At 32.9% G+C, this 115343-nt stretch carries 128 protein-coding genes and 2 pseudogenes; 72 read left to right on the top strand and 58 right to left on the bottom strand.

All coding sequences use genetic code 11. The features are described from left to right. Positions 1–709: 709 nt before the first annotated feature. Both PQ963_01985 and PQ963_01990 read right to left on the bottom strand, forming a co-directional pair. Positions 710–1735, bottom strand: coding sequence for a M42 family metallopeptidase (locus PQ963_01985; GenBank protein ID MEN4028437.1), 1026 nt, complete (start codon positions 1733–1735; stop codon positions 710–712). Between the two features lie 17 nt (positions 1736–1752). Beyond that, complete coding sequence (locus PQ963_01990) at positions 1753–1989, bottom strand: hypothetical protein (protein MEN4028438.1); 237 nt, start codon at positions 1987–1989, stop codon at positions 1753–1755. 142 nt (positions 1990–2131) lie between these two features. Between PQ963_01990 and PQ963_01995 the strand changes: the two genes are divergently transcribed. Genes PQ963_01995 through PQ963_02005 form a run of 3 tightly spaced genes read left to right on the top strand, consistent with a single transcriptional unit; the run spans position 2132 to position 3891 of the window. Continuing rightward, positions 2132–2887 (top strand): 4-phosphopantoate--beta-alanine ligase, encoded by a 756-nt coding sequence (locus PQ963_01995; GenBank protein MEN4028439.1) that lies wholly within the window; start codon positions 2132–2134, stop codon positions 2885–2887. Positions 2888–2891: 4 nt separating this feature from the next. Next, positions 2892–3470, top strand: coding sequence for a nucleoside monophosphate kinase (locus tag PQ963_02000; protein MEN4028440.1), 579 nt, complete (start codon positions 2892–2894; stop codon positions 3468–3470). A gap of 40 nt (positions 3471–3510) precedes the next feature. Next, a complete protein-coding gene (locus PQ963_02005) occupies positions 3511–3891 on the top strand; it encodes an RNA-binding domain-containing protein (GenBank protein ID MEN4028441.1) in 381 nt (126 codons plus the stop codon). 13 nt (positions 3892–3904) lie between these two features. Here the strand turns inward: PQ963_02005 and PQ963_02010 are convergent, their stop codons facing one another. From PQ963_02010 to PQ963_02040, 7 genes are all read right to left on the bottom strand, one after another. After that, on the bottom strand, positions 3905–4585 hold the full coding sequence (locus PQ963_02010) for a TIGR00289 family protein (GenBank protein ID MEN4028442.1): 681 nt from the start codon (positions 4583–4585) through the stop codon (positions 3905–3907). A gap of 15 nt (positions 4586–4600) precedes the next feature. Next, on the bottom strand, positions 4601–5398 hold the full coding sequence (locus PQ963_02015; GenBank protein ID MEN4028443.1) for a hypothetical protein: 798 nt from the start codon (positions 5396–5398) through the stop codon (positions 4601–4603). A 21-nt stretch (positions 5399–5419) separates the two neighbouring features. Next, positions 5420–5869 (bottom strand): peptidase, encoded by a 450-nt coding sequence (locus PQ963_02020; protein ID MEN4028444.1) that lies wholly within the window; start codon positions 5867–5869, stop codon positions 5420–5422. Positions 5870–5936: 67 nt separating this feature from the next. Beyond that, positions 5937–6350 (bottom strand): hypothetical protein, encoded by a 414-nt coding sequence (locus PQ963_02025; protein MEN4028445.1) that lies wholly within the window; start codon positions 6348–6350, stop codon positions 5937–5939. After that, positions 6351–7427, bottom strand: a complete 1077-nt coding sequence (locus PQ963_02030) for a hypothetical protein (GenBank protein MEN4028446.1) — start codon at positions 7425–7427, stop codon at positions 6351–6353. A 33-nt stretch (positions 7428–7460) separates the two neighbouring features. Then, positions 7461–9608: a hypothetical protein gene (locus PQ963_02035; GenBank protein ID MEN4028447.1), complete on the bottom strand. Its 2148-nt coding sequence runs from the start codon at positions 9606–9608 to the stop codon at positions 7461–7463. Between the two features lie 5 nt (positions 9609–9613). Beyond that, positions 9614–10522: a hypothetical protein gene (locus tag PQ963_02040; protein ID MEN4028448.1), complete on the bottom strand. Its 909-nt coding sequence runs from the start codon at positions 10520–10522 to the stop codon at positions 9614–9616. A 256-nt stretch (positions 10523–10778) separates the two neighbouring features. Between PQ963_02040 and PQ963_02045 the strand changes: the two genes are divergently transcribed. Then, positions 10779–11186: a hypothetical protein gene (locus PQ963_02045; GenBank protein ID MEN4028449.1), complete on the top strand. Its 408-nt coding sequence runs from the start codon at positions 10779–10781 to the stop codon at positions 11184–11186. A 111-nt stretch (positions 11187–11297) separates the two neighbouring features. Here the strand turns inward: PQ963_02045 and PQ963_02050 are convergent, their stop codons facing one another. The 9 genes from PQ963_02050 to PQ963_02090 form a co-directional block, all read right to left on the bottom strand. Then, the gene (locus PQ963_02050; GenBank protein ID MEN4028450.1) at positions 11298–12182 is read right to left on the bottom strand and encodes a DUF2101 family protein; all 885 of its coding nucleotides are present in this window, start codon (positions 12180–12182) and stop codon (positions 11298–11300) included. 11 nt (positions 12183–12193) lie between these two features. Further along, complete coding sequence (locus tag PQ963_02055) at positions 12194–12622, bottom strand: class III signal peptide-containing protein (GenBank protein MEN4028451.1); 429 nt, start codon at positions 12620–12622, stop codon at positions 12194–12196. 113 nt (positions 12623–12735) lie between these two features. Then, positions 12736–13893 carry an A24 family peptidase C-terminal domain-containing protein gene (locus PQ963_02060; protein ID MEN4028452.1) on the bottom strand — a complete coding sequence of 386 codons (1158 nt, stop codon included), beginning with the start codon at positions 13891–13893 and terminating at the stop codon, positions 12736–12738. Continuing rightward, positions 13894–15495 (bottom strand): CTP synthase (glutamine hydrolyzing), encoded by a 1602-nt coding sequence (pyrG, locus tag PQ963_02065; GenBank protein ID MEN4028453.1) that lies wholly within the window; start codon positions 15493–15495, stop codon positions 13894–13896. Positions 15496–15567: 72 nt separating this feature from the next. Continuing rightward, complete coding sequence (locus tag PQ963_02070) at positions 15568–16785, bottom strand: cofactor-independent phosphoglycerate mutase (GenBank protein MEN4028454.1); 1218 nt, start codon at positions 16783–16785, stop codon at positions 15568–15570. Positions 16786–16813: 28 nt separating this feature from the next. After that, the gene (locus PQ963_02075) at positions 16814–17824 is read right to left on the bottom strand and encodes a homoserine dehydrogenase (GenBank protein ID MEN4028455.1); all 1011 of its coding nucleotides are present in this window, start codon (positions 17822–17824) and stop codon (positions 16814–16816) included. A 3-nt stretch (positions 17825–17827) separates the two neighbouring features. After that, the gene (locus tag PQ963_02080) at positions 17828–18316 is read right to left on the bottom strand and encodes an amino acid-binding protein (protein ID MEN4028456.1); all 489 of its coding nucleotides are present in this window, start codon (positions 18314–18316) and stop codon (positions 17828–17830) included. Continuing rightward, the gene (gatC, locus tag PQ963_02085) at positions 18313–18543 is read right to left on the bottom strand and encodes an Asp-tRNA(Asn) amidotransferase subunit GatC (GenBank protein MEN4028457.1); all 231 of its coding nucleotides are present in this window, start codon (positions 18541–18543) and stop codon (positions 18313–18315) included. The genes PQ963_02080 and gatC overlap by 4 nt, the downstream gene beginning before the upstream one ends. Positions 18544–18555: 12 nt before the next feature. Next, positions 18556–20106 carry an asparagine synthetase B gene (locus tag PQ963_02090; protein MEN4028458.1) on the bottom strand — a complete coding sequence of 517 codons (1551 nt, stop codon included), beginning with the start codon at positions 20104–20106 and terminating at the stop codon, positions 18556–18558. Positions 20107–20875: 769 nt separating this feature from the next. Between PQ963_02090 and PQ963_02095 the strand changes: the two genes are divergently transcribed. Then, positions 20876–21583, top strand: coding sequence for a hypothetical protein (locus PQ963_02095; protein MEN4028459.1), 708 nt, complete (start codon positions 20876–20878; stop codon positions 21581–21583). A 373-nt stretch (positions 21584–21956) separates the two neighbouring features. On the opposite strand, the gene deoC is transcribed toward PQ963_02095, so the two are convergent. The 3 genes from deoC to PQ963_02110 form a co-directional block, all read right to left on the bottom strand. Beyond that, complete coding sequence (gene deoC, locus PQ963_02100) at positions 21957–22643, bottom strand: deoxyribose-phosphate aldolase (GenBank protein MEN4028460.1); 687 nt, start codon at positions 22641–22643, stop codon at positions 21957–21959. 53 nt (positions 22644–22696) lie between these two features. Then, positions 22697–24397, bottom strand: coding sequence for a tRNA uridine(34) 5-carboxymethylaminomethyl modification radical SAM/GNAT enzyme Elp3 (locus PQ963_02105; GenBank protein MEN4028461.1), 1701 nt, complete (start codon positions 24395–24397; stop codon positions 22697–22699). Positions 24398–24520: 123 nt separating this feature from the next. Continuing rightward, positions 24521–25609: a CBS domain-containing protein gene (locus PQ963_02110; protein MEN4028462.1), complete on the bottom strand. Its 1089-nt coding sequence runs from the start codon at positions 25607–25609 to the stop codon at positions 24521–24523. Positions 25610–25816: 207 nt separating this feature from the next. Here PQ963_02110 and PQ963_02115 point away from each other — a divergent pair, with 207 nt between their 5' ends. Together PQ963_02115 and PQ963_02120 are read left to right on the top strand one after the other, a co-directional pair. Beyond that, a complete protein-coding gene (locus tag PQ963_02115) occupies positions 25817–26113 on the top strand; it encodes a PRC-barrel domain-containing protein (protein ID MEN4028463.1) in 297 nt (98 codons plus the stop codon). Positions 26114–26164: 51 nt separating this feature from the next. Beyond that, on the top strand, positions 26165–26461 hold the full coding sequence (locus PQ963_02120) for a DUF2098 domain-containing protein (GenBank protein MEN4028464.1): 297 nt from the start codon (positions 26165–26167) through the stop codon (positions 26459–26461). 375 nt (positions 26462–26836) lie between these two features. Here PQ963_02120 and PQ963_02125 read toward each other — a convergent pair whose 3' ends face one another. Next, entirely contained in the window at positions 26837–27601 is a 765-nt protein-coding gene (locus PQ963_02125; GenBank protein ID MEN4028465.1) for an ABC transporter permease, read from the bottom strand. Then, positions 27602–28543, bottom strand: a complete 942-nt coding sequence (locus tag PQ963_02130) for an ATP-binding cassette domain-containing protein (GenBank protein MEN4028466.1) — start codon at positions 28541–28543, stop codon at positions 27602–27604. It lies immediately after the preceding gene. A 400-nt stretch (positions 28544–28943) separates the two neighbouring features. On the opposite strand from PQ963_02130, the gene PQ963_02135 reads away from it, so the two are divergent. From PQ963_02135 to PQ963_02160, 6 genes and pseudogenes are all read left to right on the top strand, one after another. Further along, positions 28944–30314: an MBL fold metallo-hydrolase gene (locus PQ963_02135; protein ID MEN4028467.1), complete on the top strand. Its 1371-nt coding sequence runs from the start codon at positions 28944–28946 to the stop codon at positions 30312–30314. 32 nt (positions 30315–30346) lie between these two features. Next, positions 30347–30475, top strand: a complete 129-nt coding sequence (locus PQ963_02140) for a hypothetical protein (GenBank protein MEN4028468.1) — start codon at positions 30347–30349, stop codon at positions 30473–30475. Positions 30476–30734: 259 nt separating this feature from the next. Continuing rightward, positions 30735–33920 carry a helicase-related protein gene (locus PQ963_02145; protein MEN4028469.1) on the top strand — a complete coding sequence of 1062 codons (3186 nt, stop codon included), beginning with the start codon at positions 30735–30737 and terminating at the stop codon, positions 33918–33920. Position 33921: 1 nt separating this feature from the next. Next, the gene (locus PQ963_02150; GenBank protein MEN4028470.1) at positions 33922–37176 is read left to right on the top strand and encodes a TaqI-like C-terminal specificity domain-containing protein; all 3255 of its coding nucleotides are present in this window, start codon (positions 33922–33924) and stop codon (positions 37174–37176) included. A gap of 14 nt (positions 37177–37190) precedes the next feature. Next, positions 37191–37298 (top strand): annotated as a pseudogene (locus PQ963_02155) (DUF1802 family protein). Between the two features lie 524 nt (positions 37299–37822). Beyond that, positions 37823–38164 (top strand): nucleotidyltransferase family protein, encoded by a 342-nt coding sequence (locus PQ963_02160; protein MEN4028471.1) that lies wholly within the window; start codon positions 37823–37825, stop codon positions 38162–38164. A gap of 184 nt (positions 38165–38348) precedes the next feature. Here the strand turns inward: PQ963_02160 and PQ963_02165 are convergent, their stop codons facing one another. The 4 genes from PQ963_02165 to PQ963_02180 form a co-directional block, all read right to left on the bottom strand. Next, entirely contained in the window at positions 38349–38954 is a 606-nt protein-coding gene (locus PQ963_02165) for a nucleotidyltransferase domain-containing protein (GenBank protein MEN4028472.1), read from the bottom strand. Next, entirely contained in the window at positions 38920–39297 is a 378-nt protein-coding gene (locus PQ963_02170; protein MEN4028473.1) for a HEPN domain-containing protein, read from the bottom strand. The genes PQ963_02165 and PQ963_02170 overlap by 35 nt, the downstream gene beginning before the upstream one ends. 408 nt (positions 39298–39705) lie before the next feature. Then, positions 39706–39975, bottom strand: a complete 270-nt coding sequence (locus PQ963_02175) for a hypothetical protein (GenBank protein ID MEN4028474.1) — start codon at positions 39973–39975, stop codon at positions 39706–39708. After that, complete coding sequence (locus tag PQ963_02180) at positions 39968–40501, bottom strand: ArsR family transcriptional regulator (GenBank protein ID MEN4028475.1); 534 nt, start codon at positions 40499–40501, stop codon at positions 39968–39970. The genes PQ963_02175 and PQ963_02180 overlap by 8 nt, the downstream gene beginning before the upstream one ends. A gap of 352 nt (positions 40502–40853) precedes the next feature. Here PQ963_02180 and PQ963_02185 point away from each other — a divergent pair, with 352 nt between their 5' ends. The 3 genes from PQ963_02185 to PQ963_02195 are packed head-to-tail and all read left to right on the top strand — an operon-like array spanning position 40854 to position 41642. After that, positions 40854–41159: a nucleotidyltransferase family protein gene (locus PQ963_02185; protein ID MEN4028476.1), complete on the top strand. Its 306-nt coding sequence runs from the start codon at positions 40854–40856 to the stop codon at positions 41157–41159. Between the two features lie 34 nt (positions 41160–41193). Beyond that, positions 41194–41418, top strand: coding sequence for a type II toxin-antitoxin system HicB family antitoxin (locus tag PQ963_02190; GenBank protein ID MEN4028477.1), 225 nt, complete (start codon positions 41194–41196; stop codon positions 41416–41418). Then, positions 41415–41642 carry a type II toxin-antitoxin system HicA family toxin gene (locus tag PQ963_02195; GenBank protein ID MEN4028478.1) on the top strand — a complete coding sequence of 76 codons (228 nt, stop codon included), beginning with the start codon at positions 41415–41417 and terminating at the stop codon, positions 41640–41642. Before PQ963_02190 ends, PQ963_02195 begins: the two co-directional genes overlap by 4 nt. Before the next feature lie 29 nt (positions 41643–41671). Here the strand turns inward: PQ963_02195 and PQ963_02200 are convergent, their stop codons facing one another. Then, a complete protein-coding gene (locus tag PQ963_02200; GenBank protein MEN4028479.1) occupies positions 41672–41899 on the bottom strand; it encodes a nucleotidyltransferase family protein in 228 nt (75 codons plus the stop codon). Between the two features lie 343 nt (positions 41900–42242). Here PQ963_02200 and PQ963_02205 point away from each other — a divergent pair, with 343 nt between their 5' ends. Continuing rightward, positions 42243–43379, top strand: a complete 1137-nt coding sequence (locus PQ963_02205) for a hypothetical protein (GenBank protein ID MEN4028480.1) — start codon at positions 42243–42245, stop codon at positions 43377–43379. A 45-nt stretch (positions 43380–43424) separates the two neighbouring features. After that, positions 43425–43736: a DUF5654 family protein gene (locus PQ963_02210; GenBank protein ID MEN4028481.1), complete on the top strand. Its 312-nt coding sequence runs from the start codon at positions 43425–43427 to the stop codon at positions 43734–43736. 6 nt (positions 43737–43742) lie between these two features. Here the strand turns inward: PQ963_02210 and PQ963_02215 are convergent, their stop codons facing one another. From PQ963_02215 to PQ963_02225, 3 genes are read right to left on the bottom strand one after another with little or no spacing between them, the layout of a single operon-like run. Then, complete coding sequence (locus PQ963_02215) at positions 43743–44423, bottom strand: DNA alkylation repair protein (protein MEN4028482.1); 681 nt, start codon at positions 44421–44423, stop codon at positions 43743–43745. Positions 44424–44427: 4 nt separating this feature from the next. Continuing rightward, positions 44428–45432 (bottom strand): nitrogen fixation protein NifH, encoded by a 1005-nt coding sequence (locus PQ963_02220; protein MEN4028483.1) that lies wholly within the window; start codon positions 45430–45432, stop codon positions 44428–44430. 39 nt (positions 45433–45471) lie between these two features. Continuing rightward, the gene (locus PQ963_02225; GenBank protein ID MEN4028484.1) at positions 45472–45858 is read right to left on the bottom strand and encodes a hypothetical protein; all 387 of its coding nucleotides are present in this window, start codon (positions 45856–45858) and stop codon (positions 45472–45474) included. 616 nt (positions 45859–46474) lie between these two features. Here PQ963_02225 and PQ963_02230 point away from each other — a divergent pair. The 4 genes from PQ963_02230 (at position 46475) to afpA (ending at position 50526) form a co-directional block, all read left to right on the top strand. Beyond that, complete coding sequence (locus PQ963_02230; GenBank protein ID MEN4028485.1) at positions 46475–47518, top strand: hypothetical protein; 1044 nt, start codon at positions 46475–46477, stop codon at positions 47516–47518. Further along, positions 47508–49421, top strand: coding sequence for a hypothetical protein (locus tag PQ963_02235; protein ID MEN4028486.1), 1914 nt, complete (start codon positions 47508–47510; stop codon positions 49419–49421). Before PQ963_02230 ends, PQ963_02235 begins: the two co-directional genes overlap by 11 nt. A 58-nt stretch (positions 49422–49479) precedes the next feature. Further along, positions 49480–49830, top strand: coding sequence for a phosphomannose isomerase type II C-terminal cupin domain (locus tag PQ963_02240; GenBank protein ID MEN4028487.1), 351 nt, complete (start codon positions 49480–49482; stop codon positions 49828–49830). A gap of 129 nt (positions 49831–49959) precedes the next feature. After that, complete coding sequence (gene afpA / locus PQ963_02245) at positions 49960–50526, top strand: archaeoflavoprotein AfpA (GenBank protein ID MEN4028488.1); 567 nt, start codon at positions 49960–49962, stop codon at positions 50524–50526. Between the two features lie 20 nt (positions 50527–50546). On the opposite strand, the gene dps is transcribed toward afpA, so the two are convergent. From dps to PQ963_02270, 5 genes and pseudogenes are all read right to left on the bottom strand, one after another. Beyond that, the gene (gene dps, locus PQ963_02250; GenBank protein ID MEN4028489.1) at positions 50547–51098 is read right to left on the bottom strand and encodes a DNA protection during starvation protein; all 552 of its coding nucleotides are present in this window, start codon (positions 51096–51098) and stop codon (positions 50547–50549) included. A gap of 58 nt (positions 51099–51156) precedes the next feature. Then, positions 51157–51966, bottom strand: a complete 810-nt coding sequence (locus PQ963_02255; protein MEN4028490.1) for a ZIP family metal transporter — start codon at positions 51964–51966, stop codon at positions 51157–51159. Between the two features lie 952 nt (positions 51967–52918). Further along, a pseudogene (locus PQ963_02260) lies at positions 52919–53053 on the bottom strand (Hsp20 family protein). A 102-nt stretch (positions 53054–53155) separates the two neighbouring features. Then, complete coding sequence (locus tag PQ963_02265; protein MEN4028491.1) at positions 53156–54094, bottom strand: NAD(P)-dependent oxidoreductase; 939 nt, start codon at positions 54092–54094, stop codon at positions 53156–53158. A gap of 432 nt (positions 54095–54526) precedes the next feature. Then, the gene (locus PQ963_02270; protein ID MEN4028492.1) at positions 54527–54874 is read right to left on the bottom strand and encodes a transposase; all 348 of its coding nucleotides are present in this window, start codon (positions 54872–54874) and stop codon (positions 54527–54529) included. A gap of 181 nt (positions 54875–55055) precedes the next feature. Between PQ963_02270 and PQ963_02275 the strand changes: the two genes are divergently transcribed. The 9 genes from PQ963_02275 (at position 55056) to PQ963_02315 (ending at position 64351) form a co-directional block, all read left to right on the top strand. Beyond that, complete coding sequence (locus tag PQ963_02275) at positions 55056–56126, top strand: NAD-dependent epimerase/dehydratase family protein (protein MEN4028493.1); 1071 nt, start codon at positions 55056–55058, stop codon at positions 56124–56126. A gap of 32 nt (positions 56127–56158) precedes the next feature. Next, on the top strand, positions 56159–57367 hold the full coding sequence (locus tag PQ963_02280; protein MEN4028494.1) for a DUF1972 domain-containing protein: 1209 nt from the start codon (positions 56159–56161) through the stop codon (positions 57365–57367). Positions 57368–57448: 81 nt separating this feature from the next. Further along, positions 57449–58636, top strand: coding sequence for a glycosyltransferase family 4 protein (locus PQ963_02285; protein ID MEN4028495.1), 1188 nt, complete (start codon positions 57449–57451; stop codon positions 58634–58636). 34 nt (positions 58637–58670) lie between these two features. Then, complete coding sequence (locus tag PQ963_02290) at positions 58671–60800, top strand: DUF2206 domain-containing protein (GenBank protein ID MEN4028496.1); 2130 nt, start codon at positions 58671–58673, stop codon at positions 60798–60800. Positions 60801–60818: 18 nt separating this feature from the next. Further along, positions 60819–61946, top strand: coding sequence for a glycosyltransferase family 4 protein (locus PQ963_02295; protein ID MEN4028497.1), 1128 nt, complete (start codon positions 60819–60821; stop codon positions 61944–61946). A gap of 321 nt (positions 61947–62267) precedes the next feature. Next, positions 62268–63113, top strand: coding sequence for a DUF1616 domain-containing protein (locus tag PQ963_02300; GenBank protein MEN4028498.1), 846 nt, complete (start codon positions 62268–62270; stop codon positions 63111–63113). 41 nt (positions 63114–63154) lie between these two features. Then, positions 63155–63382, top strand: a complete 228-nt coding sequence (locus PQ963_02305) for a hypothetical protein (GenBank protein ID MEN4028499.1) — start codon at positions 63155–63157, stop codon at positions 63380–63382. Between the two features lie 54 nt (positions 63383–63436). Further along, positions 63437–63874, top strand: coding sequence for a hypothetical protein (locus tag PQ963_02310; GenBank protein ID MEN4028500.1), 438 nt, complete (start codon positions 63437–63439; stop codon positions 63872–63874). After that, positions 63875–64351, top strand: coding sequence for a metal-dependent hydrolase (locus tag PQ963_02315; GenBank protein MEN4028501.1), 477 nt, complete (start codon positions 63875–63877; stop codon positions 64349–64351). It begins immediately after the preceding gene. A 57-nt stretch (positions 64352–64408) separates the two neighbouring features. Here PQ963_02315 and PQ963_02320 read toward each other — a convergent pair whose 3' ends face one another. Beyond that, positions 64409–65428, bottom strand: coding sequence for a polysaccharide deacetylase family protein (locus PQ963_02320; protein MEN4028502.1), 1020 nt, complete (start codon positions 65426–65428; stop codon positions 64409–64411). 195 nt (positions 65429–65623) lie between these two features. Here PQ963_02320 and PQ963_02325 point away from each other — a divergent pair, with 195 nt between their 5' ends. Next, the gene (locus tag PQ963_02325; protein ID MEN4028503.1) at positions 65624–66679 is read left to right on the top strand and encodes a GNAT family N-acetyltransferase; all 1056 of its coding nucleotides are present in this window, start codon (positions 65624–65626) and stop codon (positions 66677–66679) included. Continuing rightward, positions 66639–67274, top strand: a complete 636-nt coding sequence (locus PQ963_02330) for a GNAT family N-acetyltransferase (protein MEN4028504.1) — start codon at positions 66639–66641, stop codon at positions 67272–67274. Before PQ963_02325 ends, PQ963_02330 begins: the two co-directional genes overlap by 41 nt. 24 nt (positions 67275–67298) lie before the next feature. Here PQ963_02330 and PQ963_02335 read toward each other — a convergent pair whose 3' ends face one another. From PQ963_02335 to PQ963_02370, 8 genes are all read right to left on the bottom strand, one after another. Beyond that, the gene (locus PQ963_02335; protein MEN4028505.1) at positions 67299–68729 is read right to left on the bottom strand and encodes a flippase; all 1431 of its coding nucleotides are present in this window, start codon (positions 68727–68729) and stop codon (positions 67299–67301) included. Positions 68730–69046: 317 nt separating this feature from the next. Then, a complete protein-coding gene (locus tag PQ963_02340; GenBank protein ID MEN4028506.1) occupies positions 69047–69637 on the bottom strand; it encodes a molybdenum cofactor guanylyltransferase in 591 nt (196 codons plus the stop codon). A 76-nt stretch (positions 69638–69713) separates the two neighbouring features. Then, on the bottom strand, positions 69714–71201 hold the full coding sequence (gene guaB / locus PQ963_02345; GenBank protein ID MEN4028507.1) for an IMP dehydrogenase: 1488 nt from the start codon (positions 71199–71201) through the stop codon (positions 69714–69716). A gap of 42 nt (positions 71202–71243) precedes the next feature. Next, positions 71244–71957 carry a (5-formylfuran-3-yl)methyl phosphate synthase gene (locus PQ963_02350; GenBank protein ID MEN4028508.1) on the bottom strand — a complete coding sequence of 238 codons (714 nt, stop codon included), beginning with the start codon at positions 71955–71957 and terminating at the stop codon, positions 71244–71246. Between the two features lie 134 nt (positions 71958–72091). Then, complete coding sequence (locus tag PQ963_02355; GenBank protein MEN4028509.1) at positions 72092–73303, bottom strand: LUD domain-containing protein; 1212 nt, start codon at positions 73301–73303, stop codon at positions 72092–72094. After that, complete coding sequence (locus PQ963_02360; protein ID MEN4028510.1) at positions 73304–73999, bottom strand: (Fe-S)-binding protein; 696 nt, start codon at positions 73997–73999, stop codon at positions 73304–73306. 33 nt (positions 74000–74032) lie between these two features. After that, on the bottom strand, positions 74033–75061 hold the full coding sequence (locus PQ963_02365; protein MEN4028511.1) for a glycosyltransferase: 1029 nt from the start codon (positions 75059–75061) through the stop codon (positions 74033–74035). Between the two features lie 368 nt (positions 75062–75429). Continuing rightward, positions 75430–75987 carry a hypothetical protein gene (locus PQ963_02370; protein ID MEN4028512.1) on the bottom strand — a complete coding sequence of 186 codons (558 nt, stop codon included), beginning with the start codon at positions 75985–75987 and terminating at the stop codon, positions 75430–75432. Between the two features lie 410 nt (positions 75988–76397). On the opposite strand from PQ963_02370, the gene PQ963_02375 reads away from it, so the two are divergent. Further along, a complete protein-coding gene (locus tag PQ963_02375) occupies positions 76398–77444 on the top strand; it encodes a glycosyltransferase family 2 protein (protein ID MEN4028513.1) in 1047 nt (348 codons plus the stop codon). Between the two features lie 120 nt (positions 77445–77564). On the opposite strand, the gene PQ963_02380 is transcribed toward PQ963_02375, so the two are convergent. Then, the gene (locus tag PQ963_02380) at positions 77565–78620 is read right to left on the bottom strand and encodes a hypothetical protein (protein ID MEN4028514.1); all 1056 of its coding nucleotides are present in this window, start codon (positions 78618–78620) and stop codon (positions 77565–77567) included. Positions 78621–78798: 178 nt separating this feature from the next. On the opposite strand from PQ963_02380, the gene PQ963_02385 reads away from it, so the two are divergent. The 4 genes from PQ963_02385 to PQ963_02400 all read left to right on the top strand — a co-directional run bounded on the left by PQ963_02385 (position 78799) and on the right by PQ963_02400 (position 82478). Next, complete coding sequence (locus tag PQ963_02385) at positions 78799–78975, top strand: hypothetical protein (protein ID MEN4028515.1); 177 nt, start codon at positions 78799–78801, stop codon at positions 78973–78975. A 504-nt stretch (positions 78976–79479) separates the two neighbouring features. Continuing rightward, positions 79480–80943 (top strand): flippase, encoded by a 1464-nt coding sequence (locus PQ963_02390; GenBank protein MEN4028516.1) that lies wholly within the window; start codon positions 79480–79482, stop codon positions 80941–80943. A 55-nt stretch (positions 80944–80998) separates the two neighbouring features. Next, positions 80999–81562, top strand: coding sequence for an acyltransferase (locus tag PQ963_02395; GenBank protein ID MEN4028517.1), 564 nt, complete (start codon positions 80999–81001; stop codon positions 81560–81562). Positions 81563–81569: 7 nt separating this feature from the next. Next, complete coding sequence (locus PQ963_02400; GenBank protein ID MEN4028518.1) at positions 81570–82478, top strand: glycosyltransferase; 909 nt, start codon at positions 81570–81572, stop codon at positions 82476–82478. A 10-nt stretch (positions 82479–82488) separates the two neighbouring features. Here the strand turns inward: PQ963_02400 and PQ963_02405 are convergent, their stop codons facing one another. The 7 genes from PQ963_02405 to PQ963_02435 form a co-directional block, all read right to left on the bottom strand. Further along, positions 82489–82707, bottom strand: coding sequence for a DUF2304 domain-containing protein (locus PQ963_02405; GenBank protein ID MEN4028519.1), 219 nt, complete (start codon positions 82705–82707; stop codon positions 82489–82491). A 493-nt stretch (positions 82708–83200) separates the two neighbouring features. Then, positions 83201–83443 (bottom strand): DUF6516 family protein, encoded by a 243-nt coding sequence (locus PQ963_02410; protein MEN4028520.1) that lies wholly within the window; start codon positions 83441–83443, stop codon positions 83201–83203. Between the two features lie 110 nt (positions 83444–83553). Next, entirely contained in the window at positions 83554–83880 is a 327-nt protein-coding gene (locus PQ963_02415) for a hypothetical protein (protein MEN4028521.1), read from the bottom strand. 161 nt (positions 83881–84041) lie between these two features. Next, positions 84042–84329, bottom strand: coding sequence for a hypothetical protein (locus tag PQ963_02420; GenBank protein MEN4028522.1), 288 nt, complete (start codon positions 84327–84329; stop codon positions 84042–84044). A 254-nt stretch (positions 84330–84583) separates the two neighbouring features. Further along, positions 84584–84955: a DUF2304 domain-containing protein gene (locus PQ963_02425; GenBank protein ID MEN4028523.1), complete on the bottom strand. Its 372-nt coding sequence runs from the start codon at positions 84953–84955 to the stop codon at positions 84584–84586. After that, a complete protein-coding gene (locus tag PQ963_02430; protein MEN4028524.1) occupies positions 84952–85680 on the bottom strand; it encodes a glycosyltransferase family 2 protein in 729 nt (242 codons plus the stop codon). Before PQ963_02430 ends, PQ963_02425 begins: the two co-directional genes overlap by 4 nt. A gap of 88 nt (positions 85681–85768) precedes the next feature. Then, positions 85769–86353 carry a flavodoxin family protein gene (locus PQ963_02435; GenBank protein ID MEN4028525.1) on the bottom strand — a complete coding sequence of 195 codons (585 nt, stop codon included), beginning with the start codon at positions 86351–86353 and terminating at the stop codon, positions 85769–85771. A 298-nt stretch (positions 86354–86651) separates the two neighbouring features. On the opposite strand from PQ963_02435, the gene PQ963_02440 reads away from it, so the two are divergent. Together PQ963_02440 and PQ963_02445 are read left to right on the top strand one after the other, a co-directional pair. Further along, a complete protein-coding gene (locus PQ963_02440) occupies positions 86652–86960 on the top strand; it encodes a hypothetical protein (GenBank protein MEN4028526.1) in 309 nt (102 codons plus the stop codon). Beyond that, positions 86961–87086, top strand: a complete 126-nt coding sequence (locus tag PQ963_02445; protein ID MEN4028527.1) for a hypothetical protein — start codon at positions 86961–86963, stop codon at positions 87084–87086. A gap of 232 nt (positions 87087–87318) precedes the next feature. Here PQ963_02445 and PQ963_02450 read toward each other — a convergent pair whose 3' ends face one another. Then, complete coding sequence (locus PQ963_02450) at positions 87319–87663, bottom strand: DUF488 family protein (GenBank protein ID MEN4028528.1); 345 nt, start codon at positions 87661–87663, stop codon at positions 87319–87321. A 239-nt stretch (positions 87664–87902) separates the two neighbouring features. On the opposite strand from PQ963_02450, the gene PQ963_02455 reads away from it, so the two are divergent. The 31 genes from PQ963_02455 (at position 87903) to PQ963_02605 (ending at position 111414) form a co-directional block, all read left to right on the top strand. Further along, a complete protein-coding gene (locus PQ963_02455) occupies positions 87903–89114 on the top strand; it encodes an MnmC family methyltransferase (protein MEN4028529.1) in 1212 nt (403 codons plus the stop codon). Between the two features lie 26 nt (positions 89115–89140). Next, entirely contained in the window at positions 89141–91147 is a 2007-nt protein-coding gene (gene tgtA, locus PQ963_02460; GenBank protein ID MEN4028530.1) for a tRNA guanosine(15) transglycosylase TgtA, read from the top strand. After that, positions 91147–91494 (top strand): nascent polypeptide-associated complex protein, encoded by a 348-nt coding sequence (locus PQ963_02465; protein MEN4028531.1) that lies wholly within the window; start codon positions 91147–91149, stop codon positions 91492–91494. The genes tgtA and PQ963_02465 overlap by 1 nt, the downstream gene beginning before the upstream one ends. Continuing rightward, on the top strand, positions 91495–92250 hold the full coding sequence (locus PQ963_02470) for a metallophosphoesterase (GenBank protein MEN4028532.1): 756 nt from the start codon (positions 91495–91497) through the stop codon (positions 92248–92250). Further along, positions 92247–93269: a Zc3h12a-like ribonuclease gene (locus PQ963_02475; protein ID MEN4028533.1), complete on the top strand. Its 1023-nt coding sequence runs from the start codon at positions 92247–92249 to the stop codon at positions 93267–93269. The genes PQ963_02470 and PQ963_02475 overlap by 4 nt, the downstream gene beginning before the upstream one ends. Before the next feature lie 38 nt (positions 93270–93307). Further along, the gene (locus tag PQ963_02480; protein MEN4028534.1) at positions 93308–94513 is read left to right on the top strand and encodes a hypothetical protein; all 1206 of its coding nucleotides are present in this window, start codon (positions 93308–93310) and stop codon (positions 94511–94513) included. Positions 94514–94597: 84 nt separating this feature from the next. Beyond that, positions 94598–94915, top strand: coding sequence for a hypothetical protein (locus PQ963_02485; protein ID MEN4028535.1), 318 nt, complete (start codon positions 94598–94600; stop codon positions 94913–94915). Between the two features lie 24 nt (positions 94916–94939). Beyond that, positions 94940–96133, top strand: a complete 1194-nt coding sequence (gene argJ, locus PQ963_02490) for a bifunctional ornithine acetyltransferase/N-acetylglutamate synthase (GenBank protein MEN4028536.1) — start codon at positions 94940–94942, stop codon at positions 96131–96133. 119 nt (positions 96134–96252) lie between these two features. Then, positions 96253–97134, top strand: coding sequence for an acetylglutamate kinase (gene argB, locus PQ963_02495; protein MEN4028537.1), 882 nt, complete (start codon positions 96253–96255; stop codon positions 97132–97134). Between the two features lie 295 nt (positions 97135–97429). After that, a complete protein-coding gene (locus PQ963_02500) occupies positions 97430–97735 on the top strand; it encodes an energy-converting hydrogenase A subunit A EhaA (GenBank protein ID MEN4028538.1) in 306 nt (101 codons plus the stop codon). Then, positions 97735–98238, top strand: a complete 504-nt coding sequence (locus tag PQ963_02505; GenBank protein ID MEN4028539.1) for a hypothetical protein — start codon at positions 97735–97737, stop codon at positions 98236–98238. Before PQ963_02500 ends, PQ963_02505 begins: the two co-directional genes overlap by 1 nt. A 67-nt stretch (positions 98239–98305) precedes the next feature. Beyond that, positions 98306–98554: a DUF2109 family protein gene (locus PQ963_02510; protein ID MEN4028540.1), complete on the top strand. Its 249-nt coding sequence runs from the start codon at positions 98306–98308 to the stop codon at positions 98552–98554. A 14-nt stretch (positions 98555–98568) separates the two neighbouring features. Further along, positions 98569–98853: a DUF2108 domain-containing protein gene (locus PQ963_02515; protein MEN4028541.1), complete on the top strand. Its 285-nt coding sequence runs from the start codon at positions 98569–98571 to the stop codon at positions 98851–98853. Then, entirely contained in the window at positions 98846–99106 is a 261-nt protein-coding gene (locus PQ963_02520) for an EhaE family protein (GenBank protein ID MEN4028542.1), read from the top strand. The genes PQ963_02515 and PQ963_02520 overlap by 8 nt, the downstream gene beginning before the upstream one ends. Then, on the top strand, positions 99103–99618 hold the full coding sequence (locus tag PQ963_02525) for an EhaF family protein (protein MEN4028543.1): 516 nt from the start codon (positions 99103–99105) through the stop codon (positions 99616–99618). The genes PQ963_02520 and PQ963_02525 overlap by 4 nt, the downstream gene beginning before the upstream one ends. Next, positions 99615–100301, top strand: coding sequence for an EhaG family protein (locus tag PQ963_02530; GenBank protein MEN4028544.1), 687 nt, complete (start codon positions 99615–99617; stop codon positions 100299–100301). The genes PQ963_02525 and PQ963_02530 overlap by 4 nt, the downstream gene beginning before the upstream one ends. 22 nt (positions 100302–100323) lie before the next feature. Next, positions 100324–101001, top strand: a complete 678-nt coding sequence (locus tag PQ963_02535) for a proton-conducting transporter membrane subunit (protein ID MEN4028545.1) — start codon at positions 100324–100326, stop codon at positions 100999–101001. Positions 101002–101021: 20 nt separating this feature from the next. Next, the gene (locus tag PQ963_02540) at positions 101022–101237 is read left to right on the top strand and encodes a DUF788 domain-containing protein (GenBank protein ID MEN4028546.1); all 216 of its coding nucleotides are present in this window, start codon (positions 101022–101024) and stop codon (positions 101235–101237) included. An 18-nt stretch (positions 101238–101255) separates the two neighbouring features. Then, on the top strand, positions 101256–102119 hold the full coding sequence (locus tag PQ963_02545; protein ID MEN4028547.1) for an NADH-quinone oxidoreductase subunit H: 864 nt from the start codon (positions 101256–101258) through the stop codon (positions 102117–102119). Between the two features lie 29 nt (positions 102120–102148). Continuing rightward, positions 102149–102406 (top strand): hydrogenase, encoded by a 258-nt coding sequence (locus PQ963_02550; GenBank protein ID MEN4028548.1) that lies wholly within the window; start codon positions 102149–102151, stop codon positions 102404–102406. A gap of 11 nt (positions 102407–102417) precedes the next feature. Beyond that, positions 102418–102741, top strand: a complete 324-nt coding sequence (locus tag PQ963_02555) for a DUF2104 domain-containing protein (GenBank protein ID MEN4028549.1) — start codon at positions 102418–102420, stop codon at positions 102739–102741. After that, positions 102738–103124 carry a DUF1959 family protein gene (locus tag PQ963_02560; protein ID MEN4028550.1) on the top strand — a complete coding sequence of 129 codons (387 nt, stop codon included), beginning with the start codon at positions 102738–102740 and terminating at the stop codon, positions 103122–103124. The genes PQ963_02555 and PQ963_02560 overlap by 4 nt, the downstream gene beginning before the upstream one ends. A gap of 4 nt (positions 103125–103128) precedes the next feature. Then, positions 103129–103578: an NADH-quinone oxidoreductase subunit B family protein gene (locus PQ963_02565; GenBank protein MEN4028551.1), complete on the top strand. Its 450-nt coding sequence runs from the start codon at positions 103129–103131 to the stop codon at positions 103576–103578. Continuing rightward, positions 103575–104708 (top strand): nickel-dependent hydrogenase large subunit, encoded by a 1134-nt coding sequence (locus PQ963_02570; GenBank protein MEN4028552.1) that lies wholly within the window; start codon positions 103575–103577, stop codon positions 104706–104708. The genes PQ963_02565 and PQ963_02570 overlap by 4 nt, the downstream gene beginning before the upstream one ends. Before the next feature lie 12 nt (positions 104709–104720). Further along, positions 104721–105752: a 4Fe-4S binding protein gene (locus tag PQ963_02575; GenBank protein ID MEN4028553.1), complete on the top strand. Its 1032-nt coding sequence runs from the start codon at positions 104721–104723 to the stop codon at positions 105750–105752. 4 nt (positions 105753–105756) lie between these two features. Next, complete coding sequence (locus tag PQ963_02580) at positions 105757–107112, top strand: 4Fe-4S binding protein (GenBank protein ID MEN4028554.1); 1356 nt, start codon at positions 105757–105759, stop codon at positions 107110–107112. 18 nt (positions 107113–107130) lie between these two features. Beyond that, a complete protein-coding gene (locus tag PQ963_02585; protein ID MEN4028555.1) occupies positions 107131–108156 on the top strand; it encodes a hypothetical protein in 1026 nt (341 codons plus the stop codon). Positions 108157–108163: 7 nt separating this feature from the next. Next, on the top strand, positions 108164–109039 hold the full coding sequence (locus PQ963_02590) for a formylmethanofuran--tetrahydromethanopterin N-formyltransferase (GenBank protein MEN4028556.1): 876 nt from the start codon (positions 108164–108166) through the stop codon (positions 109037–109039). 15 nt (positions 109040–109054) lie between these two features. After that, positions 109055–109963: a carbohydrate kinase family protein gene (locus PQ963_02595; protein MEN4028557.1), complete on the top strand. Its 909-nt coding sequence runs from the start codon at positions 109055–109057 to the stop codon at positions 109961–109963. Between the two features lie 72 nt (positions 109964–110035). Next, positions 110036–110782 carry a 4Fe-4S binding protein gene (locus tag PQ963_02600; protein ID MEN4028558.1) on the top strand — a complete coding sequence of 249 codons (747 nt, stop codon included), beginning with the start codon at positions 110036–110038 and terminating at the stop codon, positions 110780–110782. After that, positions 110779–111414 (top strand): CBS domain-containing protein, encoded by a 636-nt coding sequence (locus PQ963_02605; GenBank protein MEN4028559.1) that lies wholly within the window; start codon positions 110779–110781, stop codon positions 111412–111414. The genes PQ963_02600 and PQ963_02605 overlap by 4 nt, the downstream gene beginning before the upstream one ends. Before the next feature lie 125 nt (positions 111415–111539). Here PQ963_02605 and PQ963_02610 read toward each other — a convergent pair whose 3' ends face one another. From PQ963_02610 to PQ963_02625, 4 genes are all read right to left on the bottom strand, one after another. Continuing rightward, the gene (locus PQ963_02610; protein ID MEN4028560.1) at positions 111540–111872 is read right to left on the bottom strand and encodes a hypothetical protein; all 333 of its coding nucleotides are present in this window, start codon (positions 111870–111872) and stop codon (positions 111540–111542) included. Positions 111873–112186: 314 nt separating this feature from the next. Further along, positions 112187–112534, bottom strand: a complete 348-nt coding sequence (locus PQ963_02615; GenBank protein MEN4028561.1) for a hypothetical protein — start codon at positions 112532–112534, stop codon at positions 112187–112189. 187 nt (positions 112535–112721) lie between these two features. After that, complete coding sequence (locus tag PQ963_02620; GenBank protein ID MEN4028562.1) at positions 112722–113054, bottom strand: hypothetical protein; 333 nt, start codon at positions 113052–113054, stop codon at positions 112722–112724. Positions 113055–113306: 252 nt separating this feature from the next. Then, complete coding sequence (locus tag PQ963_02625; protein MEN4028563.1) at positions 113307–114917, bottom strand: ATP-binding protein; 1611 nt, start codon at positions 114915–114917, stop codon at positions 113307–113309. A 231-nt stretch (positions 114918–115148) separates the two neighbouring features. Between PQ963_02625 and PQ963_02630 the strand changes: the two genes are divergently transcribed. Then, positions 115149–115340 carry a hypothetical protein gene (locus PQ963_02630; protein ID MEN4028564.1) on the top strand — a complete coding sequence of 64 codons (192 nt, stop codon included), beginning with the start codon at positions 115149–115151 and terminating at the stop codon, positions 115338–115340. Positions 115341–115343: the final 3 nt, after the last annotated feature.

Below are 115343 nucleotides of genomic sequence, written 5' to 3' on the forward strand. Positions count from 1 at the left end.
AGAAGAATTAAAAAATGTTTTTGAGGAAATATTTAAAGAAATAATAGGAGAAAAATCCTTTTATGAAAACTGGATTCAAAAATTCATATCAACAGTGAAAAATATTAAGTAATCAACTATACTCCTGATATTATAGGATCTGGATAACTGGTTGTATTGTTTACAGTTGTCGGTGATTGGAACGAATTATTACTAGAACTATTGCCTGCTGTGTTTTCTGCTGAAACTGCGCTGCTTAGAAGAATTATAAGTAGCGCTGTTAGTGCTAAGAAAGTTGCTTGTTTTTTCATTTCATTTTTCACCCCCTTTTAATTTTTTATGTGATCTTATGAGGTCATACAATACGTTCATACAATCATATGCACTGGTTTGTAATAATTTCATATATTAAGCTTTCTAAATGATAAAAATAGAAATATTTATTAATAGATTAAAAAAAATTCCTCTATGTATGAAGGATTTTAAAAAATAAATAATATATTAATATATAGATATAATTAAATAATAATATGGTTGTTGGGTCATAAAATATCCGGTTATAAAGTCATAATACTCATGAATTTCTCTATTACATCTCTAACTAACCAAATATCTACTAAAAATGGAAAACTGGAGAAAAAACACATAAAAAAAAAACCAGCATGTGAAAATCTCTGATTTTTCAACACCCCTAACTTTACAGACCCTAAAATAAAATAGATTTAAATAATTAAATCTTTTCAATTGCTGCTATAAGAAGCTTGATGGTATTTTCTATGTCTTCAAGGCTTGCAACCTCAACCGGAGTGTGGATATACCTTGTTGGAACTGATAAAACACCTGTGGGAATTCCCTCGCGGGTTAAATGAATTGCAGTAGCATCAGTTGTACCACCTTCACTTACTTCAAGCTGATAAGGGATTTCTTCCTCAATTGCAGATTCAATAAGGAGTTTTTTAACCATGGGATGCGTAATTGTTCCTCTTCCACTTGCATCTGTTAAAATAATGGCCGGACCTTTGTTAATTTTAGCAGGGGCATCTTCAAATTTAATTCCAGGGTGATCTCCACAAATAGTAACGTCCAGTGCAATCGCCATATCTGGATTTATTTTAAAAGCAGATGTTTTTGCCCCTTTAAGTCCCACTTCCTCCTGAACAGTGCCTACACCATAAATGGTTGCACTGGTTTTTGCGCGCTTCATGGCCTCAACAAGGACGTAACAACCCACCCTGTTATCAAATGCCTTTCCAGTTACCAGATTTCCCCGGAGATTTGAAAATTCATGTTTGATGGTTACAGGATCTCCAATGCTAATGAGTTCTTCTGCTTCCTCCCTGTTTGAGGCGCCTATATCAATAAACATGTTTTCATATTCAAGTACCTTCTTTTTTTCTGCAGGTTTCATCCTGTGGGGAGGTTTTGCGCCTATAACTCCCAGAATTTTTCCTTTTTTTGAATGTATAATGACTTCCTGGTTTAAAAGCATCTGGTCGTTAATACCTCCTATCTTGGAAAACTTAATGAAACCATTTTTATCAATAAATCTTACCATAAGCCCAATTTCATCCATATGGGCTGCAAGCATTATTTTCTTACCATTTTTGCCTTTCTTTACTGCAATTATATTGCCCATATTGTCAGCTTCAATTTCGTCAACATGGTCTTTTAACTCGTCTGTAATTATTTTACGGATTTCCTCTTCAAAACCAGATACTCCAGGAGCATTGGAAAGTTTTTTTAGTAATTCACTCATAATATACCTCTAAATCGTTATAAAGACTTGATTAAAATTAATATCCCCAGAATTATGATTATTATAGGTCCGGCCTGCTGTATAACTAATTGAATGGGAATAATGCCCAGGTTTATTGCATACCATAGTAAACCAGTGACTATGAAGATGATACTTATATAAACACCGTATTTATTAATTTTTCTTTTAGGCTTCTTTTTTTTGGTTCTTTCAGCTTGTTCTTCATCTGTTTTTATTTCTACTGTGTCTTTCATATCAATCCACTCAAACTATGATTTTAGATATCTAAAAGATTCAACAAATATCTTTATTAAGTGTAATATATTAAAATTTAAACAGATATATTTTTTCTATGGCTGAATTAATTTTCAGATAATAACTAAAAAAGTGAAATTTATGATACCCAAAGACCATCCACGATACCATTCTCTTTTGTCGAGGGAAAAAATCGTAGATGCATATAAATCAGGGATTTTAGCAGATGCAGGAATGATTGCTCATGGAAGGGGAGAAACATTTGACTATTTGATAGGAGAAAAAACAACTGCAGCTGCCAGAAAATCCATTAAAACCGCTGCTGCGGCACTATTACTTGCTAAAAATCCGGTGATATCTGTTAATGGGAATACCGCTGCACTTGTAAGCAGTGAAATAGTGGAACTGGCCGATATTTTAGGTGCAAAAATAGAAATTAACCTGTTTTACAGAACAGAAGAAAGAATTAAAACCATTTTAAAGGTGCTAAATGAAGCAGGTGCAGAAGAAGTTTTAGGAACTGAAAGTAAGGAATTAAAACATATAGAAGGCTTAAATCATCCGCGTGGAGATGTAAGTAGTGGAGGAATCTATAAAGCTGATGTGGTCCTGGTTCCTCTTGAAGACGGCGACAGGACAGAAGCACTGATTAAATCAGGAAAATTGGTTATAGCTGTGGATTTAAATCCTTTATCAAGAACTGCCAGGACAGCTTCCATTACAGTTGTGGACAACATAACAAGATCAATATCATGCCTTATAGAAAATGTTCTTAAACTTAAAGATAGAGATAGAGAAGAACTGAAAAGAATAGTTGACAATTTTAACAACGTTAATAACCTTAAAGATTCTTTGAAGGTCATGTTAAATTCTATTAATGAATTTGAAAAAGAGTGAAATCATGCAGGTAATTGGAGTGACCGGACTACCTGGATCAGGTAAAAGTGTGGTGGCAAGAGTAGCAAATAATCTTGGAATCAATGTAATTCGAATGGGAGACGTAATTAGAGACGAAGCACTTAAAAAAAATGCAGATATTGGAGAAACAGCAGTAAAACTCCGTGAAGATTATGGGAAATATGTGGTAGCTGAAAAATGCGTTGAAATAATAGAAGAAGCGTTAAAAAACACTACAGATGATAAAAATGAACTGAAATTTGTAATTGAAGGTATAAGAAGCCCTGCAGAAGTGGAAATATTTAAAAAACATTTTGGAAAGTTCAAAGTTATTGCTATCTACAGCAGCCCAAAAACACGTTTTATGAGATTAAAACGGCGTAAACGATCTGATGATTCGACAAGTATCCTTGAATTTAAAAATAGGGATGAAAGAGAACTTAAATTTGGGATTGGCAGTGTTATTGCAGCAGCAGACTACATGATAGTAAATGAAGGGCCAATCTGGAAGTATAAAAACTCAGTAAGAAACATATTAAAAAAAGAAATGAAAATACAGGGCAAAAAGAAAGGTAATTATTGAAGAGAATGAATAAGATTTAAAAATAGGGGAACATGTGGTTATGAACTGTGAAATATACGCTAAAGCATCAGTTAATCCAACAGAGGATATGGATAAAGTTATTAAAGCTATTGCAAACGTTATTGAATATGATGAAATTGAAATAGGGGACGATTACGTCTGTGTATCTGGAGGGATAGAAACAGTTAAAAATTTAAAAGACGAATTAAGAGAAAGGAAAATAAGGGGAGCTGTACGGAAAATAATGCTTAAGGGAATAACTGCCGGTAAAATTCACTTTAGATTAAGTAAACAGGCAGCACTTGCCGGGACATTAAATTTAGTGGAGGATAGTCTATGTCCTCTGGGTGAAATAGATGTTGAAATCAAAACTGATGATCCAGATAAATTAATAGACTGGATGGCTCCTGAAATAAAATAATTTCAGGAAGGTTTTATTTATCTATCAAAACTGCATCTTTAATTAAAAAATAACCACTATCTCTTTCCCAAATCACTTCAGATTCAGTAATTTTAATTTTTTTATTAAAAACAGGCCCATCTAAAACAAGAGTTTCTGCCTCGCCCCCTTCAAAGGCAATGTGTATTCCATACTTTTTATTTAAAGCAATGATATCTTCAAGAACAGCAGAATCGATCTTTCTACCTAACCAGGACTCGTCAAGCCCCTCTGCTGAAACGCTTGTAATAATAACCTCAAATCCAAGCTCAATAACTTCCTTCATATATTCTTCTGGGTCCCTGTGCCAGAGTGGAGCGTATGATTTAAGTCCTAATTCTTCACAGATACTGTCAATTCTTGATTTTTGGTAAACAGAATGTAATGCACCAGAATAAATACCTTCAATTCCTTCATTCTTTAAATCTCTTAAAACAGTGGTTAAATCCTCCAATTCTTCTTCTTTAATACCCTTTGTAACTTTCCGGATAAGAGGAACACCCAGTGCTTCAGCAGAAAGTTCTGTAATATGTATATTGGCCACGTGAAACATGTAAGAGGCAGGATTATCTGAAATTAAAGATACCAGATATTTAACTTCATGCCCTTCTTCACGAGCCTTATAATAAGCCATTGTACTATCTTTACCGCCTGAGAAGAGAACTGCCACCTTCATTATGCCACCTGAAATCTAATTTTCCTTCCTCAACCTTTCTTTAAATCTGTCAAAAAGGCTTATCAGTGTATCTATAAATAGGCCTGCAAGGCCCACCAGTATTCCAAGGAGGCCGCATAAAATAATTACACTGCTCTTATCAGGGATAATTGATTTTATATAATTAATCCTGTCCTGTGTGGGGCCCTGAATACCTGTAATAACAACATCTCCTGATAACTGGTTGGAAACATCATAGACCCGGGCAGATTCAACCTGAAGAGATGCATGGGCTGAGCTGTATTTAACGTCTATTGCACCTACAAGCATCAGCCAATCCTCTAATTTTTTAATCACATCCTGAGGATCAGCCTGATTTTGAATCTCAATTTCTATGGTATCATTAGATAGTATCTGGGCAGATCTTATTCCTTTATTGGAAGCAGGTATTCTTTTTGGGAGTACCGCTTTCCATTTATCAGAAAATGGAGTGGTTTTTACAGTTATTCCCCTAACTTCAACACTTTTAACTCCCTCAATTTGTCTGGCACTGTTTACAAACTGGTTAATGTTCAGATTTGTTGAAATATCCACATTTATGGTTTCTATGTCACTGGAAGTTGAAGTGTAAAATGAAGAGGCTATTCCAGGTATATCGTCCATCACCGGACTTATAAAAAAGACTCCACCAATTATTCCAACAATAAAACCAATGGATACCACCATTAAAAGGTTTTTTTTACCTATTATCGGTGTAAGGAGTGCGGTTGAGAAAACAAACACCATTAAAATGATGAATAAAATTACCATTATAATTACTGCGATGGCTTCCATGATATTTTTCCTGTCTGGTTATTAATTCTTTACTTCTTCGCTTCCAACGATAATTCCAGTTGCAGCATCAACATATATTCTTTTAAATATAACAGTGCCTTTCATAAGGGGAACAATCCAGACAGCAGTGTTATTGTTATTAATCATTATATTACCTTTTGCAGGTTCTCCTGCTGTAAAATTAGGTTGTGATGCAATTTTTTTGGCCTGATCAGCTGTAACCTGATAAGTTCCATTATTTCCACCGGTCACATTAACGCTGGTAATGTTACTGGATGTGGAGTTGTTGAACGTAGGAACCTGTGGGGCTGGGACTGGGGCAGGTTCAGTTACTGGAGCTTCTGATGTGTTGTTTACAACTTCAGCTCTGGCATTACCATTAAATGGTCCGTAGGCATACACTACCAGAATTACAGTTACAACGGCAACTATAATCAAAGCTTTTTTTTCCCATCCTGGTTCCAGATCCATAGGATAACTCCAGTTAAATAGTTCTTGTCACTTATAATGAAATAATTTTTATCATTTAAAAATCTTGTTAATATATTGATGTAAATCTTATGGTGCCATTGTCGTTATAAACTTTATACCGATCTCCAGCATTCATGGTAATATTTTCAATATAATCCTTAGCAATTAATTTTATGGGAATATTTTGTCCTTTATACGCCACTGTCACATATCCTGTACTGTTTACTTTTGCCGTATAATTAACATCATCACGAAGATCCAAGTTTATGGAATAACCAGCACCGTTTTTATAAACTGTGTTTATGGTTGTAGCTATTTTTTCACCAACAATCCTTACTTTTCCAAGATCTCCTGTTTCAGTTTTATCCATGCTGCTGTTAACAAGGCTGATAAAACTCCCTGCAATTATAATAAATATTAAAGTGACAAATATCAGCTCAGCACTTGCAATTCCTTTTTCGTCTTTTAAAATTTTAATCACCTAATTATATGAATAAGGACTGCCTGTAAGACCTAAAAATGTCTTATAATTTTCTGAAAGATAGAATATTTCACCATTTGGAGTACCTGCATCATCAGGTTCCCTTATTGTATTATATGTGTTTCCTTTTCTTGTTTGAAGTATAGTACCCGGAATATTTCTGAAATACTCATGATCGACCCTTGAAACATCTTTTCTACCATGTTCTTCCCAGAGAGGATCTCCCAATATAAATGTACTTATACGATTGTTTGGAAGACTTACAGAAGTATTATTTGTTCTATTCTCTAATCTGTCAAAGAAAGATAAACCTCTAAAATCCTGAAAATAATAAGGTCTTGGGAAAATACCGGATGGATTGTCAGTACCATTCATACATTCCCATAAGTAATGTAATTTAGTAGCTTCATTCATACCATCAATTGCAAAATTGTATTCTAAACCAAAAACAGGAGTATATGTTTGGTGAGGATATTTGTATATAATATTACTTTTTCTGTTTTTGGCATTTAACCAGATATATGGGTCTTCTATTCCTTCAATGGAAACATATACCTTTATTTTTGGAGTTTTTCCTTCATATACCTGATCTCTTTGAATAATTTTAATTGGTATTCCTTCTTTAATGTTCACATAAAACCCAAAAGGATCCTCCTGAGTAATGTTTAGGTCACTATCAGTGAAAGTTGTTCGGGTGTAATTGGTGATAGGGATATTATTTATGTATACTTCTCTTCCAGTTTGATATTCAATATTCTTACAGGTTTCAATAACATGTGAATTAAGATTGACCAGTATATGCGTTTTTATGTAGTTCTGGCTGTTGTTTAAAAATCTTTCATCATCAATAACTTTCCTTGTTGCATTATAAGCGCCGTTTCTGCCTGCATCAGCAGCACCCTTTTCAATTGAAGCATAAATATTGATAGCAGCATCGTGTGATACATCCCCTCCCAGTGCAATTGTAGAAATAGTATTTATCTCTTCAACAATTTCTCCATATGAAACTGCAATTATCATTACAGGTATAAAAAGTAAAAATACCAGTGGAGTAAATGTATAACCTTTTTCATCCATTTTAACGCCTTCTAAAGTTTAATTAAAAATTTTTTAGTTCCTCCATAATTCTAATCTAACAGGCAAAGCATTAGGTAAATCACCAGCATACATTGCTTCCTTTCTTATTAAATCAGGTTCTGGATTGATCCCTGCGGAGTTCAATATATTGATTAGTTCTACATAAGCAGCATTTTCAGCGGCGCTGGCATTTTCAGCATATGCTGTTGTCCAGACATTCTCTAAAAATTTAGGGTAAAGTACTGCTATACGTGACCCTGAAAATATTTCAGCATTAGCATCAAAATCCCCTGATTCCCAGTTATTTGCAGGTCCAGTAACTGTAACCATAAGATTATAAGTGCCGGGTTTTAAAGTATAATTTCCAGGAGTTCCATTAGTGAACACACGGGGTCCTGCAGCATCCAAGTTAGAAAGATCTATAGAATATGGGATTGTAGAATTATCATATAAAACTGCTCCACCCGGATATTCAATTTTTATGTTTCTTGAATCAGTTCCAACCCCTGCAAAAAACAATACCTTTTGAGCATCAGCCCCCACTGTAAAAGAACGTGTTTCTGTACGCTGATTATTATTACTTTGATAACTTTGGTAAGGGAAATTTTCCCATCTTATAGGTAATTTTGTAGTTGTAATTTGTGTGTAGCAACTAACAAGACCACTAAGGTCATAGTCATTTCCAGGAACATTGTCCCAAACAGTTATTCTTACTTTATTATTTCCAACCTGTAATGGGGCCGTACTATTAGGGCCAATATAAATTATTCCGGGAATATTTCCATAGCCATCACTCCTGGCACTGTATTGAGTTGAACCCACACTAAAAGAGCAAAAAGCAGTGTTCCAACGAGTACCGTCCCATACTTCAACCAAAGCATTATCTACCCCACCATAGGCATTTACCACAGTAAATGCATCAAATATTCGAGTATTAGAAGGAATATAAATATCCTGAACAATGCTAACTGCAGTTGCTGTACCTATATTGGGGATATTTGTTATAACAAAGGGAACACCATTATCAAAACCATGATTTCTATTTAACAGATTGCTCCAAGTTACTCTTCTTAAATTGGTGAAAGAAGTAACTGATCCCGTATTAATATCATATATTCTACCATATTCAGTGGCCTGTCCGTTTCCATCCAAATCCTGTGGACTTTCAACTGCCAGTCCTGCTGCATTGTTAAACGGAAATCTGGTAGTATTAAGTCCTTTGGGAACTTCTATGTTAGTTGTATAATTTCCTATTAATGAAAACCAGGGCATGTCATGCCCTCTCAAGTTACTATCAATATAGTTATAAACAGGACTTGTAAATTTGACACTATAGTTATTTACGCCGTTAACCATCCTATTATAATCAATTACTCCCTGATAATTGTACATCGGGAAATTTTGTCTATTACTACCTGATGTGGGAGGTGTTTTATACAAAAAATCAAACTGGTTTGCATTAACAGGATAAGTATATCCATTTAAAGTAAAGTTCAGTCCATACGCAGGACCTGTTCCTGTAGTTGAACGATTTTGATTACATGAACCTGCAAGGAAAACTCCACCTCGAATTGTTGCACCATTGGGAATAGAAAATTGTATATTTATTGGTGTGTTTGGAGCACCTGAAGCTGATCCCCAGTGAGGGAATGAAGCTAATCTAGCACGGCCATTACTATCTCTCCACGGAGAAAAATTACGTAACCAGTTGTGGAAATTCCATAAAGTGGTGGTAACATTTTGAGTTTGATTTTCAAATTCAACTTCCTCAACCTTGTACCACGCACGACCTACCCATCCTTCTTGAGGCCCAGATATTACTTTAACTCTTGTAGCTACATTATTAGAGTAAAGTAGACCTCTGTTATTGGTAAGAGACGGATTGGATCCAAGTGTTATTTTATAACCTATGTTTCCCGGTATCATGGAGTTTAATGATGAATTTAAAATCTGTGTAGCGTTATTTGGACGGCCACCAGCATAATAAACTGCTGCAGTATTCAATGTTCCATCCTGTTCCATCACTGCTAAAGCACTGTCAGCAAGTGCTTCGAGATGCTGATGGTCATCACCCATATAGACTGGCATCATCTGGTATGTAATAAAAGACGTGGTAAAAACCATAAAAATAACCAGTGCCAGTGTGGCATCTGTAGTAAATATAAATCCTTTATCGTCCATTTTTATCACTTAACCCATAAATAAAATAAAAATCTGTATCTTTTACGCTCAATATTATCTGGATTAATTTGACCTGGATCTGTATTCTTAGGAACCTGCACAATATAAACATCCAATGAACTCCAGGGATTACTTGTTCCTCTTACAGTAACAGTATTGTTCATGAAATAAGTTTCATTATATAAAAACCTTGAATCAACCTGTTTAGTTATATTAGCATATCTTGTTGCCTGACCGCGGAAATCATTAGGGTCTACAACTCTATTATTGTTAATTTCAACTGTTGCAGAATCATAACCTCTGTTAACCACTAAAGCCCAGTAATCAAAAGTATTTACATAATTTAAATTAGTTGGAAATGGATCAGGCGGACTTGTATAGACTCTTGGAGGGCCGGGATTATATCTAAGCAGATCCTTTGCAGATGAAACAATTTTCAAGTATCCATAAAGTACAAATCGTTCTATCCTTACAATATTTTTTGCACTGCTGTTATAGGTTCCTAACGTCTTAACTGAGTAATTATCTCCTACTCTTGTAACATTAAGGAAAAAACCGTAATCATTTCCAATCATGTCCTGAATATGGGATTGATTAAGTTGTCCTAACTTAATTGCGTCTGTCGTGCCTTCTACAGGTACACTTTTAATGTAATCATATTCAGCAAGCCCTGCTATTCGAGGATTTCCAGACATTTCCCAATCTATTGGACTCCCTGATGTTTCAAGTAATGAACGAACAGTATCTGAAGCAGCGCGTTCTGTTGAGCTTTGAAAAACAGCACTCTGCGTTAAATAAAGCATGCTGTCCATATTAGCTGCAGCCATACCTATTATCAGAGTAATGGGGATAAGTGCAAGTAAAAGGTCCAGAGAAAATATTTGACCCCTTGAATCTTTTCTTAATAGTCCCAATTACATCCCCCATGTTCTTAAATATACATATTAATGATTATCCAGTACTCAAACATTATTAATTGTTAGTTATTGCCATATAATACATATATATATTTGTAAAGTCTTATCTCACCTTGAAAAAGTATTATTAAATTTAAATAATTACTGATCCCATTTGATTTACAAATATATCAAAAAAGATTTTTTATCTAAAGAAATGGAGGAAAGTAGTAAATAATATAACTCTGTACAAAAATAAAATAACATGGTTAAAATGGATCAAAGAGGACAGATTTCAATAGAATTCGTGCTTGTCGTTGCTCTTATGCTGGTAATAGTTCTTTTAGTGGGAGCATATGCTGGAGATCAAAACGAAATAAACACGGTGACTGCAGCAGCAAGAACCGGGGCTATGGATGCTGCAACTGATTTAGCTCTTTTAAATAGGAATATGGAACCTTTAAGAGTTAATGATGTTAGAATAAATGGAAGTGGTCAAAATTTAACACTTTTAATAAATGTATCGGGCCCTATTTCAGATAACAGTAACAGGACAATATTTAATGCAACTTTACAGTCTATTGCTGACCTGGGGTATACAATTGACGTACGTAATACAACCAATTTCTTTGACGACGTGGTGGTAACAGGCAGGCATACATACGGTGTTATAATTGTCTAAGCGTTGCATAACTCTTTATGTACTTCAGGGCAATTCATTCTTCTTTTTTAGGTTAACGCAGTTTATAGATAAAAGTGTAAAGTTTCCCTACCACATAAGCTCAAAAAAGTGTTAATTTAATATTTCTATTATACTGCCTGGTTTATTTCCGTTCATGCTCAAAAATTTTTCTTCTATTTGAATTTTAACCCTGTTTCCATCATCTGCACCATAACTGTTATCCACAATGTAAATATCTGGCTTTACATTTGAACAGATATCATAATCAACCTTAACATAAGCTGTTTTTTTACCGGTTTCAATTACAGTCCCATAGGTAAAGTTTCGATGATATCTTATTCTGAAAATTAAAAAAACTGCAGCGACAGATATAACTGCAAATATTAAAACAGAAAGGGACGGTAGAAACTCAAATGAAAATGACATCACAAAATTGGGATTGGTTCCAACAAAAACCAGTGCCAACCCAACAGCAACATACATCAAAAAGAAATCACGGTAAGCATTAAAATCAGCCGCATACATTAATTTAATCTTTGAAAACAGAGTATAAACTATAAATACCACGCAGGCAAGTCCAGAAATTGCATAAAGGGTCAAAGATAAGAAATTAAATATAAAAAGCATTGAAATAACTAAAAATGCTCCAGACATGATTTGAAGCATGAAAACAGTTCTTTCCTTTTCTTCTGATGTGAATTCCTCTTTTAATTGTTTATTTTGGGTTAAGTCATTAACAAATATGGTACTTCCATCTGATTCATCTTTTCTATAAATTTCAGGAACTCCCATCTTTGATATTGTTTCCTGAATCCGGTTATCATTTTTTATTCTATAAATCTTTTCCTTAATAACATCAGGGTCCACCTTATCTTTGATATTATCAGTATTTATGCCTTTTAATCTGTTTGGAATGTTAGGTATCTCTAAAATAATCATTCCGACAAAATTAAATATCCCTATAACTAAATCTCCAAATATTGTAAATAATTTCATTAAAATTCCCTCTAATTTACCCTTCTAATAGTGATTTGATTTTGTCCTGTTAGCCATTCAACTTGAAGAGTATGCCAGGTTTTATTTAAAGTGATGGAAGTGGTGTTTAGATTGTAGTTAGTAGTACTGGAGACATTTTTAAGAGTTCCATCTGAAAGGTTAGTAATAATGAAAATTTCATTACCTCTGGTTTGAAGTTTCATATTGTTTTGAGGAATATAAACATTAAACGTTCTTTTAGAACCTGGACCGTTTGCATAAACTATATTTACTGCGTTTGCAGTGCTTTCAACCGCTATTTTTGCATCAGAAGTCCATGAAACATCGTTACTTGCATCAATGGCCTGTCCCATTAAAGGTATAGTTACAGCAGTCAAAATAGTTAAAATCACCACAATCAATAGCAAATATTCTGCTGAAATCTGTCCCTTATCATCCATTTCATTCACTACCTAAAAATTATGTTTATAACTATATATATTTTGGGTATATCAAAAATTAATGGCAGGTACCTTAAACTATAAGATCAAAACATTATACTCCAGATTTCAGGCTAACTAAATAGGAAATAAAGCACTTTCTGGAGTATAACTGCCAGATCTCCAATAAAAAGAGATATTAAAAGACCTATAAAAATTGATGGTGCAAATGGAACTCCTTTTTTAATTCTAAACTCCTTAGAAATTTTGTTTTCATTATAAAGTTTCTTTAAAAGTTCAATATCTTCTTCAGATAGTCCTGCAGCCATACTACTTATTATAAGCTTACCTTTAGGTTCCTGTAGGCCTGCAGTATCACCTTTCTTAATTGACTCTTTTATTCCCTCAAAAAGTCCCTTATCATCCACGTAGACTTCACCATCCATTTGATAGATGTTGTAAGCTGGAATCATCCCTTCCTTTAAATCCTTAATTTCATAATCATCCTGCAGCGCTTTCTTATTCACAGTTGTGAGGAGCTTTTTAACAATCTCAATGGCAGTTATCATTAAAAATAGTACAATTACACTGCTTATTGTTAATGTTAAATTACTGTAAAGTGCAAATACTGTTAAAGCAGATACAGCTACAGTCTTGATCCTGTTAGGTAACTTTGAAATAACAAGGGTTAAAAGATAAATTAAAATTAAAGAAACTATAATTATCTGAAAGGGTAGATAAGGAGTAATAATAATGGTCAGTGTAACTGCTGAGGTAATTACAAGCGTTAAAACTATATTTTTCCTGTAATCTTTAACTAGTGCAGTTAACTCATCCATTAGATACGGTTTCTTCTTTAAAGCTATGTAGAATATGAATATCAATAAAAAGGGGAGTATTGCAAGGATACTGTTAATTATCAGGGTGAATGGAAAAGGATAAGATGCATTAATGGGAAAGGAAGCACCTGAAATATTATAACCTGTAATTGCAGGATAAAATGGAAGTAAGGCTGCTAAGCATGTGAATAATTTAACATCTCCACCAGCCCATGCCCCTAACTTCCAGAATATGTATCCCAGAATAAAAATTGCTGCAGTAAAGATCAATGTATAAACTATTAGCCAGATATTACCCAGTATAAAGGCATAAAATCCATTTAGAACTATTCCAATTCCTATTAATGGAAGAGTTAATTTATTAGGGATAATTCCTGATTTTAAGTCAGTGTAACTGGCATATAAACATGCAGTAACTGCTATAATTGTACATAAAAAAGGTATCTCGGTCATTTAATCACCTTTGTTTTCGAATGCTGCCTTCATAAATGAAACAAAGATTGGATGTGCCTTATTTGGCCTTGATTTAAATTCTGGATGGAACTGGCATCCTAAAAACCATGGATGGTCTTCAAGCTCGATCATTTCAACCAGCAGATAATTGGGAGAAATACCAGAAATTACCAGACCTTTTTCCTGTAGAATTTCGCGGTATTCGTTGTTGAATTCAAATCTGTGTCTGTGTCGTTCATTTACTGTCTTAACTTTATATGCGTCATAGGCTAATGTGTCTTTTTTAATATTGCATGGATAAGAGCCAAGCCTCATTGTTCCACCCATGTATTCAACCTTTATCTGTTCAGGCATGATGTCGATAACTGGATTTTTTGTATCCGGGTCAAATTCTGTGCTGTTTGCATCTTCAAACCCGTGCATTCTTGCAAATTCAATTACCATGCACTGCATTCCAAGGCAAATTCCAAATAAAGGAACCTTATGATCAATTGAATATCTTACAGCATCCAGTTTCCCTGAAATGCCTCTTTCGCCAAATCCTCCAGGTATTAGGAGTGCATCAAGTCCTTCAAGTTTTTCTATGTCTATAGAATCCTCTGCGCTGATCCATTCAATGTTTACTTTAACTCCTACTTCAGCTGCTGCATGTTTCAGTGCTTCCCTTATACTGATATAAGCGTCTTCCAGCTCCACGTACTTTCCAATAATCCCAATAATTACTTCTGGTTCTTCAATTTTAAGGGATTCAACAATTTCACTCCAGCGGCTCAGATCAGGTTTTCCATCACTCCTTTTTATTCTTTTTAGAACATATTCACCCACATTTTCTTCATTTAAAATTAGTGGAACTTCATAAATTGAACCAACGTCAGGAGCATTTATAACTGCATCAACTTCAACATCACAGAAATGTGCTATTTTCTGTTTTAGGGGGGTATCAATTGAATATTCAGACCTGCAGACAATCATATCTGGATTGATACCAGTGCTTCTAAGCTCTTTTGTACTGTGCTGGGTTGGTTTTGTTTTAAATTCTCCAGCAGCTCTTAGATAAGGCACGTAAGTCACATGAATAAACATTACATTGTCATGGCCTTCCTCGTTACGTAATTGTCTTAATGCTTCTAAAAATGGCTGGCTTTCTATATCTCCCACAGTTCCCCCCACTTCAACCAGAACAATGTCAGCGCTGCTTTTACCTGCAATTTTTCTTACCATCGTTTTAATTTCGTCGGTGATGTGCGGTATTATCTGCACACAGGAGCCAAGGTAATCTCCTTTTCTCTCTTTTTCAATAACAGATGAATAAACTTTACCTGTTGTTATGTTAGAATCACCAGAAAGCTCTGTATCTAAAAATCGCTCGTAGTGCCCTAAATCAAGATCTGTTTCCATACCGTCTTCAGTTACAAACACTTCCCCATGCTGATAAGGGTTAAGTGTTCCGGAATCCCAGTTTAAGTATGGATCTATCTTTATTGCAGTTACATCAATCCCGTAAGACCTTAATATTCTTCCTATTGATGCTGCAGTTATTCCTTTTCCTATTGAGCTTACAACTCCTCCTGTTACTATGATATATTTTGACAGATGAACCATCTCCTCTAAAAAATCATTATTATCATTAAAATCTCACTCTGATTGGCTAAAATTATAAAATATAATTTCGGTTTACTGTTTTGGGGCATTCAATTTTGAAAAACTTAAAAAATTACTCATAAATTTATGACCTTCAATGGTTCCAAGAGAACCTCTTTTTGCTGAAAATTCATTGTACTGAGTTGCATCGTCCTTAATGCCGTTAGTAGAATACATTGCATAAGGAACAGGTTCTGTGGTGTGTGTTTTGACATATATTGGAGTTGCATGGTCTGGAAGTACTGAAATAGCGTAATCATCAAACCTGGGGAGTTCATCAAGAAGCTTTCCCAGTATCTTATAATCAATGTTTTCTATTGCTTTGATCTTTTCTTCAATATCTCCAGCATGCCCTGCTTCATCTGGAGCTTCAACATGGATAAATATCAAATCATGGTCATCCAGACCATTTATTGCATATTCTGCCTTCTGATTATAATCAGTATCATAATATCCGGTTGCTCCTGGAACATAAATGTTGGTAAGTCCAAGGTGAATCCCGATACCTTTAATTAAATCAACTGCAGTGATTGTAGCGCCTTTTAATCCGTATTTATCAGTGAACGAAGGTATTTGTGGTTTTATGCCCTGTCCCCATAACCAGATCATGTTTGCCGGGTTTTTACCTGATTTAACTCTTTCCTGATTTACCGGATGGTTTTTAAGCAATTCTTTAGATTCTCTCATGACTTTATTTAATAATACGGCGTTTTTATCATCATATGGCTTTAATAAATGCTCTTCAATACTTTTACCGACAATATCATGTGGTGGTGATGATTTAAGGGATTCTGAGTCCACATCATTAAACACAAAGAGATTCCTGTAGCTAACACCCAGATAAAATTTTCCTGTTTCCCCAAATTCATCATTTAATGCATTGATAAGCTTTTCAGATTCTTCTGTAGAAATATGGTTCGCATTAAAATCTGCTAATCTGCCATTTTTTTCTGTAATAAAATTGCATCTGAATGCTACCTGGTCTGATTTAAGATCAGCGCCTATACTTGCTGCTTCAAGAGGGCCTCTCCCAGTATAGTAGTCTTCAGGGTTATAACCCATAATGGAAAGGTTTGCAACATCAGATCCAGGTTCCATGTTATCTGGGACTGTTTTTAAAAACCCACTTACACCATTAAATGCCACGTAATCCATGTTGGGAGTTACTGATGCTTGAAGAGGTGTTTTATTGTCTAATTCTTTCAGGGGATAATCTGCCATCCCGTCTCCTATTATCACTATGTATTTCATATTTTTAGAATCTCCAGAAATATTTGAATTATTTAGACTTATAAATGCTTATGATATCACTTAATATAGCTGATGCAGTTTCTATTGACCCTGCTCCACATCCTACAACTGTAACATCCTCTGCGAGGTCTGTTTTAATGGTTGCAACATTCAGTGTACCTTCCACTGCAAATGGTGAACCTTCCTTTACAAGTCTTGGGGAAACTTCAAGGGTATCGGATGACACTTCACCAATTAATTTAATTAAATATCCCTCTTTTTGTGCAAGTGAAACAGCTTCTGGTGTTATTTTAGATATTCCAGTTATTTCAACATCTTTTAAGCTTACGTCCATATCCAGAAGAGAATTTGCAAGAATAACCACTTTACATGCAGCATCTAAACCTTCAACGTCTTGGGCAGGATTGGTTTCAGCTATTCCTAATTCCTGCGATTCTTTTAAAATCTGTTCATAAGAAGAACCCTCTCTGGCCATTCTTGATAGAATATAATTTGTTGTGCCGTTTAAAATCCCTAAAATAGAATCTATATCACATCCAGATAGGGTTTCATGGGCAAAATTAATAACAGGCATTGCCCCTCCCACAGAAGCTTCAAACTTAAATTCCACGCCGTTATTCTTGGCTGAATTTGCTAATTCTTTAAATGATAGTGCAAGAGGTCCTTTATTGGATGTTACAACATCTTTTCCATCGTTAAAAGCTTTTAGGATATGTGTTTTAGCAGGTTCACCGTTTTCTATGTCTGTGGGAGTAGCTTCAACAAGACAATCATAATCAGCTTTATCCAGCACCTCTAAGTTTGAAATTTTAGATATACCGTAATCAGGATAATTTGATACTTTTCCAGTTTTTTCCTTTACTTCAAGCAGTAAATCAGGGTTCAGGCCTTCATCATAAATTGCAGCTCCAGAGGTATCAGTTACTGCAGATATTTTAAGATCCACCCCATATTTTTCTTTTACTTCCTCTTTTTTCAAGGAGAAAACCTTTGCAACTCCTTTTCCAACCGCACCAAAACCTAAAATACATACTTTCATCTATTAAACCTCATTTATTACCAGAAAACCATAAGAAGTTCCAATTTCTTTAATTTTTTTCATTATTTCCCTTCTTTTGCCATATTCTGCTTCAATTATAAATTTTGAGGCAGATTTTTCAGGATGGTCTGACATTTTTAAGTTAAAATCTGCTACTTTAACCCCTTCTACTTCATTGAACCTTCTAAGTACATTCTTAACATCTTTATCAACTATGTCCCCAATTAAAATGGTGGTTACAGTTTCTTTTCTTAAAACACCATTAATTTCCATTATCTGAATTTTTTGAGCTTCAAGAGTATTTATAACTTTATCCAGAGTTTCTTCATCCCCTTCAATTGTAATTTGAACAGGAACAGTACCTCTCTCTGTTTTAACATCCCTCTGGTGAATAACGGTTACAATATTTGCTCCAAGCCTTCCTACAGGTTCTAACACATCCATTAACTGGCCAGGAATATCTAAAAGCTCTAAAACAAGATTTAATCTCATTGTTTAACCCATTTACTTTTTTCAACTATGATATTACCGTTTTCATCCAGATGTGCGTTTTTTAGAATTTTTTCAGGATTTTTTTCTTCTCCACGATCTGGACGTGTTAGGTTAACGTTATCAACTATGTAATGGGTTTCTTCAAGTTCAGGAATATCTTCCAGTGCTTTTTCGAATTTTTTTAATATGTCCTCAGCCGTCGAACGCGAAGCCTTTTCTATTTTCATATTTTAATCCCTCTAAAAACATTTGTTTTTGTATTTTTTTCCTTTTAAAACTTTTTTTAGCATTTTATGAATACCAGAACCGTACTGGGCAGCTTTTTTTGGCCGGTTAACAATTTCAGCAGGCACACCCAGCTCTGCAGCAACTTCTCTAAGGATGCATTTCCTTAACTTATCTTCTATTCCACTTATTTTATATTTCATAGGTATATTTATTGCAGTATTTATAATATCCAGATCAAGATAAGGAACTCTTAATTCCACACTGTTTGCCATGGTAACTGCATCATCACGCTGGAGGTTGACATGGTACAGATTTAAGATATCTTCTTTTAAATCTTCACGTGCAAGTTCTCCTTTTTCTTCATAAAGTCTTAAATAACGGTTGTATCCTCCAAAAAGTTCATCTGCTCCCTGACCAGAGAGCATGACTTTTAATCCGTCTTTATGGGCCATTTCTGATGCAATGTATGCAGGCATTCCCACACCGATTTTCATGATGTTGAATTCTTCTATTGCATCTAAAACCAGTGGTAAATATTTTTTAACATCTTCCACACCTATATTCCTGGTTTTTAGTTGAAGATTCATTGCCTCTGCAGTTTCTTTTGAAACTTTAATGTCAACTGAGTCTTTGTGGCCAACAGTGTAAAGAATGGTTTCAACTCCAAGGTCATCTGCAATTTTAGCAAGTAAAGTACTGTCTATACCTCCTGAAAACAGTATTCCAACTTTAGATAAGCCCTGAACTCTTTTTTCTACAGATTTTATTAAAAGGTTTTTAAGCTTCTTTTTAAGAGCATCCTTTGATAAATTCATGATATCTGGCGATGTTTGAACCTTTAAACCTGTGTTATCAAGTTTTAATAATTTTTTGTTGTATATCATTGAATCTGGAGGTAAGGTTTTAACATTTTCTATGCCTATATTCTGGAGTGCTTTTCTCTTTGAAGCAAATGCAAAAATATTATCCTCCTTATTTTCTCCAAAATATAATGGTTTCACCCCTACAGGGTCTCGAACTGCTGCAAAATTCTTGCCATCATATACTGCAAATGCATAGTCCCCATCAAGATATTTCATAGCTTTTTCAACGGCTTTATTAAGACTACCTTGATGAAATCTTTTAATCAAAGTTAATATTATTTCACAGTCAGAGTCTGTCTTAAAATCCTCATGAAATTCCTTTTTAAGCCCTCGAAAAATCCCACAAAATCTACGATTTTGTGGCCCCGAACACTCCATGTTCGCGGGCTCTGATTTTTCGGGGCATCGAAAACCGTAGGTTTTCGAAAGCCCTCGAAAGTTATATATCTCTCCATTGCAGATTAAAACCAGGTTATCATTAATCAGTGGTTGAAATTCGTTGCATCCTACAATAGAAAGCAAATTGTGTCCCATTCCAAAGTTACCTTCAGCTATATCTATATCTTCTAAATTACCATAAACTACTTTATTGTCCACAAACACTCCAGATCCATCCGGTCCTCTGTGTTTAATGGAAATAAGCATTTTTTTAATGTTTTCAGATATATTATTTCCAGTGATTCCCGCAATTCCGCACATTTCAATCTTCCTGAATGTAAAATTAATAATAACTGGTCCCTTACCATCCTTTTAGTATGTATTATTATTTTTACTGAATTTAAGCAATGAATTAAATATATTCTCTTATTTTTGATATATTTAATTTTTAAAACAATAACAGTATTTATTCAGGTACTGTAACTCTTTAAGTTTATTATTGAACTTTTACTTCTTTAATTAATTTATATATCCATAATAATTTTATGATGGTATTGAAACCAAATATCTGTATTTTAATTCCAATTTAACTTATTAACTCTTCTCTGGATGTTTTAAGTTTATTTATTAGTTTCCTATCTTAATTGTAAGAATTGAATTATTATACTTTTTAAAAAAAATAACTTATTATTCTGTTATTAATTATAATAAATTATTTATTAATAAAATTTTCGGTTTTAATAAAAATAGTAAAGCTTTTATTATTATAACAACATATTACTATTTGGTAATACTACAGAAACCCTATGAGATATACTACCATGAAAAAGAAAAAAAAGCCGGGAATTCATGTGTTCATAAAGAGTATAAAACCACTGTATCTGGCTTAATACTAAGATTAACAGTTCTTTAAGTATTTAATTCAGTTATATACTGCAAAATACCTGTTTGGGAACAATTTGCAGATATATCTTGTAATACTTAAGTGTTGATCTTTATGAGAAAATATCGCAAGCAGGGGTAACGCAAAACTTAAAGGTTTCATAACCTTACCCTGCGCCATAAAATAAAAAAATTGGAGGTATTTAGTATGAATAAAATATTAACAATCTTCCTGGGCCTTGTCTTAGTCGCAAGTTTTAGCGTGGGAAGTAGTGTGGTAGAAACTCCAGATGCACCAACAACTGATGGGGCAACAACTGATGGAGCAGCAGCTGATACAACAACCAGTGATGCAACAGGTACTGATAACCAAAATTCAGGTAATAATCCTGATGGCGCTTCAAACACAGAAATTATTATTGGTGAGGGCATAAGTAATCAAGATCAGGGTCAAACTCAAGGGCAGGGACAAGCAACCTACGTAAACGCTTCAAGCAACAACAACAATACAAACATAGCTGCTAACACAAACACTAACAGTGCTATAGCAACCAACAATAACACTAATGTCAACATTATAAAAGTAGGAAGTCCTGAAAACAACATAGCTATAATGATTGTGTCCAAAATTAAGCAGACAACAGGAGACAACAACGCTCAAAATTCCCAAACAAATAAACAAAACTTCCAAGCTCCATGTCCACACCCGGGTCCGGGTCCATGTCCACACATCCATCCACATCAACCCAACATGGTTGCTGCAGCAGGAGAACCAATCCATAAGGTAACACTGCCTGAAGAAGGCGATCCTGCAGATCCTGTAGGTATGCAGGAAGCTGGATTAAATATTGGTTCTTTGATAGTGGGTCTTGTTGGTATCCTTGGTGGATTAGTCGCAAGCAGGTTTGGATCATAATCGGAAAATCCGATTATCTTTTTATTCTTTAATATAATTTTTTTTTAGCTTCGTATTTGAAGGCTTTCAAACATTTCATGTTTGATGCATGAGAAACTTTCGTTTCTCTGCCCCAAAATTCTCCGAATTTTGAGGGCCCCGAAAATCTCTGATTTTCGAGGGCCGTACGAAATCTTACGATTTCGTGGCCCCGAACACTTCGTGTTCGAGGGCTTTCAAACATTTCATGTTTGATGCATGAGAAACTTTCGTTTCTCTGCCCCAAAATTCTCCGAATTTTGAGGGCCCCGAAAATCTCTGATTTTCGAGGGCCGTACGAAATCTTATGATTTCGTGGCCCCGAACACTTCGTGTTTGACGGCTTTCAAACATTTCATGTTTGATGCCCCGAAAATCTCTGATTTTCGAGGGCTTCCATAATTTGAACACCAGTAGATGTTCCTATTCTTGTTGCACCTGCTTCTATCATGTCTAAAGTGGTTTTTAAGTCTCTTATACCTCCTGAAGCTTTAATTCCCATGTTAGGACCAACAGTTTTTCTAATTAGAGCAATGTCTTCAAGTGTAGCTCCAGAAACACCAAATCCTGTTGATGTTTTTATAAAATCCGCTCCAGCTTCTTTTGCTATTAAACAGGCCCTAACTTTTTCTTCCCTATTTAGAAGCCCTGTTTCCAGAATTACTTTAACAATGTTGTTATCTGCAGCCTTTACAACCCCCATTATATCTTCTTTAACCAGATCATCATGGCCAGACTTCAGAGCTCCTATGTTCATTACCATATCTATTTCCTGGGCCCCGTTTTCAATGGCTTCTCTTGCTTCGAATGCCTTTGTTTTTGGAGTATTTATGCCAAAGGGAAATCCAATAACAGCACAAACCTTTACATCATAACCTTCTAAAAGTTTTCTTGAAAGTGCAACGTTTACTGGAGTAACACATACACATGCAAAGCCGTATTTTTTTGCATCGTTACATAGGTCTTCAATATCCTCATCACTTGTATCTCGCCTGACATTGGTGTGGTCAATCATTTTTGCAAGTTGAAAAGATTTTATCATTCATTCACCATTTTCTCTTTTTATATTCTTAGTTTTTTTAAGTTAAATAAGGGTTATAAATTTTTTGACATGTAAGGACCTGATCTGGAATATCCAAACTTTCTATAGTAATTTCGAGCTCCTATCCCACTAATTACGTTTATTCTGTTCTTTTCATAAACTTCAAGCGCTATTTTTTCAGCTTCTTCAAGCAAACGCTCTCCATAGCCCATGTGTTGCCATTTACCTGTTTCCGCTGAAAATCTATGATTTTCGGGGCCACGAAATTGAAAATTTCGTATGGCTGTCGAACCTAAAGGTACCATAGAACCATAAACATGTAATTCTCTTACAAGGGCTGTTTTATCATTTATTTCTTTTCTATGGGCTTTTTTAGAAGGAATTCTAAGTCTTAAAAAACCAATTAAAATATCCTTTTTAATATCTTCAAATGATAAGAAAATCTCACGCCCTTCCCCTGCATCATATTCTTCCTTTAATAATTTAATATTTTCATTATCAGGAATAATTCCATCAGATGCTTTATGTCCAACTTCTCTACAGCGGATACATTTGCAAGCAACGTCCATTTCACGGAGTTTTTTGTAAACAAGCTCACCAAGATTTGATTTTTTAACTCCTGCCTCTATAAGTGGCGACGGTATATCTCGCTGGATCCTCATGGTTCTAACCCATTTTGGAAGGATTTTTTTTAGTTCAACTATTAAATCAAGAGCTTCTTTGCTTGTATATGGTTGATATTCTCCTTTTTGCCACATGTCATGAAGTTTGGATCCTTTTGTTACAAGACAGGGGTATATTTTAAGCATATCTGGTTTAAACCTTGAATCTGTAAATATTCTTTTAAAAATTCGCATATCTCTTTTAAAATCTGTAAAAAGTCCGGGCATGAGGTGCATTGCAACTTTAATACCAGAATCTCTAAGTATTCGCGCTGCTTCTACTGTATCTTCTACGGTGTGCCCACGCTCAATCCGTTTGTATATATAATCATAAATGGTTTGAACTCCAAGTTCGACCCTTGTAACTCCCATATCAAGCATTCTATCCACATCTTGTATTTTACAGTAGTCTGGACGGGTTTCAAAGGTTATACCCACACATCTGACCTGTGAATTTTCATTTTTGCTTTGAACATCATTTAGATAAACAAAATCTTTGGGAATTTCAATATTATCTGCTAAACTGGATCTTCTAAAACTTTCAGATGGAATCTCGTTCATTGATACCTGTTTTATTCCAAAATCATTCATTGCCTGAAGACATTTGCTTACAAACCATTCCTGGTAACAGAGGAATTGTGAAGGAAATGTTCCACCCATTATAATCAATTCAACTTTATCAAGAGGGTGCCCTATACTTTCAAGCTGGAGCAAACGGTTGTAAACCTGTAAATATGGATCAAAATTGAACATTCTCGCCCTTAAAGCTGCAGGCTCTTCTCCAGTGTAACTTGGAGGGGCAATTCCACTTTCAACACAGTATAAACATCTTCCATGAGGACATTTGTGTGGTTTGCACATTACAGCAACTACTGCCACTCCTGAAATGGTTCTGGTGGGTTTTTTTCTAATTATGCTGGATATCTTCTTTCTCTCATCTGGAGATGCATATTGCAGTATCATAGAATTACTCATGAATTCTGGAAGTTTGTAATTCCTGCAGGCGTTTAGTTTTGCCTTTTCTAATTCTACTTTGTTTTTTATCTTACCCTCGATAATTTCATTGATTATGAATTCGCATGCATTTTTCATTCCTATTTTCTCCAAAAAAAATAATATTGTTATTTTAATAAATTGATGTTCATTAAGGTTATTTTAATTACAATAAACAATATAAATGTAGTGATGATTTTTGCGAATAAAGATCATTCGTAATTACTGGGCTGATTTAGCTTCCAGAACTTTTAAAGCATTTATTATATCTGTTTTGGAAATAATTCCAACTAATTTTTCATTTTCAGTTACAGGGAGCCTTCCAATATTGTTTTTGATTATTTTTTCAAACGCAGTGAATACAGGTTCATCCGGAGAGGCTAAAATAAGGTTTTTACTCATAATATCTTTTACTGGAATGCTTCTTTTGCTTTCAGGTACTTTGGATACGTCTTCAAACGTTATAATCCCTACTAAATTGTTTTTTTCAATAATAGGATATCCCATATGCCTTTGCTTGAACATGGTACTTAAAGCCTCTGAAACTGGAGTTTCAGGAGTTAAAGTGGTAACGTTTGGTGTCATTATGTCCTTTACAAGAAGTCCTTCCAGCATGGATGAGATCATCACTGTTTTATATTCCTGATCTGCACCAATATAAATAAATATAGCTATTAAAATAAGGATAAAACTGAAAAATATGCCAAAAATGGCCATTAAAATGGCAAATTGTTTACCAACTGTTGCCGCAATTTTTGTAGCTTTAACATAATTCATCTTTCTTGCAAGAAATGCCCTTAAAACTCTTCCTCCATCCATAGGGAATGCAGGAAGCAGATTAAAAATTCCAAGTACAAGGTTTATTCCTAAAAAATTAGAAAGGAACAGATTTATGTATGCATTTGGAGCATAAAATATAAAAAATTGTGAAACACCTAAGGCACCAATTCCTCCAGTGATAAAAAGACCTGCAAGACAAAAAAATGCTATAATAAAATTTGTAAGTGGCCCTGCTATTGCTATTTTAAGTTCCTGTCCTGGATCTTTGGGTATTTCACCCATTGCAGCAACTCCTCCAATTGGAAGTAGAACAATTCTTTCAACAGAAATTCCATACCTTTTTGCAACATAAGAATGGCCCAATTCATGTATTACTACCGTTACAAATATTAGAGTGATTAAAAATGCTAAATATAATGTAATTATTTCTAAAAATGCAAGGGCAAAGATTACCACCATCAATAAAAGGAATGAAATGTGTAGTTCCACTGGAATTCCAGAAATACTGAATATTTTAAATGATGACTTCATTTTTTTCACCTGTATTAACTATTGACCTAACATGTTAATAAGTTTTCTTCAAATTATAAGATCGATTTTTAAAGGGCACTTTTTCATTTAAAGTAATAATATTCCATTATATTATTATAAAAAAGGTACTTATTAACCTTATCAACCTGGAACTTACAGTAATAAAAAATATAAGAATAAAGAAACATACTAAAATTGGGTGAATTTATGAAAGTAAGCGAATTTATAGGTAAAAAAGTTCTGGATAAAAACGCAAAGGAAATAGGTAAAGTGTCTGACATAGATATAGCGCCTAAGGAAGGATTAATTAATTCAATAACAGTTTCTACAGGCGATATATGGCCTAGAAATAAAAATTTTGAAATTAAATCTGAAGACATAAATCAGATAGGGGACTATTTACTTTTAAATATTGAAGGAAGTTCAATAGAAGAAATTGTGGAAGAGAAAAAGGAAACAGAAGAAGGAAGTCTCAAAAAAACAAGATTAACTCTTAATAAATAAAATATCATGTCTTCATAAAAATTCAAAAAATGGTATCCTGGGAGGCAGATTATGGAAGTTACTGATGTATGCGGTAAATCAATAGCAAAAGGATCATATGTCATATATCAGGGAACAGGTACTATGGGTAAAGTTGAAGCTATCAAAACTGTTGATAACGACGTATGGGCAAAAATTGGCAGTACAAACCTTTGGTATAAGATCAATACTCTCCAAATGATTGATAAAGGTGATGAAAAGCTTACAAAAGTTTCAAAAGAGGGTCTAAAAGAAAAAATCAGGAAAATCAAAAAAACTGTCGGCGAAGATGTTGATATGTCCTCTGAGCTATGTGATGGTGGAGGATAAGCTTAAATTTCCTCATTTTTTTAGAATAATTTTATTAGTTTTTATTTTTTATAGGCTCTGCAGAAATCCTTTTTAAATTTTGATAGATATAAATGAATAAAAAAATAGTATTTACAGTTTTAAATTCATAAACCTATTAATATATCCATAATTTATTAATATCACTTAATTTAATAGTATTAATTAGAATTTCGTTATATTACAATATAACGAAGTAATCTAAAACCATGAAAAAACATGGAAAATTCAAATTCCAAAAAACTTAAAAACATATTCATTCAAGTTCCTATATATATCTCAAACATCACCTATTATGCCATTTTAGGCCAATTTTCTAAAAATCATAGATTTTCAACGCTTTCTTAAAAAATATGCTTACATTAACTCCTGCTCTTTTTTACTGAAAAGATATGCTGATGCTGATATTGTAGCTACTGCAAAAAGCCCTAAAACTGCAGTGTTAACGTATAACGGCAGTACAGATTCATGGAGAATTGTAAAACGTAGCGCGTCCACTCCATAAGTCAGTGGATTCAAATAAACTGCAAACTGCAGCCATTCTGGAAGTCCAGTTATTGGAAAAAGTGCTCCACTTAGTAAAAACATTGGAAGCACTATAAAACTTAAAATAAGGTTAAATCCTTCCATACTATCTGTAAATGACGCTATCATAAGTCCTAAACAGGCTAATCCCATAGAAATCAGTATAATAAGTAATGTGCTCACCAGAAAGCAGGAGATTGTCATGGAAATTCCAACTATGAATGATAAAAGCAGTAATATAACTCCCTGGATCAAAGATGCAGTACTTATTCCCAGTGCTTTACCTATTACAACTGAAGGTCGCGAAATTGGGGCTACAAGAATCTCTTTTAAAAATCCGTATTGACGATCAATTATTACTGAAACTCCTGAAAATACAGAAGTAAATAGGAGAGTCTGCCCTATTATTCCTGGAAATATGAATTGCTGGTAATCCAGTCCTATTCCTCCGAATCTCAAAGCAGCCCCTAAACCAGTTCCAAAGATTATTAACCATAAAAGAGGTGTTACAACAGAAGTTACAATACGGGACTTATATCTGATGTATCTTTTCGTTTCTCGAAGCCAGATTGTGTAAATTCCTTCTAATTCTGCCATTTATTTTCTCCCCTTCATGCTGGATCCTGTGTATTTTATAAATACATCTTCCAGGTTTGGATGATCAAGTTCAACAGATTTAACTTCAATCCTGTTTTGAACTGCAAAATTTACAACATTTGTAATTAGATTTTCTCCTCTTTCAACCATTAATTTAATTTCACCATCCATTACAAACATTTCTTTAATAAAATCAAGGTTTCCAGCCAGATTCTGGAATTTTTCCGTATCATCAACCACTAAAGTAATTGTATCTGCTTTTAATTCTCTTTTGAGGTTTTTTGGGGAGTCTGTAGTTACTATTTTACCCTGATTAAAAATTGCAATTTTATCACAGAGATTGTCAGCCTCTTCCATGTAATGAGTGGTTAAAAGAACTGTTATATTTTCTCTTTTATTCAAATCCTCAATATATCCCCATATTTTCTCTCGAGTCTGTGGATCAAGTCCCAGAGTTGGTTCGTCTAAAAAAAGAACTTTGGGGTAGTGAATTAAGCCCCTTCCAATTTCCAGTCTTCTTTTCATTCCTCCAGAATATGTTTTTGTAAATTCGTCTGCCTTTTCTCCAAGGTCAATTAAATCCAGTACTTCATCAATACGTTTTGATCGGACATCTTTTGGAACACCGTAAAGAGCTGCGTGCATTTCAAGGTGTTCCCTTCCAGTTAATATGTCATCCAGGGCTCTGGATTGAAAAACAATGCCTATAGATTTTCTAACCTCTTTAGGTTGTTTTACTATATCATAACCATTAACAGTTGCTGTTCCAGATGTTGGATGCAAAATTGTGCAGAGCATTGAAATAAGTGTGGTTTTCCCAGCTCCATTTGGCCCAAGCAAGCCATAAACACTGTTTGTTTCAACTTCCAGATTCACAGAATCCACTGCAGTGAAATCATTAAATTTTTTTGAAATATTGTATGTTTCAATAATATTATCCATTATATTCCCTTAAGAGCTTTAATTATCCTATTTAAAATAATAAAAATGGTATGGTAAGTCGGATTATTACATACTTTAACTATTTTTGTTTTTGAGATTTTATAAAGCTAACCATTAAAGTGCTGCAACTGCAGATAAAAATATAATTGAAATTTTAAATAAATTATAAAAGCAACTGAATATCCAAATTAATGTATTAAAACTAAATTTAAAAATAATCCGGTCTATTAAAGTAAAAATAAATCTGTTTAGCTTTTATATCATAAGTTAGCTGTTATTTATTTTAAAAATTCAGTTAATTTTAAATATTTTTTATTATAAATATATCTCCAGTTAACACTCCATTTCTCCAAAATAATATATCTTTCTATTTGAACCTAAAAAGTTAAACGGTGGTTTAATGATATTTGAAATAATAAAAAGTGAAGGATTAGCACATAAATCCTATTTTATAGGCTCCAAAAATCATGCAGCTATTGTAGACCCGCGAAGAGATTGTGAAATTTATTTAAAGCTTGCAGAAATGTATAATCTAAAGATTACCCACATTTTTGAAACACATATTCACGAAGATTTCGTACTTGGATCGCTGAACTTATCAAATATCATTGATTGTGAGATATATCATGGAGACAATCCTGATTTCAAAGTAGGGAGTACAGTAAAAGAAGGAGATAGTTTTAAAATTGGATCTCTTGAATTTGGAATTTTAGAAACACCAGGACATACTGACGAAAGCATCTCCATAACATTAAAAGATAAAAGTGTTTCAGACGATTTTTATGCAGTTTTTACTGGTGATGCTCTTTTTGCAGGCGAAGTAGGTCGAACAGACCTTTATGGAAGTGATGAAAATCAGAGGATGGCCTGGAACCTCTACAAAAGTTTACATGAAAAAATTCTTCCTTTAGGAGATAGCGTAATAGTTTATCCTGCTCATGGAGCTGGATCTCCCTGTGGGGCGGATATTCGCCAGCATGAATACACAACTATTGGATATGAGAAAAAAACGAATCCTGTAGTCAGATATAATAGAGAAGAATTTATGGCCCATAAGATGAATGAAAAAATCGAAAAACCTCCATATTTTGATAAAATGGCTGAGTATAACAGTAAAGGAGCTCCAATTCTATGCAAAACTCCCTATCTTAAGCATTTAAACATGGAAGAACTTAAAGAACATATTAAAAATGGGGCCCAGGTTGTAGATATCAGAACACCTCCCAGTTTTGCAGGAGGGCACATTAAAGATACACTCAACATCTGGAAAGAGGGCTTACCTGTTTTTGCAGGATGGATGCTTAACTATGAGGATCCTATTATTTTAATTGATGAAGATGGTACCCAGATAACTGATACAATCAAACATTTTATTCGCACAGGTTATGATAACATCTTTGGCTACCTTGAAGGAGGATTTACATCATGGTTTAAAGGTGGGGGTGAAATAGAAACTGCAGACATCTGGTCTGTGCATAAATTAAAAGAAAATCTTAATGATGAATCAATATTCATTCTTGATGCACGAAAAATTGGTAAATACGAAAAAGTGGGACGTGTAGAAGGAGCATACCATATTTTTGTTGGATATTTGAAGGATCGTCTTAATGAAATTCCAAAAGACAAAAAAATCGTTGCATACTGCGATTCAGGATTTAAGACAGGTATTGCAATAAGCATACTTCAAAAAAATGGCTATAAAAATGTTGCAAATGTCATCGGCAGCATGAATGCCTGGCTAAGTGCAGGATATCCCACAGTTAAAGACTGAAGTTAGAAAATGTTCAGTTAGCCGTCGAAACTATGTTTTCGGGCATCAAAAACAAAGTTTTTGAAAGCATCGAGATTTTAGAAAAAGCTCCAAACTTAACTAACCCTGATGAAGATATAATTGGTTTTAACGACGAATCAAGATTTTTCGTGAATCTGTGAATGTTATTGGATTTCATTCTATAAATTTTTGCTTACATTTGATGGAAGTCAGGTCAAAAAAGTTAAGAGGATTACTATAATTATACAGTTACATGCTAAACATTAAACATTAAACTAAAGACCTAAACATTTATCTATAGGTTTATACTAATAATTCACAAGTTCTATTGAATGTAACTATAAAGTCCACATTTGTTTCATTATACAAAGATTTTATAAAAACAAAGACTATTGATTAATAGGAATAAAGGGGCGCAGTATGACTAATGATCTAACTTTTATAACAAATGAACCTGGAAAGAAGCTTGTAGATAGATTCAATACTCTTATTAAAGATACTCAATTTTTTGATTGTTTAGTTGGCTATTTTTACACAAGCGGATTTCATTCTCTTTATAAATCTTTGGAAAAAACAGAAAAGATTAGAATACTGATTGGAATTAGCACTAATAAAGAAACATTTGGTTGGATTCAAAGATCAAAAGCTGAACAAAGCTTTAATTTTTTATCAAGCAAAGAAACCAAAGAAGAGTTTTCCAGTAAAATAATAAATGAAATGGAAACATCCGAAGATTCGTTCAATGTTGAAACAGGTATCAGAAAATTCATAGAATGGCTTAAATCTGGAAAATTAGAGATAAAGGCATTTCCTTCAGAGCGAATACATGCAAAACTTTACATCATGACTTTTGATGAAGATGATAGGGATAAAGGACGAGTAATAACAGGATCAAGCAATTTTACCAAAGCAGGTTTAAATGATAACATTGAATTCAACGTTGAATTGAAAAATAGAAATGATTACGAATTTTCTTTAGAAAAGTTCAATGAATTATGGGAAAAATCTGTAGAAGTATCTGAAGAATATGTGGAGACAATAAAGCAAAAAACATGGTTAAATGACTCAATTACTCCTTATGAGCTTTATCTCAAATTCCTTTACGAATACCTCAAAGAAAAAATCAATATTGACCAGGAAGAACTTAAAAGAGCGCTTTTACCTGAAAACTTTTTAGATTTGGAATATCAAAAGGATGCTGTTAGGGACGCTAAAATGAAACTTGAAGAGTATGGCGGCGTTTTTTTAGCAGATGTTGTGGGTTTAGGTAAGACATACATTTCTGCAATGCTTGCTCAACAATTAGATGGCCGTACTTTGGTAATAGCTCCTCCAATTTTACTTGATAGAGATAATCCTGGGTCATGGCCAAACGTTTTTGTTGATTTTGGAGTAAGAGGCGTAGAATTTGAATCAAAAGGTAAATTAGATAAAATAATTGATAGGGGAGTAGATAAATACAGCAATATATTTATTGATGAATCACACGATTTTAGAAACGAAGAAACCCAGGGATTTGCTAAATTATCGCAAATCTGCCAGGGAAAGAGAGTAGTACTGGTATCTGCAACTCCACTTAATAACACTCCAAGGGATGTCTTAAATCAAATAAAATTATTCCAGAAACCGCGTAAATCCACACTTCCTAATCCAGAAGTAAGGGACCTGGAGAAATACTTCACTAAACTTCAAAATAGATTAAATGGTTTGGATAGGAGAAGGGATAAGGAAGAATACCTGAGGGTAGTACAGGAAAATGCTGATGAGATCAGGGAAAATGTACTGCAATATTTAATGGTTAGAAGAACCAGAACAAGCATAATGAAGTATTATGGTAAGGATTTAGAAAAACAGGGGCTAAAATTCCCTGATGTGGAAGATCCAGAACCTATTTATTATCATTTCGATGAAAAATTAGATAATATTTTTAACAGGACATTGGCGTTAATTATTAGGGAATTCAGTTACTCCAGATATACTCCGTTATTGTACCTTAAAAGAGATTTAACTCCTCTTGAAAAAGTTTCTCAAAGAAACATGGGAAGGTTCATGAAAATTCTTCTTTCAAAAAGATTAGAAAGTAGTTTTCATGCTTTTAAAAATAGTATTGATAGATTTATCCTTTCATACACTCGCTTCATTGGTGAATACAAAAAAGGGAACGTATATGTAAGTAAAAAGGATATAAATAAGATATTTGAATTACTGGAAAACGACGACGATGCTGCCATACAACATTTGATAACAGAGGGCAGGGCAGAAAGATATGATTCATCTGATTTTGAATCGGAGTTTTTAAAAGATTTAATGAGAGATTTAGAAGTTTTAGAGGAAATTCAAGCTATGTGGGATGATATTACAGATGATCCTAAACTTGATGAATTCATAAGAGTTTTAAAAGAGGATAAAAATCTTGGAGACAATAAAATACTTGTTTTTACTGAATCAAAGGAAACTGCATTTTATTTAGAAGAAAAACTGAATAAAGCCTTCGGAAAAGTGACATTAGCATATTCAGGTGATTCACCTGAATCAATGCGCCGAAAAGTTATAAAGAATTTTGATGCTAAAGAAAGAAATCCAGAGGACGATTATCAAATACTGGTTTCTACTGATGTTTTATCTCAGGGTGTTAACCTGCACCGTTCTAATGTTGTTATAAATTATGACATTCCCTGGAATCCGACAAGGATGATGCAGAGAGTGGGACGTATCCAGAGGGTTGATACCAAGTTTGATAAAGTTTTTATATATAATTTCTTCCCTGCAGGCCCAATAAACGAGCTTATAGGTTTAGAAGAAGCTGCCACGTCTAAAATAGCTGCTTTTATTGAAATGCTTGGAAATGATTCAAAATTACTTACTGATGAAGAAATAAAATCTCATGATTTATTCAATAGATTAACTTCAAAAGAAACAATAACTGGAGAAGATGAAGAGGAAGTGGACCACGAACTCAAATATTTGACATTTTTAAGAGATATAAGGGATAATGAACCGAATTTATTTAATAAGATTAAGAAACTTCCTAAAAAAGCCAGAACTGCAAGAAAACATTTAGAAAATTATAATTCATTATTAACGTTCTTTAAAAGCGGGAAATTAAGGAAAATATTTATAACTAAGGGAGAAAATGCTGAAGAGCTTGATTTCATTGAAGCTGCAGAAATTCTTGAAGTTGATAAGGAGACTAAAGCTGAAAAAATAGATGCAGAATTTTATAATCATTTAGATATTAATAAGAAAGAATTTGAAGCGGTTTTTGATGTTGAAGAGGAAAAAATTAAAACAGGCAGTAGAAGCCATTCAACGAAACTTATTAAGATAATTAATGCAACATTGCGGATGCAAAAGCAATTTAGTGAAGATGATGAGGAATATTTACGAGATGTAATTGGATTATTGGATGATGGAGTTCTACCAAAGGGACTTAGTAAAAAATTAGTCAAAGAATTAAATGATTTGGAAGATTTAGAACCGCTTAAAATTTTAGGGAAAATTAGAGCAGGGATACCTTCAGAATATTTAAAAGGAGATAGTAATGCTCCACCAGAGCCTTCTGGGCATAGGGAAGTTATTTTATCTGAATATTTAATTGGTGAATAAAATGGATAGTCAAAGAGCTGTAAAACTTTTAGATGAAACTTTTAATCAGGAATTTGACATTGAAAGATTTGCAATTTTTATTAATGAATTATTTAACCATTTTAAGTTTAAGAAGAACTTTGAAGAGGATTCAGTTCCACTAAGCACGGAATATAACGATTATATCGAAAAATTACAATCTTTAGGAGTATACAGGGACTCTAATAAAGAAACAATTGAAGTTTTTGCAGTTAAACTTAAAAGAGATAGTTCTGTTGAAAAAGCAAGAACTATGCAGCGAAATTCAATTGCTAATTACCTTAAAAAATTTAATAGGAATGCATCATTGGTTGCTTTTTATGGTGATAATCCTGAAGATTGGCGGTTTTCACTTGTAAAAGTAGATTATGAACTTTTTAAGGACGAAAAAGGTAATTTAAAGGTTGATGAAAAGCTAACCCCTGCAAAAAGATATTCATTTTTAGTTGGTAAAAATGAGCCGAACCATACCTGTAGAAGTCAATTTTTACCCTTAATAGAAAAAGAAACTGAAGATCCGACTGTTGAAGAGATTGAAACTGCTTTCAGCGTAGAAAAAGTAACTAAAGAATTCTTCAATGAATATAAAGAGCTTTTTTTACGCCTAAAGGACTCATTAGATAAAATAATTGGGAAAGATCCTGTAATAAAAGCTGAATTCGATGAAAAGAATATAATCACTGCGGATTTTGCAAAAAAACTAATGGGGCAAATTGTATTTATTTACTTCCTGCAAAAGAAGGGGTGGCTTGGAGTAGAGATGGATCAGGAATGGGGAACTGGTCCTAAAAACTTCTTAAGAACTCTTTATGATAAAAAAGATTATGACAATTTCTTCAACGATGTATTAGAACATTTATTTTATGATGCATTGGCTACTGATAGATACGATGATTACTATGAAAAATTTGAATGTAAAATTCCTTTTTTAAATGGGGGTTTGTTTGAGCCTATTAATTTATATAATTGGCGTAAAACCGGTATTAAAATTGATAATAAAATATTTGGAGATATTTTAAATACTTTTGACCTGTTTAACTTTACAATAAAAGAAGACGAACCTTTAGAGAGAATAGTGGCTGTAGACCCTGAAATGTTAGGGAAAGTCTTTGAAAATTTACTTGAAGTTAAGGATAGGAAATCAAAAGGTGCTTTTTATACTCCAAGAGAAATTGTGCATTACATGTGCCAGCAGAGCCTTATTAATTATCTTGGTACTCATTTAGAAATTCCAAAAGAAGATATTGAAAGTTTTATCCAGTTAGGAGATTTTGCATTAGATTCAATTATCAGAGCTAAGGAATTAGGCCAATCTTCTAAAATGTATGCACTTCCAGAATCTATAATCGCTGAAAAAGATATTATTGACAAATTAATTGATGAGGTTAAAATTGTAGACCCTGCTGTTGGATCAGGTGCATTCCTTGTTGGTATGATGAATGAAATGCTTAAAGTTAAGTCTATTTTATCTTTATTAAAAGATGAAATTAATGTAAATTATGATATTAAGCATCAAATAATTGAAAATTCCCTTTATGGAGTAGATTTAGACTCTTCTGCAGTGGATATAACAAAATTAAGGTTTTGGCTTTCTCTTATAGTTGATGAAGAATCTATTGATGATATAAAACCATTACCTAACTTAGATCATAAAGTAATGTGTGGAAATAGCCTTCTGGAAGAATATAATGGTCTAAAGTTATTCGATGAAAATATTCTGTTAGAAAAGCCTAAAGAAAAAAAAGAGTTAAAACAGATAACCTTATATGATGAAAGGCTTCAAGAATCACGTAAAAAGCTAAAAAGGTTAAGAGAACTGCAAAAACTTTACTTTAATGAACAGAATAAAAGGCAGAAAGATAGTTATAGGGCAGAAATTGACAAAATAGAATGGGAATTAATTGAGGAAACTCTTAAAGAAGAAGGTAATGAAGAAGCTATTCAAAAGCTTGAGCATTATAAAAAAGGTAATTCAAAACCTTTCTTTTTATGGAAATTATATTTTGCAGAGGTCTTTCAAAGGAAAAATCCTGGATTTGATGTAGTAGTTGCTAACCCTCCATATGGGATAGTATATGATGAAGCCTTTAAAAAAATGTATGAGGACAAATTTGAAACCTTTAAAAGAAATAATGATATATATGTGGCATTTTATGAAAATGGATTGTTTTTATTGAGAAATAACGGAACAATTGTATATATAACTCCTAACACATTTTTAAATGGAGATTACTTTAAATTGTTACGAAAAAAATTAACTAGTGAAGTTATAATCACTGAAATTCATGATTTTAAAAATGTTCATATATTTGACGATCCAACTGTGTTTGTAGCGGTACTTAGTAGTATTAAAAAAAGAGAAGTCAATTATCCTTATACCTTTAATATCAAAACTTCAAAGGATTCAATAGCTAATTTTGATGAAGAACTAATTGAAATAGAAAAAAAATCTGATAAACCATTGAAAGCTCGAAATCCCATATTAAGAAAAATTTTAGGAATTCCAAACATTGAACTAATTGATAATATTTTTTATGTTAAAGACGTGGGTTTTAATTATTGGACAAAAGGTAGGGGTAAAAAGAGAGGAGGAAATTCAATAGGTAAAAGAGTATTTTATAAAGGCAAACAATTAGATTCTAAAGATATACCTTTCTTAAAAGGTAGAAATATAGTTAAATATTATATTGATTCTCCTAATAATTATTTAAAACACGACTATGAAAGTTATTTAGATTATGAAGTTGATACATTTAGATTCTCTGAAAATTTTCTGAAGCAAAATCCAAAAATAATTTATAGGCAAACTTCAAATAAAATTGTTGCAACAATAGATTTTAATTCTTATTTTCTTGATAAAACTGTTCATTTAATAGTTCCAAAGGAAGATAAAAGTTCTTTAGATTTAAAATATGTTCTAGCATTATTAAATTCTAGATTATTTAATTATCTATATCAATATGTTTCACAAGAAATGTCTGGTAGAACGTTTGCTCAAGTTAAAACTACTTATATAAAACAATTACCTGTCAAATTAATCTCTATACTAGAACAAAAAGCTTACATTGAATTAATTAATCAGATATTCGAAATAACAAGAAATAATGATTATTTAACCGATGATAAAAAACAAAATGAAGTAAAGAAGCTAGAAAATGAACTTGATAAACTAATATATGATTTGTATGAATTAACTCCTAAAGAAAGAAAAATTATTGGAAATTTCAATCAAGAATAAATGGTAGTGTAAAAATGGAAATTACTAAATGTCTCAATGAATGGAATGCAACAATTGAAGCTTTGGGCCAGGGAAAACAAACAATTTTAATAAGGAAATATGGGATCAGTATTGATAAATATTTCGGTTCTTAAGGCTCCATTTTAATATATACAAAATATACAACTGTACTTTTATCAGATACATTTGAATAACTATCAATGCGTGAAATTAGAAAATAACCAGTTCGGCTGCCCCAAAAAGAGGCATTCGAAGAGATTCTAAATAAAATTTAACCCGTTAAAATTAAAATAGAAGAAAAAAAGGATACGGGCAAAATCATAAGCAGTGCATTTTTTGAATACAAAGTTAAGGATGAAAAAGGTAATTATACAGATGAATCCAGTAAAACAGACCCTGAAATAACAAAATCAACTTTGTATGGTTATATAAGGGAGTTTGGAAAGTATGGATTGATTGAAAAGGACAAAAATCAGTATAAATTAACTGAATTAGGGAAAAAAAATTCGTGGATATGTTGATTGAGCATTTAATTGAATTTGTTTTGCACTAATCTTAATAAATGTAAAAATTAATATATTAAACCATAGAAAATTACACTTAATAAGAAAAATTAAATGATCTTGAATTATTCCAGTGATTTGTCATGAAAAAAGAAGAAATTATTGAAATTCGTCAAACGCGTAGCGTTCAGGACGCCAAAATTCAAAGAATTTTGCGCGTAATAAGAATTTCAAACCCTATGATCCAAAAGAAATATAAGGGCATTGTAAAATGTATTTTTGGGTCTTATGTTCGTGGTGAAGAAGGTCCAGGAAGTGATCTGGATGTTTTAGTGGAATTTAAAGATGATGCAAATCTTCTGGATTTAGTAGGTATTTCTCAATTCCTGGAAGATAGAATCCATATTCCTGTTGATGTGGTCCCTATTGACACTGTTCGAGAGGAGATTAGAGAGCAGGTTTTAAGGGAGGCTATTCCTATATGAGGGATTCAAAGCTTTACGTTTAGTTTTTCCTAATTTAATGATTTCCTTCAAGATCATTGAGAGTTCTAGTAACACCTTTCTTAAATCCGTTTCTAGATTCTTAAACTGTTTCCTCAATGCCTTCTGATGATTTTATTATCTTTTTTATCAATTTTTTATCTTTCATGAATCATTTCACCTTATATCATGCAAAGACCACTTTTTTCCGGTAATTCAATTTATGACTTCGCATAAACCTTTCTAGTTCTCCTTCATATTTTTGGGGCACCATAATTCCTGAACGCAGTCTTTCGCCTTGAAGATCCTGTATCATACCTTCATAAGTGTACTTTCTGTCTTTTTTCTTTTGAGAATAGCCGTAAAGGATTTGATTCACTTTAACTTTCTCTTGAGGAGATAATTCATCCATGGAATAAGTGAAAAGCACTTGAGGGGAGGGATTAATAATTCGAATTAAATATTCAGAAATTGCTGGTTTGATTAAAAATCCTTCAGTAAGGATTCCGTAGAAAAATGATTTGTCAATATCTTCATCTTCGCTAACTGCATAGAGTGATGCGGGAAGCTCCAGTTCAGCCTCACATTCATCGGATAGAATATTATATAATGGTTCTTCACCCTTTTTAAGGTTTTCACGGTCATGGAACAGTGCAAAAAAATCCACATCTGATTTAGAAGTTAGTTCTCCTCTTATATAACTTCCATATGCCACCAAGAGTTCCAGGCCTTCGATATGATGAGTTTTTTGATGGATTTTATCTAGAAACTTCTTCTGGTAAGATTTTAACATCTAATTCACTCTCAACTCTTTTTACAATTTTTTCCATGCATTTTACAGCTTCTTCAGCTAGATCTCCATTGCTTCCACCGTAACCCAATCTTTCATAAATTCTATGTAATCGGCGGAAACACTTTCTTTCACTCTCGCCCAGTTCAGTTTTTACTATGTAAAATGTCTGGGTTCTCCTGTGAGTGGAATATGGATCTTCTCGGCTTTCATAGGCTAAAACAGCTTCTTCAGCTACTTTATATGCCATATCTCCAACTACAGATAATCTTTCTTTTTGAAGAGCTTCATACAATGTTTCAGCCTTCTCACGTGCATTTCTAAGGTGGATATCAATTGAAACCATTTTAAAATCTCCTTTCCTTAATAATTATATAACTGAAATATTAGATAAGTTTTTCTACTAATTGTTAAAGAAAATTCTTTAATTATTATAGGATAGAGTATGTATATAGCTTTTTCTACTAATAATTAATGAAAAATGTGGGATAATAATGATATGAATTTGCCAGATATAGGACATAACGGACAAATATCAGATATGGCGGACATTTTTAAAAATTCATGATGAAATTGTATTTAAATATCTTTAGAGAATTATTTATAAAATAATTTATCCACAATATCCACAGCTTATCCACAATTTAGAAAAATAATTTTTTAGAATCTGAGAAAGTTTACAATTTATAAACTTTTTGTTTATATTCCGTAAACTATGCTGAAATTAATAAATATTTTCAAAATTTTTTGGTGATTAAATGGGAGTAGTTTCGTCAAGTAGCTGATCCATTCTGCTTATAAACTTACCTGCAGATTTAATTCCAGATTTTACTTCTTCAGAGGATGGTGCTATTTGAAATGAGTATTGATCGGTATTTCTAGCGCTCCGCATTCTATCAAAGAGCAGTACATATTCTTCTTCAAGCCATTCTCTTGCTTGTTTAATTGAAAGTTCGCTTTTTTCATTTGAAGGCTCAACTGGACGTAAAAGCCTTCTATTAAAACAGTTTTCCAGGTCATTCAAGTGATTCACCCTTTAAAATTATTGAATTTCTTAAAAGAGAGTTATAAAACGGTTTATCTGTATTTTTTAGCGTGTCTAATTTTTCAGGAGTTAAAATGAGCATGTTTACTTCAGACTCTGTCATAGCTCTTAAATCCTTGTTTAACAGGCTTATCTTTTGTTCAGGAGGATATTTTTCTACTTTAACCCAGATGTCAAAATCACTTTCTATGGTGTTTGTTCCTGATGCCCAGCTTCCATATATACCTATAGCATCTGCCCAATCTAAATTACGCTGATCAAGGTCTATTTTATCTAAATTTAAAAGAACTTTGATTTCTCTTGCCTTTGTAGTATCATTTGGACAATATTTTCTCCCATGTCTTTCAAGCAAACCGTTATTTTTCAGATAATCTAAAAATCTTGAAACAAGCCCTTTTGAAACTCCAGTTTCTCTTGAAATTTCTGTTACAGTTGATATATCGTGATATAACACATAATAAAGGATTTCAACTCTTTTTTTCGTCTTGAAGAGTTCACTAAGCATAATAATAATTAAAAGTTTACGGTTTATAAACTTTTTGTTTACGTTCTGTAAACTATGCGAAATTGATTAATAATCTGCGAACTCTAAATCATTCAACTATCATTTTCTTCTTTTTTTCATCAATCGCAATGATCAATCTATCATCCAACCTTATAAGCTCTGCAAGGGGTTTCCCATCTAATTCGCCGCCGAGTTTCCTTATTTTCAAGCAGGGCATGATGAGCTGGATTTCTGAACTTTTAATAATTTCCTTTTCAAGTCCCAGTATCTGTTTGCATTAGTTTTAATAAATGGAATTACTAATATATTAAATTGTAAAAAAGATAATTGAATTAATTTCTCCGTGATTTATATGAAAACCAAAGCAGAAGTTTTAGAAATCCTGGAAAAGGATCTTCCACACCTTAAAAAAGCTTTTCATGTGAAAACAATAGGATTATTTGGATCATGCGCTCGCGGGGAACATACAGAGGAAAGTGACCTGGATCTAATGATAGAATTTGAAAAAACACCAGGTTTTCTTGAGTTATCAGATCTAGAGGAACATCTTTCTGATTTGGCTGGTTTTAAAGTGGAAATTGTTACTCCTGGTGGTTTAAAAGATAGAGTAAAACATAGCATAATGAAAGATATGGAATTTATCCATGTAAAAGCATGATATGATCAGATGACAATATTTTGAGGTTAAAATAATGAAACGATATAAGGTTTCTGTAGTAATAGAAAAGGATGAAGATGGATATTTTGCATTTAGTCCTGAACTTCAGGGTTGTTATGCTCAAGGTGAAACCTATGAGGAAGTTATAGAGAATATTAAAGATGCTATTCGTCTCCACATTAAAGATATGATAGAAAACAAAGAAGCAATTCCTGAAATTGAATCCATCAGCTTAACTTCTCTGGAAGTAGAAGTATGAGTGATAAACTTCCTCGAGTAACAGCAAATAAAGTTATTAAGGTTTTAGAGAGTGTAGGATTCGTTCTTACACGCCAAAGTGGAAGCCATAAAATCTATAAAAATAAGGAGGGTGTGAGGATAACGGTTCCATATCATTCTGGAAAGACCCTTCACCCTAAATTATTGAAAAACATACTTAAAGATGCTGATTTAACTGTAGACCAGTTTAAAGAATTATTATAATTTTTCCGCTGCGGAGAAAAGAAATCAATCTATTCACACCAAATCACTTCTTTTTCTACATATGGCTTCATATAAGGACTTAAGCTTTTAGGAGTAAGAAGATCAACTTTTTTACCGAATAGGTCTTCAAGAAAGAATGCTAATTCCATAAAATTGTCAAAAGTAGGTTTTTCAAACTCCACAAGTATATCAACATCACTTTCTTCATTTTGCTGTCCTTTGGCGTAAGAACCAAATATTCCTATTTTTTTTAACATCATATTTGGTTTTTATCTCGTTTTTATGACTTTTAAGGAGTTTGAAAACATTCATAGAGGTGCCCGCCTATATACGCATAATTAAATCGTTCTTTAGATTTAATTTATGTTACATAATATTTATTATTTACACTTGAAAAAAATGGAAATCGAAAATAATTTAGATTCTCATGAAATATGGATTTTAAATAACCAGTTCGACTGCCCAAAAAGATGCATTCAAAGAGAGGAAGGATTCTAAATAAAATTTAACCCGTTAAAATTAAAATAGAAGAAAAAAAGGATAAATTTAAGTAATAGTAAGAAAACTATTAGTAAGAACCAGGATATTTGAGGCGATAAGATGAATTCTATTTTAAAACTGGAAGATATAATAAATACCATTAAAAAAGAGGATAAAGAGTCATATAAAACTTTTAATAGCATATTTCAGGTTTCAAGTGCCACAGGTTCCATGAAAATTCCATACACCTATAAAAAAAGGGTTATGCAGTTATTTGGAAAAAGAGATGATAACGGAAATATTATAGAAACTGAAGAAGAGGTTGTTAAAAGAATAGAAAGCCAGCAAATTGTTAAAATTTACAATAAATGGACAGGGAGCGGATCGCTTTTTAACTCTTTAAGGGCAAGCCGGCCAGGAGTTAAAGATGAAGAAATAGCAAATTTGAGGGAAAAAGTCGATGAATACATTAAAGCATCCAAAAAAGAGTGTGAATTTTGTAATCCAGAAAAATACACTCCTGAAGATGTATTTGGAAGAATTAAAGGAGAACATAGTATTACAGGATCAAATATTGCCAAATACGATGCCTGGAGCAGCGTGATATTTTTTAAAGAGCATAATCCCCTGGAATTTTCATTGGAAGAACTCTCAGATTACATAGACACTGGTTTTAAATGGTTTAAAAGAGTCCATAATTATGATAAACAATTTAAATACCCATTTTTCCTTTGGAATTGCCTTCAAAAGGCAGGGGCTTCACAGATACATGGCCATGCCCAGATATTAATGACAGACAATATTCACTATGCAAAACCACAGTTTTTAAGAAAAGTTTTCAGACAATATATGCGGTGGACAGGGAAAAATTACTTTAATGATCTTTACAAAGCCCATGAAAAATTGGAGTTAGCTTTAGATGGTGAAGTGAATGGTTTTGCAAGTATCACCCCTATTAAAGAAAAAGAATTTATTATTATTACAAGAGATAGCCCTTCAAAAAATGACAGTGTAAAAGAAGCTATTTATAAGGTTTTACGGTGCTATATTGATAAATTAGGAGTTACCAGTTTTAATCTGGTGATTTCATGTCCTGCATTTGGTGAACCTACCTTCCCATACATAATACAGATTGTGGATAGGGGTAGTATTTTCAAACCAACTGCAGATATAGGTGCTATGGAACTTTATGGAAGTAGTGTGGTTTCAGATGATCCATATAATGTTATTAAGGCCGTAAATAAATATAAAACTTAAAATTTATTGTTGAAAGTGAAAAAGAAAAAAAGAAAGATTTATCAAATGATTCAAAATAAACTTTCAAATAAAGCACTGGCTGCACTTGGTTATTCTCCTAATGAATCCCTACAATCTCTCCTTAATGAAGAAAGAACTTTGTTATGGAAGCTTGTGGACGTAGAAAGAATTATTGCACTCCTCACAGTTGTTTTTGGAGTAATGATAGCAATTGCCTGGGATGCAGTAATTGTTGCAACATTTATAATCGGAGATCAGTCAGGGAAACTCAATTTACTGTTTATATATGCAATTATACTAACTATCGTTGGATTTTCAATGGGTTATGCAGTAGGGAAAATAGCCGGCGTAGAATAACTCAAATTATCTATTTTTAAGTTTTTTCTGGATTTTTTCACTTTTTAGCTCTCGTAGAGCATCTTTTGCAATCCATTTAGCACTTTTAGAATCAATTTTTTTGATTTCTTCTGCAACTTCAATGGTTTTATTATTTAAATTAATATTTCGTTTTCCAATTTGCCTTAAAGCCGAATTTACAGCTTTTTTTACAAAATTTCTTTCATCATGAGCTTCCCTAATAATTATGGCAAAAAATTCTTCAAATTTAGAATCATCAGCTTTTTTATCATGAACTGCTAAAGTTGCTATTAATGTGAAAGCAGCTCTTTTAACAAATTCTTCACCCCGTTTGCTCCATTCATAAACTTTTTGATATGCAAAGGGAGTTTTACGGAATAAATTCATACAGCACTGGTCACAAACATCCCATGAATCAAATTCAATAACCCATTTTTCCATTTGGTCCTCACAAACCAATTTAGGATCTTCAATCATGCTGGCCATTATTCTAGTTTCATTATATCCATATCTCCAAAGTTTTTCTGCAAGTTCATGATTTTTGCCTGCTTTTTTAGCTATGCTCCGTAATTCAGGTATTCTTATCCCATAAACTTTCTCGGGATTGATTCCAAACCGAGCCATTCCTTTTACATCTTCTGGGCGGGATAATGATTCTAATTCTCGAATGATCTGTTCAAATTCCATATTATCATCTATAAAAACCTTTTAATACTCGCATTGCATTTAAAGTAATCCATTTACTTGGCTTTCCTTTTCTTTCAATGCTTGTTTGAAATCGCCCATTGAAAGTATTTTCTAATATCCATTTACCTTCCTTATTTTGCTTGGAAATCATTATATCCATGGTTTCATGCATCCTCTCATCGTTATAACCTAATTTAGTCAATAATCCTAAAACTTCCAGCGCGTCGATGTTCCACATCAATGGAAAGCCAAATTTTAGCCATTTAAATTGACCTTTAACAGGAGATTGGTTTCTTTTGTAAATATGGTGATTAAGCATGTGTTCAGCGCCTTTAGTTATATAACCTTCCATTTCTGGTGTTCTTTGGTTTTTTGGTATCTCGGCGAATAATTTAAGGGATTTTACAATGATACTATGGCATGTACGCTCTCCCCAGCATCTTCTCCACATTTTATACCTCCATCCATTGGGCTCTTTTACTGGCTTATCATCAAATCGCTGATGCTTTATGAGCCATTTTATTGCTTTTTGGACTCTTTCATCCTTCAAATATCCAAATCGGATGAAACTCCAGACCATGTTAGCTGTAAGACATGGTAAAACTCGTTCATGGTCACCAGCACCTTCTTTATTAATTATATATGAAAATGCACCGCTTTCAGGATCCTGAGAGTTTTTAAACATGAATTCACATGCTTTTTTAATTCTTTCATCATTACCATCTGCACCAAGTTCAGCAAGGATTATTAACTGCCAGGAAGTTCCTTTATATTTACCTCTTAAATAAAAGTTCTCAGGAATGCCCCAGTAGCCCCCAATTTCCTGTTTAGCCAGTAATTTAGGAACAACTCCTATTTTCATTATACTTTCTCTGGCTTGAATTATTTCTGGATCATTTTCAGGCCTTTCCATAATATCTTTGAGAGTGAAATATCTAACTGAAGGATTATTTTCTTCTAAGAGCCATTCAGTAGGATCAACATTTAAAAAGGATTTCCATTTGAGCATTACCAAAGCTCCCGATTAATATATTAAAAAATAATAAGATTATGGTGTTTTCACCTTGTTTTGAGCCATATATCCCATCCCCACGGTTATAACTGGAATCATTACATATGTAAGACCAATATCCATCATATAATCTACAAAACTCATCTGCATAGGGCTTGCCGGCATGAACATGGTTAGATCTATAGCTATATTAATTATAAACCATGCAAAACCAATTATCATACCTTCTTTAACAAAATTAACCTCCATATTCTTTAAATAATAATAGGCCAGCATTACCACAATTATTGTAAGAGTTAGAGGCATTATAGATTCAAATAAAGGCCTCATATAAACTCTCAAAGGAAATATTGCAAAAGCAACTAAAAAAGGTATTAACCACACTAAAAATCCGAATAGAATTATCTTCAAATTTTTGTTCATAAAATCACCTTCTTTTATTTTACAGGTTGTCTTATGATGGTTTTAAGTCTTTCTGGCTTTGTTCTGCGCATATCACTTATGTACATTCGTGATGTCTCTTGCAAGGCTTGCTGCCATCGAATTCATAGCCTTTTCCTTCAATGAAAGCATGTATCTCCTCTACTTAGATCCTTCCTCAGAATATGGACCAATATACATTATTTGAGCTGATAATCCTTCATGCAGGCTTTCAAATCTTATTTTAGAAAGAGCTGCAGGATTCTTCTTTGTTTCCACTTCTTCAATTGCCTGAAAGACGTTTCAGCCACTTAAAACTTTGAAAGTAAAGTTTATATAACTCGTTTCCACCCTTAAAACATTCATGGGATCACCTTTGGTTGCTAAATACACAATATGTGATCCCATCATATAAGTAAAGTTTATTAACTCGTTTCCACCATTAAAACATTCATGGAATCATATTAGGTTGTTAAATACACAATATGTGATCCCATCATGTTATAGGATTTCTACAAAGCCTTAAAAATCTCAAATAGAATAAAATGAAAAAATTTCTTAGGCATGAATAAATTAGAAACTTCCAAAAAATTCTAAGTAAACTAAAAAAGGTGGAAAAATGGTTGAAAAAATTTGTCCTACATTAACTAAACTTCCTGAAGGTCCGATAATTTCTCCCCAAGCTAAAAATGGATGGGAGGCATGGCAAACTTTCAATCCAGGAGTAATTTTACTTGAAAATAGAGTTCATTTCCTTTATCGAGCTATTGGAGAAGACGCTATCTCCAGGTTAGGATATGCTGTTTCTAGCGATGGATTTAAAATAGATGAAAGATTACCATACACAGTTTATGAGCATTCTCCAACAGATACTTTTTCCTATAATTTCTTTTCTTTTACCTCGGGAGGTAGTTTTGGTGGATGTGAAGATCCTCGTCCTGTAAGAGTAAATAATGAAGAAACTATTTATATGACCTACACTGCCTTTTGTGATCAGGGATTAAGGATAGCCTTGACTTCAATAAAAGTTGAGGATTTTTTAAATAAAAAATGGCGGTGGAAAAAGCCAGTGTACATTTCTCCACCGGGCCAGGTGCACAAAAACTGGGTAATATTTCCAGAAAAGATTAATGGAAGTTATGCTATCTTACATTCTCTTAATCCTCAAATATCAATAGATTTTTTTGATGATCTAGAATTTGATGGTAAAACATATATTAACAGCGTCCATGACCCCGAACCTAAAGGAAGTCATTGGAACTGGGAAAGCCGGATTAGAGGGACAGGAACTCCACCTATAAAAACTCAGGATGGATGGCTAATAATTTATCACGGAGAAGATCGGCGTGACCCCGGTAAATATAAAGTTGGAGCCATGCTTTTGGATCTTGAAGAACCAACCAGAGTTTTGCACTGTACTAAAAAACCAATTTTAGAGGCAGATAAGTTATATGAAAACATAGGCTTTAAACCAGGAGTCGTATATGCCACAGGAGCAGTAGTAAAAGATGATACCTTACTGATTTACTATGGCGGTGCTGATAGTTCTGTCTGCGTTGCATATTCTGATCTGGAAAAGTTTTTAACAACCCTGAAAGAGGATATTAAACCAGAATTAAAAGCCCAACCCCTAAAGAAAAAGGAGGATAAAAATGATAATTAAACGAGCAGAAGAAAATCCAATCCTAAAACCCATCAGCTCCCATTCATGGGAAGCTAATGGTACGTTTAATGGCTGTCCTGTTCAAAAGGACGACAAAACTTATCTTTTGTATCGAACATTTTCACTGCTTCATTATCACTCTGGTGCTCGAGCCAACATAATTACTTCTGACATTGGTATAGCTTCAAGCAAAGATGGAATTCATTTTGAAAACCGGCGCCGATTCATTGTGCCTGAACATGACTGGGAGAAATTTGGGTGTGAAGACCCCAGAGTAACAAAACTTGGTGATAAATATTACATTTTTTATACAGCTTTATCCAAGTATCCATTCCAGGCTGAAGGTATTAAAGTGGGTTTGGCTATAAGTAAAGATTTAAAAACAATCGATGAAAAACATCTAATTACGCCGTTTAATGCCAAAGCCATGGCTCTTTTTCCAGAGAAAATAAAAGGAAAAATCTGGGCGGTCCTTACCCCTCATACTGATAAACCACCAGCAAAGATATGTCTGGCATCTTTTGACAAGCACGAAGAAATCTGGTCTAAAACTTACTGGCAGGAATGGTATAAAGTCTTTGAAAAATACTCTTTACCTCTCCAACGCAGACCACAGGATCATATCGAAGTTGGAGCTCCACCATTAAAGACAGAATATGGCTGGTTATTATTGTACTGCTATATTCGTGATTATTTTTCCCACAAAAAACTTTTTGGAGTAGAAGCGGTTTTACTTGATCTTGAAAATCCATTAAAAATTATTGCTAAAATTGATGCCCCTCTTTTAGTTCCTGAAGAATACTATGAGAAAATAGGTCTTGTCCCAAATGTCATTTTTCCATCAGGTGCAATGATTAAAGGAGACTGGATCTACCTTTATTATGGAGCTACTGATACTACCTGCTGTCTTGCTTACATAAAGCTTCCTAATTTATTGAAAGAAATGTTGGAAGAAGATGTAAGAAAAATAAAACTTGTGCGAGCCAAAGAAAATCCAATTATTACTCCAAAAAAACATCCATGGGAGAGCAAAGCCACTTTTAATCCAGGAGCTTTATATCTTAAAGAAAAAGTTCATATTGTATATAGAGCTCTTTCTGCAGATTATACTTCAGTTTTTGGTTATGCTACAACTAAAGATGGTATTCACATTGATTATCGCTCGCCTCAACCTATCTATATTCCCCGTGAGCCATTTGAACAAAAACTTCAACCTGGTGTCGGTTCTGGTTGTGAAGACCCTCGACTTACTCAAATTGACAATAAGATCTATATGTGCTACACTGCCTTTGATGGGCGTTTGCCTCGGGTGGCTTTAACCTGGATCTTAGTAGAGGACTTTCTCAAACAAAAGTGGAATTGGGCAAGACCGGTCATTATTTCTCCACCTAATGTAAACGATAAAAATGCTTTTATTTTCCCAGAAAAGGTCGATGGAAAATACATGATTATTCATCGAGTTGGCAATGACCTTGACTATTCTTTTTGTGATACTTTAGATTTTAAAGATGGAATATGGCTTGAAGAAAATCGTTGGATATATAAAAGGAAAGGATGGTGGGACAACAAAAAAGTGGGAGCCGCTGCTCCACCTGTAAAAACAGAAAAAGGATGGATTATGCTCTATCACGGTGTTTCAGAAGAATGTGTATACAGGGTGGGAGCAGTGCTTTTGGATCTTAAAGATCCGACCAATATCCTCTGTCGCACCTGGGATCCTATCTTTGAACCAGAAACTCTTTATGAAAAAGAAGGATTGGTTTCAAATGTGGTTTTTCCCTGTGGTAATGTGGTTTTGGGTAATAAGCTTTTTGTCTATTATGGAGGAGGTGATAGGGTAGTAGGGGTGGCGACAATTAAGATCGATGAACTTTTCAGTGTTTTAAAGATGTCTAGATGTTAAACCTCAGTTATTTATCATATTACACCTAACATGAATAAATTAAAAAGCAAAAAAAGAGATCTGGATGAAACTGAAAGTTTATAGGCCGTGGGGAAGTTATACTATCCTTGGTGGGGGCGAAGATTACAAAATTAAAAAGATTTTTGTAAAACCCCAAGCAAAATTGTCTTTACAACTTCATAAAAAAAGGTCAGAACACTGGATAGTAGTAAAAGGCAGGGCTAAAGTTAGGATAGGAAATAGAGAATATATTCTTAAAAAAGGCGAAAGTACTTTTGTTCCCAAAGACACAAAGCATCGATTGGAAAACCCAACAAAAAAAATTTTAGAAATAATTGAAGTTCAACAAGGAGAATATCTTGAAGAGGACGATATAATAAGATTTGAGGATGATTACGGCAGAGTATAGGTTTAAATCTCCTCAAGATTTATTCAATCACTTACTATTGCCATAAAAACTCAAAAATCAAGTTTATTAAATCGATTCTAAAAATCCATACCAAAAGAAATAATTACAATTTAATAAAAAAATTAAATTATGAACACAAAAAGAAAAGTTGTCTGGGCTATTACAGGATCAGGAGATAGAATAACAGAAACTACAAAAATAATGAAACAGATCAATGAAAAGTACGGGGATGAATTTGACATAAGAGTCTACATCTCAAAGGCTGGTGATCAGGTTTTAAAATACTACGGCCTATTTAAAGAGATTGAATTAGATTTTGACAGAACATGGGTTGAAGTTAACTCTAATGCACCATTTTTAGCGGGACAAATACAGTTAGGGCAGTTTGATTTCATGTTAATTGCACCGGCAACATCCAATACTGTTGCCAAGATTTCACTGCGAATTGCTGATTCATTGATTCCAAATGCAGCCATTATGGGCCAAAAGGTAGGCCTACCAATTTATATAATGCCCTCTGATGTTGAAGAAGGAACTGTAATTACAGAATTGCCTGATGGAAGCGATCTTAAATTAATAATAAGAAAAGAAGACGTTGAACATGTTGAAAAACTTGCTAAAATGGGTGTTAATATATTAAAAACTCCCGAAGAAATTAAAGATGTCTTTAAAAAACATTCGAATCAAGGATACTGAGGAAAAAAAAGTAAATTTTTTTATTCCATGAATTTGGAAACAAATGGAGAAGTGTCTCCTCTTCGCTGGAAGTGTCCTGAAGGTCCTTCACCTAAGAATTCAGAAAACCATGATTCATGCTGAACCTCTTCGTGAAGAATGGAAAGAGACAGATCATATGTTCTGTGGTCTTTACCTGCAGTTATATTACATATGTTAGTGTATTGCCTGACAGCGCATCTTTCTGCTTCAACCAGCACTTCTAAAATTTTGTTCACATCACTTATGTCTTCAGGCAGATATGCAGGAGGACAACCAGAAATATCGTGGAATTCTTTCATATCTCTAGGCAATTGACCTCCTAATTCGTATATTCTGGGTACCAATGCTTCAAAATGATTTCGATCTTCTATTCGTGCTGTTTCAGCTATTTCTTTAACTCCCTCTCCTTCTAATCCTATTAAATTAGCTCTTAAAATTGTGTAATAATAGAATGTCGTAAGTTCTGCAGCTGCATTTTTCACTAAAAGTTCTACAAGTTCATCTACATTAATTCCACTTCTCTCCACCATTTCTCGAGCTACTTTAGCCATTTTTCACCAACACCTTTTTTAGTTATAATATATTATTTATTTCTAATAAATTTATGTATTATCCTCCGAAAGTCACATCAAGTATCATCATCAGTAAAAACCCCCCAATGATACATAATGTAGCTAAATCTGTATTTCCTCCACTTTGACACTCTGGTATAACTTCCTCCACAACCACAAAGATCATTGCCCCTGCAGCAAAACCTAACGCATATGGTAAAATAGAATAGGAAAATGTCACTATTAAAACTCCGGTAATGCCTGCAATAACCTCAACAAATCCAGATAATTGTCCATATCCAAAACTTTTAAGTCTGGACATTCCTTCACCCCTAAGTGGCATGGAAACGGCCATTCCTTCTGGAAGATTATGAATTCCCATGCCAATAGCAAGTGATGCTGCTGCAAAGAGTGATGCAGACTCAAAACCTGTTGCAACAGCTCCAAAAGCAACTCCAATAGCTAAACCTTCAGGGATGTTATGTAAGGCTACAGCGAGAATAAGCAGCCTGTTTCTATGCCATGTGGTTTTAATACCTTCAACCTCTTCTATTGGGCATCCCATGTGGATATGGGGAATTATCCTGTCAATTCCAGCTAAAAAAATACTTCCTAACAAAAAACCTGTGGCTGCAGGTACCCATGTAAGACTCCCCCATTCATCTGACATCTCCAGTGCAGGTGCAAGCAGTGACCAGAAACTTGCAGCAATCATTACTCCTGCAGCAAAGCCAAGAGAACCATCAAGTAGTTTTCTATCAATATTTTTTGTTAAAAATACTGTAAATGCTCCAAAAGCCGTCATTAGCCATGTAAAAGATGTGGCAACGAGAGTTAGCATTACAGGATTTAAATCAGTTTCAATCATAGTACTAATTATTAAGAATATAGAGTATATAATTTATTATTCATTACATTCATCTGGTAAACTGTTACTGCTATTATAGTCAGATGCATAACTTTTTTGATGATGGTGTGATAATGGCACCACTTCCAACATAATAAACAAAACAATAAACGAAATAACTAAAACATTTCCCCAATACATCATCAAAAACCCAAAAACGCCAGAATCACCTAAAAAAAGAAACACCCCACAAAAAATTATCAAAAAAAATGAATCCCACAAAATTAATTACAAGACAACCTCCTTATAAAGGAAAATCTTGAATCATATGAAGAAGAATATGATGATTTCATTAAATTACGGGCCTGACCTTTTCAAATTATTAATAGAAACTTTAAATGATAAAAAAATGAAATCAGAACTAAGATTAAGAGTTAGCGCTGCTTTAGCTTATATGTATCTCCTTTTGATATTATACATGAAACAATATATGGTCTCTATGGTTATATAAATGATATTTTTATTTATTTATACTGGTACTATCTGAATTTCTAGTGATATTCTTTTTTTATCGAATTTTTTTTACTGATGTTTTTTGTAGTTTCCTGATTTTTTATGAGAGTTTTTACCAGGTTTTAAGAGTTAATCACGTGTCTTTCAGGGGTATTTCAAGTGTGATGAACATAATTTTTCCTCGTGGAAAAAACACCATCATGAACGGTTTCAACGAATCTAACCAAATACCAATTATTAAACATCTTTTATGATAGAACGGCTGAAATACAGTTTTTCGAAAACATCATCGCCAGAAACCCTGAGCACGCTGATAAACCTAAAAAATGGCATGCAGAACAGTTAAAACCCTTCAAAAAGTTTCTATACAAACGTAAGTTAACACAACGCTGAAATAACCTGAAATTAAAACAAAGAACCTATATAGACGCATGCGTAAAATTCGAGGAACTCAAGACATTTATTTGATTTCCAGCTTGAAGCTTTCCTCTTTCTCAAGCTTTGGCACCCTAACAGTTAAAACGCCATTTTTAAAGGTTGCTTCTGCATCATCATCCATGATCTTTTTAGGGAACCTCACAGTTCTCATTATTACACCAGACTTTCTGTTAAATCAACGTGAACGATAACGTCATCATGGGTAAATAACCAAAAACGAATAATTTGGAGATTGAAATCTCCATTTTTATACTATTTTTTATTCTATTCTATAATAGTCTTTCATCCATGCTACTGTTTTTTTGATTCCTTCTTTCGGTGAAACTTTGGGCTCATGCTTTAAATCCATAATAGCCTTAGAAAAGTCCATTGTTTTAATTTTAGTGGTGAAAGCTTCAGCTTCCTTGTAAGTAACGAGTGAATCATCCACCCCAACAGCATCTAAAATCATATCACTGTATTCTTTAATATCATGTTCCCATTCCTGTTTGCTTCCAACATTGTAGGCTTCACCAGGTATAAAATTATCAACAATGTTGGCGAAAGTTGTTGCAGTATCCCCCACATAGTCTATTATTCTTTTATGGCCTTCGTATACTGTGTATGGTTGTTTATTCAGTGATTTGTATATGAATATTGGAATAAATCCTTTATATGGGCTGTATTTTTCATGTGGACCATAACAGTTTACTGGACGTACTCTAACTGTTTCTGTGCCGTACATTGTGGCAGAATTCATGCACATTAATTCTCCAGCCCATTTAGTAATTGCATAGTCATTCATCTGGTAAGTGTCTTTTATTGGGTTGTCTTCCATTACTTTTTCCTTCATTATTCCTGTGTAATCCCCATAGACTTCTGCTGATGAAAAGAATATCATTCTAAAGCCCAATTTTTCCTGCAATCGAATCATGTGTTTTGTACCAATAACATTTGTTTCCCAGAGATTTTCATAATAGCCTTCACCGTTCCAGCGGCCGTATTCAGCTGCAAGATGATAAACATAGTCAAATTCATTGTTTTCAAAGACTCTTTCAAGCTGCCTGTAATTTTTAACATCAGCCCTTACATAATCATCCCTACCATTATGTAGAAGATCAAGTGCAGTGACTTCATGCCCTCTACTTCTAAGTTCATTTACAAGATTTGTTCCAATAAAACCTGCCCCACCTGTAACCAGTATTTTTTTACTTTCCATTTAAAAATCCTCCATGTTATAGTCATTTATGATAAATTTATCATAAATAATTAATGCTCGTTCATCCCCCGATATAAGTGCATTGATCCAGTACTATTTTCAATGCCTTTTCTATCCAGTTAATTCCATTATTAAAGGTGAACTGGAAAAATTTTACATATGTATTAAAATTTTTCTTTGAAACACATCTAAACATGTTTAAGAAAGGTCTTGGTAGGGAATGTCTGTTTTCAGCATTATTAACTGATTTTCACCATCAGCATGTTCTTTTTCAGAATGGTTTATAATTAATGATGTTCTTTGACCTGAAGGTGCTCTTCCAGTTTGAAATAGATAGTATAATAGTCTGTAAACGCTTCTATAGTACCTTCGCAGTGTGTATCGACCTTGTTTGATAAGACTGGATCTTACAAAATTTGACGCAGCAAAAACCTATTTTTTGCATGCTTTTGCTAAACGGTAAACACTATCCCATTTATGTCCTAATTCTTCTGATAAGCGCTTTATACTCTTTTTATCCAGGTTCATGAGAATGTAGAACATTTCACCCATTGAAAGCTTCTTATTAGCAAAAATAGTTCCTGTAAGATCGCTGAAGTTTAATCTGCAGTTGTTACAGGAGTAACGTCTACTTTTACCCTGAAATCCACGCTTATGAATAGAAAAAGAATTACATTCAGGACAATGAACACCATTAGCCCATTTTATACGCCTAAAAATCTCCATAGCCCTGTCTTCGTCAGGAATACACAACTCCAAAACTAAATCAATCTCTTTCATATTTATTAATTTTTGAACTTAATTTCATTTTTTATATTTATTAACTTATTAATTTTTGAATTTAACTTCATATAAACATTTGCACTGACTTAGGGACACGAGCATTAATGTTAAATATTAGTTTTACATAAAATAATAATTAATAGTATAATAGTATTAAAACTGAAGAGAGGGAACTCAAATGAGTAGCTTAAATGAATATGAAGATAAAACAGTGCTTGTAACTGGTGGTGCAGGTTGTGTTGGCAGCAACTTAACTCGTAAAATCGCTGAATTAGATGCTAAGAGAATAATAATCTTAGATAACCTATCATCTGCTTATACATGGAATATCCCAACTAATGATAATATAGAATTTATTAAAGGAGATATTCTGGATGATGCAGCACTTAAAAGAGTTTTTAAAGAAAAACCTGATTATGTATTCCATTTAGCAGCTCACTTTGCCAATCAAAACAGTGTAGATAACCCTGAAAAAGATTTAATGGTTAATGGAATTGGAATTTTAAAAGTTCTTGAATATGCTAACCTTGTTGAAGTTAAAAGGTTTGTTTATTCATCTTCAGGTTGTGGTGTTTATGGATTAGACTCTAAAATGCCTTTCAAAGAGCATGATATTTCCATAAGTCTCCATACGCCGTATCAGGTAACTAAGTTGCTCGGTGAGCTTTATACTAATTATTTTTATAATTTATATGATCTCCCCATAGTTAATGCCCGTTTTTTCAATGTTTTTGGACAGGGAGAAGTACCAGGAAAATACAGAAACGTAATTCCCAATTTCTTTTACTGGGCAATGACTGGAAATGCACTCCCAATTACAGGAGATGGAACAGAAACAAGAGACTGGACTTATGTGGAGGATATTGTTGATGGACTTCTTGCAATGGGAATCAAAGAAGAAGCCATTGGTGAGGCTATAAACCTTGGATCTGGAAAGGATCAAAGAGTAATCGACATGGCAAATACTGTAAATGAACTCACTGGTAATGAAGAAGGAATTAAATTTGTTCCTCGCAGAAACTGGGATGCAAAAACGAAATTACTTTCATCCATTGAAAAAGCAGAAAATTTACTTGATTACAAGCCAAGAATGGAATTTAAAGAAGGTTTGGAAAAGACTCACCAATGGTTCCTTGAAAACTGGGATAACATAGAAAAAAACGCAGAATTCGATATAAATCAAACTAAGAATAACAAAATAAGACAAAAAATGAGTTCTAATAAAAATATTAATTGTTTGAGAGTTTGAATTAATGAAAAACCTTTATATCCGGTGTAAACATGAAAAAATCTTATAATAAAAAATCTTCTATTGCTATTATTGGTAGTAGAGGAATCCCAAATCAATATGGAGGATTTGAAAAATTTACAGAGGTACTAAGCATGGAATTAGTAAAAAAAGGTAAAAAAGTATATGTTAGCTGTGAATATGCTCCAGAACCAAAAATATCAGAATTTAATGGTGTAAATCTTTTTTATTTTCCTATAAAAGCTCCAGAAATGAATTTATTAAGAATGTTTTATGAATTTTTATATGATGGATATTCATTATTTTGGAGTAGCAGGAAGGTAGATAGTGTTTATATGCTTGGCTATAGTGCTGCACTGCTATTTTTCATACCTAAATTATTTGGTAAAGAATTATTAGTAAATCCAGATGGAATAGAATGGAAAAGAAGTAAATTTAGCCCTTTTATCAAATTGCTGCTCAAACTAAGTGAAAATATAGCGGTATTTTGGGCAGATAAAATGATTGCTGACTCAAAAGCTATTAAAAAATACCTGGACAATAAATACAATATAGATTCAATATTTATTCCTTATGGTGCTTCTAAAATCAGCGAAATAAGCTGGAATCAGGAAATTCTCCCAAAAAAGATTAAGAAACTTAAAATAAATCCCAGTTATTATTTAGTCGTTGCCAGATTAGAGCCTGAAAATAATATTGAAATGATAATTGAAGGATATCTAAAAAGTAAAACAATTAAACCACTTATAGTTGTCGGTGATTTTGCTGATCCTGCCTATGAAAAATTAATAACTGAAATTATTGAAGAATCTCCAGAAGATAGAAAAATAGTTTTTGCAGGAAGCACATACGACCCTGAAGTATTGAACATGCTCAGACAACATTGTTCTGCTTATATTCATGGCCATTCTGTTGGGGGAACCAATCCTTCTCTATTAGAGGGAATGATCTCAAAAAATCTAATTATTGCACATGATAACGAGTTTAATAAGGAAGTTTGCAGTAACAAGGCCCTTTATTTCAAGGATTCTGATGAAGTAAGTGCCAAAATTGATCTAATAGAAAAATACCCTCAAAACTATTTTTATTTCAAAAATTCTATCTATCAGCGGGCTAAAGAAGATTATTCCTGGGATAGAGTAGTTGATCAATATAATATACTCTTTACTCCAATGAGTGATTTAATACTAATTTTTGATAAGATTAACTCTGAAAATAGGAGTTCTTTAAACGAATGGTGAAGTTACTGCAATGAGATAATCAAGTCACTGGTTACGTATTATTTTAGCAAATAATAATTTGAAACGTCAGATGGTGGTAATATGGATAATGAAAAAGTAAAAGATTTTAAGGTGGTTTGTATTGGTCAACTGTTGTCAGATGGTTCTGGAGTAGGTGGAGGAGCTCGTTTTAAGAATATGATATCTATTTTTGAAAACATTGGTCTGAATGTTAATTTAATTTCATTTTCTTTTTTTTCCGATAGATTCTATATTGAACATAGAAAAGATGCATCAATTAAAACAACTATTATTCATTTACCTAAAAATCTACCCAAGGTTTTAAAAGCTGTAGCTATTTTTCCAGTATTTTATTATGTCTTAAAAGAATCCAGAGATTCAGATTTTATTTTTACAGATTTCATTACAGAAATATCATATATTCCTGCTACAATAGCAGGTAAAATTTTAAATAAACCTGTTATTTTAGATTATATTGATACCAACTTTTTTAAAATAATTCCAGGTTCTGTCAGGAAATATGCTGCAAGAAATGCAAATATGGTTTTTGCAATCAGTAATTACCTCCAAAACTTTGCTAAAAATGATTATGGATGTGAAAATGTTCTATATTTACCTAATGGAGTTGATACAGATCTGTTTCAAATAAACAAAATAATGAGGAATAAAAAAAGAGAAGAACTTAATATTAAAAACGATATAGTAATAGGATATACTGGTTCTTTTGCCTATTATGAAGGGATCCCAGTACTTCTTGAAGCATTTAAAAATTTAAACAAAAAATACCCAAATCTTAAATTGGCTATTATGGGGAAAGCATATTTTGATGGGGATGAAAATATAGCTGAAATTGTTAAAAAGAATAATCTTGAAGAAAAGGTTATTTTTATCCAGGCGCAGCCTTATGAGAAAGTTCCTGAGTATTTATCTGCTTTTGATATACTGTGCTGCTCTAAACTTGATTGTGAAATAAATAGAGTTGCTAACCCGGTAAAAGTAGTTGAATATCTATCAATGTCTTTACCAACAGTTTGTTCTGCTGTTGGAGGTATTAATGACACAATAACAGATGAAAAGGATGGTTTTCTTGTTAAACCCGGTGATATTAAATCATTGGAGGATAAAATTGAATGGATACTGTTAAATCCAGATATATCAGAAAAGGTGGCATCTAATGGACGAAAAACTGTATTAGATAATTATAGTTTTAGTACAACTGAAAAAAATGTTAAAAATGCATTAATGAACATTATGAACGCTGGAAAATAGTTTGATATTTATGCTTATGGATAATTTTATTCGGATGAATGATTGGCCAATTAAGAACTTTATTTGGTTTATATTATTTATACAGATAGGAATCTGGGGATTAGGTGGTTTAGAATTAATAGGCATCAATATTTCTTTTTTAAGGGAAATTGTAGGATTTATCTATCTTGTTTTTGTACCGGGGATGATATTGCTTAGAATCTTAAGATTGCATAAATTAAGTAATATAGAGGTGCTATTGTATTCCATTGCTTTAAGTATAGCTACTTTAATGTTCACTGGTTTAATTATTAATTTTTCACTGCCTATTTTAGGCATTGATGAGCCAATTTCATTTGTTCCATTGATGTTATCAATAAACCTGGTTACGTTGTTTTTGCTGATTTTAAGTTATTATATTGATAAAGATTTTACCCAACCGGATTTAGATATTAAGATATCCTCAAAACATTTATTTTTAACATTGCCTTTGTTTTTGAGCATATTTGGAACTTATCTGATTAACTATCATAATAATAATAATCTGGGTATTATTTTCATGATTATAACCATTGCAGTCATAATTTTCCTGGCTGGATTTAATAAAATTGACAAAAATTTATACTCATTTGTAATCCTGATAATTTCTATTTCTCTATTATTTCAGAATTCTTTAATTTCTAATTATATTTCTGGATTTGACATTCAAAGGGAATATTTCTTAGCTAAATTAGTTATTTATAATTTTAAATGGGAGACAGTATCTAACTTAGAGTTACTTACGGATTTAAACTCAATTTTGAGTGTAACTATATTGCCCTCCTACTTTTACTATATCTGTAATGTGAATATAGTGTGGATATTCAAAATAATGTATCCATTAATGTTTTCTTTAGTCCCTTTAGGGTTATATGAATTATTTAAAAGACAATTTAACAGTAAAATTGCTTTTTTTGCAGTTATTTACTTTGTAGCTACTTATGGTTTCTTTTATAATATGCCCCAGCTTATGAGACAGATAATAGCTGAAATTTTTATAGTGGCAATTCTTTTATTATTTCTGGATAAAAAAATGGATAAAAGATCTAGAAGTATATTGTTAATAGTGTTTTTATTTTCTCTAACAATTTCACATTATGGTGTGGCACATATCTTTTTAACTGTTGTAATTGGAGTTTATTTACTGCAATATTTATTTAATTTATATAAAAAGAGTGAAATAAACACAGTTAATTCTACAATTGTGTTTTTATTTTTATCTTTAGTCCTTTTATGGTATATTTACAATAACGATGCTTCTGTATTTATATCTATCTTAAGGATATTTGATAGTGTATATAGTTCATTATTAACCAGTTTCTTAAGTCCAAACTCTACCCAGGGTTTGGCCATTATTGGAGCGAAAGTTACACTTTTTAATGCAGTGACCAAATATTTATATCTTTTAACTCAATTTTTGATATTAATTGGTATTGCGGGCTTTTTATTTAATATAGGAAGTATAGGTAAGAGATTTAAAATTAAAAAAGAGTATCTCTTCTTTGCGATTATATTTATGGGAATCTGTATAGTATCTATATTAGTTCCTAATTTTTCCAGCCAATTAGATACTGTAAGAATGTATCATCTAACTTTATTAGTTCTATCGCCCTTTTTTATAATCGGTTTCATGTTAATTACAGAAAAGATCAGTAAATTCCTTAAATCAGACAAATGTTTCCATAAAACATTTAATATAATTTCTATATTTCTAGTAATATTTTTGTTTTTAAATACAGGATTGATACAGGGAATAATTAATGAGCCTTATAAACCAACAATGGCACTTAATACCAATGATCCTCCTGTTTTCAATGAAAAGGATACATCAAGCGCTGAATGGTTGTCTACTCACATGAATAAGAGTAGTAAAGTTTATTCAGATATAAATGGGTTTGTGCTTCTGGGTGGATTTGTAGGACCTGGATCTAAACTTCTAAGCTTTAGTCTTGATAAAAACACTTTTAATGATTTAACTAACAGTTCTTATTTATACTTAAGGCACAGTACCCTCAATGGGACGATAAACGTTGCCCAGGATAGTATAAATGGTAGTAGGGAAGGTTTCATTGATCAAAAATTTTTAGATCCCATTAATAAAAATAGAAACATAATTTATGATAATAATATTACAATACTGTTTTAAAATTTGAAAAGTGAAACAATGTTAAGCCCAAAAAAAATTTGTTTTCTATCTCCTACAGCATATTCACTTCTTAAGAATAGAAAAGACGATATAAAAAATGTTATAGGTCCTGATATTGATCAAATAACGTTAGCCAGTGAATTGTCCAAAAGGGGCTATAAAATTACCCTAATTACTTATAATGAGGGAGGCCCTTCAGAAGAGTTCATTAACGGGATAAAAGTGATAAAAACATATTCGCCGGAAGTACAGACGAATTTTTTTTCTAAAATGAGGTATTTATGGAAAGCATTAAAAAAATCAGATTCAGATATTTACTTTCATTATGGAGATTCTTTAGGGATTATACCCACATTTGCAAATTTAATGGGGAAAAAAAGTGTTTATAAAATTGCTTCTGATGTATTAGTAAATAGAAACCTTATTATTAATGAAATTAAAGAATTTAAAAGCTCAAAATTTAATTCCAGAGTTATTGGAAACTGGATTGATATTAAATTTTCCCATGCTATTTGTTTACAAAATCAATATCAGTCAGAAATGCTTAAAAAGGGATATAATAAAAAAGGTAAGATAATTAAATCCCATATTAAATTAAAAGATCCAGATCCAGCTAAAAAGTCAGAATTTCCAATTGTTTTATGGGTTGGTTCCATGGCTGAAGTTAAGCAGCCGTGGTTAGTTATTGAATTTGCAAAAATGATGCCATGGGTAAAGTTCCAGATGATAGGTGGCTACCAGGGAGATCCCACTCTCTATAATAATATAAAAAAACAGGCTGCAAAGTTAAAAAATTTTGAATTTTTAGGTGTTGTACCTTTCGAAGAAATAGATCACTATTTCAATAAAGCATGGATCCTGGTAAACACATCCATGTTTGAAGGCTTTCCCAATTCCTTTCTTCAAGCGTGGATGAATTATATGCCGGTAGTAAGTATTAATGCAAATCCAGATGATGTAATCACTAATTATAAACTTGGGTTTTATTCAAGAAATTTAAAACAATTAAAAGAAGATTTAAGCACTTTACTAAATAATGAAGATTTAATAACTGAAATGGGGATTAACGGAAGAAAATATGTAGAAGACAATCACGATATTAAAAATATTCTTCCTGAATACATTAAGTTATTTGATTCAATTTGATTATTTCTTTTTGTTAGTATTTACTGTTGGGTTGTAAACTTATTGTGGGTTAAAATTTTCATCTAAAAATTTTTTAGTCAAATAAGCCTCCATTCAAGAAAATAAAAGAAAATTATGGTTAAATAAAAATGCAAACCACAGCCAGCACCCACTAACTTTACAGCCCTAAATAATAGTAAATTATTTATACATTGTAATACAAATACGTAGATTAATGTTTCAATTAAGTCTATTTCGAAAGAGAATGCAAAAAACAGGTGCTAAAAACTGATTATAAATAATTAAGTAAGTGCAATTAAAAATACCAATATAGGGGCTAAAATGAAACGATTATATAATGCAGATATTATTATAGTTACTTTAATAACATTATTTTGTTTTATATTTCTTATTACATCCAGATTAAATGATGACTATATTGGAACAACAGTGGAATATTTACTGGTACTATTTTTACCCGGATATGTGATTATAACAATTTATTTCCCCAAAAAGAATGATTTAAAAAATATAAAATGTTTGGCACTAAGTATTATTTTGAGTATATCCATTGCCTTTCTAATTGGCATGATATGGAACTATGTTATGTTTGATAACAGATTAACACTAACTCTGCTTTCTATTGCTATACTTACCTTTTTAACAATTCCTGTAGCGTTTTTAAAGAGAAATGGAGTTTCTAAAAGTTTTAATAATAGTTGGATGGGAATCTTCAAAAGCTTTAAATCATGGTATAACGGTAAATCTCAAAGAGATAAAGTTACTTCAATTATTCTGGTTATATTTGTTTTTATTGCATTATCATCAACTGCTCATGTTGTTTTTTCGCCTAAAGAAAGTGAACGTTTCACCGAATTTTATTTGTTAGGTCCGGGAGGTAAGGCAGTAGATTATCCAACGAATCTTACTACGGGGGAAACTGGAAAGGTTATAATTGGAGTTGTAAACCATGAAAATCAAAATACAACTTATAAAATGGTAGTTACTTCTAATAAGCGAATAATCGATGAACAGAATCTAACATTAAATAATGCGGAGAAATTTGAAATGCCTTACAATTTCACAGTAAGTGACTCAGGGAAAAAAGAATTAAAATTTTTACTTTATAAGCTTCCAGATGATAAAAATGCTTACCGATCTTTATTATTACAGATTAGAGTGAATTAGAGTTTAAATTTCCTCAATTAATATGTATTACAGGTATTAATATGTCTGCACTTACTGAAATAACAACAAATATAATAAATAATGGTTTACTACTTGGAATAGCTTTAGTAGCATTTTTAGTTTTAAAAGAAGTGTTTGGTGCAGATGCAGATAAAAATAAGGAAATTAATTCTTTTATTAGGTTTATTGACTTAATTATAGTTCTTTTGTTTATTATTTTCATGATTGTAGTAGGTTATAAAGCTTTCACTGTATTATCTAATCTTTAATGGCCTTAACTAATGTTGATAATTAAATTATTAGAAACAACAGAGTAAAATGAAATGAAACTTAATAGGATTATCTTAGGATTAATTTTCGTATTCACACTCTTTTTATTATGCTACATTTATGCAGATGAAGGTAATTATCAAAATAATGATGTTGTCGATATTTTGAATGGTAATTCCCAAAAAAACGTTTTTATTGCAGGCCCAATAACTGCTATATTTGATAATGGATTTGAAGTTTATAATATTAAGGATAAAACAGCTTATAGGGTAAAAACTGATTTAAAAATAGGTTGGGGTAATGCTGTCTATATTTTAGGAATTTTGAATCAGAATAATGAAGTTATTATTACAAAAATCATGACTTTTAAACAGGAAGATGTTATTATGGTCATTTTAAGGTCTTTAGGAGGCCTAATAATATTTTTATTAGTTTTTACAAAATTTTGGAAATTTAATCCTCAAAAAATACTGTTTATTAGGAGAAAATAAATGCCAGACTGGATAACACATGTATTGGTGGCCTGGAGCTTAGGTACTATTTTGGGGTTTAAATTTAAACAATTTAACCAGTCTAATACTGCTATTGTCATGTTAGGAGCTTTAATTCCAGATATATATAAAATAACACTGTTATTACAACAATTTGGTATTTATATGGAAAGTTTTCTCTCGCCTGTACATTTACCTGCAGGATCTATATTAATCGCAGTTATATTATCTCTTTTTTTTGATAAAAGTAGATCAATATTCTTATTTTTGATTTTCGGTATCATTACTCATTATGCACTGGATATATTAATATTCAGCGGTGGAATGGAACTTTTATATCCATTTAGTTCTACAAAATTCCAGATAGGTGTCATTTCAATTATAGACTTTAATATTACCATAATATCAATTGTATTAGCATTCTTTGTATTTATTGCCGGTAAAATGATTGATAAAAAGAAAATAACTTATAATTAGCTTTTAAGAAAAATATTAAAAACAAATCAAATAAAATGTTGATTTGATTATTAAATTTTATTTATTATTGAAATGAGTTTGCATCAAAATACGGTTAAAATCTCCCCTTAATCCGCATAAATATAATTTTAATATATTAAAATTTTTAATATTTGCGTTTATCCTGCTTAATTGATATAATTCGCTAACAGAGTTTTTTAAAAGCTGCATAGGAAAAACTGAAACTGAAGAACTGAAACCAAGATTTTCTACTATGGAGGATAATTTTGCATTAAAATCACCATTTGGATATGCAAAAGATTTAACTTCTGTTTCTAAATTTTCTTCTATGCATTTTTTAGAGTTTATTATTTCCCATTTTGCCCTGTCAAGACTAACGTTGGTTAAAATGGGATGGGTTACTGTATGAGAACCAAATTCGATACCATTTTTATTCATTTTTTTAATTTCATTCCATGATAGAAGATATTTCTTACCTAATTTTTCAGGGATATTTACATCAGTTAAATTAATTAATTCCGCTATTACAGTTTCTTTTTTATCATTATCCATTTTTTTTAGTTTTTCTTGAATATTTAATCCTGCAATGAGTTTATCTTCATTACTACATAATTGATAGGTCCCTATAGGATTTAGATCAATCGATTCCATGTCAGTATGAAATAAGACGTAGTTTATTTTATCCCACCAGAATAGATTTTTTTCTTCAACATGTCCTGTAGCCAGGAATACAGTGGCAGGAGCATTATATTTTTTTAAAATAGGAAAAGCAAATTCATAATTATCTTTATATCCATCGTCAAATGTTATTACAACGGCTTTTTCAGGAAGATTGCCATTTCTAATCATTTCACTTAAGTTGCTAAGTGAAACTATTTTGAAATTTTTGCTGAGGTAATTAATATGATAATCAAATATCTTTTCACATAATGGATTAACAGACCATTCATCAGTTTGTGGACCCACTCTGTGATAAGCTAATATGCTAATCTGGGATTTTGTAATTTTTCGTCTTAAATTGCCATAGATGTCAAAAATACCTGCTTTATTCATGCATCTTGCAAAACTGTCTAACATTCATATCCCTCATTCCTCTAAATTAATATTTATTTTTATTTCTCTTTCTTAGGAAAAAGAAAATATTAAGTAATACATTATGTAATATAATATTATATAATATTATTAATAAATGTTTTTGTGGTCATTAAACATGATTTGATTACAAAATACAGTGTTTATTGAAAGAAGTTTGTAAAAAGGGAGATATAAATTATGGATTTACGTATTGAAACACTAAATGATAGCAATATTGATAAGTGGGAAATATTTAACCATGAAATGGATGAAGGAACGTTTTATCACACCATTAAATGGAAAAGGATTTTAGAATCATTAGGCCATATTCCTCATTATTATTTGATTTTTTCTGGAGATGAAGTAGTAGCTATATGTCCTTTTTTTGAAATTAATATTAAAGGTTTTAAAGGAATCATGCCTTTACCAGATTCAGATTATAACCATATTGTTATTAAAGAAGATAATCAGCATAACATCATAGATTTTATTAGAAAGGAATTAGAATCTAGAGCTAAAAAAAATTCATGGTCTTTTATAATATTAAACTCTTTAGATAAAAATTTTGAAGAGAAATTAAACACATTTTATTATCCTAATTTCTCAATGGGAACCATGAGTATCGATCTGGAGAACTTGAGCCCTGCTAAAATTTGGGATGAAATTTTTACTGCTAAAAAAGCGCAGAGAACATATATTAAAAGATTTAAAAAGGATGGGTTTGAAATAAGATATTTAGATTCTGTTGAGGGTATTAAGACCTTCTATAAATATTATCTTAAGAATATTAGACATATAAAAGGTACTGAATATCCGTATTCTCATTTTGAGGATATATATAACCTTTATTCTCCAAATAACAGGACTTTAGCGTTGCTATATAAACAGGGCTTTATAGCAGGGGGATTTTTAAATTTCCTGGATGAATCTAAAAAAACCATGCACACACGATATATAGCAATTAATCGTGATGTGCCCAATAAATATCATGTTCAGTATTATTTACTCTGGGAGACAATTAAAAAAGCTTATGAACTGAAATGTAAGAGACTATGTCTTGGAAGTAATGTAAAAGATCAAAATCATCGAGGTTATAAATTGAAGAGTAACTTCGGTGCAGATTATAAAGATAACTATTCAGTATTAATACCTACCTCAAAAATCTTTAAATTAGGTCATTCTGTTTATAGGTCTCTTTATAAGGTGAAACAAGATGAAAAACGAAAAATTAAACTTCCAAAATTTAAAATATAAATACAGGCTCTTTTTTACACTGAATTACTTCCTTAAAAAGGTAGGAATTAATTTTACTAAAGCTCATATTTATTCTATTAAATTAGATAATTTTAGTCCTAAAAGATCCAAAACAGATGATTTTATTGTTAAAGAGTGTACAATGGACGATTTACATCTTTTTGGAAAATTAGAGGATAGATTCTTATCAGATATGCAAGATGGACATATTCTAATTGGTGCATTTTTAAATAACGAGTGGATTGGCTATAACTGGATAAGTTTTAAGCCAGTAGAAATGGAAGAAGTGGAAAGGTTTTTTCATTTTGATGGGGCTTATTTATGGCGACTTTATGTTAAAGAACATTATAGAGAGAAAGGAATAGCAAAAAGGATGTTTTATTTTTCTCTTAATAAAATTAAAAATGATTATAAAAAAAATATAGTATATGCTGCCGCTGAAACTTCAAACATACCCTCAATTAAAACTATAGAAAGTTGTAATTTTTATAGGATTGGTGCTATTAACTATTCAAGAGTTTTTTTATGGAAAAATTTCCAGGTAAATATCGAAGATAATTCAGTGAGTTTTTCAGAAGATTTAAATAATGATTAAACTAATCATAATCTATTAAATGTTTTATTTCTTTTTATTAGGGATTAATTGTTTAATTAAATTAATATCATCATCTGAAAATGTTTCTAAAAGATAGAGAGCAACTAAATATACACCGAAAGCAAGTACTATCTGCAAGAGTAGATTTATATGTACATAAAAAATGAATAATCCCATTACTAAGCAAGCTATTAAAGGTTTCACTAAAGTATCTTTAATTTCAACTTTACAGATAAATTTAAAAAGGAAGTATGAAATAAGCAACATTTCAGTTAATTCTGTAATTATTGTAATTACAGCAGAAGCAACATAGCTATAACTTGGAATAAATGTTACATTAAGGACCACATTCATAATTATCGCCAAAATGAATATTTTTGCCAGTAAGTTTTGTTTGTTGATCGAAATCATTACAGTTCCTGAAAAAAAAGTTAAAAATGTAAAAGGAATCGCCCAGATTAGTATTTTAAGTGCTATTATGGATCCTGTAAATTGAGTTCCGTAGACTAAAAGAATAATTTTATCGGCCAACAGTGATACTGTAATTGCAATAGGTAAACCTATCAGAAAAAGATATTTAAATGATCTTTTATATCCTGTTTTTAAAGAGTTTTTAGAATATATGTGAAATCTGGAAAAAACAGGATATATTGAAGCCGTAAAAACTGCTGGGATAAAAGTTAAAACTTCTATTAATTTATATGCTGCACTGTAAATTCCAACAGCAGTATTAGTATCTAACATTGAAAGTATAACTATATCAATTCTAAATGCTATGGTAGAGAAAATTAAAACTACAGACAAAGGAATTGCCATTTTTAACAATGTTTTCCAGAAACCAAAATCAATTTCTAATTTTGGCGAAACATAATTACATTTGCATATGGTAAATGCATATAAAACCATAATTACTCCAACAAATAGATAAAGTAAAGCAAAACCTAAAAGATCGCTTTTATTATATATTAAGTATAAAGCCCCTGAAATGAGCAATATAGATGTTATAATCTGGCCAATTGATTGATATTCCAGTTTTTCAAAGGTTTGAAATAAAGCATAAAACATTGAAGACAATGAAGTTAATAAAGTATACGCTGTAATTATAGCTATAACCTGAATATCATTTAAATTATAACCCAGTGCCAGAACAATCAAAATACTTATTATAAATGTGCTTATTCCCAATATAATCTTTAATGACAAAATATTTTTTAAATAACTTTCCGTTAGCTTCTTATTTCTTGATGCCTCTCTTACCATTAGTGAGCTTAAACCCAAATCAGCAAATATTATCATAATTCCTGAAAAAGCTAATGCAAAGGACAGAATACCAAAATTATCCACTCCAAGATATCTTGCAGAATACATCACAAAAAAAAATGCTAATGCATAAGTTATTATTTGTGATACAAACATTACTGAAATGTTTTTGGCTACTCTTTGAACCGGGTTCATTTTCTCTCCTTCTTAATTAATATTAATTAAATTTATTAAGTTAATATTAATTATAGTTTGCCATAATTAATGGCTCTGTAGAACTGCTCTTAGATTTTGATAGATAAGCATTTTACATATATGTATATATTATAACAAATGTTTCGAAGCCTGGTTTCTTTGTTCCTTAACCTATCACTCCGACTTTGATTTTTATCACTCAAAGCTCTCTTTAATACGGAGATTACAGTTTTTACAGGCTTCTTCAATGATATTTGGACTTGCTGAAGAGGGATTGCATGCTTAAATCTACAAAGCTAAATTTCTTAATATTTATCTTAAATTAAATCCATATCTTTTATTGCATTTATATTTTTAAAACTAAGAGTTGTTTTATCCAGTTTTTCAACATCAACGTATTTAACGTTTAAATTTCGAATAAGAGAATTAACATCCTTTATCTCTTTTTTAATCAGATCCTCAATAACATTAATGGTCTTTTTTTTGTAGATAGAATGAAGTGGTTCAATATGACCATCATTCCATATAGGGACAACAGCATCAAAATTATCTGTTTCCATGGTTTTAAACATTTTTAAAACGAAATTTTTAGAAATAAAAGGTGAATCGCAGGGCAATATTTGTGCATATTCTGAATTAATATTAGAAAGTCCTGTTAATATACCCACAAGAGGTCCCTTATCCTTTATTTTATCCTCAACTATCTTTAAAGACTCATAAGGCCCTAAAATATTTTTATAATCTTTTATCTGTTGAGTTTCCCTTAAAACTAATATAATTTCATCTGCAACATCCGATATGGCATCCAAAACATGAAGAACCATTGGTTTACCCTTTAAGAGCATTGAGCCTTTATCTCTACCCATCCTCCTGCTTCTTCCACCACAGAGGATTATTATGGATTTCATAATACCCACCTAAAAATTGAAAAAAATGTTAAAAAATAAAGTGTATTTTGTTTTGACGTGAAAAGACCAAAATTATCTACATCAATCGTGTTGTAGGATAGTTCGGGCTTTCGTTGGTTATGGTCAGATCATGCGGATGACTTTCTGTCATCCCGCTTGCTGTGATCCTAACAAGCTTTGCCTTTTCCTTCATGGTCTGTATATCCTTAGCACCACAGTAACCCATTGAAGATTTTAAACCGCCGATTAACTGGAATAAAACCTCACTAACCGGTCCTTTGTATGGAACAACTCCTTCAACACCTTCTGGTACTAATTTCGCGTGTTTCATTGGCCCTTTCACTTCCTGGAAGTAACGGTCAGTTCCTGCACCTGCTCCACCAGTCATTGCGCCAAGGGAGCCCATTCCACGGTACTGTTTGAATTTACGACCATTCATGATTACAACGTCACCCGGTGCTTCATAGGTACCTGCAAGTAAACTTCCAATCATTACAACATCTGCGCCAACAGCTATTGCTTTTGCAATATCTCCAGAGAATCTTAATCCCCCATCTCCTATTACAGGAATTTCATGGTCTTTTGCAACGTCTGCAACGTCTGATATTGCTGTTAGCTGAGGTACGCCTACTCCGGCAATGATCCTTGTTGTACAGATTGATCCTGGACCTATTCCTACCTTAAGCCCATCAACCTCCTTTGCTAATAAGGCTTCTGCCGCCTCACGAGTGGCTATATTACCCACAATCAGATCTGCATCAATATTATCTTTAATTTTCTTTGCTGCATCCACCACATTTAAATTATGTGCATGTGCCACATCTATAGCAATTATATCTACCCCTGCTTCGTCTAATGCCATTGCACGTTCAAGATCAAATGGACCTGTAGCTGCTGCAACCATAAACTTTCCTTTTCTATCTCTGGAAGCATTGGGGAACTTTTTTCTCTCTAATATATCTCTAATGGTTACTATTCCTATTAATTTGCCTGATTTAACCACTGGGAGCCTTTCCACCTTGTTTTCGTAGGCTATATTCAGTGCTTCTTCTGGTGTGGTTGATTCAGGAATGGTAAGCACTTCTTCAGTCATTATTTCCCTTACTTTCTTTTCTTCATCAGAGTTAATAATTGGTTTTACGTCCCTGCGGCTTATTATTCCCACCACAATTTCATCTTCAACCACTGGAAGTCCGCTTACTTCTTCCATGTCCATTATATGACATGCCTCCCTGATTGAAGCATCAGGACCAATGGTGATCACATCTCTTATAGTCATGTCTCCAGACTGTTTTACTCTTTTAACCTCATTGATCTGCTCTTTTATAGTCATGTTTCTGTGAATGACTCCTAAACCACCTTCCTGTGCCAGTGCAATCGCCATTGAAGATTCGGTTACGGTATCCATAGCAGAACTTATAACAGGAATGTTTATGAAATGATTCCTTGAAATTCTGGTTTTTATTTCAACGTCTTTAGGCTCAACAGACGAGGCAGAAGGCACTATTAAAAAATCATCAAATGTATAACCTTCTGGAGCGTTTTTTAATTTTTTAGAGTACATTAATACCTCCTGCAACTGCTTAAAAATATATGATTTTTGAAATTAAAAACATTCAAGCATCTTCTTTAATTCCATTACTGCGCTTCGGTGGATTTTCCCTGAATTTCTATCCCCACCTACACATGCTGCTCCTCTTATTCCAACAACATCAGTGCCTAAATTGTACAGTGTCTGGAGCTGTTCTTTTTTAACTGAGCCTGCAAGCGCTGATTTTAAGCCGTAATTATGAATTTCATTGTTGAATCTGGCTATTTTCTCTTCACTCATGAAGTCGAATAATGTTTTCCCATCTTTAACTGCAGTATCCAGCATGGCCAGGTCTGCACCAGCAGCAGCAGCAACTTCTGGTATTTCCATGGGATCTAAAGCCCCAATTCGATGCGCATCAGCGTATCCTGAAGCTACCACGATTATATCTGCGCTGTATTCATTAACAGTTTTTACCACATTTTTCATTACTTCCAGTGCTTCGTGGTAATTTTTTGTTCCATAAAGGCCAACTTTAATGTAGTCTGCTCCTGAAACAGCTGCTCCAAGTGCTGCAAGTGATACTGTACCTGGTTTATATTGCACATCTCCCAAAGTTGCGCTTACGAGCATATCTTCAGGGGTCATCTCCCTTATGCTTTTAATGACCCATGGAAAATTAGCTCCAAGTGATCCTTCTTTGGGATTTTTGACATCGATTATGTCTGCACCGCCTTCAATGGCTTCATGTGCTTCCTCTGTGTTTATTGGACTTATTAAGAGAAGCAAATCATATACCTCCATTTATTAATTAGATTAAACTAATTTTTATTTAAATTATATTCTAAATTATTTAAAGTATTCCCTTTTAGCTGAATAAGATTTTTTTATTTTATCTTTAATTATAGTTCTATGTTTAATGTTTAAAAAGGTGATCCTTCTTTTTTAATTCTTTCTGCAGTTTTAAAATGTTTTTCTGGATAAATCCCTTCCTTCACGAATTCTATCCGCAATTTTTCAATCATTTTATTTGTTTTAATATTAAAGGGACATTCCAGAGTGCACAGCCCACAAGCAGTGCATTTAAATAGCCCTGAATCAAAACAGGTTTGTTTATCTTTGATAAATCGGCTGAAAGATATTCCACGGCCGCCCAAATATCCTTTATAACCAAATTCATTGCCTGTTACATTGTATACTGGACATGAAACAATACAGCTACCGCAGCCAATGCATAAAAGGCATTCCGGGTAATCTTCAAACAATTTACTTCTTCCGTTGTCAAGAAGGATTACTATTACTCTTTTTGCGCCGTACATGCCTTTTAAAAGTATCTGTTCTATGTCTGCTGTTTTAGAGGGTGATGAAATCACGTTCATGTAGGCTGGAATTTTTTTTCCAGTTGCAAATATTGTTTCAAGCTTAACAACGCTTACCGCTTCTTCAACAGTCCTTACAAGTTTATCTATGCCCACAAGAACAATGTGAATATCTTTCATGGACACCAGAGTTATGTTTCCCTCGTTGTGAACCATTAAGAGCGCACCGTCTTCTGCAGCAACTGAATTTGCACCTGTAATTCCAACAGAACAGTTTAAAAGTCTTTCCAAGACGTCCTGTTTAATCACGTTGAGAATTTCCCCTGGTTCTGGTTTTATTTCCTTTTTAAACTTTTTGGATGCTATTTTAGCTATCTGTTCCATATCTAAATGTGCAGCTGGCCCTATTGGGTGTGAAGGTCCAGAACTATCTGGATCTATTTGAACAATACGATCTCCAAGGTCAGTTTCCACAAGTTCAATTCCATGAGAATCTAAAAATTCTGATAAACCTATTTCATTTATGGTGTTTGATTTAGACTTTGAAACCATTTTTTCGTCTTTAATTATCCTGTAAATCTCATCAAGTGCTTTCTTTGAATTTTCTGCAACTATAACTTCTATTCCATTTTCTTCAAACTTATTTTTTGCTGTTTCAACAAGTTCTGGAAGATTTTCCACGCTGTAATTTCTTATTTCTTTTACCCGCTCTTGAAGTTCTCTTATCTGTTCTTTTTCCCCTTCTAAAAGCTGCGCTTTTCTATCCCTTAGTATTTTAAAGGATTTATGCAGAGATTTAAGGTTATTTTTATCCATTTAATACCCCAGGGTGTCTTTTAAAGCATTTAAGACCAGTTCAGAGATGTCCAGTACACTCTGTTTTTCTATGCAGACAGACTGAATGTTTAATATGCAGAATGGACATGAGGTAATGATTATTTCAGTACCTGTATTTTTTGCATCTTCAATACGTGCCATGGATATCTCTTCTGTTATTTCAGGATAAGCTGATCTAACACCTGCACCAGCGCCGCAGCATCTTGCTTTATCTTTGTTGAAATCCATTTCTACCAATTCTGCACATCTATATATAACTGCCCTCGGAGCATCATATTCTTCCATCTCCCTTCCAAGGTGGCAGGGATCGTGATAGGTGACTTTTTTATCTTTAAATTCTAATTCTATTTTTCCATGTTCAATTAACTGGTTAAAAAGCTCTGATGTGTGCACAACGTTTATTTCAACGCCTAAAATTTCTTTATAATCTTTTTTAAATGTCCTGTAACAGCCGGCACATGAAGTGACTATCTTTTCTCCTTCCAGATCCTTTAATGTTTTATCCATAACTTTTTCTGCCTCTTCTCTAAATCCTGTTCTAAGCAGAAAGGATCCGCAGCATTTTTCATTTTCTAATACTTTATAATCTATTCCTGCAGATTTCAGTATCTCTTCTGTTGCTCTGGATATGTTTCCAAGCTTTTCCTTTGCTACACAGCCCCTAAAATAAATCATCTTTGCACCAAACAACTACTACATTAATTTACTTCAATATTTTACTGCATGTTTATTATTTTTATGCACCGGTCTGATAAATAAGAAATTATAGATAACTCCATATGCATACAGAATGTGCTGAACTGGCACAAGTAAAAAAACAAGCAGTGAATAAATAGATTTTGTTTTAAAAAGAATTTCTGCAAAAACAAGTACTGCATATACGATATAAAGTGCTAATGGGATTAAAACCATCCACCCCCAAATTAAATATAACGGAATAAGCAGAATCAGGTAGAATAAAAATAATATTGTCAAAAAAACCTTTATTTTAAATAATCTGAGCTTTTTTATGGCATTAGCTATGTTTACTCCATATCTGATCATGTTTTTTGAAAATTGCCTTAGTGAACTGGTTTCCCTGTGATATATTTTAGCTTCCCTGACGTAAATGAATTTATATCCGACTAATCCCAGCCTTAAATTTAATTCAGTATCATCAGAGATGATTAGGCTGTCATCATACCTGAATTTACTTATTATATCTTTTTTGTAAATGGCATTGTAATTAGGGATGCTTTTTAAATATTTAACATTTCTCTTTGAAAATGCAGGGTTTCCGCCAGAAGCAATGGTGGAGGTTAAAAAATGGTTTATTATCAGTTCTTTTTTGTTATCGGTTGGAGCTATTAATCGGGGTCCGCCGGCACCTGCAATATCATCTTCGGTTCCTTCAATACTTTCATATAAAGTTTTAAGCCACTCTTTGTCCACGATACAGTCGGCATCAGTATAGGCAATGTATTTTGAGCTTTCACTGGAATGGTCTATTACCAGGTTTCTTGCAAAACAGTGACCATAAAAACCGAAATCTTTCTCGTTTAGGATTTTATAGCTGATATTTGAAGAGCTTAAAACTTCTTCTGCAATTTCACGGGTTTTATCATCGGAATTACCGTCAACTACTATTATTTCAAATGATGAAGAATCAAAACTTTGTTCAATAAGAGTTTTAAGAGTTGTGGCTATGTATTCTTCCTCGTTTTTGGCTATAATTCCTATAGTTATTAAAATTGGCATTTTCCTTACCTTAAATCTTTTAGTAATGCATGAATATTACGACTTTTTGTATTTGGTTTTTTAAATACATTATTTTAAGTTATTATTTTCTTTATCAATACGCCCTATAAATAATTTTTAATTTTTCGTGCTAATTATTTAAGCTACTTAATTTGATAGTTCAATTAAGTTAAAAATGATAAACTTTTTGATTTTGCACCGTCAATATCTGAATAATAGATTTTCAAGCCGTTTGGCAAGATAATAGATGTTGTATTTAATTTTGAATTCACATTCTTAAAAAATTCGGTTTTATTATTCATCACCCAGATTATCTGGGTTGTAGAAGTATTTAATGGAATTTCTAAGGTTTTATTTTCAAATCCGCTTCATTTATGGTTTTTTCCATGAAAAACTATGAAATTTTTATTGGTTTTGGAGGTTTTCAACTGTGAATTTTCATCATCACTTATGCTGTAAACATTATATTGTGGAAGATAGTAAATTGCTTTTCTCCAGGAGAAGCCCTGATCTTCCCTTAGAATGTCTCTAATGATAATAATAGTTTTTTCAGAGTTAGAATTATTCATAATCCTGTTTATATGATATTTCGTGTTTAAATCGTTTTTATAGATTTTCTCGTATCTATAAACAAATAAAAGATCTATGCATAGTAAAATTTTTTGATTTTCATCTATAAAACCTAAAGGAGTTTCCCATGTACTTTCATAGTTAATATTGGATGGATAAATAAAATACAATGAATTTAAAAAGATGAATATTGCCAATAGAGAGGATAAAACTGATTTATATGAAAATTTATGCTTATTTTCAATTTTAAGAGAAAAATAGTTAAATATATATCCCAGAATCATAGAAATTGCTGAAATATATACTAATATGTACCCAGGCTTAGGTGAGTGAACCATAAATTGAAAAATAATCATGGGGAAAATCCATAATGATAAAAAAACGAATTTAGTATTTAATAGAATCTTTATTTGGAATTTTTTCCTAAACATAAAAATGATTAAGTCTTGCCTGAATCCCACTCGTAAAGAAATTTGCTCATGAAAGGAATTCTTGTAATCAAAATTAACAATGAAAATATGGATATTAACAAAATATTAATCGATTTATTGTTTTCAATTGATTTACCTTTCAATTTAATTTCCTTTGGATCCATGTTACACTCCGATGAATTTAAAATTCCCATACAATTCAGGTTAACTATTTATTATCCATATTAGTTAAATTAAAAGATAGATGTTTATTTATATATCAAAATATTGTTTTCAATTTATTAAATAGATATTAATTTTAAATAAAATTAACGAAGTTAAAATGGAAGAGAATAATGAAATATCCCTTAATTTCAATTATAATCCTCAACTGGAACGGTTGGGAAGATACTCTTGAATGTTTGGAGTCCCTTTATCAGATTGATTACCCTAATTATAATGTTATTCTTATAGATAATGGTTCTGAGGATGAATCAATAAAAAAAATTAAGGAATACTGTGATGGAAAAATAGTAGTCAAATCTGAATTTTTTGAATATAATTATAATAACAAACCAATTGAGCTATTTGAATACACAAAAGCAGAAATTGGCTCTGTATCATTAGAAAATTCATTTTATAATAATAAAAAACTGGTTTTAATTAAAAATCCAGAAAATTATGGTTTTGCAGAAGGAAATAATATTGGAATTAGATTTGCTATGAGATCTTTAAATCCAGATTATATCTTACTATTAAACAATGATACTGTAGTTGAAAAGTCCTTTTTAACTGAAATGGTTAATGTAGCAGAAAACAATTCTAAAATTGGTGTTGTCGGACCTAAAATTTATTATTATAATTATAAAGGCAGAAAAGACGTTATAAACTTTGCAGGTGAGGAAATTAATTTTTATACATCTCGAGGGAAACGTTTCGGACGTTTTGAAATAGATAAGGGACAGTATGATGAAATAAGGGAGAATGATAAGATTGACGGAAGTTGCATGCTCATTAAAAGAGAGGTAATTAAAGAAGTTGGGATCTTTGACCCACTATATTTTGCATACTGGGAAGAAGCTGATTTATGTGTTAGAATAAAAAATGCAGGGTATAAGTTAATTTATGCTCCAAAATCTCGTATTTGGCATAAAATTGGAGTTACCTGGGATAGCTATTTCAGTTATTTTATAATTTATCACTATTTAGTTCGTAATCGATTGATTTTCATGTGGAGATATGCGTCAAATATTCAAAAAACCATATTTATACTTTTTTTTGTAGTCTATTTATTGGTTAATATCATTATAATGTTTATAAAAGAGGATTGGAAAACATCGAAAGAAGGATTAAAAGCAATAAAAAATGGAATAATGGATTTTAGAAAATTAGTTCTAAAATAAATTAACAATAAATTATTTAGCAGACACATTCACGAGCACTAAATTTATTAAATGGCAAATTGACATGAATTTATTTCAAAAGTAGTAAAACAGATGAGTTTTAAATTTTACAAAGATTTATCATTCATATAATTCAAAAAACTGTGTTTCATATATTTTTTTATAATTTGACTGTACATAAGGGATAAGGGGAGAATATGATTCATTTAAAGGTATAAATCCTTCAGATAGATTATCTGCTCTATATTTTTGTACAATGATAATTACAGTCCCTTTTTTCATTTCTAAATCTTTTATAATGTGATTTGTTAACTTCTGGTCACCGGACTGGATATTTCCTAATTCTACATTTTGAGGCCATTCTATTATTAGTGGATTCCCATAGGAGTTTTTTATCCAGATTCCTACGCAATCAGGTATAATAATATATTTTCTCCCTTTTTTTATTGAAAATTCTTCAGCAACATTTAAATCTTTTAAAAATGCATGAGTATTCTTGTTTGTTTTTATTCCTGTCATTCCATAAACTACATCTCCAAGATCATAGTTTAAATCACTAATTGAAGATTCTCGATAAATATGTTCTTCTCTAGCTATTCCAAAGGATAATGTAGACACGAAAAGCAGCATTATAACAAAAATACCAACATATCTGGAATAATCATTAAATAAATTCTGATCTGGAATACAGTTATAAATATATTCTATTATAAATATAACTAAAGGGCCAGCCATTAAAGCAGGATAATTATAACCCACAGAAAGAGAAACAATCCAAGATAATATCACAAGTAAAATACCTATTTTCAAATATTGAGTTAATTTTCGAATTTTATAGAAATCTACTATGATTAAGCCAACAACCATGGCAAAAATAGAGTATGATGAGCCAACAAGATATAAAGAGGGGAATATAGCTAATGGAACTATGGAAATCATTAAAAAAGCTAAAATACTAAAAAGTAATAAAATTCCTGTCTTTACCAAATACTTGTTAAATTTGCTATTTAAATTGTTATTTAAAAAATAAGTAATTGAATACCATAATAAAATACTAAATGGTACTACACTAAGGAAATAATGGTTTAAACCTGCAATGATGGTTCTTTCTAGAGTATAAATATTTAATTGGACAAATGCATCTAAAAATGCTCCACTAATTAATAAATACAACATATAGAACATAATGGGTGTAATTAATACTATCCAGAAGCGTTTTTGACACCCGTCATTAAGAACTATGATTGATAAAGGAAGTAAAAATAAAAAATTTTGTTTAAATAGAGGTGTAACACCTATCAAGAAGTATCCAATCAATTTAAATGTGGTTAAATTAATTCGATGACATAGCATTATGCCTATAGTAGACAAGAATATAGCATCAATTGTATGCCAGGCCATAATTGGAAAATTATGCACAGAAAAGAAAAGCGCAATTAGAGCTAAGCAAAATTTTTCAGTATTTGATTTCAAAATAGAAAAAGTATCGCTTATAATGATTGTCCAAATCCATGCAACAGTTGCCAATTGAAACCAAACAAAAAATCTAGAAATCAATAAGGTATATTCCCCCCCAAATAACAATAGGTATATGGAAAAAATGAGAACCAACAGGTCTGATTGATATAAAATCTAAATGAGGTATTTGTCCCTCAAGTATTCTCTTAGCCCCTGCTAGAATAAATCCATCATCTGTAGGATTAAAACCAAGTTTAGAAAATAAGATATGTGCAATTATTGAAACTATAATTATAAACATGATTCCCGGATAAAGTTGAGATGTTTTTTTCAATTTTTTAACAAATAAGGACATAATGTTAAGTATATTTTAATAAACCATATAAATCAATGGTTATATGCTACAGAAATTAAGTAAATTTGTTATACAATAACTCTTTAGAATTATTAATAACTGTTTTTTGATAAATAAAATAGCATAATGCTATTTTTAGTTATATATTATTCAATAATGCGGTTATAACTAATATTTAATTAGGAAATGGGATAATTTGTTAAATAAATAAAAAAAGCTTAAATGGAAGAAAGTTCTAAGTACGATGATATTATGAATGCTGTAAAATCACTTGCTAAAAATACTTCATTATTACTGATTTCCCAAGTTATTAGCTATATATTAGCATTTTTTTATATGATTTATATTGCTCGATATTTAGGTACTGATGGTTTTGGTATTCTTTCATTTGCACTTGCTTTTACTGGAATACTCAGCATCTTTACAGATTTAGGTCTTAATACCTTAACGGTTAGAGAAGTTGCAAGAGATAAATCATTAACGAATAAATATTTTAGTAATATTTTTTTTATAAAAATGATTTTTTGTATTTTAACTTTTGGATTAATGGCATTGATAATAAATTTACTTGGATACTCTTTAGAAACTATAAATGTTGTTTATTTAGTAGGATTATCAGTAATTTTCACAGCAATTTCAGGTTTTTTTAATTCAATTTTTCAAGCACACGAAAAAATGGAATATCAATCTTTAGGCCTGGTTTTACAGAATTTTCTAATGTTTATTGGAGTTTTAATCGTTATTAATTTTGGATTGAGCATTATAGTATTTGCATTCGTTTATTTTATTTCTAGTTTAATTAGTTTATTTTATATTTTAATTGTTTATTTCTGGAAATTTCCTCCAAGGAATGTTGAAATTAGAAGAAATTATTGGAAACCAACAATAAAGGAATCATTACCTTTTGGATTAACAGCCGTTTTTGCAACAGTCTATGTTTGGATTGATTCTGTAATGCTTTCTTTGATGCAAGGAAATGAAGCAGTTGGATTATATAATGCAGCTTATAGAATAATTATAGTTTTACTATTTATTCAGTCAGTTTCAAGTATCTCTATATTTCCTACGATGTCTAAGTTTTATATTTCATCAAAAAATTCTTTAAAAATGACTGTTGAAAAGTATTTTAAATTTATGTTTATAATCAGTATTCCTATTGGAATTATTGTAATGCTTTTGTCTGATAAAATAATTTTATTTGTCTTTGGCGTTCAATATGAAAATTCAATATTACTCCTTCAAATATTAGTATGGGCTACTGTATTTACATTTATATACACTGCATTCGTACAAATGTTTTTATCAACAAACAAACAGTTTGTAATCACTAAAATCACTGCATTATGTATGATGATTAATATCATTTTAAATTTGATTTTGATTCCACAGTTTAGCTATATTGGTGCCAGTTTTGTTACTGTAATTACTGAATTTACAATTTTAGTCCTTGTATTCAAAAGTTATAGTAAAATCGGTTATGGTATTTCCAGAAAACAGTCAAAATTAATGATTAAAGTTATAATTGCAAGTTTAATTATGGGATTATTTATATTCTATTTTAAAGAATTGGAAACATATTTATTATTGTTATTTGCAATTATAATATATATTACATTAATATTACTGACCAAATGCATTGATAAAGACGATGCCAACTTAATTCATGTATTAATTAAAAAAAGTTGAATAGGAATTAAAATATACCAAATTTTTAGGAAAATCTTTGGGGGGAAATTCAAAAATGGATGATATAAAGAATCCCGAGAATACTATAATTGGTTTTAATTATAAAAGAGGAAGTAAATCTCCCATAATTGGAAAAAATTCTATTATTCGCCCTAATTCTATTATTTATAATGATGTATCAGTTGGAGATGATTTTAAAACGGGCCATAACATTTTAATCAGGGAAAAAACAACTATTGGTAATGACACACTTATTGGAACAAATACTGTAATTGAAGGTAATTGTATCATAGGAAATAATGTGAGAATACAATCAAACGTATACATTCCTACAAACACCATAATTGAAGATAACGTATTTATTGGTCCTTGCGCATGTTTTACTAATGATAGATATCCCGTAAGAATTGATTTTGAACTTAAAGGACCAATATTAAGAAAAGGTGCTTCTATTGGTGCAAATTCAACATTTTTATCAGATTTAGAGATTGGAGAAGGTGCAATGATTGCAGCGGGTGCAATTGTTACTAAAGATGTACCCAATTTCTATCTTGCAATAGGTGCACCTGCAAAAATAAAACCACTTCCAAAACATTTAAGAATTCCAAATAAGCTATAATTACACAATGACAAATAAAACACATCCTAATGTAAGTGTAATACTTCCAACTTATAATAGGGCCCATTTAATTAAAAGATCTATTGACAGTATTTTAGATCAAACCTACGCTGATTTTGAGATTATTATTGTTGATGATGGATCAACTGATAACACAAAAGAAATAATTGAACAATATACTGATGAAAGAATAAGATATATTGGGCATGAAATAAATAAGGGCGCGCCTAGCGCTATGAATACTGGCATAAAAAACTCTAAAGGGGATTTTTTGTCTTTTCAGGGTAGTGATGATAAATGGTTACCAGAAAAGCTTCAAAAGGAAATGCTTATATTCAAGGAATCTTCTTCAGATGTAGGAGTAGTTTATTCAGGAATATGGAGTATTGAAAAAAATGAAATAAAATACAAACCAGATTCCAGTATTCAAAAGAAAGAAGGAATAATCCATGATGAACTTCTCAAAGGAAATTTTGTAAATGGATTAAGTTCCGTTAAGAAGGAATGTTTCGAAAAATGTGGATTATTTGATGAAAATTTATTTGGACTAGAAGATTGGGAGTTATATATTAGAATTTCAAAAAATTATGAATTTAGGATTGTTGATGAACCTTTAATGATTGCTTATAATGCTGAAGGTAATATATCTTCTAATTATCTCAAACTTTTTAATGCTAAAAAAATAATTATTGATAAGCATTTTAAAGAATTTTCCAAAGACAAAAAAGTTTTAGCTATAAATTATGGAATTTTAGGTTCGCTCTTATTTTTAAGCGAAGAGAAAAAAAAAGCGAGAAGTTATTTCATTGATGCTATTAAATTAGATTTTAATTTGAAATATATTTTTGCCTATTTATTATCCTATTTTGGAAAAAAAATGTATACTCAAGTTTTAGGCTATTATCAAAAAAATTGATAATCAATTTTTAATTATAACTTATTATCTTTTTAGTGTTGTTTAACTTATTATCTTCCTTTTGAAGCGCAAGTTCCCTTACCAGATCTGTAATTTCATTTTCCATACTTTCAATCATGGTGTAGATCTTGAAAATTAAATAATAACATCCAAAAAGCCCCAATATCAGTACAACGTCAAGTCCTCTTCCAATTCCTACTGCAGCTGCAAAAACACCTGTTACAAGCACTATTTTATCTGCATATTCTCCTATTAAACAAAATTTTCTTTAAAGATAATTATGGTGTTTAAATTAAAATGATATAAATCCTTTTATTAAAATATGATATATAATTATTACTACTTTGTTATCTACAATTAAGCTTAAAAGTATTTAAAACCATAAACCTCCTGCACAACTAATTATATAAATTCTTAGAGCTTAGATTATGATATGACGCACAACCATAAAAAACTATCCGAAGATTATTCAACAACCTTTTAAGAAAAGGTTGATCAAAAGATGCTTTGGATGAACCCTTTTTTAAAGGGTTCTTAAAAATATTCACAGGATTTACTCAAGATGAATAACAGAATATTCAGAAGATAAACGAAGTGTATGAATCAGAAATATTGATGAGTTGTTGGAGATTCTATCTTACAAAGTAGTTAGAAGTTGAGAATTCGTAAGGAGAAGTATTTTCAGGTTATAATTACGCAAGAGATCTATTGCCTATCACTTGCTATTCCTCACCAATGATATCTTCTATCTCTAAGAGCACATCATTTACAAATACTTCATCACATTCTATTGGCTCCTCTTTGTCTGAAAGAAGCAGATGAAATGGAAACGTTCTAATATCTTTCCAATGCGGTGCATTATCCCATCTACGTATCATTTTATCATTTCCTTGGAGATGGTAGGAATATCTCCGATAATTTTCTCCTATGCCTTCATTCACATAGAGCACGTACCCCTTTTTCAATATCGCCTTTGCCCGTAGCGATTGCGTTTTTGGCTCTATGATCATCGCAATAATCTCTATGTCTATGACAAGGTCGCTGGATGATAACACTGCTAAAATACTTGATACCGTCATTTAATTTTGCCTTTAACTCGATTTTCTACTTCAGCCCAATATCTAAGCGCCTCTTCATAACTCTCCCACTGTATGAAATCATCCCATTCCTCAAATACTTCCTCATCTTTCCTTTTATCGATGGTATCCTTAAATTCCTGAAAATCGACCCTGTATCTCCTCTTCATTTCGCTTATTTTCTTCTCATAGTAAGAAATTTTATTTCTTGCTTGCTCCCGTATTATTCCTACAAGAGCATCCTTTTCGTCTTTAAATAAACCAATCCTTACCAATTCCTCTATCGGTGCAAACACTTCTTTTGATACCTTAACATATTCTCCCATGACTATCACCTTCAAAAACATGAAGCTCAGAATCATCAGTTAGTTTTATTATGAGACGAATAAACCCTTTATCCGTACCTGTGAACTTTTTTACAATCCTAACTTCTTTAGTATAGGCAAATTTATTGGCTTTCTATTTAAAAAATCGAAATAATCATCTATCATCCAATGGCCTCTATCAATGCCTTCGTTTCATTCTTAAGCTCATTGAATATTTCCCATGATGCTTTCCATTCCATGAAATCCATGTTATCTCCAAGTTCACCTGATTTAAACTCCTTGTAAAATTCTTCTGATTCCATACCATACTTTCTATTGAAATAATCCATATTCTTTTGAAGTTCATCAATTTTTTGATTTAATTTCTCTATTCTGGCTTTTAGGGCTTTTATAACTATATTTTTCACTTGATTTTCAGGAATCGTAGTGTTTTTTACTACAAAAGCCACCTTGATCACCTTATTTTTCTTTTTTATGTACTATAAATTTATCTAATTGTATTTATGTTTAACATTTAAAATAAACTTTATTTTTCCAATAGATTTTCAGTAATTTTCAATATTTAAAGTTGTTAGAAGGGGCTGTCTAATAATTCAAAATCAGTGAAAATAAAACTCAAAAAAACACCAGCTCCACAAAAACTTATAAAAAATCACTTAAAAACAAGTAAATGCCCGATGAAATATCCTATTTTCATATGTTTTCACTTTGATTCTTTTTTAGAAGTAACGTCTGATTTTGATTTGATATTTTCCCTTTGAAGTGCAAGTTCCCTTACCAGATCTGTAATTTCCTTTTCCATGCTTTCAATCATGGTGTAGATCTTGAAAACCAAATAGTAACATCCAAATAGTCCTAATATTAATACTACATCAAGCCCTCTTCCAATTCCTGCAAAAGATGCAAATAGATTGGTTGCTCCAGGATCCAGTGATACATAAATAACCCCAATCCATATCAGTATCCATAAAGATAACATCCCTATGGTCATCTTTCCTTCTCTAAACCTTAAAATGGCTAAAATTATGGCAATTAACCCAATAATTGATCCTATTATTTGATATAGAAATATCATGATAACACCCGTCTAAATAAATTCATTATTAATTTAAATAAAATCTTAAGACCCACCTTTAAATTTGTCCCTTTGGCCATTGAATAATCTGTGTATATGGTTTTTATAGGCACTTCTTTAAGTTTTAAGTCATGCCTTTTTACTTCCCCCATTATCTCTGAAATTACACCAAAACCTCTTGAATGTATTTCAAAAACCTGTGCAGCTTTTCTATCAAAGGCTTTAAACCCTGTTTGAGAGTCCTTTACACGAACACCGTAAAAAATCCATGTTATAATGTTCATAATCTGATTTCCAAGCTTTTTAGAAAGTGGCATTTCTTCAAAATTCCTGTAACCGTTTACAATGTCTGCATCTCCTTTTATTATGGGGACTAATAATGAATTTATGTCATCTGGATCATGCTGACCGTCTGCATCGAATGTTACTATCAAATCGGCGTTCTTCTGGAGCGCTGCTTCTATCCCTGTCTTAAGAGCTGCACCTACTCCTCTATTAATGCTGTGCCTGTAAATAAATCCTTTATAGTTTTCAAGCAAATCATTGGCTATTTTGTAGGTTTCATCAGAGGATCCGTCGTCTACAACTATAATATTCCAATTTCTTTCTTTAAGTTCTTCAATGACGTTTCCAATGACTTTACTTTCATTATATGCAGGTAAAACTATGTATACTTCTGCACTCAGATTCCTGAAAGCAGGATCATCATTTGAATTTCCAAGCATCTGATCACTATGGTTTTTAATTTTAATTAAAATTTCATCCAATAAGAACATTTGCATAACTTTAAGTTGAACTATCATATCTGAAAAATTAATTATAAATCTTTTTTGCAAGCTCTGCAACACGTTTACCCAGGTTTTTAGAGGTTTCTATACCTATTTCGTCTTTTTCAACATCTCCTGCAGGGCCTGCTGCTCCAGTTCCGCCATAATGAGCAAGAGGAGAACCATCACCAACCACAATCGCATCATGGATGAGTAAAAATTCATGTATCGCTGTAATTGTTGTCTCTTGGCCTCCATTTCGTGAAGCACCCACAGCTATTGCTCCACAAACCTTATCTTTTAATTTAAAATCAGCGCGAAGAGGTCTTGATCTATCTATCATTATTTTAAGCTGTGCTGAAACATTTCCAAAGTAAACAGGACTTCCAATGATTAATCCATGAGCATCTTTTAGTTTATTGAGAATATCATTAATATCATCATCTTTAGGGCATTCTCCAGTTAATTTACATATATCGCATGCATTACAGGGTTCCATTTCTAATTTCCCTAAATGAATACTTTCAACATCGACACCAGCTTCTTGTGCAGCTTCTAATGATTTTTCAACAAGATATGCTGTATTTCCCTCTTTTCTTGGACTTCCTATAATTCCTATTACTTTGACCATATTTTTCACCAATTTGATATAAAACGTGTATTAAATGTGTTTAATCTGGAGTTTTTAAACACATATTACCATTTAATTGTATATTGCTTTTTTAATTAGTATGAACAATTATAGTTTAAATCCTTTTTCAAATTAGAAATAAAGAAATGTATCGTGCATAATGTTTATGATAATAATTCAAACTGCAAATTTTTTAAAAATCCACATATACCTGATGTTTGGGATACTATAAAACAGTAATATTATTTAAGCAAATTTTTATAATATATTACAAACAAAGAAAAGTTTGGTGGTAATTTTGGCTGACGTTATCTCTAAAATTAAAATTCTGGAAGAATTGGCAAAATTAGGCTCAGATGATGAAGTTTTCATAAATGCCATTGATAAATTAACTAAATATAAAATTAATGAGCTTGAAAAAGATATTAATGATATTGAAATCAGTTTAAAGGAATTTGAAGAGAAATATGGATTAGAATCCACAGAGTTCATCAAAAAATTTGAATCTGGTGAAATGGGTGATGAGATGGACTTTATGGAATGGGCTTCGCTATATGATATGAAAGAAAGGCTGAAAAATAGGCTGAATATCGTAAAAGGTGTGTGAATGATTCAAAGCTTTTTTTCTAAAATTAAAACTTTCCCTAACCATGTTCATGTTGGTAAAGACGTTCACCCACATGAAGATTTTGATATTTTCGAGATAATGGAATTAATAGAAAAAGAAATCTGAATTCTTCTGTACTCTATTCTAAGAGAACCACTGGCTTGATCAGGTCTCGAGGTTTCTCTTTCATCAGGATGAAGGCATCTTCTACATTATAGTCAGTTACAAAAGTTTTTAAATTCTAAGCATCACGATATGGAAAAAGTAAATTTAAGCTCATTTGTGTGACTTTTTGAATATAAAGTCCATGTATTATGTTCTTGACTATAAACACAGATTAATCTGATTTTAAAATCAATCATTTTTTGAGTATATTCTCCAGTACAACTGCATTATTATGCTTTTTATCTTTTGCAGAATAAATTAGAGTTACTTTTCCCTTATCTTTTTCAATTTCCTTTATTTTATCAATTAATTCTTTTTTATCCTCTAATTCCTTTTTACATCTGTTTTCAAATTCATTCCATTTTCCAGGATCATGTGAAAACCATTTTCGAAGATCATCACTTGGTGCAATCTCTTTCATCCAGAAATCCAGATGTGCTTTCTCTTTAGACGCTCCTCGTGGCCATAATTTATCTACAAGGATTCTAAATCCATCATCTTTGCTAGAGGATTCATATGCCCTTTTTATCTTTATCATTTTATCACTTTTAATAATATAATCAAAATTAATATTATATTTTGTGGATCCTGAATAATTTAAACTAAAAAATAACTATTTAAATTAAAAAAAAGAATGGATATTCAAAGAATATTTAAGGACAGCAAGCTTAGAATAATGGAATTAATGTTAAATGATGTTCTTAAATTCAGGATGACAATTTAAAATTGAAATAAAAAGTAAAAATATTAATGAAGTAATATGTAATCCAAATTATCATGAAAAACAAAGACTATCAGGCATTAACTCCAGCAGAAGATGCCTTAAATATTATTAGAAAATGTTTTCAAAATGAAAAAAGGGGAAATATAAAGGCAAGAGATGATGCTAAAGAAGATTTAAAAAAGTTTCTTGTAAAAACTGATGACGGTTCTTATACTGTAAATTCTAATAAGCGCTTTGGAAAGTCTGAAACGATGCATACTTATCATGGAGCTTTAACTGAATCTCTGGAGAAATTTGTAAAGCCTGCAAAACTTAAAGGTAAAAATAAAGTAAGTATACTGGATATATGCAGCGGATTAGGTTACAATGCTGCTTCTTGCATCGAATTTCTGGATAAAATGACAGAAATTGAAATTGATATGGTTGAAATTTCTCCAGAGACTGTTGGAGCTGCACTTTTAATTGAAAATCCAGTAAAATCTTATGAAATTATTAAAAGAGTTGTTGAAGAATATTTCTATGAAAAAGGAACTTTGGAGTTTAAATTTCATAAATTGGAAATACCTGATAGATTAAATATTAATATTTATATTGAAGATGCAAGAGATTTAGTTAAAAAGTTTCAATATAAAAAAAAGTTTGATGCAATATTTTTAGATCCTTTTTCTCCAGCTAAGTCTCCAGAGTTGTATACCCTTGAATTTTTCCTTAAATTAAAAAATCTTTTGAAAAATGATGGAATTATTCTTACCTACACTTCTGCAGCCCCTGTAAGGTCTGCAATGGTTCATGCAGGGTTATATGTAGGAGAAGGTCCTCAGTTTGGGCGAAGCGGTGGTACATTAGCAGCTAAGAATCCTGAAATTATTAAAAAACCACTTTCAATGGATGATGAGCGAATGATTGCGCTTAGTGATGCTGGAATTCCATTTATAGATCCCAAACTTAATGAATCTTCAAAAAACATTATTAAAATGCGGGAAGATGAACGTAAAGCTGCAAGAGGGCGAACAAGATTTGCATCCACCGTAAAGATACCCATATATTTATATAAAGATATTGAAGAAGAGCGACTTAAAAGGAGAGTTCTAAGAAACATTAAAATGTTGGGAATAGATGATTTAAAGTCTGAAGAGGCAAAGTTTATTGTTTGCCCTCAATTTAATGAATGTATATGTAACTGTGGATATGGTAAAATGAATAATTCTAAAGACAGAATAAATGAAATGATAAAGAGATTGAAGTTAATTTCTTTAAAAAATTAAATTTATTGTATTAATAAGGTGAAAAATTGAATTTTGAAATCAAATACAAGGATGGAATGGGCAGAATCGGAATAATGACCACCCCTCATGGTAAGGTCCAAACGCCTGCATTGATGCCTGTAATTCATCCGGGAAAACAAACCATTGACGTTAAAAAGTATGGGGCAGATATTGTCATAACCAACGCTTATATAATGTATAAAAATGAAGATCTCAAAAAAAAAGCACTGTTTGGCGGAGTTCACAGTTTAATAAACTTTGATGGTCCTGTTGTCACTGATTCAGGCTCTTTTCAGCTTTCAGAGTACGGTGATATCGATGTTACAAACAGAGAAATAATTGAGTTTCAAGAAAAAATAGGAACAGATATTGGCACATCTCTGGATATTCCAACCCCACCATATGTAAAACGTGAAAGGGCAGAAAGAGAACTTGAAATAACTCTTGAACGTGCAAAGGAGGCTCTGGAAGTTAGAGAAAATCTGATGATGAATTCTGTTGTGCAGGGGTCAACTTTCCCTGATTTAAGGGCTAAATGCGCCGAAATAGTTGGTAAAATGGACTTTGAAGTATATCCTATTGGTGCAGTGGTTCCTCTACTTGAAAATTACAGATATACAGATGTTGTGGATATTGTAATGGCTTCTGTGGAAAAATTACCTGCCTCCAGGCCAAGACATTTAATGGGCGCTGGTCACCCCATGGTTTTTGCGCTTGCTGTTTTAATGGGGTGTGATCTTTTTGATTCAGCAGCTTACATTCTTTATGCTAATGATGATCGTCTTATGATGATGGATGGAACCTATAAACTGCAAAATCTTTCTTATATGCCCTGTTCATGTGATGTCTGTAATAAATACGCTCCAGATGAGTTAAGGAGCATGGAAAAAGATCAGAGGGTGAAATTAATTGCAGCACACAACCTAAATGTTAGTTTTGCTGAAATTAGAAAAATAAAACAGGCGATAATAGATGGAAGTTTGTTTGAACTTGTAGAACAAAGATGCAGGGCTCATCCCTACCTTTTAGATGCACTCCGGAGATTAAAGAGATATAAAGAATTGATTGAAGAGCATGACCCAGCTTACAAGAAGTCTGCATTTTTCTATTCTGGTCCAGAATCATTAAACCGTCCTGAAATATTCAGGCACCACCAGAAGCTGGAAAGACTTCCAAGAAAAGATAGACTTGTACTTTTGCCTTCATTTAAAAAGCCCTATTCTAAAAATATTCAGATACGAATACTTCAGGATGCAAATGGAACCTTAGAAAGCCTGGGTAATTTCTACGGGATCAAAAATGGAAAAATGGAAGTCCCTGGCGATTCAACACAGTTTGCTGTTTTGGATGTTCCTTTTGGAATAATACCTCTTGAAATTGATGAAGTGTATCCTTTAGCTCAAAATGAATCTCCTTCAATATTAGATGAGGATTCTAAAGTGTTTATAAAGAAAACTATTGAATCTTATGCTCAAAATTTTAATGAAGTTATTGTTAGTGAAAGTCTGGTAAATAAATTTGATCTTGAGTTTGAGTTTGATTTCGATTTTGATGCAGGTAATTTGAAGATTATTTTTAATGATAAGGAGAAAATAAAGTATATAGCTGATTATCAGTTTGATAGGGGAGCAGGAAATGCTTTGTTCAAGGGCAATATCAGGATTGAAAAGAGCAGAAAAACAGGTAAAATACGTCATGTGTATGATGGCGAGGATTTAATTGCAACGCTTCGTGCAAGCGACGGCATATTTGTGCTAAACATGAACGGTGCAAGGAGACTTCATAAATTTCTTGAATATCCAAAAAATAGGGTTGTGGTTACAGGTGATGCTGAACCTTTTGCAAGGGAAGGAAAAAGTATATTTGCTAAATTTGTTATAGATATTGATATAAATATAAGGGCAAATGAAGAAGTATTAATCGTAAATCAAAATGATGATTTACTGGCCTTTGGAAGGTCAATTTTAGACAGCCGTGAAATTAAAGATTTTAATGCAGGTCAGGCAATAAAAACGCGGAAAGGTGATAAATAATGATACCTGGTATGGGAATGAATCCCAAACAACTTAAACAAATGCAAAGGGCCATGAAACAGATGGGCATGGATATGAAAGATGTTAAAGGTGCCACAGAAGTTATAATTAAGTTTAAAGATAAAGAGATAGTTATAAGTAATCCTAAAGTGAATTTAACGGATTTTATGGGGCAGAAAACCTACCAGATCACTGGTAATCCTAAAGAAAGAAAAACTGATGTTGTAATACCAGATGAGGATGTTGAACTTGTATCAGCCCAGACAGGAGTTAGCAGAGAAGATGCACTTAATGCACTTAAGGAAACAAATGGAGACCTTGCAGAGGCAATTATGAGGTTAAGCTGAATGGTGTTTATTGCTCATTTATCTGATATGCACCTTGGTGCCTTTAATTTTAAGGAAGATTTTTTAATCAGTGCCATAAATAAGGTTAATGAGTTAAATACAGATCTGGTCATAGTTACAGGCGATATAACTGAAAATGGTTTTTATGCTGAATTTGAAACAGCAGCAAAATATCTGGACTTAATTGAAAGTCCGATCCTTGTTGTCCCTGGAAATCATGATGCAAGACATATAGGAAATGAATGCTTTGAAGAGCTGATAACAAAACGTTGCAATACTTTAAATGTTACAACCCGTGAAATAAGCGCCATTGGCTTAGATAGCAGTGAACCAGACCTTGATTATGGTAAGGTTGGGAGATGGCAGCAGAAAAGAATGGAAGTTGAGCTGAAATATGCCGGTGAAAAGAAGCTGTATAAAATAATTGCTCTTCACCACCATATAATCCCTGTCCCAAAAACAGGGCGTGAAAGGAACGTTTTAATCGATGCAGGGGATGTTTTAAAATCTGTAATTGATGGAAATGCTGATCTTGTCCTTTCAGGGCACAAACATGTACCTTATGCATGGCAGTTACAGGATACAGGTTTTGTTACAGCAGGAACTGTGTCCTCACTAAAACTCAGGGGAAAGGATATCTGTTCATTCAATACAATAAATATTAAAGAGGATGATGTAAAAATAGTATTAAACTATGTTGATGGAAGCTCCAGAGTTCTTGCAGAGTACAAAAATATGTGTAAGGTGATTGGTTGAAAGTAATTATCGATGCTGCAAATGTGGCTCACTTCAAAAAGGGAAAAAACTCAAACCCCCGTCTGGTTCATGTGCTAAAAGCTATTGAATCTTTGAAAAACTTAGGATACGAGCCATATACCATAGCTGATGCATCACTCAGGCATGAAATAGATAAAAAAGAAGAATTCAACACTCTCTTAGAAGAAGGGGAAATTCATCAGGTTCCAGCAGGTACAGCAGCAGATCATTTCATCTTAAAAATTGCCTATGAAGAAGATACAAAAATACTTTCCAATGACCTGTTTAGAGAATATAATGATGAGTTTAAGGATATTTCAAGTAAAAGAATTCCATATAATATAAAAGACGGTCAAATAATCATTGGAACATCTTCAAGGCCTAAAAAAATTAAAAATGTTCTTCAAAAAATATGTAATCATACGCTTAATGAATTTGAGAAAAAGGGATTTGATCCATATAAAGTTAAGAAAAGTAAAAAATTAAGCGGTATAGCTATAGCAAAAGAAGCAATAGACCGGATTACAAAAAGTAGAGAGGAAGGAATTGATTCCCGGATGGAAAACATGCTGATGAAGATTCCTTTATTTGATAAAGTAATGAGTATAGTTGAAGATGCTGAAAAAACAAGTGATTTTATCATTTTTGTTCTTGTAAGCCCGCGAGATTACAAAGATGCAGTAAGGTATGCAGGAAATATTGCTGTAACTGTAGGAGATAGATTAAAATTAGATCATGCACCCCTTGTGGCCATAAGAAATGATCTTTTCACCAAACCCGGGTCTTTTGAGCTTAATATTATTTATTCTGATGAAGTAGGCGAAGAGTCAAAATATAATGTTAATATAACCATTAATGATCATGATTATGCCTTTGTTAAAAAAAACTCCAGAAATATAGCAAGTACTGTAGCTGCAAGAATTGGAACATGGAAGTTTCCAATTGTAGCTGTTAAACCAAGCATGCTCATGGAAAAACCTGGAGAATTTGAAATAGTTTTAGAAAAAGCAGAAAGTTAAAGACACATTCATCTTCTACTTAAGGAGGATTACACTAAATGGTCATGGATTATCTAATGAGAGCCCTTTTTGGATTTTTTGTTAAATCAAAGGTACTGAGCATAGGCACTAAATACTACCCCACCAATGACAGAGAGCGTGAATACGTGGAAATGCTTAATTACACCAAAACAATGCTCCTTGAAGTTGATCGAGCACATATAACAACCCATAACATTTTCCAAAACCTTGTAAAAGAGGTTGGAAGTGAAAATATTCCTGAAGGCAGAAAGTTCATAGAAATAAAGCCTGCAGAAAACAAAGTGGATGAATACGCTCTTCTAAGCAATATAATCATGGGAAGCGACCGGTACCTCTATATCGAAGTTTTCAAAAAGGATCCTGTTATCCGAGAATTTGTCAATATGATTAAAAAGGAAAAGGGTACTATTATCGAACAGAGTCAATCTGAAATAGTGGCCAGGCTTCTTTCAAAAAATGATGCAATAAGAGTTGCAATTGAATTAATAGGGCGGGGAATGGAAAAAAACATTCATGTAAGAGCCGCTGTTGGAATGACCGGTGCTGCAGCCATTGAAAGAGCAATAAACTTAAACAAACAGATTGGTGAAAGTGCAGGTGTGGGGTTTACCAAGCTTGGAGGCGAATTTGCAATAGTATTTTCATCGAAAATTAAAAAACCTGCTGGAACCCCTGCAGTTTACGATAATTACTTATTTATTGATATAATTGATTCTACAAAGTTTATAGAAGAAAATGGTCGTGACAAGCTCGTTGAGATAATGACTGGCATTAAAGACTTCATTGAAACAGAGTGCCATGGCAAAATTGAAGGTTACAGAGAAGGTGGTGATGATTTAGTTGCTAACCTGCCCACCAAAGACACTGCACTCAGGGCAGGGATTGATTCAGCATGGCATGCTTTAAATCACGGCGCAAGATTAAGGGCAGGTGTTGGGAAAAGCAGAAGAGAAGCTGGGGAAAGAGCTCAAATGGCAGATAACATTAAAGTTTGGAATAAAAGCCCGGTAATGGTATTTGATATTGCAGATGGAACTTATGCATACTACATGCCCTCTGAATTTACAAAAGCAGCCCTTGATTTTTTAATGAATAAAAAAGGGAAGGCATTTTTGATATTCATCTTTGTATTTGTAGCTACATTTGTTGGATGGAGCTCTGGGCACTGGGAATTTGGAATTATATCCATATTGTTAGCTCTTTTGTATGCAGTTGCAACATAAAATGAATGAATAAAATCATGTGTTGTTTTGGTTATAACATCACATTTATTAATAAAAACCCACAAATAATAATAGATGAGCATTATGAAGCCAGAAACTGAAGCAAAAGCAATTATTGCACTCATCATATCTTTAATAGCATTTGGATGTGGATCAGGTGCAGGAATAGTAATGGGTTTATCTCAAAACGACGCTTTAAACACCACAAAGATTAATAATACTTCGGAAGCTCAGGAATTTCCTCAAATTCAAACTACAAAAAATGTGAATACCCCTGCAGAATCTCAAACCACAACAGACCAGGATAACACAAATTCAGAGTCAGTTTACATAGAAAACAGGGAGCCCAGTGGTAACAGCACCACACAAAAACCAGATAATGATAATAACACTACTGAATAAAACCACTTATTTTGGAGACATCAAATGGAAATAATAAAAGGAGGAATCTGTGCTGTAGAGGGAGTTTTAGCTTCAGGATCACGAAAGGGGAAGTATGGAGTCACAGTCATATTCAGCAAGGAAAGCACTGCTTCTGCAGTGTTTACTTCAAACAGGGTGGTTGCAGCACCGGTTATTCTTACTAAAGAAGCTGTTAAAGACTGTAGAATATCGGCAATTGTGGCCAATAGCGGCAATGCCAATTGTTTTACAGGAAGAGAAGGCCTTGAAGATGGAAAATTAATGGCAAAAAAAGTTGCAGCTAAGTTAAATATTAAATTAGAAGATGTGGCTGTTGCATCAACAGGAATTATAGGCAGGAAAATGCCAATGGACATTATTGAGCCGTTAATAAATGAATCGATTGAAACACTTGAAAATTCACCTGAAGCTTCTTTTAAATCAGCTGAAGCGATAATGACCACAGATACTTATCCTAAAGAAATTTCAGTTCAGACCACTTTAGCTGATGGAAAGTTAGTTAAAATTGGAGGTATAATTAAAGGTTCAGGAATGATAGCTCCAAATATGGGCACCATGCTTTGTTTTATCACCACAGATGTTAATACATCAGGAGAGGATTTGAATAAAGCACTGAAAAGAGCTGTTAGTAAATCATTCAACATGGTTGTTGTTGACGGTGATGAAAGCACCAATGATACTGTTATACTCCTGTCTACTGGAAAATCTGGAAAAATAGACGAAAAATTTCAGGACGCACTGGATTTTGTCTGTATAGAACTTGCTAAAATGATGGCCAGGGATGGGGAAGGTGCCACAAAATACATGGAAGTCATGGTAAATGGTGCTGCATCAAAAGAAGATGCAAAAAGAGCTGCTAAGGCAGTGGCCAGTTCTTCACTTGTAAAAACAGCTCTTTTTGGCGCAGACCCCAATTGGGGACGAGTAGCAGCAGCAGCAGGTTATTCAGGAGCCAGGATAGATGAAAAGAAACTGGACATTACATTTGAGTCAGAAAATGAAACAGTTGAAATAGTAAAAAAAGGTTCAGTTATGGCTTCAGAAAAGTCTAAGGAGCTTGAAATTGCAGAAAAGATAATGAAAGAGGATGAAATAAAAATTATTGTAAATTTAAATCTTGGGAAGTATTCAGCCACAGCTTATGGATGTGATTTAAGCTGTGATTATGTGAGGATTAATTCTGAGTATTCAACATAACTGTTTCATTAACCAAAAAACTGACTAAATACTTTTAAGAGCATTGAACATACTATTTTTTAAATCAATGTGATAATTTATATAGGTATAAACTAATCTATATTTAAAACGGCGATAAGATGAAAACAGTTAATATTTTAATTGAAGCACTGCCTTACATTAAGAAATTTCACAAAAAAAAGATTCTGATAAAGTACGGCGGCCACGCTATGATAGATGAATGTGCTATGGAATCTACAGCAAGAGATACGGTTCTTTTAAAGTATGTGGGCATGGAACCAATTGTTGTCCACGGAGGAGGGCCTGAAATTTCAAGAGCAATGAATAAGATTGGTAAAGAGCCTGAATTTATTGAAGGACTCAGAATAACAGATAAAGAAACCATGGATATAGTTAAAATGGTCCTTGTAGGTAAAATAAACACTGAAATTGTCTCAAAAATATGTTTGCACGGCGGAAAAGGAGTTGGACTTTCTGGAAAAGACAGTCGCCTTATAGAAGCTTGCAAAAAAGCACCTCATGTAATAATAAATAATGAAACTGGTAAAGAGACAATGGTAGATTTAGGACTTGTAGGTGAGATTAAATCCATAAATCCTGACATAATCGATGTTTTAACAGATAGGGATTATATCCCCATCATTTCTCCTATTGGTGTTGATAATAATGGTGAAGCTTTAAATTTAAATGCAGACACTGTAGCAGGAGATATTGCTTCTAAAATGGATGCAGAAAAATTAATTATATTAACTGATGTTCCAGGAATCCTTGAAGACCCAAAAGATCCTGATTCTATTTTAAGAAGGATAGGGATTGATGAAATAGGAGATCTTATAAAAAACAGGACTATTACTGAGGGAATGCTTCCAAAAACCCTTACCTGCATAAAAGCTATAGAAGACGGCGTTTCATCAGCACATATAATTGATGGAAGGATAGAACATTCAATATTACTTGAAATATTCACTAAAAAGGGAATAGGAACAATGATCACGTCATAAAACTTATTATTTAAGACATATACCGATACGTTAAGCGCTTATCTATCAAAATCTAAAAAAGATTTCTACAGAGCCAATATTTTTTCATTTTTTCAATATAAATCTAAGTAATTCATAAAATTTTTACGCCGGAAAGCTTTATTTGATGAATAATAAAGATGAAAACTTGTTTGATGCCAAATAATTCTTTAAATAAGAATCCATTAAATTTCATTGCATAATTTATTTTTATTCTTTATTAAATATGAAATCCAAGTAAAAACATTTATATACCGTCAGGATCATTCTTTTTATCATGATTATTCATGTTGATGTTGTTACAATCTTAAGTTATACTCTTGCAGTATTATCCGCAATTATTGTAGGATTTATTGTAAGGCTTCCTTTACTTCCTGAAAGACCAATCAGGCATTCATTTACTATCAGCATAGTTTTCCCAACAACTGTGGTTGCGCTTGGACTGTCTGCAATGATTTTTGAGCTTGGATGGGGGGGAATAATAGTTGGAATAGTAACTGGAGTTTTATCTGCGTTAATATCCAGATATTTGCTTGAAAAGATCCTTCCAAAACCTACAGAGCCAGTTGAAGGTGAATCTTAATGAACGAAATAATAGGAATCATAATTGCTGCAGTTTTATCCTGGTTGAACTTCGTGCTTATAGATACATGGATGGGGCTTCCTGAAAAACCAGGTGTTAAGGGTGCAGATGTAATTGGAAGAAGTGTAAAAAAAAGAGGCGGAGATTTATCGGGTGGATTCTTCCAGGGTAATATTGTATGCTCTCCAGATGCTTCAGCAGGCACAATTCTTGGGGCTATAGCATGTTATACTATTGGGATCCCTGCAGGAGGATTTATAGCAGCTTTACTTGTATTTATCGGTAACAGGCTTTGCGCAGACCCGGGATATGCAGGAACAACTGGTGCACTTTCAATAATGGTTATTATAGCACTGGCATCATTTATTGGGATTCCTCCAGAACAATTTATTGTGGGTATGCTTCTTGCAATAGTCACTATTCAGGGTCTTGATCACCCCAGAGCATCCAGATTACTTGGAAAAATCGCGAAAAAAATGGGAAGATACACAGAATTAACTTAAACATTAAACTTAAATGATTAAAGAGATAAACCATTTATATTCATTTATATCAAAAAGGTAGATAAAGATGTTAATTGAGATTACAGGTATTATAGTTGTACTCATGGCTCTTAGAGCGTTAATTGCCCAAGATAGGGGTGAAAGAATGCTCTATCTAAACGCATTAAGTTTTGGGATGTCTGCACTGATTGCACTTTACATACAGACACCTTTCGGAGCTATAATTGCAATAACCTTTTTTGTAGCTTCCACTGTAAGTTCAAACGCAATAGCATATTCAATTGGAAGGATAGGGGAGGAAATACTGATAAAGTAAAAATAGGTGGAATAATGGCTATAGACTTCATTAATATATCAACAGTTTCAGCTGCAGTTTCTTTAATTGGAGCTGCAGGTATAATATTACTTCCAAAGCCAGTTGATAAAGTGATAATGTTTGCAATGCTTCAGGGAGGTTTTATAGGGATGATAGTGGCTGGAAAATACCTTGATGTTGCTATGGCTGCTGCATTATTCGATCCAATATCAACTGTAATCCTTTTAATTGCAATTATTAAAATTAACGATGTGAGAAAAGAAAAATTAAAAGCCCGGGAGGAATTGAACATTGCTTGATTATTATGTGTGGTTCTATACAGGATGTATACTAACCATATTTGGAAGTATTGCTACTGTAATCGGTCCGGGGGTTAAAGATCCGGTCGTACGGACTTTAAACACTGAAGTTGCTGCTGTTGGAGTTTCAATGATATTTTTAACATACAACCATACCATTGCACTTATCACTTTTATTGCCTCAACCACAATAATTACCATGATACTTTTAAGAGCTATTGTAAGGCTTGAAGAAATGGGGGCAAAGGTATGAGGAGTTTTGGAAGGATTTTAAATGATTTAGCTAACCCTGGTAACATTCCAAGACTTTTCTCACTGGCACTTGGAATTGTACTTTTAGCAGGGTTACTGGTTCCCTTTGCCTTAAACGATCATCAGCTTTATCCAAGACCAGAACCACAGTACCAGATCAATGCAGGTGATCCTCTGGCGCCTTATAACCGGGGGGGAGAAGTAATTGCAGAATGGGGTCTTGATGGCAATTTTCTCTTAGAACCGGGTATAGTCACAGCCCAGTATCCTGAAAACGCTCCGGCAATAGGTAAAGTTACCGGTTATCTATCTCCAATGGCCATAAGCGTTAAAGATACTACTCTTTACTTTGGTACTTCAATCTATTCATCCCCTGGTGGTTTAATAGATGAGATACTGTATTATACAAGGGGTTTTGACACAATTCTTGAATCAACCATTCTTATGATGGCATTTGTAATTGCTTCATGGGTTGCACTTCACTTTACAATGAAAAGGGAGGAAGAGGAATGACTGGCGCCGAAATCCTGGTTCCAAATGTTGTTTCTCCTACTGTAGTTGCAATTTACGGGCCTGCAGTTGTTGTGGGTTTATTAACAGGTTTTATAGCACTTCTGGGAATAGCATTTAAAAAAGGTGATTTAACTGCTTTAATTCTTACAGATATTGTAGGATTGGCCATGTTAATCATTGTTGCTGCTGTTGCAACTGATTTAGCAGAAGCATTAATACTTCCAGGACTTGTGGTTGAACTGGCTGAAATCCTGGCTATTTCTGAAATTCTCATGAGCAGGGAAATGAAAAAAAATGGAAAAAATGTGGAATTAATCCCACTCCCATTATCAATGAACATGGAAATTCTGGAAACTGCACCAGCTTTCCTTGCAATAATACTTATAGCTTATGGAGCTTTCCTTACAGGTTTTACTGGTGGAGCAGTTGCAGGGGTGGGCATACTGTTCTATGTACTATCAAAAACCATAAGAGGAGTTCCTTCCAATATATGGGAGGGCGTTGCAGGAGTATCAGGTGTAGCCTGGACTTTATGGCTTGTAGGATTCCTGATATTCTTCGTAGCTCCTCAAATATGGTTATTAGGTTTGTTCATGTCATCAATTGGAATACTGATAAAAGTGGCATCTAAAGCAGGGCTCATAGGTGTTATGGGTAGAGAAGAGTTCAAAAGAGAAAAATGATAAATAATCTGGAGTAAATACAATGGATATAGCAACTTTAAGCGGACAGATATTCGGTTACATACCTCTTGGAGATATTGTACTGTACTTTACCCCCTTTAATCTGTTTTTATTTGGCAGTGCACTTCTATTTACAATCCTTATAGCTTTAAGTAATACTGAAACCCAGGTTGAAGCCAGATTCGGTACTCTGCAGGATAGAGAAGTAAAGGTAGACAAAGCTGAATTTAAAATAAGGAGATTTCTGGCAATAGTATGCGGCCTTGCAACTGCAGGGGCTATGATAACAGGGGATCTATTTAATTTCACACTGTTTGTTGCATTAATTGGTATTGTAAATATTGGTTTAGTTGGAGCTGTAAAAATGGTAGATGTTCTGGATTCAGCATTCCAGTATGGTATAATTGCAATGATTGCATCACTTCCCTTATTTGGGGGTGCAGCCACAGTACTTGCAGCAACAGGAACATTAAGTCTGCTGGAATTATCAAATAGTGCGGTTACACCAATGGTCAGTTTTGCATCACTATTACTTATAATGGGTATTGCTGGTGAAACTGGTATGGCACCATTTTATGCAGCAAAAGCGGAAATGTTTAGAACACCCGGTTCACCGTTTCTGGTTATAATACATTTAAGTTCATTACTTGTAATTGTAAGGGCAATTGAAGTATTGCTTATAATCAACAAACCATTTTAAAGGAAGTATCAGGTGAAAAAATGGATAAAAAGAGTACAATCAGTTTATCAGTATTTATAATTTCTGTATCATTCATAGTTTATGCTTTAATATTTAATCCTCCTGAATGGATGGTAATTGGAATTTCAATTGCATTTATTCCGCTTAGCATACTTTCATTTGGACTATTAATCATGGCAAGGGCTGGAAAAGAAGAGGAAGAAGATAGAAGGAGAGAGCCCTTCATTGGATACTAAAATCAAAACGGTGATCAAATGAATTTAATGGCAGATATTCTGTTAAACGTTCTTATAGCTTTCCTTGTTGGAAGCTTACTCCTTGGATTGTACAGAAAGGTGGTGGCACGTGTTCAGACAAGGCCAGGGCCGCCAATAATCCAGTACCTCTTACATTTACTCAAGTTTTACATTAAAGAGTCTTCATTCCCTAAAACAGCCGCAATGCCATTTTATATTGGAATAGCGAGCATTCTTATGGTTATATGGGTAAGTGCAGTTATAGTGGGCCCTGTAACTCAGGGGTCTCTTTTAATAATCTTTGGTATCTATGCTATTCATAAAATAGTAGAGCACAACGCAGGATCATCATCTGGCTCACCTTACGGTAAATTAAGCTGTGTTAGGGCAGTTTATTCGGCAGCTGCAGAAGTACCGCTCTTTGCAGTGCTTGTAATAATCTATCTTAAAACTGGAACAATGCTAATCAGCGATATTGTAAATTATCAGGCTATTAATGGACCTTTATTGTACACTATACCATTAGCTGCCCTTATGTATCTTGTATTAATAATATCCAAGGCACAGTACACGCCATTTTCAATAACTAAAGGCAAAGATATAGTATCCGGATACGAAACTGAGCATTTTGGACTGCTTCGTGGATATCTTATGATATCTGAGTCCATAGTATGGTACATGCTGCTCTGGATTTTCTTAACTGTATTCCTTGGGCCCATCAGCCCGATTTTATATATCATTGGAATGGTTGGAATCACGGTTGGAGTTGCGTTTATAAGTGCTACCACACCACTTTTAAATCCCAATCATTCTGTGGTTCTGCAGATCCTGTTTGCAGTTACTGGAATTGCAGGTTCTATTTTACTCTTAAACATACTTTAAAAAGGAATGAATTCAAAGGAGAATAAAGGATGAAAAAAGAACAGGATACACTCTTCCTAATGGCCCTTGTAGGGGTAGGGGCTGTAATAATGAGCGGACTTGCTGTATTCAAACAGTGGACTATCGTATTCCCATTAACTATTGCGGCGGTATTTTTAGCATTTCTGCTGATATACCAGAATAGAAGCAAATTTATTCATGTTTCAGAGAATCTTGAAAACTATGCATTTATTACAGCACTCATATCATTTATAGCAGCATTTATACTGCTTTATAGACCAGCGTAATTGGTGATAGGATGTTTCCAACAATTTATTTAGCGTATATACTTTCATTTATAATAGGAATGATTACAGGGCTTTTACTTAGTTATAAAAAGTATACTGAACCCTTTGTAAGCAAAAACATTGATCTTGCTGCGTTAGCGATTTCCATAATAGGATGGTTTTTGTTTTTAAACAGTCCATTTATTATGTTTATTCCACAATACATTTCAATTACAGCAGGTTTGTTTCTTGTAGCTGTTGTGCTTGGAATGAGGCCAGGGTATGGTAGATATGAACTGGCAGTTGGGTTTATAGTATCTGGTTTAATCTGGATTGCAGGGATGGTTCTTTTATGAAAGCTGATGATTTATCATTGATGAAACTTCTAAAAGGAAGAATATTAAAAAGTTACAGGTGGCAGGAAGATATCATAAAACCCTTCTCTAAAGAGATGGGTATCCAGGAAGAGACACTTGAGGAAATATTAATAAAGAGACTGGATATGTCCAGCCTTGAAGCACTTCACCCCCGCTTTGAATCATCGAAGTTCAGTTGTATACGTGATAAAATACATGCAGACCTGCAAATTTGCTGGCTTTCTGATGTAATGGAGATTATATCTCCAGAGTATGCTGATGCAATAAAAAATAAAATTGCAAAAGAAGTTATAGAAGGAAAAGATTATGAAGATGCCATCAGGGATGGTAAAAAGGAATTAATTGAATATCTTATGAGGTAAGGAAATGTTAGATACAGTTAAAAGTATCATAAGAAAAAGCTCAATTCACGCATGTCTCCTTAATACTGGAGGATGCAACGGTTGCGACATAGAAATCGTTGCACTTTTATCACCCCGTTATGATTTAGAACAGTATGGAATTTACTTCCATAATAATCCCAGAGAAGCCGATGTAATACTGGTTACAGGGCCTGTTGCAGAACAGTGGAAGGAAAATCTGGAAAGAGTTTATTCAAAAATACCAAACCCTAAAATAGTGGTTGCAATAGGGGCATGTCCTCTTTCAGGACATATTTACAATCAGGAAGGCAGTGGTATTTACCCTCCTCTTAATGAATTCATCCCTGTAGATGCAGAAGTTCCTGGATGCCCGCCAAGGCCATCTGAAATATTACAGGCCCTTCTATCTGTTGGCCCTGATGCAATAGCAGCTAAAGGGAGGCAAAAAGAATGATAGTTCCAGTAGGACCAGTTCACCCTGCTTTAAAAGAGCCTTTACGTTTAAAACTTCATACAAGAGGAGAAAAAGTAATCGATGCTGAAATAGATTATGGTTATGTCTATAGAGGCATTGAAAAGATAATGGAAGGAAAAACCTGGCAAAAATCGGTTTATTTAGCTGAAAGAGTCTGTGGTATTTGCTCTTATATTCACACACAGACATTCACAGAAACATTTGAAAAAATTGCAGATGAAGAAGCTCCACTGCGTGCACAATTTCTAAGAGTTATTTCCAACGAACTGGACAGACTTCAAAGCCATTTGCTTGCAAACTCCACCTACTTCAATGTTATTGAACATGAAACACTTTTCATGTACATGCTTTCATTAAGAGAAAAGGTAATGGATGCCATTGAACTTTTAACCGGTAACAGGGTGCACATGGCATGGAATGTGGTTGGTGGAGTGAGATTAGATGCCAGAGAAATTCATTTAAACAGCATATTGAAAATAATGGATGACCTGGAATCCAATTACACTAAATATGCTCATATGTACGAAAGCGGTCCCTTATTAGGTCTAAGATCTAAAGATGTGGGCAAAATGAGCAGAGAACAATCAATCAGGGCAAGGGCAGTAGGTCCAATTGCCAGGGCTTCGTCAATAACAGAAGATTTAAGAACAGTTAAGCCTGTTTACAGAGACCATTTTGATTTCAAGGTAATCTGGCGTGATGAAGGAGATAACTTCGCCAGAAACATGAACCGTTTCGATGAAATAAAGGAGTCTATAAAAATCATCAGACAGGCTATAGAAAACCTCCCTGAAGGAAAGGTAAGAAAAAGAATAGACATACCTGCAGGATACGCTGACAACCGAAATGAAGCTCCCCGTGGAGAAGTAGCCTACATGATAGAGACAAACGGTAATTTAATAAAGAACATTTCTATAAGGACTCCAAGTATAATGAACATCGATGCATGTGCTAAATACATGTTTAAGGACGTTGCAACAGTTGCAGATGCAATAGCAACATACGCAAGTGTTGATCCATGTATTGCATGTACAGAACGTGTTGTAATTGTTGATGAAAAATCAGGTAAAACCTGTGAATTTGATGGAATAGGGAATGTAAAGTTGTAAAAAGATGGTGTTATGTCTTCAGTAATATGGTATTTATATGAATTTGCAAGAAAGGGATGGATTGAAAACTTTGCAGGTGCTGCAACAAATCCTGAAATAGTAGAAACGCCTGATAGATTTAGAGATTTTCCTGAAGTAATAAGAGAACTCTGTATTGCCTGTGGTGCGTGTACAGCAGCTTGTCCTTCTCCGGCAGCTATTAAACTTGTTAGAACTAAGGATAAGGACTCTGAAAATGGAGAAGGTATAACCTATCCTGTAATTAACACAGATGCATGCATAAGATGCGGATTCTGTGCAGAAGTATGTCCAACAGACCCTAAAACACTTAGAACAGGTGAAAGCCATTTAATCAGGGAAGAATTTACCATATTACCTGCAGAAAAAATGTTTGTAATTGACGATTACCTCTGTATACGCTGTAAAAAATGCATAAAGGCATGTAAAGTAGAGGGCGCCATAATTGAAGAAGATGGCAGGCTCATGATAGACCAGTCCAGGTGCGTTGCCTGTGAAGAATGTGCAAAAACATGCCCTGTTAAGGGTGCGGTTAAAGGGATTTACATTTCAAATGTGGAGGGACAGAAAGATGTGATTAACATGGTTGTCCACGCCCTGGAAGACTTTATAGAGGCACGACAGGATGATTTAAGGAAGTTATCACCTGAAGAGGTTGTTAAACTGGAGTTTCCTGCTACCCGAATTATGGAACAGGCCAGAGAAATCCTGTTAGATGAAGATATTGCCAGAAATATTATTGAAAGAGTAACAGATAGACTGAAACTTAGAATTATTACCTGGGACGATTCCAAGTGTAAACAGTGCAGATTATGTGTTGATGAATGTCCTACAGGTGCTATCAGTTATGATGAAGAAAAAGGTGTTGTTAGAGATTCTAATAAATGTCTCAGGTGCACCACATGTTACCAGACATGTCCATTTGGTGTTGCAGGCTTTTATATTGCAAGATTTTTGCTTACAGAAACTGAATTAAAGGAAGAAAACATTCTTGTAACAGTAAAACCATCACTATTACCTGTATAGGGGGATGATTAAAATTCCGGAAACTAAAACTGATAAAAAGTCATATAAACCGCTCAGGGAAGTTGAAGTGGCCTATGAGATAGATGCATCTAAATGCGAACAGTGTATAGCGAGGCCGTGTCTTCAGGTTTGCCCTGTGGAAGCTGTGCATGAAATACCCCCAGATAAACATATAGAAATTGATGATAAGTGTTTTGGGTGTGTACTTTGCAGAGAAGCATGTCCCTATGATGCTATAAAAATGGAGACAACATTAGCAGAAGCTGTAAGGGAAAACATACCTAATATTAACCCAAAATTATGTAGAAGATGTGGTGCATGCGTAGATGCATGCAGAACAGGTGCTGTTCACCTCATATCTTCAGGTAAAGAAGAGGCACACAGCGTTATAGACGAAGAAAAATGTGTTAAGTGTGGTTACTGTGCTCGTGTGTGTCCTACAGAGGCTATAAAATTTGGTGAGATTTTACCAAGGTCTGTAGCTGGTGGAAAAGCAATAGTTGTTGACCAGGAGGATTGTGTTGGCTGCATGATCTGTAGAAGAGTCTGCCCATCTAAAGGAGCAATAAATGTGGGTAAAGTGAGTAAACTACCATATATTGACCCATCATATTGTGCAAGATGCGAGGAATGTATGGATGTCTGCCCATCGGCTGCAATTAAATATACATCAAGAAAAAAAGCTTATGAAAGCTTTGGTAAAATTAAAACAATGGAAATTGTATCGGAAATTCTTGAAAAAGAAACAAAAAGGCTTGCAAGTGATGCAGGAAAAGTTGAAAGCATTTTAAATAGAATTTCACTTGATTTAAGCTATGGAAATACTGACGACGAATTTGAAATTGATGTAACCGACAGGATAAAAGCAGACATAGAATCTGCTGTGGATGGAGATCTGGACATTGAAGATCTAAGAGATATTGTTAAAGCCACTTCTCCAAAAAGAGACGTAATTGTTATTGAGGAAAGCTGTATTGGATGTACCTTATGCATGAATATATGTCCAACAAGCGCCATTGAACTTGAAAAGCCGTCTCCAGTGCATATTGGGGATGAATGCGTTTACTGTGGTAGATGTATTGAAGCATGTCCATTTGAAGCTATTTCCTTAAAAGAAGAATATTTTGAAGCCAGAAACGGCAGGATATTTTATGTAAGAAAGGGTGTGGAAGGCCCAAGAACTGGAGAGGTTACTATTGATAACGAATCCTGTCAACTGTGTGAAGTGTGCGTAAATAAATGCCCTGCAGATGCAATGAGCATAGAAGATAACAGAGTAGTTGTGGATAGGGAAAAGTGTATATTATGCAGTGCATGTGAAGTAATATGTCCTCTAAATGCAGTGAGATTAAAAACCTAAAAAAGGAGGGGAGGTGAATTGAGCAAAAAGGTGTTTATTTCTGATTGTGAAGGCCCCATATCTATAAATGACAATGCATTTGAGCTTGCAGGTCATTTTATTGAAGATGGAGAAAAATTTTTTACTGTGGTTAGTAAATATGATGATATTTTAGTTGAAAATAAAAGAGAGGGATATTATGCAGGAGGAACTTTGAAATTGATCGTCCCTTTCCTGAAAGCTTATGGTGCCACAAATGAAAATATAATAGAATTTTCAGCTAAGAACGTGCACCTTGTTCCTGGAGCAAAGGAGATGCTGAGTTTTGTAAATAGCATCATGCCCTCCTTTATAGTAAGTACCAGTTATAAACAGTATATTCAAGTCCTGTGTGATTTAACAAGCTTTCCATTTGAAAATACATATTTTACTTCGCTGGATATGGTAGACGAATATTCAGTTAGTGGAGAAGAAAAGCAAAAGCTCATGGAATTTAGAAAAATCATCATTGAAAACCCTGATTTTGAAATACTGGATAAGATATTCTGGGATGAAATATTAAAATTGTCTCTTTATGAAATAATGAAAAATGTAAATCCAGTTGGTGGGGAAGGGAAAAAAGAAGCAGTACTGGATATTGTAAATAAATATGGGTTTAAAGAATCAGATATAATGTATGTTGGAGATAGTATAACAGACGTTGAACCTTTAAAATTTGTAAAAGAGAGCGGTGGACTTGCAATATCATTTAATGGAAATGAATATGCAGTTATGTCGGCAGAAATTGCAGTTATGGCCGATAATACAGTTATTACATCAATTATAGCAGATTTATTTAATAAGTTTGGGAAAATTGAGGTTATTAATTTCATCGAATCATATATGGATAATCCTGAGGATGCTCTTAATAAATATACAGTAAATAAGGAACTTAAAGAAATGATAAAGCAGGTAAATCTCCCTAAAATTGCAGTGATAACCGGTGAAAATTATGAAAGAGTGGTAAATGAAAGTAAAACCTTCAGAAATATTGTAAGGGGAGAAGCAATAGGCGCTCTTGGATGATGATAAAATGGTTGAAATAGAAAATACATACTGTGAAGCTTTTGATGGAATATGCTGCCGGGTAATTATAACTGCCCATGATAAAGAAACACTTCAAAGAGCAGCTTATGATGCCACATCAACCCCTGGGACTGTAATAGGGCGTGTTGAAGGAGGTATTGAAGGATGGCTGGATAAAGATGAAACTCCTGATCATAGAAATGGAGCTATACTCCAATTCTGGTATGGAAAGGAGGATATAGAAAAGTTCAAAGTTGAATTGTCCTACAGAATAAGACAGGATATTCTTGTTAAACCATTTACAGCTCTTTTCGATGCTTCAGTTGATCCGGCAGGTAAAATTGACATGATGAGAAATGTAGGGCACTGCGGCGACGGTTATGAATGGACTGAAAAAAAATACGGGCGTGAAATGATAATTGTACCCATTGCCATACCCGATTTTAAGATAGAAAGCACAGTTGGATACATGAGGGGGATCATGGGCGCGAATTTCTGGTACATGGCAAGCAGCAGGGAAGCAGTTATGGAAGCCGGTAAAAAAGCACTTGATGCCATAGGTAAGATAGAAGGTGCTATAGCCCCATTTGATATATGTTCTGCTGCCTCCAAACCTGAAACTAACTACCCATGGATAGGCCCCACTACAAATCATCCATACTGTCCCTCCCTTAAAGAAAAGCTTGATAAGGAATCTAAAGTTCCAGATAATGTTAAATACATTCCTGAAATTGTGATAAATGGCCTTAACATTGATACAGTGAAAAAAGCTATGAAAGCAGGGATTGAAGCTTTAAGTGATGTTGAAGGGGTGGTTAAAGTTTCTGCAGGAAACTACGGTGGCCAACTGGGTGATCATAAAATCTATCTAAAGGATTTATAGTATTAGAGGTTTTAAATGAAAAAACTGGATGTTGTAGGGTTTGGAGCATTAAATGTAGACAGGCTGTATAATGTTAACAAAATAGCTCATGAAGATGAAGAAGCATTCATAACAGATTTTAATCAATCCTGCGGCGGGTCTGCTGCAAATACGATTACTGGACTTTCAAGACTTCAGATTAAAACAGGATTTACAGGTAAAGTAGCAGATGATAATGATGGAAGTCTTTTACTTGAAAATCTTCAAAAAGAAGGTGTAAATACTGATGGAGTTATTATCAGTCCCGGTGGAAGAAGTGGAAACGTTACTGGATTTGTGGATAGGTCTGGTCAAAGGGCACTGTATGTAGATCCGGGAGTAAATGATCTGATTGAATACAGTGAACTTGAAATAGAATATATAAACAGTTCAAGGATTTTGCATTTAACCTCATTTGTTGGAGATTCATACAGGGCACAGGAAAACGTTTTAAAAGAAATTGACGACGATGTCGTTGTAAGTCTTGACCCTGGAAGGATTTATGCAGAAAGGGGCTGGAGTTTCCTTAAAAATATTTTAAAGAGAACAGATATTATCCTTATTAATGAAGAAGAATTGAAACATTTAACCGAAGAGAAAACACTTAATGAAGGAGTAGAATTCCTGTTGAATCAGGAGATAGGAAATGTGGTAATTAAAAGAGGAGATAAAGGAGCTTATATAACTAATGGAAATGAATGTTATGATCTGAAGCCTTTTAAAGTTAAATGCATAGATACAACAGGTGCAGGAGATGCATTTAATGCCGGATTTTTATACGGCTTCCTTAAAAATAAAGATATCAATGAATCAGGAAAAATAGGAAACTTTGTAGCTTCATGCTGTATAATGGAGCGAGGGGCAGTAAAGGGATTACCAGATCTATCAAAAATTGAAAAGTTTTGATCAACCTTTTTTAAAAGGTTGATTACCAGATCTATCAAAAATTGAAAAAATATTCTACCTGAAGGTGTAATTATGGATATAACGTTTAAAAAGGACAAAAAAGTGCTGAAAGATGAGGTCATCCGTAAATCAATGGATTTAGAAGAGAGCGAAAAAGCAGAAATTGAAGAATGTGAACTGGAAGGTAAATTTATTACCATCTCCCCAACATGCATAAGATGCAATTTATGTGCTGAAGAATGTCCTGTAGGGGCCATATCTGAAGCAAAAGCAGGTAAACCTGCTAAAGTACTTGAAAACTGTGTTAAATGTGAAATTTGTGCACAGACCTGTCCTGTTGGGAGCATACATGTCCTACAAACCATATCTTCTGTAAATGAAGAAGATGTGAAATACCGTTTAAGAGATCTAAAAATCCCCCACAGAAAGCTGAAAATGAAAAGTATCAGTGTAGATAAAGAAAAATGTGACTCCTGCGCAATGTGTGTTAAATTTTGCCCTACAGGTGCCATAAAAATTGAAGGGGAAACTGCAGTTATTGATACTGGTGCCTGTGTTGGTTGTGGTGCCTGTGTCAATGTATGTCCAGAAGGTGCAGTAACACTTGAAAGAGAGTTAGGTCCTGTAATAAAAACTAAAAGACTTGATATTGACCGGGAAGCATGTGTTTCCTGCGAGATATGTGAAGAAAACTGTCCTGTAGAAGCAATTAAACTTGAAGATGATGAAATAGTATTTTTAGAGGATAAATGTATTTTATGTGAAGTATGTTCGAATAAATGTCCTGTAGGTGCATTAAAACTTGAGAGGATATCATGAAAGTTAAAGAAATAATGGATAAGGAATATATATATGCGTTTCCAGATCAAGACATTGTAGAAGTGTCTTTGATGATGGAGAAGAAAAAGAAGTTCACAACGCCTGTTGTAGACAATGATAAACGCATGGTAGGATGGATTACTTCTCTTGATGTTACCAGGGGATTAAGGGAAGGTCATAAAAAGGTATCAGATATTATGCATTCCAAAGATGACATTGTCCATGTCCATGAAGATGATCCTGCAAGATTAGCTGTTTTAGAAACTTCTAAACATAAAGTAGTTAGTATCCCTGTTCTGGATGATAATGATGTTGTTGCTGGAGTTGTAAGAACGTTTGACATTGTAAAAACATTATCACATCTTTATGAGATTAAAGTTTACAGGATATTTGAAGCTATGGCAGAAGAACTTAAAGGAGTTAGCTGGGATGAACTCATGGAAGCCGGTGCAGTTATTACAAGACGAAGAACCGGAAAAAGGATAAATCCTGAAGAATATGAGAAATTGATCAGAGAATCAACATTTGGCGAAGCTATATGGGCAACGGGCGGCCTTGAAAAGTTCTTTGCAGGCCTTATAGCCATGGGTGAACTTGTAATTGCAAGAAAAGTGACAAGGGCAAGGAAGTAAATCTGGCTTAAAACAAGGTATCAATATCTAACTTTGATAATTAAATTCTGTATTAAATCCTTAATTTTTAAAATTGTTAAAATAAAATAGAAAGGGGAAGGATTATTTTAATTCCCCTTTACAATTTACCACAAATAATCAAATAGTTTGGCTTTTGATTTAGATTTGGATTTTGCTTTTGCTGTTGCATCTGCATCTGCATCTGCTTTTGCTTTTGCAATGTTAAAGTTAACATTGTTGTTAGTTGCAGTAGCTGTGTTATAGTTTTCGTTTACAGCCACGTTAGTGTTTGTGTTACTGCTTGATGCATCTACATTTACATACTGTATTCCTACCTGACCCTGTGCTTGCTGCTGTTTTGGGCTCAGGATGTCCCCTATTGATACTGCTGAAGCTGCTCCACTTAATGCTATTGCCATAGCAAATACAAGTAAAAACACTCCGATTTGCTTCTTCATACTATTTCACCTCCGTGTTATGCACACACCAATTGTATGCACAACTATTTATTTAGTATTACTGTAATAAAAAGTTTTCTATTATTATTACTATGGGGGGGAGGTAATTAAATACATTAAACGCACACCTAAAATTAAGAGACATAAATAAACTCATTGAAACCATGTAAAAATACCACCTCATTAAATAAGAGAGCTTAAAACAAACGCACAGCCCAAATAGTTCTAATAAGCATAGTCCAGTCTAAAATCAGAAAAACTGAAGTTAAAATTAAGCCTTTTAATTGTTTAAAATAAAAAGGGGAGGGATTATTTTAAGTATTCCCCTTTAACAAATAATCAAATAATTTGGCTTTTGATTTGGATTTTGCTTTTGCTGTTGCATTTGCTTTTGCATCTGCAGTACTGTAAGATGAAGCTATATTAAAGTTAGCATTGTTGTTAGTTGCAGTAGCTGTGTTCTCATTATAGTTTACAGCCACGTTAGTGTTTGTGTTACTGCTTGATGCATCTACATTTACATACTGTACACCTAACTGGCCCTGGTATTGCTGCTGTTTTGGGCTCAGGATGTCCCCTATTGTTGTTTGAGCTGAAGCTGCTCCACTTAATGCTATTGCCATAGCAAATACAAGTAAAAACACTCCGATTTGCTTCTTCATACTATTTCACCTCCGTGTTATGCACACACCAATTGTATGCACAACTTCTTTTTTAGTATTACTATAATAAAAAGTTTTCTGTTATTATTACTAAGGAGGAGGAACACATAATAAATGCATTAAACGCACATATAAAATTAGTTTAAAATAAAAAGGAAGGAGATTATTTTGATTCCCCTTTTACAATTTAAAACAATTTATCAAATAGTTTGGCTTTTGATTTAGATTTGGATTTTGCTTTTGCTGTTGCATCTGCATCTGCATCGGCTTTTGCTTTTGCAATGTTAAAGTTAGCATTGTTGTTAGTTGCAGTAGCTGTGTTCTCATTATAGTTTACAGCTTCGTTACAGTTAGTATTTTGGCTTGATGCATTTACATTTACATACTGTATTCCTAACTGGCCCTGTGCCTGCTGCTGTTTTGGGCTTAAGATGTCTCCTATTGATACTGCTGAAGCTGCTCCACTTAATGCTATTGCCATAGCAAATACAAGTAAAAACACTCCGATTTGTTTCTTCATATTATTTCACCTCCGTGTTATGCACATCCAATTGTATGCACAACTATTTATTTAGTATTACTGTAATAAAAAGTTTTCTATTATTATTACAGTGAGGATAGCTTAATCTAAGAATATATAAAGAATATATAAAAAAAATATTAAAAATCAGAGATGGTTTTTGCAGTTACGAATGCAATTTGTAAACATCGAAAATTTACAATTTTTGAAAGTCCTGCAGGCCCCTCCTGTAATTTACTGGTTTGAAATAGATTAAGATTCAGCAGGAATTGTAAAGTAGAACCTGGAGCCTATTTCTGGCTCAGATTCAACCCATATACGTCCACCATGGCGCTCAACTATTTTTTTGCTAATTGAAAGGCCAATACCCGCTCCATCGTATCCATTTTCTGGATTTAACTTTTTAAATATGTTAAAAACTTTTTTAAGGTCCTTTTCTTCAATGCCAATACCATTGTCCTCTACCTGGAACACATACTCACTGTTTTCTTCATCTAAATATGCTGAAATGTGAATTTGAAGATTTTTTTGAGGATTTTTAAAGTTAACCGCATTTTTTAAAAGGTTCTGGAATAGCTGCAGGATCTGACCTGAATCTGCCATTATTTTAGGCAGGTCATCATGTGTGATTTTAGCTCTATACCCCTCAAGAGAGGCATTGAGATTAGAGATAGCATAATCGAGAATTTCTTCAGTTTCAGTTAATTTAAATTCTTTCCCGCGTGATTCTACTCTTGAGTATTCTAAAAGACCTACAATCTTTTTATTTAAACTGTTTACTGCTTCTAAAGCGTAATCTATAAATTCATCAGTATCTTCATCGATTTTCCCCCGGTAACGTTTTGCTAAAATATTATTGAAGATTTTAATAGCCATCACAGGCTCCTGTAATTTGTAAGCTGCTGTTTCTGCAAATTTATCCAGTTCTTCATTTGCTTTTATTAAATCATTTAGTTGTTTAAGCAGTTCTTCATTTAATTCTTGAAGATCTTCTTTGAGTATTTTCAATTCTGATATTTCATGATTCAAATTTTCAATTTCTGATTTTTGGGTTATAACAATTTCTGAAGACTTAGAACCTGTTTTTTCTAATTCTATGATTTCCTGATTTAAATTTTCAATTTCTAATTCTCTTTTTGAAATAATTTCTTCTTTTTCACTGGCATCATTTTCTAATTCAGTAATACGATGATTTAAATGGTTTATTTCAGATAACTTGTTGGATAAAATACGTTCGGAATTATTACGAGCTTTTTTTAATTCTAATACCTGTCTGTATAATTTTTCTATTTCAGGATTTTGAGCATTAATTATTTCTTTAAAACCTTCATTTGCCTTTTCAAGCTCTTCAATCTTTCTATTTAATTCAACCAATTCCAGTTCTCTTTCTTTTTCTGTTTCAAGATTTTCAACTAAAATTTCGGATGCACGCTTTTCAACCATTTCGTCAATGAAATCACTCTGTTCTTTTTGAATTTCTTCTTCGCTACGTTTATATTCTGTAACATCAGTTAAACTTAATATTATTGAACTAACTTCTCCACTATCATCTTTTACAGGCTGTATGGCCCAATCCCAGAAGCTTATACCTGATATTGGATGATTCAAAGGTTTAGAATATGCAAAATATGGTTCCCCAGTTTCTGTCACATTTTTAAAAATTGATTCATCTCCTTCTGGATATAATTCAAAGTGGTTTTTACCGACAAAAAAATCAGGAGTCTTATTGTGTTTTTCTGCGTAAGCCCTGTTAACTTTTATAAAATTAAAATTGTTGTCCATGTATGCTATCAAAAAATGAGTGTTGTTAAAAATGGTCTCAAACATTTTTCCATTCTCTACTTTATCATTTATTGGGTTCATGGTTCCTCCAGCTTAAATAAAGCAAAATAATAATTTCAATCTAATAATAAATTGATCTTATACTATATATAAATTTATAAATTTTTGGGGGCTGTAAGCTACAGGGTGCTGGATGCAACATTAATTTTTTGTGAGTCACTTTAGCAGAAATTTATTAACTATATCATTATAAATATAATATTAAAAAATTTGTCATTTATCATTTTGTTTAATCTGTTTTGGGCTGTTATTATGACCATAGAAGAGCGTATACAGGAATGCCAGGAGGCAATTGAGAAGTTAGAAGGTAAAAAAATAATTGATGTTAAATTTAAACCATACAATCACGATTGCTGGAGGCTTTATTTAACTACAGATAAAGGAAAACTTGTCATGACATTCTGTAAAGATTGGGAATGTCCAGTTATTGAATACAGGCAATAAATG

This window comes from Methanobacterium sp. (assembly GCA_039666455.1).
In the GTDB taxonomy this organism is placed as follows: Archaea; Methanobacteriota; Methanobacteria; order Methanobacteriales; family Methanobacteriaceae; genus Methanobacterium_D.

Coding starts and splice junctions, on each gene's coding strand:
- PQ963_02090 (MEN4028458.1), bottom strand. CDS start 20,106: ATGTGCGGAATTGCGGGAATCACTGGAAATAATATATCTGAAAACATT.
- PQ963_02375 (MEN4028513.1), top strand. CDS start 76,398: ATGAAATATCCCTTAATTTCAATTATAATCCTCAACTGGAACGGTTGG.
- PQ963_02270 (MEN4028492.1), bottom strand. CDS start 54,874: ATGAAAGAGATTGATTTAGTTTTGGAGTTGTGTATTCCTGACGAAGAC.
- PQ963_02595 (MEN4028557.1), top strand. CDS start 109,055: ATGAAAAAACTGGATGTTGTAGGGTTTGGAGCATTAAATGTAGACAGG.
- PQ963_02200 (MEN4028479.1), bottom strand. CDS start 41,899: ATGTTAAAAAAAATAGGAATATTTGGTTCTTACGCCAAAGGACAGCAA.
- PQ963_02525 (MEN4028543.1), top strand. CDS start 99,103: ATGAGGAGTTTTGGAAGGATTTTAAATGATTTAGCTAACCCTGGTAAC.
- PQ963_02620 (MEN4028562.1), bottom strand. CDS start 113,054: ATGAAGAAACAAATCGGAGTGTTTTTACTTGTATTTGCTATGGCAATA.
- PQ963_02395 (MEN4028517.1), top strand. CDS start 80,999: ATGGATGATATAAAGAATCCCGAGAATACTATAATTGGTTTTAATTAT.
- PQ963_02320 (MEN4028502.1), bottom strand. CDS start 65,428: ATGTTAGACAGTTTTGCAAGATGCATGAATAAAGCAGGTATTTTTGAC.
- PQ963_02285 (MEN4028495.1), top strand. CDS start 57,449: ATGGATAATGAAAAAGTAAAAGATTTTAAGGTGGTTTGTATTGGTCAA.
- PQ963_02550 (MEN4028548.1), top strand. CDS start 102,149: ATGAAAAAAGAACAGGATACACTCTTCCTAATGGCCCTTGTAGGGGTA.
- PQ963_02400 (MEN4028518.1), top strand. CDS start 81,570: ATGACAAATAAAACACATCCTAATGTAAGTGTAATACTTCCAACTTAT.
- PQ963_02150 (MEN4028470.1), top strand. CDS start 33,922: ATGGATAGTCAAAGAGCTGTAAAACTTTTAGATGAAACTTTTAATCAG.
- PQ963_02140 (MEN4028468.1), top strand. CDS start 30,347: ATGTTTTCGGGCATCAAAAACAAAGTTTTTGAAAGCATCGAGATTTTA.
- PQ963_02480 (MEN4028534.1), top strand. CDS start 93,308: ATGGTCATGGATTATCTAATGAGAGCCCTTTTTGGATTTTTTGTTAAA.
- PQ963_02290 (MEN4028496.1), top strand. CDS start 58,671: ATGAATGATTGGCCAATTAAGAACTTTATTTGGTTTATATTATTTATA.
- PQ963_02560 (MEN4028550.1), top strand. CDS start 102,738: ATGAAAGCTGATGATTTATCATTGATGAAACTTCTAAAAGGAAGAATA.
- PQ963_02005 (MEN4028441.1), top strand. CDS start 3,511: ATGAACTGTGAAATATACGCTAAAGCATCAGTTAATCCAACAGAGGAT.
- PQ963_02135 (MEN4028467.1), top strand. CDS start 28,944: ATGATATTTGAAATAATAAAAAGTGAAGGATTAGCACATAAATCCTAT.
- PQ963_02330 (MEN4028504.1), top strand. CDS start 66,639: ATGAAAAACGAAAAATTAAACTTCCAAAATTTAAAATATAAATACAGG.
- PQ963_02050 (MEN4028450.1), bottom strand. CDS start 12,182: ATGAAATTATTTACAATATTTGGAGATTTAGTTATAGGGATATTTAAT.
- PQ963_02310 (MEN4028500.1), top strand. CDS start 63,437: ATGAAACTTAATAGGATTATCTTAGGATTAATTTTCGTATTCACACTC.
- PQ963_02120 (MEN4028464.1), top strand. CDS start 26,165: ATGGAAGTTACTGATGTATGCGGTAAATCAATAGCAAAAGGATCATAT.
- guaB (MEN4028507.1), bottom strand. CDS start 71,201: ATGTACTCTAAAAAATTAAAAAACGCTCCAGAAGGTTATACATTTGAT.
- PQ963_02105 (MEN4028461.1), bottom strand. CDS start 24,397: ATGAAAAATGCATGCGAATTCATAATCAATGAAATTATCGAGGGTAAG.
- PQ963_02510 (MEN4028540.1), top strand. CDS start 98,306: ATGTTAATTGAGATTACAGGTATTATAGTTGTACTCATGGCTCTTAGA.
- PQ963_02625 (MEN4028563.1), bottom strand. CDS start 114,917: ATGAACCCAATAAATGATAAAGTAGAGAATGGAAAAATGTTTGAGACC.
- PQ963_02210 (MEN4028481.1), top strand. CDS start 43,425: ATGATTCAAAATAAACTTTCAAATAAAGCACTGGCTGCACTTGGTTAT.
- PQ963_02485 (MEN4028535.1), top strand. CDS start 94,598: ATGAAGCCAGAAACTGAAGCAAAAGCAATTATTGCACTCATCATATCT.
- afpA (MEN4028488.1), top strand. CDS start 49,960: ATGAACACAAAAAGAAAAGTTGTCTGGGCTATTACAGGATCAGGAGAT.
- PQ963_02295 (MEN4028497.1), top strand. CDS start 60,819: ATGTTAAGCCCAAAAAAAATTTGTTTTCTATCTCCTACAGCATATTCA.
- PQ963_02610 (MEN4028560.1), bottom strand. CDS start 111,872: ATGAAGAAGCAAATCGGAGTGTTTTTACTTGTATTTGCTATGGCAATA.
- PQ963_02125 (MEN4028465.1), bottom strand. CDS start 27,601: ATGGCAGAATTAGAAGGAATTTACACAATCTGGCTTCGAGAAACGAAA.
- PQ963_02555 (MEN4028549.1), top strand. CDS start 102,418: ATGTTTCCAACAATTTATTTAGCGTATATACTTTCATTTATAATAGGA.
- PQ963_02355 (MEN4028509.1), bottom strand. CDS start 73,303: ATGGATAAAAATAACCTTAAATCTCTGCATAAATCCTTTAAAATACTA.
- gatC (MEN4028457.1), bottom strand. CDS start 18,543: ATGAAAATAGAAAAGGCTTCGCGTTCGACGGCTGAGGACATATTAAAA.
- PQ963_02165 (MEN4028472.1), bottom strand. CDS start 38,954: ATGTTAAAATCTTACCAGAAGAAGTTTCTAGATAAAATCCATCAAAAA.
- PQ963_02075 (MEN4028455.1), bottom strand. CDS start 17,824: ATGAAAGTATGTATTTTAGGTTTTGGTGCGGTTGGAAAAGGAGTTGCA.
- PQ963_02530 (MEN4028544.1), top strand. CDS start 99,615: ATGACTGGCGCCGAAATCCTGGTTCCAAATGTTGTTTCTCCTACTGTA.
- PQ963_02630 (MEN4028564.1), top strand. CDS start 115,149: ATGACCATAGAAGAGCGTATACAGGAATGCCAGGAGGCAATTGAGAAG.
- PQ963_02305 (MEN4028499.1), top strand. CDS start 63,155: ATGTCTGCACTTACTGAAATAACAACAAATATAATAAATAATGGTTTA.
- PQ963_02515 (MEN4028541.1), top strand. CDS start 98,569: ATGGCTATAGACTTCATTAATATATCAACAGTTTCAGCTGCAGTTTCT.
- PQ963_02565 (MEN4028551.1), top strand. CDS start 103,129: ATGTTAGATACAGTTAAAAGTATCATAAGAAAAAGCTCAATTCACGCA.
- PQ963_02435 (MEN4028525.1), bottom strand. CDS start 86,353: ATGGTCAAAGTAATAGGAATTATAGGAAGTCCAAGAAAAGAGGGAAAT.
- PQ963_01995 (MEN4028439.1), top strand. CDS start 2,132: ATGATACCCAAAGACCATCCACGATACCATTCTCTTTTGTCGAGGGAA.
- PQ963_02450 (MEN4028528.1), bottom strand. CDS start 87,663: ATGATAAAGATAAAAAGGGCATATGAATCCTCTAGCAAAGATGATGGA.
- PQ963_02230 (MEN4028485.1), top strand. CDS start 46,475: ATGGTTGAAAAAATTTGTCCTACATTAACTAAACTTCCTGAAGGTCCG.
- PQ963_02340 (MEN4028506.1), bottom strand. CDS start 69,637: ATGAAATCCATAATAATCCTCTGTGGTGGAAGAAGCAGGAGGATGGGT.
- PQ963_02000 (MEN4028440.1), top strand. CDS start 2,892: ATGCAGGTAATTGGAGTGACCGGACTACCTGGATCAGGTAAAAGTGTG.
- PQ963_02455 (MEN4028529.1), top strand. CDS start 87,903: ATGAAAAACAAAGACTATCAGGCATTAACTCCAGCAGAAGATGCCTTA.
- PQ963_02115 (MEN4028463.1), top strand. CDS start 25,817: ATGAAAGTAAGCGAATTTATAGGTAAAAAAGTTCTGGATAAAAACGCA.
- PQ963_02110 (MEN4028462.1), bottom strand. CDS start 25,609: ATGAAGTCATCATTTAAAATATTCAGTATTTCTGGAATTCCAGTGGAA.
- PQ963_02225 (MEN4028484.1), bottom strand. CDS start 45,858: ATGAACAAAAATTTGAAGATAATTCTATTCGGATTTTTAGTGTGGTTA.
- PQ963_02080 (MEN4028456.1), bottom strand. CDS start 18,316: ATGAGATTAAATCTTGTTTTAGAGCTTTTAGATATTCCTGGCCAGTTA.
- PQ963_02545 (MEN4028547.1), top strand. CDS start 101,256: ATGAATTTAATGGCAGATATTCTGTTAAACGTTCTTATAGCTTTCCTT.
- PQ963_02095 (MEN4028459.1), top strand. CDS start 20,876: ATGAATAAAATATTAACAATCTTCCTGGGCCTTGTCTTAGTCGCAAGT.
- PQ963_02315 (MEN4028501.1), top strand. CDS start 63,875: ATGCCAGACTGGATAACACATGTATTGGTGGCCTGGAGCTTAGGTACT.
- PQ963_02280 (MEN4028494.1), top strand. CDS start 56,159: ATGAAAAAATCTTATAATAAAAAATCTTCTATTGCTATTATTGGTAGT.
- PQ963_02170 (MEN4028473.1), bottom strand. CDS start 39,297: ATGGTTTCAATTGATATCCACCTTAGAAATGCACGTGAGAAGGCTGAA.
- PQ963_02325 (MEN4028503.1), top strand. CDS start 65,624: ATGGATTTACGTATTGAAACACTAAATGATAGCAATATTGATAAGTGG.
- PQ963_02335 (MEN4028505.1), bottom strand. CDS start 68,729: ATGAACCCGGTTCAAAGAGTAGCCAAAAACATTTCAGTAATGTTTGTA.
- PQ963_02205 (MEN4028480.1), top strand. CDS start 42,243: ATGAATTCTATTTTAAAACTGGAAGATATAATAAATACCATTAAAAAA.
- PQ963_02605 (MEN4028559.1), top strand. CDS start 110,779: ATGAAAGTTAAAGAAATAATGGATAAGGAATATATATATGCGTTTCCA.
- PQ963_02045 (MEN4028449.1), top strand. CDS start 10,779: ATGGATCAAAGAGGACAGATTTCAATAGAATTCGTGCTTGTCGTTGCT.
- PQ963_02570 (MEN4028552.1), top strand. CDS start 103,575: ATGATAGTTCCAGTAGGACCAGTTCACCCTGCTTTAAAAGAGCCTTTA.
- PQ963_02385 (MEN4028515.1), top strand. CDS start 78,799: ATGCCTATAGTAGACAAGAATATAGCATCAATTGTATGCCAGGCCATA.
- PQ963_02180 (MEN4028475.1), bottom strand. CDS start 40,501: ATGCTTAGTGAACTCTTCAAGACGAAAAAAAGAGTTGAAATCCTTTAT.
- PQ963_02070 (MEN4028454.1), bottom strand. CDS start 16,785: ATGAAATACATAGTGATAATAGGAGACGGGATGGCAGATTATCCCCTG.
- PQ963_02015 (MEN4028443.1), bottom strand. CDS start 5,398: ATGGAAGCCATCGCAGTAATTATAATGGTAATTTTATTCATCATTTTA.
- PQ963_02365 (MEN4028511.1), bottom strand. CDS start 75,061: ATGCCAATTTTAATAACTATAGGAATTATAGCCAAAAACGAGGAAGAA.
- PQ963_02060 (MEN4028452.1), bottom strand. CDS start 13,893: ATGACCGAGATACCTTTTTTATGTACAATTATAGCAGTTACTGCATGT.
- PQ963_02615 (MEN4028561.1), bottom strand. CDS start 112,534: ATGAAGAAGCAAATCGGAGTGTTTTTACTTGTATTTGCTATGGCAATA.
- PQ963_02220 (MEN4028483.1), bottom strand. CDS start 45,432: ATGCTCAAATGGAAATCCTTTTTAAATGTTGATCCTACTGAATGGCTC.
- argB (MEN4028537.1), top strand. CDS start 96,253: ATGAAAACAGTTAATATTTTAATTGAAGCACTGCCTTACATTAAGAAA.
- PQ963_02160 (MEN4028471.1), top strand. CDS start 37,823: ATGAAAAAAGAAGAAATTATTGAAATTCGTCAAACGCGTAGCGTTCAG.
- PQ963_02390 (MEN4028516.1), top strand. CDS start 79,480: ATGGAAGAAAGTTCTAAGTACGATGATATTATGAATGCTGTAAAATCA.
- PQ963_02470 (MEN4028532.1), top strand. CDS start 91,495: ATGGTGTTTATTGCTCATTTATCTGATATGCACCTTGGTGCCTTTAAT.
- PQ963_02190 (MEN4028477.1), top strand. CDS start 41,194: ATGAAACGATATAAGGTTTCTGTAGTAATAGAAAAGGATGAAGATGGA.
- PQ963_02430 (MEN4028524.1), bottom strand. CDS start 85,680: ATGCTTGGAAATTCAAATGATGATCCTGCTTTCAGGAATCTGAGTGCA.
- PQ963_02380 (MEN4028514.1), bottom strand. CDS start 78,620: ATGTTGTATTTATTAATTAGTGGAGCATTTTTAGATGCATTTGTCCAA.
- PQ963_02265 (MEN4028491.1), bottom strand. CDS start 54,094: ATGGAAAGTAAAAAAATACTGGTTACAGGTGGGGCAGGTTTTATTGGA.
- PQ963_02370 (MEN4028512.1), bottom strand. CDS start 75,987: ATGATTATTTTTCAATTTATGGTTCACTCACCTAAGCCTGGGTACATA.
- PQ963_02255 (MEN4028490.1), bottom strand. CDS start 51,966: ATGATTGAAACTGATTTAAATCCTGTAATGCTAACTCTCGTTGCCACA.
- PQ963_02580 (MEN4028554.1), top strand. CDS start 105,757: ATGATTAAAATTCCGGAAACTAAAACTGATAAAAAGTCATATAAACCG.
- PQ963_02145 (MEN4028469.1), top strand. CDS start 30,735: ATGACTAATGATCTAACTTTTATAACAAATGAACCTGGAAAGAAGCTT.
- pyrG (MEN4028453.1), bottom strand. CDS start 15,495: ATGGTTCATCTGTCAAAATATATCATAGTAACAGGAGGAGTTGTAAGC.
- PQ963_02300 (MEN4028498.1), top strand. CDS start 62,268: ATGAAACGATTATATAATGCAGATATTATTATAGTTACTTTAATAACA.
- PQ963_02185 (MEN4028476.1), top strand. CDS start 40,854: ATGAAAACCAAAGCAGAAGTTTTAGAAATCCTGGAAAAGGATCTTCCA.
- PQ963_02465 (MEN4028531.1), top strand. CDS start 91,147: ATGATACCTGGTATGGGAATGAATCCCAAACAACTTAAACAAATGCAA.
- argJ (MEN4028536.1), top strand. CDS start 94,940: ATGGAAATAATAAAAGGAGGAATCTGTGCTGTAGAGGGAGTTTTAGCT.
- PQ963_02035 (MEN4028447.1), bottom strand. CDS start 9,608: ATGGACGATAAAGGATTTATATTTACTACAGATGCCACACTGGCACTG.
- PQ963_02030 (MEN4028446.1), bottom strand. CDS start 7,427: ATGGATGAAAAAGGTTATACATTTACTCCACTGGTATTTTTACTTTTT.
- PQ963_02195 (MEN4028478.1), top strand. CDS start 41,415: ATGAGTGATAAACTTCCTCGAGTAACAGCAAATAAAGTTATTAAGGTT.
- PQ963_02055 (MEN4028451.1), bottom strand. CDS start 12,622: ATGGATGATAAGGGACAGATTTCAGCAGAATATTTGCTATTGATTGTG.
- PQ963_02575 (MEN4028553.1), top strand. CDS start 104,721: ATGTCTTCAGTAATATGGTATTTATATGAATTTGCAAGAAAGGGATGG.
- PQ963_02130 (MEN4028466.1), bottom strand. CDS start 28,543: ATGGATAATATTATTGAAACATACAATATTTCAAAAAAATTTAATGAT.
- PQ963_02020 (MEN4028444.1), bottom strand. CDS start 5,869: ATGGATCTGGAACCAGGATGGGAAAAAAAAGCTTTGATTATAGTTGCC.
- PQ963_02500 (MEN4028538.1), top strand. CDS start 97,430: ATGATTATTCATGTTGATGTTGTTACAATCTTAAGTTATACTCTTGCA.
- dps (MEN4028489.1), bottom strand. CDS start 51,098: ATGGCTAAAGTAGCTCGAGAAATGGTGGAGAGAAGTGGAATTAATGTA.
- PQ963_02540 (MEN4028546.1), top strand. CDS start 101,022: ATGGATAAAAAGAGTACAATCAGTTTATCAGTATTTATAATTTCTGTA.
- PQ963_01990 (MEN4028438.1), bottom strand. CDS start 1,989: ATGAAAGACACAGTAGAAATAAAAACAGATGAAGAACAAGCTGAAAGA.
- PQ963_02590 (MEN4028556.1), top strand. CDS start 108,164: ATGGTTGAAATAGAAAATACATACTGTGAAGCTTTTGATGGAATATGC.
- PQ963_02600 (MEN4028558.1), top strand. CDS start 110,036: ATGGATATAACGTTTAAAAAGGACAAAAAAGTGCTGAAAGATGAGGTC.
- PQ963_02215 (MEN4028482.1), bottom strand. CDS start 44,423: ATGGAATTTGAACAGATCATTCGAGAATTAGAATCATTATCCCGCCCA.
- PQ963_02235 (MEN4028486.1), top strand. CDS start 47,508: ATGATAATTAAACGAGCAGAAGAAAATCCAATCCTAAAACCCATCAGC.
- PQ963_02535 (MEN4028545.1), top strand. CDS start 100,324: ATGGATATAGCAACTTTAAGCGGACAGATATTCGGTTACATACCTCTT.
- deoC (MEN4028460.1), bottom strand. CDS start 22,643: ATGATAAAATCTTTTCAACTTGCAAAAATGATTGACCACACCAATGTC.
- PQ963_02415 (MEN4028521.1), bottom strand. CDS start 83,880: ATGGGAGAATATGTTAAGGTATCAAAAGAAGTGTTTGCACCGATAGAG.
- PQ963_02360 (MEN4028510.1), bottom strand. CDS start 73,999: ATGATTTATTTTAGGGGCTGTGTAGCAAAGGAAAAGCTTGGAAACATA.
- PQ963_02425 (MEN4028523.1), bottom strand. CDS start 84,955: ATGATATTTCTATATCAAATAATAGGATCAATTATTGGGTTAATTGCC.
- PQ963_02445 (MEN4028527.1), top strand. CDS start 86,961: ATGATTCAAAGCTTTTTTTCTAAAATTAAAACTTTCCCTAACCATGTT.
- PQ963_01985 (MEN4028437.1), bottom strand. CDS start 1,735: ATGAGTGAATTACTAAAAAAACTTTCCAATGCTCCTGGAGTATCTGGT.
- PQ963_02505 (MEN4028539.1), top strand. CDS start 97,735: ATGAACGAAATAATAGGAATCATAATTGCTGCAGTTTTATCCTGGTTG.
- PQ963_02275 (MEN4028493.1), top strand. CDS start 55,056: ATGAGTAGCTTAAATGAATATGAAGATAAAACAGTGCTTGTAACTGGT.
- PQ963_02010 (MEN4028442.1), bottom strand. CDS start 4,585: ATGAAGGTGGCAGTTCTCTTCTCAGGCGGTAAAGATAGTACAATGGCT.